This window comes from Candidimonas humi (genome assembly GCF_019166065.1).
Taxonomy (GTDB): Bacteria; Pseudomonadota; Gammaproteobacteria; order Burkholderiales; family Burkholderiaceae_B; genus Candidimonas; species Candidimonas humi.
In genome coordinates, this window is record NZ_JAHTBN010000003.1 from 339,120 (window position 1) to 450,324 (window position 111,205).

At 62.9% G+C, this 111,205-nt stretch carries 111 protein-coding genes, 2 tRNA genes and 3 pseudogenes (2 of these 116 only partly in view); 71 read left to right on the forward strand and 45 right to left on the reverse strand.

Features of this window, described 5'->3' with window-relative positions; genetic code table 11:
• The 15 genes from KVP10_RS08565 to KVP10_RS08635 form a co-directional block, all read left to right on the forward strand.
• Positions 1-26, forward strand: partial view of a hypothetical protein gene (locus KVP10_RS08565; protein WP_217964139.1) — the 3' portion only. 322 nt of this gene lie to the left of the window's left edge; only the last 26 of its 348 coding nucleotides appear in the window; the start codon falls outside the window, past its left edge; its stop codon occupies positions 24-26.
• Between the two features lie 2 nt (positions 27-28).
• Entirely contained in the window at positions 29-574 is a 546-nt protein-coding gene (locus KVP10_RS08570) for a DUF1833 family protein (protein WP_217964140.1), read from the forward strand.
• Between the two features lie 23 nt (positions 575-597).
• Positions 598-1,239 carry a hypothetical protein gene (locus KVP10_RS08575; protein ID WP_217964141.1) on the forward strand — a complete coding sequence of 214 codons (642 nt, stop codon included), beginning with the start codon at positions 598-600 and terminating at the stop codon, positions 1,237-1,239.
• Between the two features lie 27 nt (positions 1,240-1,266).
• Positions 1,267-1,680, forward strand: coding sequence for a hypothetical protein (locus tag KVP10_RS08580; RefSeq protein WP_217964142.1), 414 nt, complete (start codon positions 1,267-1,269; stop codon positions 1,678-1,680).
• A 96-nt stretch (positions 1,681-1,776) separates the two neighbouring features.
• Complete coding sequence (locus KVP10_RS08585; protein WP_217964143.1) at positions 1,777-2,160, forward strand: hypothetical protein; 384 nt, start codon at positions 1,777-1,779, stop codon at positions 2,158-2,160.
• Positions 2,151-6,755 carry a host specificity factor TipJ family phage tail protein gene (locus KVP10_RS08590; protein WP_217964144.1) on the forward strand — a complete coding sequence of 1,535 codons (4,605 nt, stop codon included), beginning with the start codon at positions 2,151-2,153 and terminating at the stop codon, positions 6,753-6,755. The genes KVP10_RS08585 and KVP10_RS08590 overlap by 10 nt, the downstream gene beginning before the upstream one ends.
• A gap of 1 nt (position 6,756) precedes the next feature.
• Positions 6,757-7,932, forward strand: a complete 1,176-nt coding sequence (locus KVP10_RS08595) for a hypothetical protein (RefSeq protein ID WP_217964145.1) — start codon at positions 6,757-6,759, stop codon at positions 7,930-7,932.
• Positions 7,933-7,941: 9 nt separating this feature from the next.
• Complete coding sequence (locus tag KVP10_RS08600) at positions 7,942-8,394, forward strand: hypothetical protein (protein WP_217964146.1); 453 nt, start codon at positions 7,942-7,944, stop codon at positions 8,392-8,394.
• A 64-nt stretch (positions 8,395-8,458) separates the two neighbouring features.
• Positions 8,459-8,782, forward strand: coding sequence for a hypothetical protein (locus KVP10_RS08605; protein ID WP_217964147.1), 324 nt, complete (start codon positions 8,459-8,461; stop codon positions 8,780-8,782).
• 6 nt (positions 8,783-8,788) lie between these two features.
• Positions 8,789-9,073 (forward strand): hypothetical protein, encoded by a 285-nt coding sequence (locus KVP10_RS08610; RefSeq protein WP_217964148.1) that lies wholly within the window; start codon positions 8,789-8,791, stop codon positions 9,071-9,073.
• A complete protein-coding gene (locus KVP10_RS08615; RefSeq protein ID WP_217964149.1) occupies positions 9,060-9,518 on the forward strand; it encodes a glycoside hydrolase family 73 protein in 459 nt (152 codons plus the stop codon). Before KVP10_RS08610 ends, KVP10_RS08615 begins: the two co-directional genes overlap by 14 nt.
• 69 nt (positions 9,519-9,587) lie before the next feature.
• On the forward strand, positions 9,588-9,815 hold the full coding sequence (locus KVP10_RS08620) for a hypothetical protein (protein ID WP_217964150.1): 228 nt from the start codon (positions 9,588-9,590) through the stop codon (positions 9,813-9,815).
• Positions 9,812-10,126, forward strand: coding sequence for a hypothetical protein (locus KVP10_RS08625; protein WP_217964151.1), 315 nt, complete (start codon positions 9,812-9,814; stop codon positions 10,124-10,126). The genes KVP10_RS08620 and KVP10_RS08625 overlap by 4 nt, the downstream gene beginning before the upstream one ends.
• A gap of 8 nt (positions 10,127-10,134) precedes the next feature.
• Complete coding sequence (locus KVP10_RS08630) at positions 10,135-10,659, forward strand: hypothetical protein (protein ID WP_217964152.1); 525 nt, start codon at positions 10,135-10,137, stop codon at positions 10,657-10,659.
• A complete protein-coding gene (locus tag KVP10_RS08635; protein ID WP_217964153.1) occupies positions 10,656-11,453 on the forward strand; it encodes a patatin-like phospholipase family protein in 798 nt (265 codons plus the stop codon). Before KVP10_RS08630 ends, KVP10_RS08635 begins: the two co-directional genes overlap by 4 nt.
• Positions 11,454-11,562: 109 nt before the next feature.
• On the opposite strand, the gene KVP10_RS08640 is transcribed toward KVP10_RS08635, so the two are convergent.
• From KVP10_RS08640 to KVP10_RS08655, 4 genes are all read right to left on the reverse strand, one after another.
• On the reverse strand, positions 11,563-11,805 hold the full coding sequence (locus tag KVP10_RS08640; protein ID WP_217964154.1) for a hypothetical protein: 243 nt from the start codon (positions 11,803-11,805) through the stop codon (positions 11,563-11,565).
• A gap of 307 nt (positions 11,806-12,112) precedes the next feature.
• Positions 12,113-13,144: an SOS response-associated peptidase gene (locus KVP10_RS08645; protein WP_217964155.1), complete on the reverse strand. Its 1,032-nt coding sequence runs from the start codon at positions 13,142-13,144 to the stop codon at positions 12,113-12,115.
• 162 nt (positions 13,145-13,306) lie between these two features.
• A tRNA-Cys gene (locus KVP10_RS08650) sits at positions 13,307-13,380 on the reverse strand.
• 179 nt (positions 13,381-13,559) lie between these two features.
• Complete coding sequence (locus KVP10_RS08655) at positions 13,560-14,858, reverse strand: MFS transporter (RefSeq protein ID WP_217964156.1); 1,299 nt, start codon at positions 14,856-14,858, stop codon at positions 13,560-13,562.
• 346 nt (positions 14,859-15,204) lie between these two features.
• On the opposite strand from KVP10_RS08655, the gene acuR reads away from it, so the two are divergent.
• The 5 genes from acuR (at position 15,205) to KVP10_RS08680 (ending at position 20,006) form a co-directional block, all read left to right on the forward strand.
• Positions 15,205-15,954: an acrylate utilization transcriptional regulator AcuR gene (acuR, locus tag KVP10_RS08660; protein ID WP_217964157.1), complete on the forward strand. Its 750-nt coding sequence runs from the start codon at positions 15,205-15,207 to the stop codon at positions 15,952-15,954.
• Between the two features lie 129 nt (positions 15,955-16,083).
• Positions 16,084-17,070 (forward strand): acrylyl-CoA reductase (NADPH), encoded by a 987-nt coding sequence (gene acuI / locus KVP10_RS08665; RefSeq protein ID WP_217964158.1) that lies wholly within the window; start codon positions 16,084-16,086, stop codon positions 17,068-17,070.
• 172 nt (positions 17,071-17,242) lie between these two features.
• Positions 17,243-17,821, forward strand: a complete 579-nt coding sequence (locus KVP10_RS08670; RefSeq protein WP_217964159.1) for a peroxidase-related enzyme — start codon at positions 17,243-17,245, stop codon at positions 17,819-17,821.
• Positions 17,822-18,141: 320 nt separating this feature from the next.
• A complete protein-coding gene (locus tag KVP10_RS08675) occupies positions 18,142-18,573 on the forward strand; it encodes a MarR family winged helix-turn-helix transcriptional regulator (protein ID WP_217964160.1) in 432 nt (143 codons plus the stop codon).
• Entirely contained in the window at positions 18,570-20,006 is a 1,437-nt protein-coding gene (locus KVP10_RS08680; RefSeq protein WP_217964161.1) for a DHA2 family efflux MFS transporter permease subunit, read from the forward strand. The genes KVP10_RS08675 and KVP10_RS08680 overlap by 4 nt, the downstream gene beginning before the upstream one ends.
• Before the next feature lie 11 nt (positions 20,007-20,017).
• Here KVP10_RS08680 and KVP10_RS08685 read toward each other — a convergent pair whose 3' ends face one another.
• Genes KVP10_RS08685 through KVP10_RS08705 form a run of 5 tightly spaced genes read right to left on the reverse strand, consistent with a single transcriptional unit; the run spans position 20,018 to position 24,895 of the window.
• The gene (locus tag KVP10_RS08685; protein WP_217964162.1) at positions 20,018-20,821 is read right to left on the reverse strand and encodes a carbohydrate ABC transporter permease; all 804 of its coding nucleotides are present in this window, start codon (positions 20,819-20,821) and stop codon (positions 20,018-20,020) included.
• Positions 20,818-21,681, reverse strand: coding sequence for a carbohydrate ABC transporter permease (locus KVP10_RS08690; protein ID WP_376810933.1), 864 nt, complete (start codon positions 21,679-21,681; stop codon positions 20,818-20,820). The genes KVP10_RS08685 and KVP10_RS08690 overlap by 4 nt, the downstream gene beginning before the upstream one ends.
• 37 nt (positions 21,682-21,718) lie before the next feature.
• On the reverse strand, positions 21,719-23,014 hold the full coding sequence (locus KVP10_RS08695) for an ABC transporter substrate-binding protein (protein ID WP_217964164.1): 1,296 nt from the start codon (positions 23,012-23,014) through the stop codon (positions 21,719-21,721).
• A gap of 20 nt (positions 23,015-23,034) precedes the next feature.
• Positions 23,035-24,087, reverse strand: a complete 1,053-nt coding sequence (locus KVP10_RS08700; RefSeq protein ID WP_217964165.1) for an ABC transporter ATP-binding protein — start codon at positions 24,085-24,087, stop codon at positions 23,035-23,037.
• Positions 24,088-24,106: 19 nt separating this feature from the next.
• A complete protein-coding gene (locus KVP10_RS08705; protein WP_217964166.1) occupies positions 24,107-24,895 on the reverse strand; it encodes a phosphodiesterase in 789 nt (262 codons plus the stop codon).
• A gap of 426 nt (positions 24,896-25,321) precedes the next feature.
• Here KVP10_RS08705 and ilvD point away from each other — a divergent pair, with 426 nt between their 5' ends.
• Entirely contained in the window at positions 25,322-27,007 is a 1,686-nt protein-coding gene (gene ilvD / locus KVP10_RS08710) for a dihydroxy-acid dehydratase (RefSeq protein ID WP_217964167.1), read from the forward strand.
• A 60-nt stretch (positions 27,008-27,067) separates the two neighbouring features.
• On the opposite strand, the gene KVP10_RS08715 is transcribed toward ilvD, so the two are convergent.
• The 3 genes from KVP10_RS08715 to KVP10_RS08725 all read right to left on the reverse strand — a co-directional run bounded on the left by KVP10_RS08715 (position 27,068) and on the right by KVP10_RS08725 (position 29,035).
• Positions 27,068-27,784: a ferredoxin--NADP reductase gene (locus KVP10_RS08715; RefSeq protein ID WP_217964168.1), complete on the reverse strand. Its 717-nt coding sequence runs from the start codon at positions 27,782-27,784 to the stop codon at positions 27,068-27,070.
• A gap of 153 nt (positions 27,785-27,937) precedes the next feature.
• On the reverse strand, positions 27,938-28,780 hold the full coding sequence (gene folE2 / locus KVP10_RS08720) for a GTP cyclohydrolase FolE2 (protein WP_217964169.1): 843 nt from the start codon (positions 28,778-28,780) through the stop codon (positions 27,938-27,940).
• A gap of 102 nt (positions 28,781-28,882) precedes the next feature.
• Positions 28,883-29,035, reverse strand: coding sequence for a hypothetical protein (locus tag KVP10_RS08725; RefSeq protein WP_217964170.1), 153 nt, complete (start codon positions 29,033-29,035; stop codon positions 28,883-28,885).
• Positions 29,036-29,302: 267 nt separating this feature from the next.
• Here KVP10_RS08725 and KVP10_RS08730 point away from each other — a divergent pair, with 267 nt between their 5' ends.
• From KVP10_RS08730 to KVP10_RS08760, 7 genes are all read left to right on the forward strand, one after another.
• On the forward strand, positions 29,303-30,229 hold the full coding sequence (locus KVP10_RS08730) for a MurR/RpiR family transcriptional regulator (protein ID WP_217964171.1): 927 nt from the start codon (positions 29,303-29,305) through the stop codon (positions 30,227-30,229).
• Positions 30,230-30,246: 17 nt separating this feature from the next.
• Positions 30,247-31,086: an ABC transporter permease gene (locus tag KVP10_RS08735; protein ID WP_217964172.1), complete on the forward strand. Its 840-nt coding sequence runs from the start codon at positions 30,247-30,249 to the stop codon at positions 31,084-31,086.
• 13 nt (positions 31,087-31,099) lie between these two features.
• Entirely contained in the window at positions 31,100-32,161 is a 1,062-nt protein-coding gene (locus tag KVP10_RS08740; RefSeq protein WP_217964173.1) for an ABC transporter ATP-binding protein, read from the forward strand.
• A 5-nt stretch (positions 32,162-32,166) separates the two neighbouring features.
• Complete coding sequence (locus KVP10_RS08745) at positions 32,167-33,048, forward strand: ABC transporter permease (protein ID WP_217964174.1); 882 nt, start codon at positions 32,167-32,169, stop codon at positions 33,046-33,048.
• A gap of 61 nt (positions 33,049-33,109) precedes the next feature.
• The gene (locus KVP10_RS08750; protein ID WP_217964175.1) at positions 33,110-34,165 is read left to right on the forward strand and encodes an ABC transporter substrate-binding protein; all 1,056 of its coding nucleotides are present in this window, start codon (positions 33,110-33,112) and stop codon (positions 34,163-34,165) included.
• A 183-nt stretch (positions 34,166-34,348) separates the two neighbouring features.
• Positions 34,349-35,323, forward strand: a complete 975-nt coding sequence (locus KVP10_RS08755; protein ID WP_217964176.1) for a glycosylasparaginase — start codon at positions 34,349-34,351, stop codon at positions 35,321-35,323.
• A 70-nt stretch (positions 35,324-35,393) separates the two neighbouring features.
• Positions 35,394-36,053: a DNA-3-methyladenine glycosylase family protein gene (locus KVP10_RS08760; protein WP_217964177.1), complete on the forward strand. Its 660-nt coding sequence runs from the start codon at positions 35,394-35,396 to the stop codon at positions 36,051-36,053.
• A 42-nt stretch (positions 36,054-36,095) separates the two neighbouring features.
• Here the strand turns inward: KVP10_RS08760 and KVP10_RS08765 are convergent, their stop codons facing one another.
• The gene (locus tag KVP10_RS08765; protein WP_217964178.1) at positions 36,096-36,620 is read right to left on the reverse strand and encodes a MarR family winged helix-turn-helix transcriptional regulator; all 525 of its coding nucleotides are present in this window, start codon (positions 36,618-36,620) and stop codon (positions 36,096-36,098) included.
• Positions 36,621-36,685: 65 nt separating this feature from the next.
• On the opposite strand from KVP10_RS08765, the gene KVP10_RS08770 reads away from it, so the two are divergent.
• The 3 genes from KVP10_RS08770 to KVP10_RS08780 are packed head-to-tail and all read left to right on the forward strand — an operon-like array spanning position 36,686 to position 39,791.
• A complete protein-coding gene (locus tag KVP10_RS08770) occupies positions 36,686-37,657 on the forward strand; it encodes a Bug family tripartite tricarboxylate transporter substrate binding protein (protein WP_217964179.1) in 972 nt (323 codons plus the stop codon).
• Complete coding sequence (locus KVP10_RS08775; RefSeq protein WP_217964180.1) at positions 37,654-38,910, forward strand: CaiB/BaiF CoA transferase family protein; 1,257 nt, start codon at positions 37,654-37,656, stop codon at positions 38,908-38,910. The genes KVP10_RS08770 and KVP10_RS08775 overlap by 4 nt, the downstream gene beginning before the upstream one ends.
• Positions 38,911-38,921: 11 nt before the next feature.
• Positions 38,922-39,791 (forward strand): HpcH/HpaI aldolase/citrate lyase family protein, encoded by an 870-nt coding sequence (locus tag KVP10_RS08780; protein ID WP_217964181.1) that lies wholly within the window; start codon positions 38,922-38,924, stop codon positions 39,789-39,791.
• Here the strand turns inward: KVP10_RS08780 and KVP10_RS08785 are convergent.
• Entirely contained in the window at positions 39,788-40,675 is an 888-nt protein-coding gene (locus KVP10_RS08785; protein WP_217964182.1) for a LysR family transcriptional regulator, read from the reverse strand. The genes KVP10_RS08780 and KVP10_RS08785 overlap by 4 nt on opposite strands.
• A gap of 293 nt (positions 40,676-40,968) precedes the next feature.
• On the opposite strand from KVP10_RS08785, the gene KVP10_RS08790 reads away from it, so the two are divergent.
• On the forward strand, positions 40,969-41,394 hold the full coding sequence (locus tag KVP10_RS08790; RefSeq protein WP_217964183.1) for a VOC family protein: 426 nt from the start codon (positions 40,969-40,971) through the stop codon (positions 41,392-41,394).
• Positions 41,395-41,468: 74 nt separating this feature from the next.
• On the opposite strand, the gene KVP10_RS21410 is transcribed toward KVP10_RS08790, so the two are convergent.
• Positions 41,469-41,597 (reverse strand): hypothetical protein, encoded by a 129-nt coding sequence (locus tag KVP10_RS21410; RefSeq protein WP_281421966.1) that lies wholly within the window; start codon positions 41,595-41,597, stop codon positions 41,469-41,471.
• Positions 41,598-41,783: 186 nt separating this feature from the next.
• Between KVP10_RS21410 and KVP10_RS08795 the strand changes: the two genes are divergently transcribed.
• Positions 41,784-42,230 (forward strand): SRPBCC family protein, encoded by a 447-nt coding sequence (locus KVP10_RS08795; RefSeq protein ID WP_217964184.1) that lies wholly within the window; start codon positions 41,784-41,786, stop codon positions 42,228-42,230.
• Between the two features lie 19 nt (positions 42,231-42,249).
• On the opposite strand, the gene KVP10_RS08800 is transcribed toward KVP10_RS08795, so the two are convergent.
• The 5 genes from KVP10_RS08800 to KVP10_RS08820 are packed head-to-tail and all read right to left on the reverse strand — an operon-like array spanning position 42,250 to position 47,044.
• Positions 42,250-43,296: a P1 family peptidase gene (locus KVP10_RS08800; protein ID WP_246600492.1), complete on the reverse strand. Its 1,047-nt coding sequence runs from the start codon at positions 43,294-43,296 to the stop codon at positions 42,250-42,252.
• Positions 43,297-43,346: 50 nt separating this feature from the next.
• Positions 43,347-44,108: a SagB/ThcOx family dehydrogenase gene (locus KVP10_RS08805; RefSeq protein WP_217964185.1), complete on the reverse strand. Its 762-nt coding sequence runs from the start codon at positions 44,106-44,108 to the stop codon at positions 43,347-43,349.
• Positions 44,109-44,127: 19 nt separating this feature from the next.
• Complete coding sequence (locus tag KVP10_RS08810) at positions 44,128-45,456, reverse strand: YcaO-like family protein (RefSeq protein ID WP_217964186.1); 1,329 nt, start codon at positions 45,454-45,456, stop codon at positions 44,128-44,130.
• A 15-nt stretch (positions 45,457-45,471) separates the two neighbouring features.
• A complete protein-coding gene (locus KVP10_RS08815; RefSeq protein ID WP_217964187.1) occupies positions 45,472-46,122 on the reverse strand; it encodes a DUF2157 domain-containing protein in 651 nt (216 codons plus the stop codon).
• Positions 46,123-46,165: 43 nt separating this feature from the next.
• Entirely contained in the window at positions 46,166-47,044 is an 879-nt protein-coding gene (locus tag KVP10_RS08820) for a hypothetical protein (protein WP_217964188.1), read from the reverse strand.
• 16 nt (positions 47,045-47,060) lie between these two features.
• On the opposite strand from KVP10_RS08820, the gene KVP10_RS08825 reads away from it, so the two are divergent.
• The gene (locus KVP10_RS08825; protein WP_217964189.1) at positions 47,061-47,780 is read left to right on the forward strand and encodes a phosphatase PAP2 family protein; all 720 of its coding nucleotides are present in this window, start codon (positions 47,061-47,063) and stop codon (positions 47,778-47,780) included.
• A 26-nt stretch (positions 47,781-47,806) separates the two neighbouring features.
• Here the strand turns inward: KVP10_RS08825 and KVP10_RS08830 are convergent, their stop codons facing one another.
• Positions 47,807-48,721 (reverse strand): dihydrodipicolinate synthase family protein, encoded by a 915-nt coding sequence (locus KVP10_RS08830; RefSeq protein ID WP_217964190.1) that lies wholly within the window; start codon positions 48,719-48,721, stop codon positions 47,807-47,809.
• A gap of 93 nt (positions 48,722-48,814) precedes the next feature.
• On the reverse strand, positions 48,815-50,509 hold the full coding sequence (locus KVP10_RS08835; protein WP_217964191.1) for a thiamine pyrophosphate-binding protein: 1,695 nt from the start codon (positions 50,507-50,509) through the stop codon (positions 48,815-48,817).
• A gap of 214 nt (positions 50,510-50,723) precedes the next feature.
• On the opposite strand from KVP10_RS08835, the gene KVP10_RS08840 reads away from it, so the two are divergent.
• Entirely contained in the window at positions 50,724-51,719 is a 996-nt protein-coding gene (locus tag KVP10_RS08840; RefSeq protein ID WP_217964192.1) for a Bug family tripartite tricarboxylate transporter substrate binding protein, read from the forward strand.
• On the opposite strand, the gene KVP10_RS08845 is transcribed toward KVP10_RS08840, so the two are convergent.
• On the reverse strand, positions 51,706-52,668 hold the full coding sequence (locus KVP10_RS08845; protein ID WP_217964193.1) for a LysR family transcriptional regulator: 963 nt from the start codon (positions 52,666-52,668) through the stop codon (positions 51,706-51,708). The two genes, KVP10_RS08840 and KVP10_RS08845, sit on opposite strands and share 14 nt — an antisense overlap.
• 252 nt (positions 52,669-52,920) lie before the next feature.
• Between KVP10_RS08845 and KVP10_RS08850 the strand changes: the two genes are divergently transcribed.
• Complete coding sequence (locus KVP10_RS08850) at positions 52,921-54,117, forward strand: alpha-hydroxy acid oxidase (protein ID WP_217964194.1); 1,197 nt, start codon at positions 52,921-52,923, stop codon at positions 54,115-54,117.
• Between the two features lie 54 nt (positions 54,118-54,171).
• Here KVP10_RS08850 and KVP10_RS08855 read toward each other — a convergent pair whose 3' ends face one another.
• Positions 54,172-55,050, reverse strand: coding sequence for an IclR family transcriptional regulator domain-containing protein (locus tag KVP10_RS08855; protein ID WP_343218720.1), 879 nt, complete (start codon positions 55,048-55,050; stop codon positions 54,172-54,174).
• Between KVP10_RS08855 and KVP10_RS08860 the strand changes: the two genes are divergently transcribed.
• The 7 genes from KVP10_RS08860 to KVP10_RS08890 all read left to right on the forward strand — a co-directional run bounded on the left by KVP10_RS08860 (position 55,037) and on the right by KVP10_RS08890 (position 61,253).
• The gene (locus KVP10_RS08860) at positions 55,037-55,930 is read left to right on the forward strand and encodes a TauD/TfdA dioxygenase family protein (RefSeq protein WP_217964196.1); all 894 of its coding nucleotides are present in this window, start codon (positions 55,037-55,039) and stop codon (positions 55,928-55,930) included. The two genes, KVP10_RS08855 and KVP10_RS08860, sit on opposite strands and share 14 nt — an antisense overlap.
• 27 nt (positions 55,931-55,957) lie before the next feature.
• A complete protein-coding gene (locus KVP10_RS08865) occupies positions 55,958-56,944 on the forward strand; it encodes a Bug family tripartite tricarboxylate transporter substrate binding protein (RefSeq protein WP_217964197.1) in 987 nt (328 codons plus the stop codon).
• Between the two features lie 231 nt (positions 56,945-57,175).
• Positions 57,176-57,460 (forward strand): hypothetical protein, encoded by a 285-nt coding sequence (locus KVP10_RS08870; RefSeq protein ID WP_217964198.1) that lies wholly within the window; start codon positions 57,176-57,178, stop codon positions 57,458-57,460.
• Positions 57,461-57,555: 95 nt separating this feature from the next.
• Positions 57,556-59,082 carry an MDR family MFS transporter gene (locus KVP10_RS08875; protein WP_246600493.1) on the forward strand — a complete coding sequence of 509 codons (1,527 nt, stop codon included), beginning with the start codon at positions 57,556-57,558 and terminating at the stop codon, positions 59,080-59,082.
• 144 nt (positions 59,083-59,226) lie between these two features.
• Positions 59,227-60,366, forward strand: a complete 1,140-nt coding sequence (locus KVP10_RS08880; RefSeq protein ID WP_217964199.1) for a metallophosphoesterase — start codon at positions 59,227-59,229, stop codon at positions 60,364-60,366.
• Positions 60,367-60,414: 48 nt separating this feature from the next.
• Entirely contained in the window at positions 60,415-60,840 is a 426-nt protein-coding gene (locus tag KVP10_RS08885) for a helix-turn-helix domain-containing protein (RefSeq protein ID WP_217964527.1), read from the forward strand.
• Positions 60,837-61,253: a VOC family protein gene (locus KVP10_RS08890; protein WP_217964200.1), complete on the forward strand. Its 417-nt coding sequence runs from the start codon at positions 60,837-60,839 to the stop codon at positions 61,251-61,253. The genes KVP10_RS08885 and KVP10_RS08890 overlap by 4 nt, the downstream gene beginning before the upstream one ends.
• A 180-nt stretch (positions 61,254-61,433) precedes the next feature.
• On the opposite strand, the gene KVP10_RS08895 is transcribed toward KVP10_RS08890, so the two are convergent.
• On the reverse strand, positions 61,434-62,291 hold the full coding sequence (locus tag KVP10_RS08895; RefSeq protein WP_217964201.1) for a transporter substrate-binding domain-containing protein: 858 nt from the start codon (positions 62,289-62,291) through the stop codon (positions 61,434-61,436).
• A gap of 219 nt (positions 62,292-62,510) precedes the next feature.
• On the opposite strand from KVP10_RS08895, the gene KVP10_RS08900 reads away from it, so the two are divergent.
• Positions 62,511-62,861 carry a putative quinol monooxygenase gene (locus KVP10_RS08900; protein WP_246600494.1) on the forward strand — a complete coding sequence of 117 codons (351 nt, stop codon included), beginning with the start codon at positions 62,511-62,513 and terminating at the stop codon, positions 62,859-62,861.
• Between the two features lie 33 nt (positions 62,862-62,894).
• Here KVP10_RS08900 and KVP10_RS08905 read toward each other — a convergent pair whose 3' ends face one another.
• Positions 62,895-63,497 (reverse strand): hypothetical protein, encoded by a 603-nt coding sequence (locus KVP10_RS08905; RefSeq protein ID WP_217964202.1) that lies wholly within the window; start codon positions 63,495-63,497, stop codon positions 62,895-62,897.
• A 422-nt stretch (positions 63,498-63,919) separates the two neighbouring features.
• Between KVP10_RS08905 and nudC the strand changes: the two genes are divergently transcribed.
• Complete coding sequence (nudC, locus tag KVP10_RS08910; protein ID WP_217964203.1) at positions 63,920-64,879, forward strand: NAD(+) diphosphatase; 960 nt, start codon at positions 63,920-63,922, stop codon at positions 64,877-64,879.
• A 113-nt stretch (positions 64,880-64,992) separates the two neighbouring features.
• On the opposite strand, the gene KVP10_RS08915 is transcribed toward nudC, so the two are convergent.
• From KVP10_RS08915 to KVP10_RS08935, 5 genes are read right to left on the reverse strand one after another with little or no spacing between them, the layout of a single operon-like run.
• Positions 64,993-67,047 (reverse strand): FUSC family protein, encoded by a 2,055-nt coding sequence (locus KVP10_RS08915; RefSeq protein ID WP_217964204.1) that lies wholly within the window; start codon positions 67,045-67,047, stop codon positions 64,993-64,995.
• A gap of 10 nt (positions 67,048-67,057) precedes the next feature.
• Positions 67,058-68,524 carry an efflux transporter outer membrane subunit gene (locus tag KVP10_RS08920; RefSeq protein ID WP_217964205.1) on the reverse strand — a complete coding sequence of 489 codons (1,467 nt, stop codon included), beginning with the start codon at positions 68,522-68,524 and terminating at the stop codon, positions 67,058-67,060.
• Positions 68,521-69,537, reverse strand: a complete 1,017-nt coding sequence (locus KVP10_RS08925) for an HlyD family secretion protein (RefSeq protein ID WP_217964206.1) — start codon at positions 69,535-69,537, stop codon at positions 68,521-68,523. The genes KVP10_RS08920 and KVP10_RS08925 overlap by 4 nt, the downstream gene beginning before the upstream one ends.
• On the reverse strand, positions 69,528-69,743 hold the full coding sequence (locus KVP10_RS08930; RefSeq protein ID WP_217964207.1) for a DUF1656 domain-containing protein: 216 nt from the start codon (positions 69,741-69,743) through the stop codon (positions 69,528-69,530). Before KVP10_RS08930 ends, KVP10_RS08925 begins: the two co-directional genes overlap by 10 nt.
• A gap of 60 nt (positions 69,744-69,803) precedes the next feature.
• A complete protein-coding gene (locus tag KVP10_RS08935; protein WP_217964208.1) occupies positions 69,804-70,322 on the reverse strand; it encodes a MarR family winged helix-turn-helix transcriptional regulator in 519 nt (172 codons plus the stop codon).
• Between the two features lie 835 nt (positions 70,323-71,157).
• On the opposite strand from KVP10_RS08935, the gene KVP10_RS08940 reads away from it, so the two are divergent.
• From KVP10_RS08940 to KVP10_RS21415, 3 genes are all read left to right on the forward strand, one after another.
• Positions 71,158-71,805 (forward strand): hypothetical protein, encoded by a 648-nt coding sequence (locus KVP10_RS08940; protein ID WP_217964209.1) that lies wholly within the window; start codon positions 71,158-71,160, stop codon positions 71,803-71,805.
• The gene (locus tag KVP10_RS08945) at positions 71,792-72,325 is read left to right on the forward strand and encodes a hypothetical protein (protein WP_217964210.1); all 534 of its coding nucleotides are present in this window, start codon (positions 71,792-71,794) and stop codon (positions 72,323-72,325) included. The genes KVP10_RS08940 and KVP10_RS08945 overlap by 14 nt, the downstream gene beginning before the upstream one ends.
• A gap of 167 nt (positions 72,326-72,492) precedes the next feature.
• A complete protein-coding gene (locus KVP10_RS21415) occupies positions 72,493-72,624 on the forward strand; it encodes a hypothetical protein (protein WP_281421967.1) in 132 nt (43 codons plus the stop codon).
• Positions 72,625-72,632: 8 nt separating this feature from the next.
• Here the strand turns inward: KVP10_RS21415 and KVP10_RS21570 are convergent.
• The 4 genes and pseudogenes from KVP10_RS21570 to KVP10_RS21270 form a co-directional block, all read right to left on the reverse strand.
• Positions 72,633-72,995, reverse strand: a pseudogene (locus KVP10_RS21570) (Arm DNA-binding domain-containing protein); the annotation flags it as partial.
• A 216-nt stretch (positions 72,996-73,211) separates the two neighbouring features.
• The gene (locus tag KVP10_RS08955) at positions 73,212-74,225 is read right to left on the reverse strand and encodes a nucleotidyl transferase AbiEii/AbiGii toxin family protein (RefSeq protein WP_217964212.1); all 1,014 of its coding nucleotides are present in this window, start codon (positions 74,223-74,225) and stop codon (positions 73,212-73,214) included.
• Entirely contained in the window at positions 74,218-74,829 is a 612-nt protein-coding gene (locus KVP10_RS08960) for a DUF6088 family protein (protein ID WP_217964213.1), read from the reverse strand. The genes KVP10_RS08955 and KVP10_RS08960 overlap by 8 nt, the downstream gene beginning before the upstream one ends.
• A gap of 356 nt (positions 74,830-75,185) precedes the next feature.
• Positions 75,186-75,386: pseudogene (locus tag KVP10_RS21270) on the reverse strand (integrase); the annotation flags it as partial.
• Positions 75,387-75,483: 97 nt separating this feature from the next.
• Between KVP10_RS21270 and KVP10_RS21575 the strand changes: the two are divergent.
• Positions 75,484-75,843: a hypothetical protein gene (locus tag KVP10_RS21575; RefSeq protein ID WP_425514651.1), complete on the forward strand. Its 360-nt coding sequence runs from the start codon at positions 75,484-75,486 to the stop codon at positions 75,841-75,843.
• A 68-nt stretch (positions 75,844-75,911) separates the two neighbouring features.
• Here the strand turns inward: KVP10_RS21575 and KVP10_RS21580 are convergent.
• A pseudogene (locus KVP10_RS21580) lies at positions 75,912-76,076 on the reverse strand (Arm DNA-binding domain-containing protein); the annotation flags it as partial.
• A gap of 201 nt (positions 76,077-76,277) precedes the next feature.
• Positions 76,278-76,353: transfer RNA gene (locus KVP10_RS08970), tRNA-Gly, on the reverse strand.
• A gap of 283 nt (positions 76,354-76,636) precedes the next feature.
• On the opposite strand from KVP10_RS08970, the gene murB reads away from it, so the two are divergent.
• Entirely contained in the window at positions 76,637-77,704 is a 1,068-nt protein-coding gene (murB, locus tag KVP10_RS08975; protein WP_217964214.1) for a UDP-N-acetylmuramate dehydrogenase, read from the forward strand.
• Positions 77,705-77,884: 180 nt separating this feature from the next.
• Here murB and dapB read toward each other — a convergent pair whose 3' ends face one another.
• Together dapB and KVP10_RS08985 are read right to left on the reverse strand one after the other, a co-directional pair.
• Positions 77,885-78,676 (reverse strand): 4-hydroxy-tetrahydrodipicolinate reductase, encoded by a 792-nt coding sequence (dapB, locus tag KVP10_RS08980; protein WP_217964215.1) that lies wholly within the window; start codon positions 78,674-78,676, stop codon positions 77,885-77,887.
• Between the two features lie 79 nt (positions 78,677-78,755).
• Complete coding sequence (locus KVP10_RS08985; protein WP_217964529.1) at positions 78,756-79,223, reverse strand: outer membrane protein assembly factor BamE; 468 nt, start codon at positions 79,221-79,223, stop codon at positions 78,756-78,758.
• A gap of 206 nt (positions 79,224-79,429) precedes the next feature.
• On the opposite strand from KVP10_RS08985, the gene fur reads away from it, so the two are divergent.
• Positions 79,430-79,879: a ferric iron uptake transcriptional regulator gene (gene fur, locus KVP10_RS08990; protein WP_217964216.1), complete on the forward strand. Its 450-nt coding sequence runs from the start codon at positions 79,430-79,432 to the stop codon at positions 79,877-79,879.
• Positions 79,880-80,011: 132 nt separating this feature from the next.
• On the opposite strand, the gene recN is transcribed toward fur, so the two are convergent.
• Positions 80,012-81,655 (reverse strand): DNA repair protein RecN, encoded by a 1,644-nt coding sequence (recN, locus tag KVP10_RS08995; RefSeq protein WP_217964217.1) that lies wholly within the window; start codon positions 81,653-81,655, stop codon positions 80,012-80,014.
• Positions 81,656-81,661: 6 nt separating this feature from the next.
• Positions 81,662-82,561 (reverse strand): NAD kinase, encoded by a 900-nt coding sequence (locus KVP10_RS09000; protein WP_217964218.1) that lies wholly within the window; start codon positions 82,559-82,561, stop codon positions 81,662-81,664.
• Between the two features lie 149 nt (positions 82,562-82,710).
• On the opposite strand from KVP10_RS09000, the gene hrcA reads away from it, so the two are divergent.
• The 6 genes from hrcA (at position 82,711) to dnaJ (ending at position 89,749) form a co-directional block, all read left to right on the forward strand.
• The gene (gene hrcA, locus KVP10_RS09005) at positions 82,711-83,721 is read left to right on the forward strand and encodes a heat-inducible transcriptional repressor HrcA (RefSeq protein ID WP_217964219.1); all 1,011 of its coding nucleotides are present in this window, start codon (positions 82,711-82,713) and stop codon (positions 83,719-83,721) included.
• Positions 83,722-83,940: 219 nt separating this feature from the next.
• On the forward strand, positions 83,941-85,002 hold the full coding sequence (gene hemH, locus KVP10_RS09010) for a ferrochelatase (protein WP_217964220.1): 1,062 nt from the start codon (positions 83,941-83,943) through the stop codon (positions 85,000-85,002).
• A 357-nt stretch (positions 85,003-85,359) separates the two neighbouring features.
• Complete coding sequence (grpE, locus tag KVP10_RS09015; protein WP_217964530.1) at positions 85,360-85,908, forward strand: nucleotide exchange factor GrpE; 549 nt, start codon at positions 85,360-85,362, stop codon at positions 85,906-85,908.
• Positions 85,909-86,060: 152 nt separating this feature from the next.
• On the forward strand, positions 86,061-86,447 hold the full coding sequence (locus KVP10_RS09020; RefSeq protein WP_217964531.1) for a thioredoxin family protein: 387 nt from the start codon (positions 86,061-86,063) through the stop codon (positions 86,445-86,447).
• Between the two features lie 141 nt (positions 86,448-86,588).
• The gene (dnaK, locus tag KVP10_RS09025) at positions 86,589-88,523 is read left to right on the forward strand and encodes a molecular chaperone DnaK (RefSeq protein ID WP_217964221.1); all 1,935 of its coding nucleotides are present in this window, start codon (positions 86,589-86,591) and stop codon (positions 88,521-88,523) included.
• Positions 88,524-88,636: 113 nt separating this feature from the next.
• Positions 88,637-89,749: a molecular chaperone DnaJ gene (dnaJ, locus tag KVP10_RS09030; RefSeq protein ID WP_217964222.1), complete on the forward strand. Its 1,113-nt coding sequence runs from the start codon at positions 88,637-88,639 to the stop codon at positions 89,747-89,749.
• Between the two features lie 172 nt (positions 89,750-89,921).
• Here dnaJ and KVP10_RS09035 read toward each other — a convergent pair whose 3' ends face one another.
• The 3 genes from KVP10_RS09035 to KVP10_RS09045 form a co-directional block, all read right to left on the reverse strand.
• Complete coding sequence (locus KVP10_RS09035; RefSeq protein ID WP_217964223.1) at positions 89,922-92,915, reverse strand: M16 family metallopeptidase; 2,994 nt, start codon at positions 92,913-92,915, stop codon at positions 89,922-89,924.
• 112 nt (positions 92,916-93,027) lie between these two features.
• Positions 93,028-94,200 (reverse strand): vWA domain-containing protein, encoded by a 1,173-nt coding sequence (locus tag KVP10_RS09040; protein ID WP_217964224.1) that lies wholly within the window; start codon positions 94,198-94,200, stop codon positions 93,028-93,030.
• Positions 94,201-94,258: 58 nt separating this feature from the next.
• Positions 94,259-95,128 (reverse strand): AAA family ATPase, encoded by an 870-nt coding sequence (locus KVP10_RS09045; protein WP_217964225.1) that lies wholly within the window; start codon positions 95,126-95,128, stop codon positions 94,259-94,261.
• Between the two features lie 227 nt (positions 95,129-95,355).
• On the opposite strand from KVP10_RS09045, the gene KVP10_RS09050 reads away from it, so the two are divergent.
• Together KVP10_RS09050 and KVP10_RS09055 are read left to right on the forward strand one after the other, a co-directional pair.
• Positions 95,356-95,709, forward strand: coding sequence for a c-type cytochrome (locus KVP10_RS09050; RefSeq protein WP_217964226.1), 354 nt, complete (start codon positions 95,356-95,358; stop codon positions 95,707-95,709).
• Between the two features lie 13 nt (positions 95,710-95,722).
• Complete coding sequence (locus tag KVP10_RS09055; RefSeq protein ID WP_217964227.1) at positions 95,723-96,088, forward strand: c-type cytochrome; 366 nt, start codon at positions 95,723-95,725, stop codon at positions 96,086-96,088.
• An 85-nt stretch (positions 96,089-96,173) separates the two neighbouring features.
• Here KVP10_RS09055 and KVP10_RS09060 read toward each other — a convergent pair whose 3' ends face one another.
• On the reverse strand, positions 96,174-96,602 hold the full coding sequence (locus KVP10_RS09060; RefSeq protein WP_217964228.1) for a DUF1841 family protein: 429 nt from the start codon (positions 96,600-96,602) through the stop codon (positions 96,174-96,176).
• A 345-nt stretch (positions 96,603-96,947) separates the two neighbouring features.
• On the opposite strand from KVP10_RS09060, the gene icd reads away from it, so the two are divergent.
• The 12 genes from icd to KVP10_RS09120 form a co-directional block, all read left to right on the forward strand.
• Positions 96,948-98,204 carry an NADP-dependent isocitrate dehydrogenase gene (gene icd / locus KVP10_RS09065; RefSeq protein ID WP_217964229.1) on the forward strand — a complete coding sequence of 419 codons (1,257 nt, stop codon included), beginning with the start codon at positions 96,948-96,950 and terminating at the stop codon, positions 98,202-98,204.
• A gap of 622 nt (positions 98,205-98,826) precedes the next feature.
• The gene (locus KVP10_RS09070) at positions 98,827-99,864 is read left to right on the forward strand and encodes an extracellular solute-binding protein (protein WP_217964230.1); all 1,038 of its coding nucleotides are present in this window, start codon (positions 98,827-98,829) and stop codon (positions 99,862-99,864) included.
• Between the two features lie 55 nt (positions 99,865-99,919).
• Positions 99,920-100,798: an ABC transporter permease gene (locus KVP10_RS09075; protein WP_217964231.1), complete on the forward strand. Its 879-nt coding sequence runs from the start codon at positions 99,920-99,922 to the stop codon at positions 100,796-100,798.
• Complete coding sequence (locus KVP10_RS09080) at positions 100,795-101,601, forward strand: ABC transporter permease (protein ID WP_217964232.1); 807 nt, start codon at positions 100,795-100,797, stop codon at positions 101,599-101,601. Before KVP10_RS09075 ends, KVP10_RS09080 begins: the two co-directional genes overlap by 4 nt.
• Complete coding sequence (locus KVP10_RS09085; protein WP_246600497.1) at positions 101,598-102,737, forward strand: ABC transporter ATP-binding protein; 1,140 nt, start codon at positions 101,598-101,600, stop codon at positions 102,735-102,737. The genes KVP10_RS09080 and KVP10_RS09085 overlap by 4 nt, the downstream gene beginning before the upstream one ends.
• A gap of 18 nt (positions 102,738-102,755) precedes the next feature.
• The gene (locus KVP10_RS09090; protein ID WP_217964233.1) at positions 102,756-104,825 is read left to right on the forward strand and encodes a hydantoinase/oxoprolinase family protein; all 2,070 of its coding nucleotides are present in this window, start codon (positions 102,756-102,758) and stop codon (positions 104,823-104,825) included.
• Positions 104,826-104,843: 18 nt separating this feature from the next.
• Positions 104,844-106,574, forward strand: coding sequence for a hydantoinase B/oxoprolinase family protein (locus KVP10_RS09095; protein ID WP_217964234.1), 1,731 nt, complete (start codon positions 104,844-104,846; stop codon positions 106,572-106,574).
• A gap of 29 nt (positions 106,575-106,603) precedes the next feature.
• Entirely contained in the window at positions 106,604-107,917 is a 1,314-nt protein-coding gene (locus KVP10_RS09100; RefSeq protein WP_217964235.1) for an NAD(P)/FAD-dependent oxidoreductase, read from the forward strand.
• Positions 107,914-108,819, forward strand: coding sequence for an IclR family transcriptional regulator (locus KVP10_RS09105; protein ID WP_246600499.1), 906 nt, complete (start codon positions 107,914-107,916; stop codon positions 108,817-108,819). The genes KVP10_RS09100 and KVP10_RS09105 overlap by 4 nt, the downstream gene beginning before the upstream one ends.
• 18 nt (positions 108,820-108,837) lie before the next feature.
• The gene (locus KVP10_RS09110; protein ID WP_217964236.1) at positions 108,838-109,749 is read left to right on the forward strand and encodes a DMT family transporter; all 912 of its coding nucleotides are present in this window, start codon (positions 108,838-108,840) and stop codon (positions 109,747-109,749) included.
• Positions 109,750-110,473: 724 nt separating this feature from the next.
• Complete coding sequence (locus KVP10_RS21585; RefSeq protein ID WP_217964237.1) at positions 110,474-110,947, forward strand: ESPR domain-containing protein; 474 nt, start codon at positions 110,474-110,476, stop codon at positions 110,945-110,947.
• On the forward strand, positions 110,889-111,205 hold the beginning of the coding sequence (locus KVP10_RS09120) for an autotransporter domain-containing protein (RefSeq protein WP_217964238.1). Its footprint extends 3,826 nt past the window's final position; 317 of the gene's 4,143 nt are visible here — the first part of the coding sequence; its start codon is at positions 110,889-110,891; the stop codon falls past the right edge of the window. The genes KVP10_RS21585 and KVP10_RS09120 overlap by 59 nt, the downstream gene beginning before the upstream one ends.

The window sequence follows — 111,205 nt, forward strand, 5'->3', positions numbered from 1 at the left end:
AGGTGCAGATTGAAACAGTGGGCTGATCATGCCGCGTTCATATTCGGCCGCAGCCCGGCGCAACCTGCTTGCGACCTCGGCGGACGAGCCCTTCCTGGTTCTTCTGGAAATCACGCACCCCGACCTTGCCGTACCTATCCGCGTGGTCAATGACACCCAGAACGTAACCGTCTCGGGTAACGAGTTCGTCAAGTGTGCATTCGACCTCGTATGGCCTGATGACACAGACGGCCAAATACCGCAGGCCCAGCTGCAGGTCGACAACATCGGCCGCGATCTGACGCAATGGCTTGAGCAGAGCAACGGCGGCCGCGGTGCGCAGTGCCGCCTGATGCAAGTGCTGCGCTCCACGCTGGCCCTCGAAATGGATATCACCTTCGACTTGTCGGGCATGCAAATCGACAACCAGAAGGTAACGGGCAACATCGGGTACCAGAACTTGCTGGCGCAAGTGGGAACGACCGTGAACTTCACTCCAGCGACCGCGCCGGGGTTATTTACCGCACTTTTCGCTTTTCTTCTTAGCTATGATGTTATAGGGAAACTGCTATGGGTAGGCCGGCACTTGATTTAAAGGGAAAGCGGTTCGGATTTTGCATGGCGCTTGAGGATATTGGCCCCAATAAAAGAAGCCAGCATATTTGGCGTTGCGTTTGTGATTGCGGAAACGAGTTCAGGACGCGGGCATGCCGCCTGACCAGCGGTGAACGCACAGATTGCGGTTGTATTGGCCGGAAACGCAAAATTGCGAAGATCAGCAAGCACGGCATGACAGGAACGCCTGAATTTAAATCGTGGGAAGGCGCTAAGAGGCGTTGCCGAAATCCACATGACAAGAACTATGCCAACTATGGTGGGCGAGGCATCAAGTTTAGCGAAAAATGGAATGACTTTGCTAATTTCTATCGTGACATGGGCGCGAAGCCCGGGGCTGACTATTCCCTTGATCGCATCGATACAAATGGAAATTATGAACCCGACAATTGCCGTTGGGCAACACAAAGAGTGCAGCAAAACAATCGGCGAAACAATGTGAAGGTTCGAGTAAACGGAGTCGAACTGTCCTTATTTGTATATTTCGGTCGAATACGTTCTTCAGCATGGCAGAGAGCGGCGTATAGACTGAAACAAGGCTGGTCAATGGCCGACGCAATCTTTCAGCCCGCTCACGCGGGTTTTTTAACGGCTGCCCCAAACGCAAAGATGCTCGGTCTAGCGCACGATCTGCTTCGGCGGTAAACTCCGCTTACAAATAGGGAGGCAGCGATGGGAAAAGTTTTGGTGGTTCTGGCGGTGGGGTTGATGCTGGTGGGTTGCGCTCCGGCCACGTTGAATGGTGTGCGCGCAATGGGGCCGCAACGCCTATATCAGTTCCAGGCGCCCCAAAACTATCAGGCTGTATATCGCGTCATCCTCGGTAAGGTGCGTGAATGCTTCGAGGCAGGAATGATCACCGCACAACAGGTAGTGCACGGCGACTTATATACGGATATTGAATCGGGGACAATTTCTGTCGAATTGCATGGTGGGCTAGGCACAGATATATACCAGGTGATCGACATCAAGGCAATCTCGCCGGATATGACCGATATCAAGGCCTATTACAGTTTGGGATCGGTACAGAAGTTAGGCACGACACTGAAAAAGTGGGTGCTCGCGGGATATAAAGAATGTAATTGATCCGTCCGACATAAATCATCCCTGCCCGGCCTTGAGCCGGGTTTTTATTATTTAGAGCTCCGTCTTCGTTGCGGGGCTTTTTTATGAGCGCAAAAAATGCATTGGTCAGACCGTTACGTCGGGCATCCATATGTGGCAGAAATGGCAGATTGCGCTGTCCTGGCTGAACGCGTAGCACATGAGGTTTTCGGGAAAGTGATCGGCCTGCCCGCCGGCCATGCCGAAGGCTACATCGAACAGGCCAAGCAAATCGCCGAGCTGAAAGACGACTATGCCACACGCATCGACACGCCTGTTGACGGTTGCCCCGCGCTGTTGATCGGGCGTGGCCAAAATTGCCATATTGGCGTCATGTGCTGGCTCGCCAATGAATGGTGGGTGCTCCATGCGAACCAAGCCTACGGCATGGTGACGCGCGAACGCCTGCGCACGCTCACGCGGTTGCACTTCAAGGTCGAAGGATATTACCGATGGAAGTGATAGAACGGCCGACCGTCGAGCGGCCGCCGCTCATCGTCTATCCGCATGCGATGGTAGGTGCCGGCAGGATTATTGAGGTGGCGGCATTCCGGCACAATGAAACGCTGGGCGACTATATCGAGCGCACGGGCATTGTCGTGCCGTCGGGCAGAATCCGCATCTGGCATAACGGTGCCCGCGTTCCTGACGCGTTGTGGATGCGTTTGATTCCGCGTACCGGCGACCAGATTGTTATTCGGCAACTACCGACTGGTGGCGATGCTGGAAAAATCGTTCGCACGGTCGCCTTGGTGGCGCTGGCCTTGAGCGCGCCGTGGATGGCGGCTCAACTGGGGTTCGCAGCGGGAACGCTTGGCGGTGCGATTGCTTCCGGCGCCATCATGATCGGCGGCTCGCTGCTGATCACCACCCTACTGCCGCCGCTAACGGCTTCTACCGCAGCAGCCGCGCTATCCGCATCGACCCAGACCAACCCAAGCTACACCCTCTCGGGCGGCCAGAACCAAGCGCGCTTGTGGCAACCGATGATGCTGATCTTCGGGCGTTGCAAAGTTGTGCCCGATCTCGGCGCGAACTACTACACCGAGTATGTGGGCGACACGCAATATCTGAACCAGGTATTCCACTTCGGGTTGCAGTTGAACGAGGTTAGAGATGAGGGCTATTACATCGGCGACACGCCCATAGAAAACTATCAGGGCGTGCAGCTCCAGCTCCCCGATCCGAATACCGGCGCATTGTCGATGTTTCCGGGCAACGTCGATACGATACAGGGCTTCGCACTCAATTCGAGCGTAGTCAATAGCCGAACCACAAGCCTGAATACGACGCATATATCCATCGAACTGGCCGCATCGCTATTCTATGTGAACGATCAGGGAGGCATGGACGCGCGCTCGGTGGATCTGCGTATACAGTATCGGCCAGTCGGTGGCGCCTGGGTTGATGTCGGCCTGCTGCAAGATGCTGTCTATGCGTCCCATTATTGGGCGCTGATGCGCCTAGATTCGAGCGAATACGGCACCACAGAAACACAGGTGTCATACGGCTCGACGAATCCGAGTGACCACACGGATGGCGATACAGTCATCCTGCGAGAAGGCTCATCGTCGGGCGGCGATTCAGATCTTTATACGCCGCCTGTATATGGCGTGTGGCGCTGGAAAGTCCACCCTTATCAGTTGGGCCAGCCTTGGGCTGGTATTGCGCCCGACCCGCTCATTTCCTATAGCGTGACACCCGGCGTACGGTTGACCGGGGCGAAGCAAGAGCCGACGCGACAGACGATCGGTATTGACTTATCAGCTGGCCAGTACGATGTCCAGATATGGAAAACGTCTGCGGATGTCTCCAGCTCGCGGGAATCGAATCAACTAGCGGTCAACCAAATCCTCTGCTACCAGCCCGACACGGCCAACTATGCGGGCCAACGCCGGCTTGCCGTGCGCATTCAAGCGACGTCGCAGTTAAACGGTGCGCTCAATGAGCTTAACTCCATCACGCAGGCCTGGGCATGGGTCTGGACGGGCTCGGCATGGCAATGGGCGCCCACCAGCAATCCGGCGTGGTGGTTTCTTTGGTACGTCCGTGGCCAGCGTGACGCCGATGGCAATCGAATATATGGCGCATGCCTGCCGGATTCGCGCATAGACATCGAGGGCATCAAAGCCTGGGGGACTTGGTGCGATGCGAAGCGATTGACTTTCAACTATGTGTTGAAAGACGCCAAAAGCGTGCACGATGTCCTAGTGATGATCGCGCGCGCCGGTCGAGCCTCGTATAGCTGGCAGTCGGGAAAGCTCGGCGTCATCTGGGATGCTGCGAATCTTCCTGTGGTCGCGGTCATCGGCCCCTACAACATCAAGGCGGGAACTTTCAAGGTCTCCTATAACGCCGATCAGACGGCCGACCAAGTCGTGGTGAATTTCGTCAATCCGGCCAAAGGCTGGATCCCCGACAGCGTGCGCGCGAATGTGCCGAACGTGGGCGTCTTGAATTCCGTCGTGACGCTCGACTTTGACGGCTGCACCGATGCCGACATGGCTGGGCGCGAAGCGAACCTCATTGCGGCAGACCAGGAATACCACTACCGCAAGGTTCAGTGGGAAATGGATCTGGAAGGTCTTATTGCGACGCGCGGCGACGTGGTGGAAATGAGTCACGATCTGACCGTGTGGAGCTACGCGGGCCGTTGCCTTGCGCTGACCGCTGATACCGTCAAGTTGGACAAGCCCGTACCGACTGGCGGCACAGGCTGGGCGATGCTGCGCGATCCCGAGAACAATTTCGCGCTCGTCGCTGTCACCGCCGATACCGGAGGAACCGGGGAAACCGACGTGCTGACGATCGTGGGCGATCTGCCGGCGGCCTTCCACATTCCCACTGATGACGGATACGGCACCCTGCCTATCTTCGACTGGGCCTGGCAGTTCGACCCTCTCGCCACGCCCGGCCGGCGGATCAAGATCATCGATGTCCAGGGCGGCGAAGACATGGGATTGAAGTTCACCGGCCAGGATGACAATCCCGACTACTACGCCTGCGAGACGAACCTCTATGCCTATACGCCACCCAAGGACGGTGCGTTACTCTCGGGCATCGTATTTGATATTGATTTTGTAGAAGGGTTTTACAACAGCCTGTCTCAGCGCGCGACGATGGTTGTATCGTGGACGGTATCGGTATTTGCGCCGGTTGATGTGATTGTTGTCGTCAATGGTGCGCAACGCTCATCGACGCGCCTCTCAACGCGGTCGATGACGCTGTCTGATCTGCGGCGCGGTGATGTGGTGACTGTGACTGTCAAGCCCGCGACGCTGCCCAATCAGGGAACGCCTAGAACAGAGACGTACACGATTGTAGGGGCTGCCGTTGCACCGGCTGATGTCACTGGTCTGGCCATTGTCCCAGACGGCGCCCGCTTGGGCCTTTCCTGGAGCAGCTCGCCCACGCCCGATGTGGTCGGGTATGAGGTGCGCGATACGGATGCTGGCTGGGGCACGTCGGGGTACCTATTTCGTGGTGACGCGAGGCAATGTCTGGTGATGCCTGGCGACGTGGGCGTCGAGAAGGTCTGGTATGTTCGCGCGTTCACAGCGGCGGGACTCTATAGTGAAAATTCAGCGTCGATCAGCCACACGGCAGCGACCATTCCAAACGTCACGGGCATCACATTTTCGTTTTTCGATACCAGCCAGACCTCGGCGACGATCACGATGGATTGGAACGGTGTTACGCCAGAGTTTGGACTTAATACGTACCGAGTATCTTACGGGTCGGTGACCAAAGACACCAAATCGACCACCATCACGCTACCCGCGGACTGGATTGGCTCTCGCACGTTCAAAATTTGCACAGTCGACGCGTTGGATCGAGTCTCCGATGGCGCGAATATCGCAATCGAAAAACTGGCTCCCAACGCGCCAACGGGCGTCAGGGCGCAAGTTATCGACAATAACGTGTTGCTTTTCTGGACGCTGCCAGAGCCGACCACGCTACCGGTTTCGCACATGCGCCTCAAGAAGGGTGACGCATGGGCATCGGCCTCCGATGTTGGTTCGAAGAAAGGATCGTTCACTACGCTACAAGAACTGCAAGCGGGAACGTATACGTATTGGCTGGCCACGGTTGATACGGACGGCAACGAATCCGTTCCGGTGAGCATTGTGACCAATGTGGCACAGCCGCCGGACTTCATCTTTCACGGGGAACTGCATTCGGATTTTTCATCGACAAAAACGAACGCCCTGGTGGCTGGCGGCAGTCTGTTGTTGCCGGTCGACACAGCGAGCACCTGGCAAGATCACTTCTCCACTCGCTCCTGGGGGTCGCCATCGGATCAGGCCACGGCCGGTTTCCCGATATATGCGCAACCCACGCCTACGCCCGGTACATACACAGAGGTCTTTGACTTTGGCACGGTTGTACCGTCAAGCCAGGTCACGGTCATTATGGATGCATTGGTCGTCGCGGGCGCCCCGATTCTCGCTCCAACCATCGAAACCTCAACTGACAATGCGACATGGAGTTCGCCGACAAATGGGCTGGAGACTTTTGCAGTTGACTTTCGTTATGTCCGCATCAAATTCATCGTTTCGCAGTCGGGCACCGAGACAGCGCTGTATCAAATCAAGGCGCTCTCCGTTCGGTTGTCGACGAAGCTGAAAAACGATGCCGGCTCGGTGTCTGCGCTGGCCTCGGACACACAAGGCACGATTGCGAATTTCAACGTCGACTTCATCGACGTATCTTCAATCACATTGACGCCAGCCGGCACCGTGTCGCGCACTGCTGTCTACGACTTCAAAGATGCGCCGCTATCCGGCACATACGCGATCGACTCGGGTACCGTGACAGTGAACGTTGCGGATCACGGGCTTCTGGCGGGGCAAGATGTGATGCTCAACTATGCGGACATCGCGCCCGAGCGCGTCACCGTGCTTTTAGCCGACACCGACTCGTTCACAGCTTCGGTGTCGCATCCCGATCAAAGTGGAAGTCTGCAGATCTATGCGCAGTCCATGCGCATCTACCTGTTCGACAAAGACGGTGCGCGCCAGGACGGCGTCGTGTCGTGGGCAATCAGAGGGAACTGATATGGCAGATCACAGCAAACCGACATTAACAAGCAATTATTCATCGGAGTTCATCCCAGAAATCAATGGGCGCTTCGCCGATCTGGCGCAGGGGCTGGATCCCGCACATACGACGCCAACAAATCTTCCCGAATATTCGATCCGATATTCATCGGCGTCGAAACGATGGGAGTCCTGGTCTGGAACGGCGTGGGCCGAACTGGAGACCGAATACGCGATCAACGTCAGCACCGCCACCAAGCTCAAGACCGCACGCAAAATCTCGATTTCGGGCGCGGCCACCGCAGCCGGCGTCGACTTTGACGGGTCGGGCAATATCGCGCTTGAAGTAACAGACCTTGACTACAGCAAAATTTCCAATGCGCCAACCTTGGGCACCGTTGCGCCGAAGGACGTTGTCACCGGCACCGGCGACACGACTAGCTCTCGCATTACGGACGTGGCCTGGGTCAATGCCACGGTAGGCGCAGCTGCAGCAGCCGCAAGCGCCGCGGCCGCTACGGCACAATCTACGGCGGACGGCAAGGTGTCGAAGTCTGGCGACACGATGACCGGGCAGCTTACTCTGCCGCGTATACAAGCTAACTCAACGACCAACCCATCAAGCCAAGGCACGCATATCGGTTGGAACGAGCCCAGCAGCTCTGGCAAAACTCGCATTGTCAACAATAAGGGCGGCGGAGTCGGCGGCTTCACCTTTGATGTTGTGGACGCAGACAACACTACGATTCTGGGCAGCATGGCCCTTAGTGCGGCCGGTAGTGTGTCTACTTCCTCACAAGGAACCCTGTGGGGGTCGTCAAATTTCAATCCTGACTCGAAGTGGTCTACGTCTGACCACGGCGTTGTCTCGTCTACGTCCAACTGGATACGCCTGCGTTGGGGGGGTGGCAGCGTAATTTACAACATTGACGGGGTTTTAGAGCAGACCATCCTGTCAAGCCAGAATTTCGCTGGCTACATCGCAACCCTCGGCGCGGGTGCCGTAGGCTCATACGCATTCGTGTATGTCCCGGCGTCGAGGAATCCTGGCGACGTGGCGGCAGGATCTGATCTGAAATGGTCGAACGCTGCAGGCAACGTTACAGGATCGCTATCGGGCAGTTGGCGCTGTATGGGCTACGCGCCTGCCGGCGGTAACACCAACTTGTCTACGCTCTGGATGCGCTATGCATAAGGACACACAATGAGTCTCACAGTCAAATCCGTAGTCAGCCCACAATGGGCCGATGCCGATCACACTTCCGTGAAGTGTGATGTCGTGTTCAACGAACTGGATGGCACGCATCCGTTCTGCGCCCGCGCCGATGACCCTATGCCCTATGGGGCGCAGCTGTTCACTGATCTTGTCGCCGGAAAATACGGCACGATTGCCGAGTACGTGGCCCCGCCGCCCGTGATACCTCAGCGGGTATCCGCCGCGCAGGGCGGCATCGCGCTAATAAATGCGAGCCTCATGGACGCCGTGCAAACTGCAGTTGACGCCGCCGATACCCCGGCAGCAGTGAAATGGGCGTGGGCACGCGCACAGGATTGGGAGCGATCCAGCCCGGCGCTGGCGTATCTGGCCGGCAAAGCAGGCATTTCCAGCCAGCAGATGGACGACCTTTTTGTTGCGGCCGCGCAGATCACAGCGTAAGCCCACGTGCCCTGCAACTCCCTGCCGCCCGCGAGGCGGCTTTTATTTGGGAAGACCGATGCAAATGCCCGATGAGATCAAGGACCCGAAGCTGCTGTCGATCGTGCTGGGCACCTTGGGTTCGGTGCTGTCCATGACCTCGTTTAAGGGACTGTCCCGTACGCAGCGTGTCGCGATGGTGATAACCGGCACGACATGCGCGGGACTCTTCGCCCAGCCCGTCATCGAGCTGGTGGGCGCGCCGGCGGGCTGGGCGGGTGGCATTTCGTTTTTGATCGGCACGCTTGGCTGGTCGTTGATCGACAAGACCGTCTCGACGATCCGCAAAGCGGATCTCTGGGGCCTGGCCAGCGATATCGCGCGCAGCTGGCTGAGCCGCAAGGGGTGAGCAGCTATGACACTCTATATCTTCGTGATTTCGAACCTGCTGGTGGTGCTGGCATGCATATGGGCTGTGCTGTCGCCGCGCGTCAACGATGGCTTATTCGGAAAGTTTGCACTGGTGTTCCTCTGCTTTTCGGCGGTCGCCTGCGCGGGCTGGGCTTGGACGTATCCGCAGACCGTCGACCGCTCGGAGACAGCGATGTCGGTAGCGATGGCCTGCATGGCCGTCCGCTGCTACTGGATCAAGCGCCACGCGCGCCGTTTCAGGAGTTGGAGAAAGTATGACACCCGCTGACTTTATTGCTGCTATTGCGCCTGCTGCCCAGGCTGCGATGCGCGAAACAAAGGTGCCTGCGAGCGTCACCATCGCGCAGGCCGCGCTGGAATCAGGCTGGGGTGCGCACGCACCCGGGCATAACCTGTTCGGCATCAAAGCCGATGCGTCGTGGATCGCCCCGGTGACGACGAAAAAGACGCATGAAGTTGTCAACGGCAAGACCATCATCATCGAGGCGAAATTCAGGGCCTACCCGGACTGGCTCGGCAGCATTGAGGATCACGCGCGGTTTTTGGTTGAGAACCCACGCTATGCGTCCGCATTCGAGCATTGCGACGACGGCGAGGACTTCGCCTGGGCCATTGCCCGCGCCGGCTATGCCACCGATCCGGACTACGCCAGCAAGCTCATATCGATCATCCGCGCACACACGCTGCTAGCCCTAGACACGGCCGGGAATTGACGTGCTTTTCTCCGATTTCCTAGTTTTCTTCTACCTGGGCCTCGCGGCCCTTTTTTCATGGAGTGCCTGATGGCAAATCCTATTCTTGTTTCCAGCGGCGTGACGGTCACGGCCGCGTCTGTCGTGCCGGCGGTTGAATGGGTGCTGAGCGGCTGCCCGCATCCAGTGCCTGAGAGCGTTTCTGCGCTCGTGGCGGGTGCGATCGTCGCGCTGGCCCACGTGGGTATCAACTGGCTCAATGCGCGCGCGGCGAAGGCTGGCGCGCCTGCAGCGGTACCCACGCCGCCGGCGCAATGAAGACGTTCATCGCCCTGACCGGCGTGCTCATGCTAGCCGGCTGTGCGGGCCAGAGCACCTACACTCTGCGTCCCTACACGGATCCTGCGACCGGCAACACACTGTGCTGTGAGGCCACGGTCACGAGCTCAAAAGACGTCGACGGCGTGACGGTGCACGCCACCCGGGCCTCGGATGGATCGATCACGCTCGATTTCAGCGAAACAGGCGCGTCGGCCAGCAAACCCATTGCAGCTCAGTCCGTCGAGTTGAACGGCATTTCCACCGCCGTCTCCAATGCCGCTACCGCGGCAATCAAACTCACCCCCTAGGAGCTCCTATGCGTTCCCTCAAACTCGCCGCGATCGCGGCTTTTTTTTCGTCTCTCGTTTTGCTCGCCGGCTGCGCGACAAATACTGCTGGAGTCACGGCCACCACGCCGGTCACTCAAGCGCCCACGGTCGCAAGCTTCGTCGACACGGCGACCAAGGTTTGCAACGTCGCCAAGCCCCTGGCGCTGGGCGTCCAGAACTCGATGAATAACCTGACGACACCGCTGGATGCGACCGACACAAAGAATATTCAGAATGTCGTGGGTCAAGTGGACGACTTCTGCGCTGCAACCGACCTCGCATCCACGGCCAGTGTGCAGACGCTCGTGAATGCCATCTTCCCCGTGCTGGCGAATGTGATCGAGAACTCGAGCCTATCGGCCAATGGGAAAAATCTTGCACTCATAGGCCTGGACATTGCACAGACCTCGATTACCATCCTCGTACCCACTGTGCAGCCGTCCTCGGCGCCTGTCTCGGAAGCGACAACTTCCACGGCGCCCAGCGCTACAACTGCCGGGACCGCGCAATGAAACCTCTGCGCGTTGCCCTAAGCGGTTGTGGATTCCGCCTGCCCGCGCATGTGGGAGCACTGCAGGCCATTCAAGACGGCCGGCGCCGCATCATCGAGCTCGCCGGCACGTCCGGCGGCGCGATCGTGGCCGCGCTCTATGCGTGCGGCATGTCGCTTGTCGAGATGCGGCAGATCTGCCTGGAAATGGACTGGTCCCCGATGATGGGTCTCTCGTGCGGCTCGATTCTGAGCGGCCGTGGGCTTTCATCGGGCAACCGCATGCTGTCGTTCCTGATGGACTGCACGCGCGGCAAGACGTTCGCCCAAGTGTCGATCGATCTACGTATCATTGCTGCCGACCTGATGACAGAGCGGGAGTTTGTCTTCGATCGACAGAACACCCCTGATGTGCCTGTGGCGCTGGCCGCGCGTGCCAGCGCGTCGATTCCCATCGTCTATGAGGCCGTACGCTACGACGGACATGTACTCGTTGACGGCGGAACGACGGACAATATGCCGGCGAGCAATCTCATCGTCGACGATGTGCCGCGGTTTGGTGTCTATCTGGATACTGGCACCACGCCGCTCGCTCCCGGCAGAAGCCGGATATGGGACCTCGGCCCGCGCATCATCGATCTGATGTTATCCAGCAATGAGCTCACCCATATGACGCTCGATCAAGATACGGGCGCGCAGATTGTGCACGTACCGACAGGCTACGCCTCATCGTTCGACCGCCGCATGCCGCGCGGAACGCGATTGCGGCTGTATAAGGACGGGAAAGACGCAGTCGCAAAGGCGCTCGCTGCCTGATACGTTCTCCACAAAAACAAAACCGCCGGTCTCTCTTCGGAGAGGCCGGCGGTCTTTTTGCATTTTGGGAACGTAATTACGAATCGATCGATGCCAAAGGAAAGAGCCTCTAGGCTTCTGAGATCGCTGCCTTCAGAATATTGACGTGAACACTGTTGCAGGCGACGAACGAAGAACCTCTGTAGCCGAGACTCAGTGACACGACGGCAGGATAGCTGGTTGGCCAGCCCTGTACATCGTTCATGACCCAATTTTCGCAATAGTCGGAAAATTCCGCCCTTATGGCTTTGCGAAATCCAGCCAGGGTGCGTACCAGATAGATTCCCGGCGCAATTTTTATCATGTTATCCATTATGTTCCTCATTGCACATTCGCGGGGTCGTGTGGTCATCTGCGCCTAAGTGGGCTCGGCGCTACACTACGCTCGGTTGATTGTAGGAGGCGCAGGTGGGCAAGGACGTCGAGTGGCGGAAAATGGACGAATACTATTGGATCGGGCCACCAGGCTGGACTATCTGCAGAGTCATCGTCGGCGGGAAAGACGCTTTCGAGCTCTGGCAGACCACCGAACCCGCGAAGATGGTGGCCGGGGGCCTGCCGTCACTGAAAGCCGCACAGAAGTGCTACGCGGAAGTGGCTGGGTAAAGAAGGTCCTACGCCTACCCGATCCCTCCTGGCCCCAACAGCGGTTTAAAGTCCGACATTTTGGCCGCCGGCAGCGGCGCGCTCGAATCCTCACCCTGATATTTGCTGTTTCCCATGGCCCGCGTTACCTGGTGCCATGTGAAATCGGCCTCCGACTGCGCTTCCTTGAGGATTTCCAGCGCAGCCTTCGGCGTCGTGCCACGGTCAGTCCAGGCCTGCGCCAGTTCAAGAGTGAGCGTCAGCGGCCGGCGCGGGTGGATCTGCTGCAGCACATCGCGCGCGTCTGAAGTAACGATCGCGAATCCGTGGTGTCCATCATGCTCGGCACCTGGCTTCCAGCCGCATACGGCTGCGAGCCATATCGTTTGCGCGTCGCGCGGATGAATGTACCAGGGCTGTTTGTCCGGCTTTTCGCCCGTCCACTCATACCAGCCGTCCGCCGGAACGATCACGCGCCGGCTCATCGTGCCGCGCCAGAACGGCGAGTCGTCGACCAGCTTGTCGAGACGCGCATTCGCCGCGGGGCCGCGCTTGCCCCAGGAGGGCTCATAGCCCCAGAACAGCCGAGCGATCGCCAGGCGTCCGTCATCTAGCCAGTGAATGGTCCAGGGCATGGCGCCAGGCGCGACGTTGTAACGTGGTCGCGGGTGCTCGCTGGGCACATCGAGCACGGTGTAGTCGTCCGTGCCCCAGGTCTCCATGTATTCCCGGCCGCTTTTTTCCTGCTTGATCCGTCCGCACATTTCCAGCTCTCGCTCTTGCTGCGCATAGACTCCCGATACGATCTGCTCGCGTTCGATGCGCCGACGCGTTTCGAGCATGCGTTCATACTCGAGGACGCAGGGCTCGAGCTTGATCGCGTCGTAAATCTCGCGAAAGAGCGCTTGCTGCTCGGGCGATTGATCACGAGTCACCAGCTTACCTAAATACTGGCGGATCGGCACGAGCAGGTCGCGAAAACGCCGAATCTCGCGCAGCAGCGTCATGACGTCCTGGTGACGTCGATTGCCGTCCTGAATGGCTTTGAGCTCGCGATGGGAAAGCATGGCTAAAAACTGTATTTATGAACAGTATTTTTAGCACAAGCCAGAATTGTGAGTTGTGACGGAATTGCGGTCGGAACGGGGGCCGAAGTAAAGAATTGCGGACTGAAGGATGTTTTGCGGACCAGAGAACAATTTAGAACGGCTCAAGATCCGCATGAACATTGGAGGCGCGACTCGGAATCGAACCGGGGTACACGGATTTGCAATCCGCTGCATAACCACTCTGCCATCGCGCCGGCAGGCGCCTGCATGTGGGCAGGCGCATCAGGAATCCGGGATGCTTTCCCGGAAACAGACGATAAGCCCCTGTAAGAAAGGGAAATCGTCTAAAGCCCGCCATTCTACACCAATTTGGAGGCTCGACTCGGAATCGAGCCGAGGCGCACGGATTTGCAATCCGTGGCTGGTCAGCGCATCAGTTTGCCGCCAGCGCGGCAGGTGGCGCGAAGGCTTCCCCACGCCGGGGCAGGCGCAGCGATATGGCGGCGGCCACGAAGAGCAGGGCGCCGGCCATGCCGAACGAGACCAGGTGGGTGTGGAAGTGTTCGTACGCCCAGCCGCCCAGCCATGAGCTGATGGTGCCGCCTATCTGGTGGCTGACGTAGGCCAGGCCGTAGAGCACGCCGACGAGGCGCGTGCCGTATACATCGGCCAATATGGCCGAGGACAGCGCGACGCTGCCGGCCCAGACGACCCCGCCGATTGCGGCCACGCCGTAGAGCTGCCAGGGGGACGCGGCCTCGACCAGGCCGAAGAATCCCAGGCCGCGCACGATGTAGATGGTGGCCAGGATGCTGCGCCGCTGCACGACGTCCGACAGCCGTCCCAGCCCCAGCGAACTGAATATGGCCATGAGCCCGATCAGGGCTATGCCGAAGGAGCTGGTGTGCGCGTCGAAGCCATGGTCCATCAGCATCGGCATGCCGTGGGTGCCCAGCAGGTTCATGCTGAATCCGCAGGCGAAAAGGCCGAAGACGATTTGCCAGAAGGGGGCGGTGTGCACGGCTTCGTGCAGGCTGAGCGCGGGTGCCGGCGGCATGGCGGCACGCGTCGGGCGTGCGTTGCGCGCGGCGCTGTCTTTGGCGCTGGTGGGCTGGTTCGCGTCGCTGCGCAGGTCGGCATTTTCCGGCGCCTGCTCGCGTACGACCCACAGCGCGGTGGGAATGGCGGCCAGCGCATACAGCAAGGCGAAGCCGGCCATGGTCTCGCGCCAGCCGAGCGATGCGATGGCGGAGGTGAAGACGGGAGTGAGAATGGCGATGCCGGCCATCGAGCCGGCCGATAAGGAAAACAGGGCCATGCCGCGCTGGCGTACGAACCAGCGGCTGATGATGGGGGTGAAGGTTACCGGGCTGGCCAGGGCGAGGCCGACCGACAGGCCCACGCCGAACGACAGCAGCAGGCCGACCCAACTGGTGGCCATTACCGTGCCCGTTACCGAAGCCGCGACGATCACGGTACCCGCCAGCAGCACGTTGCGGGTGCCCCAGGTTCCGACGAGTTGGCCGACTGCTGGCATCGACAAGCCGTACACCATCATGCCTACGGCGACGATGGAGGACAGTTCGCTGCGATCCAGCCCCAAGTCGTGGGCCATGGGCAGGAAGAAGGGGCCGATGCTCAGCCGCAAGCCTACCGTGAGCAGGGTCAGCACGGTGGCCGAGGCGACGATGGCCCAACCGAAATAAATACCCTTGCGTTCGACCCTGGCCATGCTGCTTTCCCCTTCCTGGTTTTTCTGCTGCCCGCGCGACGCGGGCGATGTCCGGACTCTTGCGTCTTCGATGCGTTTGTCGACCGCATCTGCTCGCCGGCGCGCTTGTTGCGTATGGCTTGTTCAAGCGGCTGACGAAGCGTGCGGCGCTAAACGCTATATTCAAAGGCTACCACGAAGCGATCGGCACGGTTTCGTGTGGCGGCATCTTCGTTTCGAATCGCCTGGGTTGAATTTTATAGACGATTAGTCTATTTTATTACATAATTAATTTAATTGGTCTCGGAACAGGTGAGCCGGGGCTTGATCGGATGGCTTCGGCTTCAAGATGAAGGGAACCCCACGTATGCCCAACACCTCTGCCACACCCGCCGCCGCAACGGCGCCGGCCGCTGACGGCAGCTCGCAGGTGCCGGCTGGCCGGCCGCGGCGCCGCGGCCGGCCAGCCGGCGATGGCGCCGCGCATGCCGACGTGCGCCAGAGTCTCTTGCGCGTCGGCGTTGCGGTATTGACCGAGCAGGGCTTCGCCTCGGTCGGCATCGACGCAATATTGCGATCGGCGGGTGTGCCCAAGGGCTCTTTCTATTATTACTTCGACAGCAAGGAGGCCTTCGGGCTGGCGTTGATCGACGCCTATGCGGAATATTTCGCCGCCAAGCTGGATCACTGGTTTTCGGATGTGTCTTGCCCGCCGCTGGCGCGCCTGCGCAATTTCATTGACGACGCCAGGCAGGGCATGGCCCGCTATGAGTTTCGCCGTGGCTGCCTGGTCGGAAACCTAGGGCAGGAAATGGGGGCGTTGCCCGAATCGTTTCGCGGCCGCCTGTTGGAAGTGTTTGCCGATTGGCAGCGGCGTACCGCCGCGTGCCTGCGCGCGGCGCAAGACGCCGGCGAAATCGCCGCCGACGCCGATTGCGAGCGACTGGCGGCATTTTTCTGGACTGGATGGGAAGGCGCCGTCCTGCACGCCAAGCTGGCGCGCAGTCCGCGGGCGCTGGATGTTTTCGCCGAAGGGTTCTTCGCTTGCGCGGGCGCGGCTACTCATGCTCTCGCCCGGACATCCGCATCATCCCGTAAATCGGTAAATCGCCAGTAAACGGTGCGTTGTCAGTAAACGGCAGCTCGTCAGGTAAACGGCAACTCGTCAGGTAAACGGCGGGTCATCGGGTAAACGGCAACTCATCGGGTAAACGACAACTCGTCAGTAAAGGGAAAGGAGCCAGCAGTGTTCAAGGCAATACTCATAGACAAAGCGGAAAACGGCCAAAGCGTTGCTCTGGCCGATGTTGCGGACGATCGCTTGCCCGCCGGCAGCGTCACTGTACGCGTGGCGTATTCCACGCTGAACTACAAGGATGCGCTGGCGATTACCGGCAAGTCGCCTATTGTGCGCAGCTACCCCATGGTGCCCGGCATCGATTTCTCGGGCGTGGTGGAGCATTCCGACGATCCGCAATACAAGGTGGGCGATCGCGTGGTGCTCAATGGCTGGGGTGTCGGCGAGAAACATTGGGGAGGCCTGGCGGGCAAGGCCCGCGTGGATGGCGGCTGGCTGGTGCCCTTGCAGGCGCCGTTCACGCTGCGCCAGGCCATGGGCATAGGCACCGCCGGCTACACCGCGATGCTGTGCGTAATGGCGCTGGAACGCCACGGGGTCAAACCGGAATCGGGCGAAGTGCTTGTGACGGGCGCCGCGGGCGGGGTGGGCAGCGTGGCGGTAGCCATATTGGCCAGGCTGGGCTATACCGTTGCCGCAGTGACGGGCCGGCCGCAGGAATCCGATTACCTCAAGGCGCTGGGCGCGCACGAGATCCTGGATCGCGCGCAATTCAGCGAGCCCGGCAAGCCCCTGGCGAAGGAGCGCTGGGCCGGCGCCGTCGACGTGGCGGGGGGCAATGTGCTGGCGAATGTTTGCGCCGCCATGCGCTATCGCGGCACGGTCGCCGCTTGCGGCTTGGCCGCGGGCATGGGCTTTCCGGCCACCGTCGCGCCCTTCATATTGCGCGGGGTGACGCTGGCGGGAGTGGACAGTGTGATGTGTCCCAAGCCCGACCGCCTCGAGGCCTGGCGCCGCCTGGCGCGCGACCTCGACCCAGCGGTGCTGGACGGTCTGACGCACGATGTGCCGCTGGACGGAGTGATTGCCGCGGCAGGGGATCTGGTGCAAGGGCGGATACGCGGCCGCATCATCGTGCCCATCCATAAGGATTGATTTTGCAGGCGTGCGCAGCCCTTGCAGCCGCGCATGCTGCCCGGTCGGTTTGTCCGCGGCACGCCAAGCCCGGGGCGGCGGACGACGGGCGGCGGCTCGTGCGCGGTAAAACGCACAACAGTTCGGGCTCCCGCCAACACGGGCGCATTTCAAATTTTCCGGAGACTATTCCATGACTAAGAGCACAGCACCGGCCATCGGCCGTTTTCCCATACCGGCCCTGGCCGATTTGCCCGAGGACATCCGCGCGCGCATTGTCGCGGTACAGGAAAAGTCCGGTTTCATTCCCAATGTGTTCCTGGTGCTGGCGCATCGCCCGGACGAGTTCCGGGCCTTCTTCGCTTATCACGATGCTTTGATGGACAAACCCGGCAATCTCAGCAAGGCCGAGCGCGAAATGATCGTCGTGGCCACCAGCAACGCCAACCAGTGCCAATACTGCGTGGTGGCGCACGGCGCGATTCTGCGCATCCGGGCCAAGAACCCGCTGATCGCCGACCAGGTCGCCGTCAATTACCGCAAGGCCGACCTCATGCCCCGGCAGAAGGCCATGCTGGACTTTGCCATGAAGGTCTCGGCCAGCGCCTATGCCGTGAATGATGCCGACATGGAAGTCTTGCGCGGCCATGGCTTCGATGACGAGGATATCTGGGACATCGCCGCCATCGCGGCGTTCTTCGGCCTTTCGAACCGCATGGCCAACGTCACCAATATGCGGCCCAACGATGAGTTCTATGCGATGGGCCGCTGAGCGTGCCTTACCAATATTGATCGCAAAAAAGGTGTGCGAGGAGGACCGCGCAAGATGAGCCGCGCAGCCAGGCCCGGCGAGTGACGGGCGAGGGGTAAAGGGCAAGCGGCCAAGAGGCAAGGGCAGGAGGGCGACGACAGGAAAGCAACGGCAAAAAGGCAAGGGCAGCAAGGCAAGGGCCAGGAGTCGGCGGACACAAGCAGGGCAAGGCAAATTTAGGCAGTTTGGCTTGCAAGGTAAACTTGCAAGTTATACTGTTGAGATCGTCCCCTTGCTGATCGGCATGTGCCGGTATCCCGGGGGGCGTCGCGAGAACCGGAATGCCGACCCAGATACCCGAAACCGCCGTCATCGATTTTGTCCAGGCCCTGGGCATGCTGGTGCGCCGCATGCGCGCGGCGGCTGCCACGCAAGAACTTTCCCTGACCGAGTCCGTCGTCATGGCGCGGCTGGAAAGAGAAGGCCCAGCGACGATCGCCGAGCTCGCCCGCGCCGAAGGCATGAAGCCCCAGTCCATGGGGGCGACCGTGGCCTCGCTCGAGGAACTGGGCATGCTCGAACGCAGGCCGCATCCTACCGACGGCCGCCAGCAGCACGTCCGGCTGACTGCCCGCGGCGCTGCCGCACGCAAGAACACGGGCGACGCCAAGCGCAGTTGGCTGGCCCAGTCCATGAGCGGCCTGGACGCGGCGGACCGGGAAACGCTGTTCGCTGCCGGCCGCATCATGCGGCGCCTGGCGGAGTCCGAATGAGTCCCCCCAATCTCCAGGACACGTCGCAAGCGGCGCCCGCCAAGCCCCAGGATTCCGACCGCATCGATCCGCAAGTCTGGAAGGTGTCGGTGGTGGTCTTTCTCGGCCCATTCATGACGCAACTGGATTCGACCGTCGTGAATCTGTCGTTGTCGGCCATTCATCAGGATCTGCAGGCCTCGATCGCCACGACCCAGTGGGTCGTCAGCGGCTACTTGCTGGCGCTGGCGCTGATGCTGCCGATGAGCGGCTGGCTGGTCGATCGCGTCGGGGCCAAGCGCCTGTACCTGGCTTGTTTCTCGGCATTCACGCTGACCTCGGTGCTGTGCGGCGCTTCGCGCACGATCGACGAGCTGATCTGCGCCCGCGTGCTGCAAGGCATGGCCGGCGGGATCCTGGCGCCCATGACGCAGATGATGCTGGCCCGGGTGGCCGGCCGGCACATGGCGCGGGTGATGGGCTACACCGTCACGCCGGTGCTGATCGCGCCGATACTGGGACCGGTGGTGGCCGGTGCCATCCTGAAATATGCTTCATGGCCCTGGCTGTTCTTCCTCAACCTGCCGATAGGGCTGCTGGGCGTGGGACTGGCTGCGGCCTTGTTGCCGGGCGACGCCTCCACCATCCGCAAGCGCCCGTTCGACCTGCTCGGCTTCGCCTTGATCGCGCCCGGGCTGGCAAGCTTTCTTTATGGCCTGGAGCTGGCCACCCACCGGCAGGGGGCCTCCGCGCTCGTGGCCGGCGTGGCGCTGGTGGGCGTGTTCATCTGGCATGCCAGGCGCAAGGGCGGCGCCGCGCTGATCGACCTGCGGCTGTTTCGCGGCCGCGTGTTTTCGGCGGCGGCCACCACGCAGTTCTGGGCCAACGGCCTGGCCTTTTCCAGGCAGTTCCTGATTCCGCTGTACCTGATCACCAGTTGCGGCTTGTCCGCGCCCGCGGCGGGATGGACGATGGCGGCCATGGGCTTCGGCATGATGTGCTCATTCCCGATGGTGGGCACCTTGACGGAAAAATTCGGCTGCCGGGCGGTATCGGCCGGAGGCTCGTTCCTGGCCATGCTGGGCGTGCTGCCCTTTCTCTGGATGGTGTATACCCAATACTCGCCGGTCTTGGCCGCGGCATGCCTGTTCCTTACCGGGATCGGCCAGGGCACGATCAACATCCCGTCGATTTCGGCGGCTTATGCCTCGGTGGCGCGCGACCGGCTGGCGGTGGCCAACACCGCGATCAATATCGCCCAGCGGCTCGGAGGCCCGGTGACGGTGACCGTCATGGCCATCGTCATGTCGCTGGCCCAGACGCCGGTGCATCAGGCGGCGGTGGACCCCCATTCGTTCATGGCGCCGTTCGCGCTGCTGATAGGCGTGAACCTGCTGGTGTTCGCCGCGGCCTGTCGTTTGCCGGTGTGGATACATCAACCCAAGGAGGACTGATTCGGGGGGCTTCAGCGTATGCCAGCGCGCATGAACGACTGCACGAACTGGCGCTGGAAGAGCAGGAAGGCGATCAGCAGCGGCGCCGCGCTGAGCAGCGTGGCGGCGGTGATCACGGACCAGTCTATGCCCTGATCGGAAGAAGCGAAGACCTGCAGGCCCACGGTGATGGGGCGCGTGTTCACCGACTTGGTGATGATCAGGGGCCACAGGAAATTGTTCCAGTGGTAGCTGACCGACACCAGGCCATAGGCAATATAGATGGGCTTGGCCAGCGGCACGTAGACGCGCATCAGGATCTGCCAGCGGCTGGCGCCTTCGACGCGCGCCGCCTCTTCCAGTTCGCGCGGCACGGTCTTGAAGGTCTGGCGCAGCAGGAAGATGCCGAATGCCGAGGCGAAGTAGGGCAGGCCGATGGCGAAGATGGTGTCGTTCACCCCCAGCCAGCTCATGGCGCGGTAGTTCTCGACGATGAGCACATCGGGCATGATCATCAGTTGCAGCAGCACCAGCATGAACATCAGGTCGCGGCCCTTGAACTCGAAGCGCGCGAAAGCATAGGCGGCCAGGGTGCAAAGCACGAATTGCGCCACCAGCACCATGGTGACCAGCAGGAAGGTGTTGACGAAGTAGCGCGCGAACGGCGCGGCTTGCCAGGCGGCGGCGAAATTGGCCAAGGTCAGGGGCGCGCTCAGGTCGAAGCGCGCGGCGTAGGCCGAAGGATGGAATGCCGCCCACACGGCATAGAGCAGCGGCAGGAACCACAGCAGCCCCAGCAGCCATGCCCCCAGGGTATCGAGCGCGTTCGTCTTCATTGATAGTGTGTCTTGCGGTCGAGCCAGCGGAAGTTCACCAGGGCCGTCACGGCCAGGATCACCAGCAGCACCACGGTCAGCGTGGCCGCGTACGAGGAATCCCAGAAGCGGAAGCCCGTCTGGTAGATATAGAACAGCAGCAGCATGGTGGCGTTGTCGGGGCCGCCGCTGGTCATGACCACGATCTGGTCGACCACACGGAAGGCGTTGATCAGTGCATTGATCAGCACGAACAGGGTGGTGGGCATCAGCAGCGGCAGCAGCACGCGCCAGAAATACTGCCAGCGCGAGGCGCCTTCCAGCAGCGCAGCCTCGCGCACCGAGGGCGAGATCTGCTGCAGCGCGGCCAGGTAGAAGATCATGAAGAACCCGGCTTCTTTCCAGATGGTCACCGCCATGACCGCCGGCAGTGCGGTCGAGCGGTCGCCCAGCCAGTTGACCGGAGGCAGGCCCAGCATGTGGCCGATCTGGGCCAGCAGCCCGTATTGCGGGGTGTAGAAGAACAGCCAGATATTGGCCACGGCGACCATGGGCAGCACCGTGGGGGTGAAGTACGCCATGCGCAGGAAGCCGCGGCCGGCCAGCTTGCTGTTGACCCACAGGGCCATGATCAGCGCGATGGCAATGGACAGCGGGATCGTGCCCAGCGCGAAATACAGGTTGTTCCAGAGCGCTTTCCAGAACACCGGATCGTCGAGCATGGCCGAGTAATTGTCCAGGCCGACGAAATGCATCGGCCTGCCCGCCCTGGGCGTGGAATAGAAGCTATGCCACAAGGTGGACAGGGCCGGGTAGTGCGTGAAGGCGATCAGCAGCGCCATGGCCGGCAAGAGCAGCAGCCAGCCGTATACCGCGTTCATCCCGTTGCGTTTCATGCCGCCGAGCCTCCCGCCGCCTTTACCGGTACGAACGCAGGATGCGGTTCGCGCCGGCCTGGGCGTCTTCCATCGCCTGCTTGGGCGTCTTGGCATTGGTCAGCACGGCCTGCAGGTTGTCGTTCAACAGCTTGGTCACGCGCTGGTTGTCGTGGGTGGAAAACTCGGCCACGCTCACCGCGAGCTGGTCGCGCGCCACCACGGCTTGAGGCACTTCCTTGACGTAGGCCTTCATCTTGTCGGTGTCCCAGGCGGGCTTGGTCACCGCGACGTAGCCGGTGTCGATGCTCCATTGCGCGGCGTTCTCGGGGCCGGTCATCCACTTGGCGAACTTATAGGCGGCCTGCTGCTGTTCGGGCGTGGACTTCTTGAAGATATAGAAGTTGCCGCCGCCCGTGGGGCTGCCCCCTTGCTTGGCCTTGGGCATAGGCGCGACGCCGAAGGCGAATTTCGCATTCTTGCGCACATTGGCCAGGTTGCCGGTGGTGGTCCACATGATGGCGGTCTTGCCCAGCAGGAAGTCCTGCGGCGTAGTGCCCCAGTCTATGGTGCCGGTGGGCATGACCTTGTCCTTGTAGGCCAGGTCGTGCCAGAACTGCAGGGCCTGGATCACGGCGGGCTTGTCCAGGTACACCTGGTTGCCCTCGGAGTTCATCAATATGGCCTTGTTGGGTGTGGTCAGCGCCTGGAACAGCCAGTAGGCGAAGGCGCCGCCCGAGGGAATTTCCAGGCCCCACTGGGTCACCTGGCCGTCGCTGCCGCGCTTGGTCAGCTTCTTGGCGTCGGCCACCAGTTCGTCCCAGGTGCCCGGCGGGTGGTTCGGGTCGAGTCCGGCCTGCTTGAACAGGTCCTTGTTGTAGTACATGACGATGGTGGATCGCTGGAACGGCACGCCCCAGGTCTTGCCGCCGGTGCGGCTGTTCTGCATGAAGGCGTCGTAGAAGCTGTTCAGCCACTTCTTGTCGTCATCGGTCTTGACGAAGCCGTCGATGGGCACGATGGCGTCTTCGTCGATCAGGGTGAACATATCGGTCGACAGCAGTACAGCCACTTGCGGCGGATTGCCGCCCTTCTGGGCCGTCAGCGCCTTGGCGACGGAATCCTGGTAGGAGCCCGAATAAATCGCCTTGATCTTGATGTCGGGGTTGGCCTTTTCGAAGCCGGCCACCGCCTTGTCGACGATTTTCGTGATCGGGCCGCCCACGGCCACGGGGTAATAGAACTCGAGCTGGATCGGCTTGGCCTGCGACCATGCAGGCAATGTGCCCAGGGCGCCCGCCAGGCCCAGCGCGAGGGTTTTCAGAACGATGCGTCGCATATGTGATTCCCCTTGGTGGTTTATGAGCCGGCCGCGATGGCCAGGCCCGAAGCGTCAAAGAAATGTTGTTCGCGCGAGTTCCAGGCCAGCCGGATCGCCTCGCCGGGCGCGGCCCGCAAGTGTCCCGGCGTGCGCAGGGTGATGCCCGGGTTATCGCCGATGGCGCAGACGACGATGGTGTCGGCGCCGAAGAATTCGACCCCTTCCACCCGCGCCTCGAAGCCGCCGTCGGCGGCCAGCGCGATGTGTTCCGGCCGCACGCCGAGCTTGCGCGCCCGTGCGCCGTACGGTGTTGCTATCGCGGCTGCGCTGCCGGCGATACGCGTGCCGTCCTCGTTCAGGCGCAGCAGGTTCATGGGTGGCGTGCCGATGAAGCGCGCCGCGAATTCGGTGCGCGGGCTGGCGTAGAGCCGGTCGGGCGTATCGTGCTGTTCGATCTGCCCGTTGCGCAACAGCACGACGTGGTCGGCCATGCTCATGGCCTCGGTCTGGTCGTGCGTGACGTAGATCATGGTGATGCCCAGCTTCTGCTGCAGCGCCCGGATCTCGCGGCGCATTTCATGCCGCAACTGCGCGTCCAGGTTCGACAGCGGCTCGTCCATCAGGCATACGGGCGCCTCGGAAATGACCGCGCGGCCCAGCGCCACGCGCTGTTGCTGTCCGCCGGACAGTTGCGAAGGCTTGCGGTCCAGCAGTTGCGACAGGCCCAGCAGGTCGGCCACCTGCTTCAGGCGCCGGTCGAAATCGCGCGCCGGCTCCTTGCGCACCTTCAGGCCGAACAGGATGTTTTCCCGCACGGACAGGTGCGGGAACAGCGCATACGACTGGAACACCATCGATATGCGGCGCTTGGCGGGCGCGAGTTCGGTGACGTCGCGCGAGCCGATGAGTATGCGTCCGGACGTGGGCGAGTCCAGCCCGGCGATCATGCGCAGGGTGGTGGACTTGCCGCAGCCCGACGGCCCCAGCAGCACGGTGAAGGTGCCGGCCGGCACTTCGAACTGGATGTTGCTGACGGCGGCCGGGGCGGTGCCGTATTGCTTGGTGATCTTGTCTAGGACTACGGAAGACATGGCGGCGGGGGGCTCGGCCTCAGGCCGGCAGCGGAGAAGCGAGATAGCCCACCACGGCGTGATGGGTGACGGTGGCGCCGGGACGTACCCAGTGCACGTGATAGCCCGGCGGTTCGGCATTGGACGTCAGCCGTCCGCGCTCGCGCAGATCGAGCTCGACCTGGTGGGCGGTGCCTGGACAGGTGCTGGCCAGGGTATTGCCGACGCGGCACACAATGCTGCGGTGCATGTGCCCGCACAGCACGCGCTCGATATTGGAATGCTGGCCGATGATGCGTGCGAATTCGTCGCGGCCTTCGAGTATCCCCAGCGCGTCCATCGGGCGTATGCCGGTGTCGAAAGGGGGGTGATGCATGATCACTACCGTGGTTTGCCCGGGCTGTTCGGCCAGCCGGTCCGACAGCCATTGCAGGCGCGCCGGGCAGAGGGCGCCGTGATGGCGGCCCGGCACCGTGGTGTCGAGCGCCACGATGCGTACCGGCCATGTGTCGTCGACGTACTGGATGAACTCGCCGCCGCTGCGCAGGTAGGCATGTTCGGGGAAAGCCTCGCGCAGCGGCTCGCGGCTGTCATGGTTGCCGGCGATGAGCAGGTAGGGGATTTCGAGCTTGTCCAGCGCCGCGTGCAGTATCGCGTATTCGGCCGGCAGGCCGTTATTGCTGAGGTCGCCCGTTACCAGGACCAGGTCGGGGCGCGGCTCGTAGCGGTTCAGGTCGTCTATCGCGAGTTCCAGGTGGTCGATCGCCATGACGCCGTCCGGGCCTGGCCGTTCTTGGATATGCAGGTCACTGATCTGGGCAATCAGCACTATGGCACCTCTGGTTTGAAGTCGGGACGCAAGCCTGGTGTCCGCTATCGCTTTATATGCCGTGCCGCTGAGCAGGGCTGATGGCCCCGTAGGCGGCGAAATGGCGGGCAGGTATTTGAAAACGATTTCATTTTATCCTTGAAGTATGACGGCGATATTGCAGTAGTTACCCTAATCGTGGCGTGTTGGCCCGACGTTTGGGCGGCCAGGCTCGATGCCTTCGGCGTGCGCATGCCCGAGTCTTGGCATCGGGCCCGCGGGCGGACTTGGTTCCGTGGCGGTTCTCTTTCTATCTATATAGACGGCGACATGGCTTGCGGGCCGACCCTTGCCGGGCTGGGGTTGCCGCGCCGGCCTGCGATGCACGGCGGTACACTGGGCGGGTTGAGTTGTTCTGTTGCGGCGAAATCACTCGAGGAAAAGAAAATGGCTGGCTCCAAATCTCTGCGTTCCGGACACATCACACAGGGCAAGTCGCGTGCGCCCAACCGCTCGATGTACTACGCCCTGGGCTACAAGGAAGAAGACTTCGACAAGCCCATGGTCGGCGTGGCCAATGGCCACAGCACCATCACGCCATGCAACAGCGGCTTGCAGAAGCTGGCAGACGCGGCCATCGAGGCCATCCGCGAAAGCGGCGGCAACCCGCAAGTGTTCGGCACGCCCACGATTTCCGACGGCATGGCCATGGGCACCGAGGGCATGAAATATTCCCTGGTTTCGCGCGAAGTCATCGCCGATTGCATCGAGACCTGTGTGCAGGGCCAGTGGATGGACGGCGTCGTCACCATCGGCGGCTGCGACAAGAACATGCCCGGCGCCATGATGGGCATGCTGCGTGCCAATGTGCCGGCCATCTTCGTTTACGGCGGCACCATATTGCCGGGCCGCCTGGACGGCAAAGACCTGAACATCGTCAGCGTCTTCGAGGCCGTGGGGGAAAACGCCGCGGGCCGCATGAGCGATCATCAGCTCAAGCAGGTCGAGCTGCATGCCATTCCCGGTCCCGGTTCTTGCGGCGGCATGTACACGGCCAACACCATGAGTTCCGCCATCGAGGCGATGGGCATGAGCCTGCCGTATTCCTCGACCATGGCCAATGTGCACGAAGAAAAGACCCAGTCCGCAGCCGAATCCGCGCGCGTGCTGCTCAAGGCCATCGCGCGCGACCTGAAGCCTCGCGACATTGTCACCCGCAAGTCCATCGAGAACGCCGTCAGCGTGGTCATGGCTACCGGCGGCTCCACCAACGCCGTGCTGCATCTTCTGGCCATTGCCCACGCGGCGGGGGTGGAATGGAGCATCGACGATTTCGAACGCGTGCGCCAGCGCGTGCCGGTCATCTGCGACATGAAGCCTAGCGGCCATTACCTGGCGGTGGACCTGCACAAGGCCGGCGGCATTCCGCAGGTGATGAAGATATTGCTGAATGCAGGGCTGATCCATGGCGACTGCATCACCATCGGCGGCCAGACCATCGCCGAAGTGCTGCGGGACGTGCCGGACGCGCCCCGCGCAGACCAGAAGGTCATCTTCCCGCTGGAACAGGCGCTGTACAAGCATGGCCACCTGGCCATACTCAAGGGCAATCTGTCGCCGGAAGGCGCGGTGGCCAAGATCACCGGCCTGAAGAACCCCGCCATGACCGGCCCGGCGCGCGTCTTCGACGACGAGCAATCGGCGCTGGACGCCATCCTGGCGGGCCGCATCAAGGCCGGCGACGTCATGGTGCTGCGCTACCTGGGACCCAAGGGCGGCCCGGGCATGCCGGAAATGCTGGCTCCCACCGGCGCGCTGGTCGGCGCCGGGCTGGGCGATTCGGTCGGCCTGATCACCGATGGCCGCTTTTCGGGCGGCACCTGGGGCATGGTGGTGGGGCATGTCTCGCCCGAAGCCGCGGCCGGCGGCGTCATAGCCCTGGTGCAAGAAGGCGATTCCATCACCATCGACTCGTACAAATTGCTGCTGCAACTGAACGTGCCCGAAGAAGAAATCGTGGCTCGCCGCGCCGCCTGGAAGGCGCCGGCGCCGCGCTATACCCGCGGCGTGCAGGCCAAGTTCGCCTTCAATGCCTCGGCGGCCAGCACCGGCGCGGTGCTGGATAAGTTCTGACCGCCTGATTGCGGATGCCGCCCGGACATGTTCCGGGCGGCGCCGGCCCGCGGGCCGGGTTCAGTAGCCGAAGAATTCTTCGCTGCGGATATCGTCTTCGTCCACCCCGGCATCTTCCAGCAGGTCGCGCAGGAAGTCGACCAGTCCGGGCGGGCCCGCCAGATAGTAGATGGGGTCGTCGTATCCCTCGGCGGCGCGCTTGACCTTGGCAGCGTCGATCAGGCCGGTGTCGCCGTCCCATGGCTGGCGCGACTGTTCCATTTGCGTCATGGTGGCGATCAGGCGCATATGCGGGTTGCGTTGCGCCAATTGCTGGAGTTCATGCAGGAACGCGGCATCTTCGGGGCGGCGGTTGGAATACAGCAGCGCCAGAGGCCGGGGCGAGGCATCGTGTGTTGCCTGTCGCAGCATGCTGAGAAACGGCGTGATGCCTATGCCTCCCGCCAGCAGTACCGCCGGGCGGATTTTCTTTTCCGACAGCGTCAGCGAGCCCGAAGGCCCTTGCAGCGTCAGTTGCGCCCCGTCCGCAAGCGCCCGCAAGGCGCGCTTGTAGGCGCTGTCGCGCATGCGCGTGGCGATCGCCAGTTCGTTCTGGTAGGGCGCGCTGACCAGGGAAAAAGTATGCACCTGGGGCTCGGCGCCGGACTGCTGCGGCAGTGTGAGATCCACGGCCTGCCCGGGCTTGTATGCAAAGCCCTCGGGTTTGTCGAAGTGAAACGCCATGGTCCGGTCGGCGACCTCGTCCCGACCCTGCAATGCTACGGTGTAAGTGTTCATGGCAAGGCTCCATGTTCAAAAATGTGTGTTTCTTCAATGTAGAAACAATGCCGCCCGGCGGGATGACTGTGGTCTGGCAAGCTACGCGTTCCGGCTGCGCCGGACGGGCTCTGTACCCAGTATACGTTCGGGCGAATTGCGGCCTGGCCCATGCTATGGCGCGGTCTGCCCGAATGCGGCCGGCCGCTCGATGCGCGCGTAGGCCGAGTGGTTGTGTATGGATTCGAAGTTCTCGGCTTCGATGCGGTACGCGCCCACACGCGGTTCGGCTTGCAGCGCCAGCGCCACGTCGCGCACCAGGTCTTCGACGAACTTGGGGTTGTCATAGGCGCGTTCGGTGACGTATTTTTCGTCGGGGCGCTTGAGCAGCCCGTAGACTTCGCAGGATGCATTGCGCTCGGCGATCGCGATCAGCTCTTCGATTGCCATCTCTGCGTCCAGCTCGGCTTCTATGGCAATGAGCGAGCGCTGGTTGTGTGCGCCGTAGGAAGAAATCTCTTTCGAGCAGGGGCACAGGCTGGTCACCGGCACCGTGACGCGCATGCGGTAGCGGTAGGTTCCGCGGGCATCGACCTCGCCGCGCCAGGTCACGTCATAGTCCAGCAAGCTCGACGTGCCCGACACCGGCGCGGATTTGCGCACGAAGTATGGAAACGACATCTCGATGCAGCCGCTGGAGGCTCCCAGGCGCGCCAGCATGTCGTAGACCAGCGTGCGCAGGCCGGCCTGGCCGGCGATGTCCGGCCGTGCTTCCAGCACCTCGATGAAGCGCGACATGTGCGTGCCCTTGGACGCGGCGGACAGGCCTACTGTCATGTCCAGCGTGGCCACGGTCGGCTGCGAGCCGCGCCGGCCCTGCACGTTCAGTGGATGGCGCAGGCCCTTGACCCCGACGGCATCCAGGGCCAGGCCGCGCAGATCAGGCCGGGCCTGGATGTCGGGCAGGCCTAGTGCCTGGGCGCTGGGTATGGGGGAACGCTTTGCGTGGGCGTTCATGGTTTTCCTTCGGGATTCGGAGTTCGGGGGCCGGCGCCGGCCGCATGGTGTCGGGCCCAGGCTAGGGCATGCGGCAGGCGGCCATATGTCTTGGCGGGAGACTCAATGCAGCCGCAGCAGCCTGCACTGCTTCAGTTCGGCCAGCACGACGGCTTCGAAGGCAGCGGCATCGCCCTCCCGGGCGCGCACCACCGGTTTCGCATCAGCGCCGCCGCCGCGCGGCGGCAAGGGGGCTGCGCGGGTGTCTCTGGACATGGCTGTCGTTCTCCGATGGTTTTGTCTTCTTGCCCGTTAGATGCGCGGTGTCGCGTAAAGGTGACAAGTATTTTTAACGGCTCTGTCCTGGCCTTGTTCGAGGGCTCCTTTCCGGTTCCTGCTTTACCGTGTTCCGGCCCGTGGTGCTTGCGCGCCCGTTCTAAGGGTTAACCCCGTTTGAAAAATATTTTTCATAAAATAATAATGTGGAAATTAATTTTCAGGCATTCAAAATTAGAGCGACGGCCCCCCGCCTCCCACACCTGCATGAATAAAGCTTCCCACCCAGGCGGCATCCAGGCGCGCATTGCCGCCGCGCTGCCTTCGTTGACCGGCGCCCAGCGTCTGATGGCGGAATTCGTCAATCACAATCTGTTCCAGGCGGCCACCATGCGCATCGAGGAAATCGCGCAGGCCGCCAGTGTGTCTCCGGCCACCGCCAACCGCTTTGCGGGCGCGCTGGGTTTCGGCGGCTATCCGCAGTTCCGGGCGGCGATGATGCGCGAATTCGAAGCTACGCTCGCTCCGGTCGAAAGACTCAAGAGCGCACTGGCTTCGCCTGCTTCCAGTCACGAACTGATCCTGTCGGCGCTGGAAACTGATATCGACAATTTGCGCGCCACCCAGCATGCCTTGACTGGCCAGGCCTGCAATGACGCCGTCGATGCGCTGGTCGGCGCCGACAGGGTGTTCGTGGTGGGTTTCGGAAGCAGCGGGCATCTGGCTGCCCAACTGGAATATGGCCTGAATCCCTATCTGGGCTATGTGCAATCCCTGGCCAGGGCGGGTGGTCCCGCCAATGCCGCTCGCCGCCTGTACGACGCCACGGCCCGCGATCTAGTGGTGGCCATTGCGTTTCCCCGCTATTTGCGCGACACCATCGCCGTCGCGGAGCAGGCGCGCTCCAGCGGCGTGCGCATCCTGGCCCTGACCGACAGCATATCCTCTCCCCTGAGCCAACTGGCCGATATTTCGCTCTACATCCATGCCTATCGTCGCATGGCGGCCAATTCGGACGCCATCGTGCTGGCGGTGATTCAGGGACTGTGCGGCGCGGTGGCGCATCGCGTGCCTAAATCGGCCCAGGCGGCTGCCTCCATGACACAGGCCACCTTGCCCTGGCTGTACCGTGATGGCCGCAAGCCCGCCGGCGCCCGCGGTCGCAAGGCGCGGCGTGCCGGGGAGCCAGAGTGAACAGGCCCGCTCCCGCCATGTCCCACAACGTCCCGTCTTTGCAGCCGCGTGCATCCATAGCGTGGGGCCGCCTGCTGCATCGGGCCATTGTTGCGCTGGTCTACCTGTTCGTGTTGTGCCCCATCTTCTTCGTCATATGGCTCAGCTTCTTCAAAGACGCCATCCTGTATTTTCCGCCCTCAGGCTATACGTTCGCCTGGTACGTGAACGCCTGGCGCAATAACGCCTTCGCTGACGGCTTCCTGTTCAGCCTGCAAATAGCGCTGCTGGCGGCCTTGGGCGGCGTGGTGCTCGGCATCCTGGCTGCCATGAGTGTCGTGCGCTACCGCTATGCCGGCCGCGGCATGGTCAACACGCTGCTGCTTTCGCCCTTGCTAATTCCCGGCATCATCCTGGGCGTGGCTATCTATCTGTTCTATCTGCGCGCCGAGAATATTCTCGACATGGACATCGTCGGCACGTACGGCGGCCTTGTGGCCGCGCACATCTGCCTCACCATTCCCTGGACCGTGCGGCTGGTGTCGGCCGGCATGCAAGGCCTGGACGAATCCGTGGTCGAAGCGGCACGCAATCTGGGAGCCAGCAGCCGAGTCGCGTTCCTGCGCGTGACGCTGCCCATGCTGCGTCCGTCGATCGTGGCCGCCGCACTGTTCAGCTTCATCGTGTCGTTCGAAAACCTGGAGTTGTCCCTGTCGCTGGTCGGGCCGGGACACACCACACTGCCCATAGCCATCATGCAATATCTCGAATTCAATCTCGATCCGACCATCGCGGCAGTGGCATCGGTGCAAATCCTGCTGTTGGGCGCCATCATGCTGGTGACCGACCGCTACGTCAAGCTCAGCCGGGTAGTGTAGGGACGATACAGCCATGGCCAACGTTTCCATCCAGAATCTGCAAAAACGGTTTGGTGCGACTACCGCTGTTGAGGACTTTTCCCTCGATGTCGCCGACGGCGAACTGGTCACCTTTCTGGGGCCCAGCGGCTGCGGCAAAACTACCACGTTGCGCATGATCGCCGGTTTCATCGAGCCCAGTGCCGGGCGTGTCCTGATCGGCGACACTGACATCACGCGGCTGCCGGTGCACAAGCGCAATACCGGCATGGTATTCCAGCGCTACGCGCTGTTCCCGCACATGACGGTGGAACAGAATGTGGCCTTCGGCCTGGAAATGCAGAGGGTGCCGGCGCGACAGCGGCCGGCCCGCATCGGCGAAGTCCTCGATCTGGTGCGCATGACCCATTTGCGCGCGCGCTACCCGCGCGAGCTGTCGGGCGGGCAGCAGCAGCGCGTGGCGATTGCGCGAGCGCTAGCCATCCAGCCGCGTGTGTTCCTGCTCGACGAGCCCCTCTCGAACCTGGACGCGAAACTTCGGCTCGAAGTGCGCGAGGAAATACGCGCCCTGCAGCAGCGCCTGGGATTGAGCACCATCTTCGTGACGCACGATCAGGAAGAGGCCTTGGCCATCTCCGACCGTATGGCCATCATGTACGAAGGGAAGGTCCAGCAGGTGGGGACGCCTCGCGAACTCTACGAACATCCGGCCAACCTGTTCGTCGCCGGCTTCCTTGGGCGCATGAATTTGTTCGAAGGAGGGGGCGACGGCGCTGGCCGCTTCATCTGCAAGGACGGTACGGTCCTTGCCACAGAGCAGGGTGGTGGCTCCGCGACACATCTCGGCGTGCGCCCGGAGCGGCTGGGCATTCACGCGCAGCCGCCGCAAGTCGCCAATGTGCTGCCGGGCACGGTTGCGGGCGTCACATACCTGGGCTCGCAAATCGAAGTTCGTCTGAAACTGGAAGCCGGGCCCGATCTCGTCGGCCAGACGGCCAATCGCGGCGATGACGGTTTCGATGCGACGGTCCTGGCTCCCGGGGCGCGGGTCTACGCAAGTTTTCGCGCGCAGGACAGCGTGCTTTTCAACGGATAGCCGCTATGGCGCATGCACAAGACAGACGTACGGGCGGCATGCTGGCGGGGCCAGGCCTGGCATTCCCCGCCTCGCTGGTGGTGCTGCTGATTATCGTCGCCCCAATGTTGATGCTACTGGTGGGAAGTTTCCAGGTCGCAGCGCCCGGGGCCGTGGCGCATGCCGGTTTTACGTTGCAGAGCTATCGCCGCTTCTTCACGGATCCTTTCTACTTGAAGATATTCGGCGACACGGTGTGGGTGTCGGCACTATGCACCGGCCTGGCGCTGGTCCTGGGGTTCCCGGTCGCATACTTCCTTGCCCGCACGCGCAGCCGCTACAAGAGCCTGCTCATCATCTTGCTGGTGTTCCCGCTGCTGGTGGGCAATGTCGTGCGGGCAGCCGGCTGGATGATCATCCTTGGCAATGCCGGTGCGATCAATGCCTTGTTGACCTGGCTCGGTCTCATCGGCCAACCGCTGCGTCTGCTGTACACCCCCGCAGCGGTGGTCGTCGGCACGACCGGCGTAGTGCTTCCGTATTTCATCCTTACTTTGCAGAGCGTGCTCGAGGGTATCGATTTTTCGGTGGAGGAAGCCGCGCAGAATCTCGGCGCCAGTTTCTTCACGACCTTCCTGCGCGTGATCCTGCCGATTTCTGCCCCGGGCGTAGCGGCCGGTACCGTCCTAGTGTTCATCCTGTGCATGAACGCGTATGCGACCCCAGTGCTGCTGGGCGGGACTGGACTGACCATGATGGCGCCCGCTCTTTACGACCAGATCACTAAGGCATCGGACTGGGCGTTCGGCTCGGCGCTCGCCTGGATATTGGTCATCGCGACATTGCTCATGGCCTTGCTGTCGCACTGGCTCATCAACCGCAGGTATGTCAAGACCATGGCCGCCTAATTTTTTCCCGATTTTCCCCGTCGCAACTATGCGCTCGCCGTTCATTCCAGGAGACTTCCCCATGCGTCATACACGCCGTCAATTCCTCAAGACCGCCAGTTCCCTGGCCCTGACGCCCCTGCTGGCCGGTACCGGCGCACGGGCTTTTGCCGCGGGCGCCTGCCAGGGCCGCGTCATCGTCGGCACCTGGGGCGGCGACTATCAACGTCTGCTGCAACAGAACATCGACCCGCTGGTCAAGCCCGGCGGCCTGGAAGTGGTGTACGACGTCGGCAGCGCGCTGGCTCGCCAGACCAAGATGCGCGCCGAGAAGCATGCACGTCGCAGTTCCCTGGATGTTTCCCTGCTGCGCGACAACGATATGTATCAGATGTACGCGGAAGGGGCGACCGGGGCGATCGATCCGGCGCAAGTTCCCAACTTGGCCCATGTGCTGCCGGCCTTGAAGCGCAGCTACGCGATCCCGCACATATTCAGCGCCCTGGTGCTGGTCTACAACACCGAGCATGTCAAGACCCCGCCATCCGGCCTGGCGGCGCTGCTGGACAAAACCTATTCTGGCCGCGTCGGTCTGGTCGATGATCAGTACGACTACCTGACCCTGGCCGGTGCGCTGGCCTTGGGCGGTGACGCCAAGGATCTGGAACTGGGCAAGAAATACCTGAAGGAACTCAAGGCCAATGCGCCCAAGATCTACCCTTCGGTCGACGCCCTGGCGGGTGCGCTAAAAAGCGGCGAAATATGGGTCACCGTCACATGGAAGGCCCGTACCGTCCAGTGGAAAAAGGCCGGGCTGCCGGTGGCATTTCAATTCCAGAAAGAGGGCGCCTTACCGGCTACATTCGAAGCGGGCGTGGCGGCTGGCAGCAAGGCGGCGGGTTGCGCGCTGGCATACATGAATGCAATGCTGGACGCCCGGGCGCAGCGTGCGTTCGCAGAGACTATGGGTTATGCGCCTACCGTGGCTAATGCCGACCTTCCGCCTTCGTTGCAGCAGGCGGTTGGGTTCAGCCATGCCGAGCTCGATCATCTGGTGCCAGTGGACTTCGACCTGCTGATGAAGAACAAGGGCGCGTTGCTGGATTTCTGGAACAAGGACTTCCGCGTCGGCCTGTAGGCGGGCAGGCTGCCCGGCCTTCTCGGCCCGGGCGGCTTCGGGCCGGCCGAACCTTTGGGACGCCGGTTTCGGGTTTCCGGGCCGCGGGCGGCCGCTAATAAATACTATCCATAGTACCTACGCTGCGAACTGCGCGGGGTTCAAACGGGGCGCGGGCTCGCGCCCCATGCACAGGAATATATCGTGATTGTCATTTCCAATAACGAGGGCAAGTCAGGCATACCTGCCACTGCGAGCATGCTGGCGCAAGGAAAGCCGGGGTTGGACGCGGTAGAGGCGGGCATCCGGCTGGTCGAAGACGACGAGGAAGTGCGCACCGTCGGACGCGGCGGCTGGCCCAACCTGCTCGGCGAAGTCGAACTGGACGCCTCCGTCATGGACGGCACCAGCCTGAGAACCGGTGCTGTCGGCGGCCTGCAGGGTTTCCGCCACCCGGTCAGCGTGGCGCGCGAGGTGCTGGAGCGCCTGCCACACGAACTCCTCATCGGCGCCGGCGCGGCACGTTTCGCGGCCGAGATCGGTGCCGAGCAATGCGATCTGCTGGCCGATCATTCGCGCGCCGCGTGGCAGCGCTGGTTCGACGCCGAGGTAAGCGAAGCAGACCGCGGCAACTGGCCGGACGTGCCGCTTACCCGCTATTGCCACAATGCCGTTGATCCCGAAATCGGTAAAGACACCACCGTATTCATTGCGCTCGATGCAAATCGCAATATTGTGTCCGGCACGAGCACTTCCGGGTGGGGCTGGAAGTATCCGGGGCGGCTGGGCGACAGCCCCGTCATCGGCGCCGGTTCCTATGCGGACAGCCGCTATGGCGCATGTGCTTGCACCGGTGCGGGAGAAATGACCATACGTGCTGGCACCGCGCGTGCCGTCGTGCTGTACATGAAGATGGGCATGTCCGTCGAGCGCGCCGTCGAAGAAGCGGTCAACGACATGCGAGCGCTGAAAGGAGGCCTCATAAACCGCGTCACGATCCACGCCATTGACAACCGCGGCAATCACCGGGTCGTCGCCGTCAATGGACTGCCGGGCAACCATTACTGGTTCTGGACCGATGGCATGCAGGCCCCCGAGGCGCGGCCCGCGGAATTGATACAAATTTCCGAGCGTGCGCCGCAGGCCAAGAAGATCGCCATGACGGTGTATACGGCGTAGGCCGCTGCGTGTCGATCGGGGCAAGCTCTAAAATCGGCAGGATGCCCACGTCCCGCATCCGAGGCCGATCATGACTGCCAATATTCTGCCCAACCGCCTCACATCCCAGGCCGCCGTGACGCGGCACTTGCGGCGGCTTGCCGAGATAGATCCTCGGCTGCGCGCCATACACGAGGCCGTGGGCGCGGTTCCGGCCCGGTCGCGGCCTCCCGGTTTTGCCGGGCTGGCCCGGGTAGTGTGCGGCCAGCAGGTGTCCGTCGCCTCGGCCGAGGCGATCTGGGGGCGGCTGGAAGCCGTCGCCGGGGCCACCACGCCCGAGGGGTTTTTGCGCCTGGGCGAGCGCGGCATGCAGGGCGTAGGCCTGTCGAGCGGCAAGCTGCGCACCTTGACGGGCGTGGCGCAAGCCATGGTCGCGGGCGAACTCGACCTGCCCGCCATCGAACGTCTGCCTACCGAAGAGGCCCTGGCGCGGCTTACGAGCTTCAAGGGCATAGGCCCATGGACGGCCGAGATCTACTTGATGTTCTGCGCGGGCCACCCCGATATTTTCCCGGCGGGCGACATTGCCTTGCAGCGGGCGGTAGGCGATGCGCTGGGGCTAGGGCGCTCGCCGGACAGGAATGAGCTTGTCGCCATCGCGGCCGCCTGGGCGCCGCATCGGGCCGCCGCGGCGCTATTGTTCTGGCGCTTTTATCGCAAGACCCGCGAGCGCGAAGGCCTGGGGCTGTAGGGCCTGCCGCATCCCTGGTCCCTGTTCCGATGTTTCAGCGGACTAGTCGTCCGTAGCGTCGCCCGCCCGGGTCTCGTCTATCATGCGCCGCGCCTCGTCGGTGAGCTTGCGCATGACCTTGATGAAGATCTCATATTCCTCGCCGGTCATGACCGAGCTCAGGCGTTCCTGGCGCCGCATCGTGCCGGCCAGCCCCTCGTCCAGCACCTTTTTCCCTTCCTTGGTCATCTCCAGGTATGACTTGCGCCTGTCGCTCGGGTCGGCGGCATAGCTGACCAGGCCTTTTTGCAGGAGTTCGTAGCCGGCCCGGCTGACCTGGCTGTAGTCCAGGTGCGCGAACTGGGCGATTTCGCCCGAGGTCGATGGCCGGTCCAGCCGGTTGAGCGTGATCAGCAGGCGCCATTGGCGGCTGGACAGCCCCAGGGCCTGGCCCACATGGCCGTTCACGACCCTGGAGACCAATTGCGACAAGACCGTTACCCGGAAGGTGATCAGGTCGTCTGGAATGTCCAGGCCGGACAGGGACGGCTTGGCCGTGCGGCTGCCGCGCGAGGTTTTATTTGTCATGGATAAATTTGACGTAGCAAATAAACAGGCCTATATTTCAATCCGAATCGAAAACAGGAGACAACATGTATCGTACCGTTTTGCGCCTGGTCTTAGGCATATTTCTTTCGGCAGCCGGCCTCAGTCCGGCCTTTTCCGCGTCCTGGCCCGACAGGCCGGTGAAAATCGTGGTCACCCAGGGTTCGGGGTCGGGCAGCGACATCATGGCCAGGCTGATTGCGCAGTACATGGGGCCCGAACTGGGGCAGAGCGTCATCGTCGAAAATCGCCCGGGCGCCTCGGGAATAATCGGCGACGAGTACGTCGCGCACAGCAAGAGCGACGGCTACACGCTGCTGTTCAGTTCCACGGCGCCCTTGCTGGTGGCGCCGCTGATGCTGCCCGACGCCAAGTTCCGCTATTCCGACTTGATGCCCGTGGCGCCGGTGATGCGTGCGCAGTTCGTGGTGCTGGTCGCCAACAAGCCTGGCGCGCCCAAGACCCTGGCCGAGCTGCTGGATAAAGTGCGTGCCGGCAAGACGGCCTATTCTTCGGCCGGCCTGGGCACGATGACGCACCTGGCCAGCGAGCTCCTGCTGAAAAAGGCGGGCCTGAGCGCGACCCACGTGCCGTACAAGGGCAGCGGCCAGTCCCTGTCCGACCTGATCGGCGGCCAGGTGCTGTTCAGTTCCGATTCGCTTACGGCTTCGATGCCGCTCATCAAGTCCGGCCGCCTGCGGGCCTTGGCCGTGACCGGCCCGAAGCGTTCGCCCTCGCTGCCGGATGTGCCGACGCTGTCCGAAAGCGGGTTTCCAGGGCTCAGCATAAGCACTATCGGCGGCCTGTTCGGCCCGAAGGGCATCCCGGCTCCTATCGCTGGCCGCATCTACGCGGCGGTGGCCCAGGCGCAGAAGAATCCGGCGATGATCGCGTCGTTCGCCAAACTGGATACCGATGTGCTGGCGATTTCCAATGAGCAGTTCGCGGCGGATTTCCGCCACGACGCGGTTTCCTGGGGCCAGTTGCTGACCCAGTTGCACCTGAAGAAGGGCCAATGACCGTGGCGCAAGAGCGTTGTGGGTCGCTGCCCGAGGCGCCGTTCGAAGCATCGGCGCGCGGCCCCTTGCGTGGCGTGCGCGTCGTGGACATGAGCCGGCTGGTGGCCGGCAATATGCTCTCGCTGCAACTGGCCGATTTCGGCGCGGACGTGTTGAAGATCGAAACCGCGGGCGCCGGAGACCCGCTGCGGGACTGGCGCGAGGCCGATGGGGACGAGCAATTCGACGGATGGTGGCAAGTGTACGGGCGCAACAAACGCAGCGTGGCGCTGAACTTGCGCTCCGCCGCGGGGCTCGAAGTGCTGCTGCGTTTGCTCGACACCGCGCAGGTCCTGGTCGAAAGCTTCAAGCCCGGCACGCTCGAGCACATGGGGCTCGGGCCCGAGGTCCTGCACGCGCGTAATCCGCGGCTCATCGTGGTGCGCGTGTCCGGCTGGGGGCAGACCGGGCCTTATCGAGAGCTGCCGGGTTTCGGCAGCCTCATCGAGGGTTTTTCGGGCTATGCCCGCAAGAGCGGCCGCGATGGCGATCCGCCTTTGCTGCCCAATATGGCCCTGGCGGACATGATCGCCGGGCTGACCGGCGCTTATGCGACGCTGGCCGCGTTGCGCGAGCTGGAGGTGGGCGGCGGCCGCGGCCAGGTCATCGATCTTTCATTGCTGGAACCCATGGCCGCCATCATGGGCCCCGACGCGGCCGTCTACGCGCGCACCGGCGTGCAGCCCGATGCCCGCCGCAAGATCGCTTCGCCGCGCGGCGTCTATCGATGCCGGGACGGAAAATGGGTATGCATGTCGGGCTCCACCGAGAAGATGGCGCGCCGCGTGCTGGAAACGATAGGCCGCGGCGAGCTCTGCGGCGACCCGTGTTTTTCCACGAATGCCGCCAGGCTGGAAAACGATGCGCAAGTCGAGGAAATGATGCAGGAATTCGTCGGCCGCCACGGCCTGGCCGAATGCCTGGATCTGTTTCGCGCCGCGGGGGTGACCGTCGGCCCGGTGTACGAGGTCGGGGAATTGCTGGCGGACCGCCATGTGGCCGAACGCGGCGTGTACATGCGTTCGCGCCCGGCCGATGCGCAAGATGGCGTGGTCATGCATGGCATCACGCCCAGGCTGTCCGGCACCCCGGGCGCGCTGCGCATGCCTGCGCCGCGGCGCGGCCAGCACACGGCGGAAGTCTTGCGGGCTGCGGGTTTCGATGGCGGCGACCTCGAAGCCCTGGCCGCTGCCGGAGCGATCGAATGCGAGTGAAAGGATCTCATATGCGTTCCTTGCTGTTCGTGCCCGCGACGGCACCTCATTTTCTGGAAAAGGCCGCGCAGCGCGGCGCCGATGCCATCATCCTCGACCTCGAGGATTCGGTCGTGCCGCAGCGCAAGCAGGAAGCCCGGGAGCGGGCGCCGGACGCCGCGCTGCGCTTGAGCGGCGAGGGGGCGACAGTGGGGTTGCGGGTCAACGCCGCCGAGGAACTGTGGCGGCTCGATCTTGCCCACGCCGCGCTCGCGCCGGCCGGTACGATCAGCCTGGTGATGCTGCCGAAAGTGCATGGCCCCGAGCAAGTGCTCGTGTTTGTGCAGGAACTGGAACGCCTGTTTTCGCGCGGGGGCGATCGGGCTGTGCCGGCGATCGCCGCCGTACTGGAATCACCGCGCGCCATCCTGAACGCCGCCGCGATCGCCCGCAGCAGCGACAGGCTGCAGGCCCTGGGATTCGGCGCCGAAGACTACTGCACGGCGCTGGGCATCGAGCCCGACCCGGAGGTGCTGGCCTGGTCCGCACAGCACGTGATTACGGCGGCGCACGCCCATGGCCTGGAGTGCTGGGGGCTGGCTGCCGGCGTGGCGGAAATCGCCGACCTGCAGCGCTACGAGCATGAAGTGCTGCGCGCCCGCGCCCTGGGCTTCACGGGCAGCGTTGCCGTGCATCCGGCCCAGATTCCGGTATTGAACCGTTGTTTTTCGCCTTCGCCCACCGAAGTCGCCTGGGCGCGGCGCGTGGTCCGGGCCTACCAGCAGAGCAGCGCTGCGGGCGCCGGGGCAGCCATGCTGGACGGCCGCATGATAGACCAGCCCATCGTCGAGCGGGCGCAACGTTATCTGGAATGGGGCGAGCCCGCCGGTCCGCGGGCCTAGGCGCCAGCCGCCGTCGCGTGGGCGGCTTGCTGCTCCAATAGTTGCACAAGGGTGAGGGCGGGCTCGGCCAGGGCCTGTTCGGCGCGATGCACCAGCACGATGTCCCGGTGGAAGGTATGCGGGCCCAGGTCGATCGCCTTGACCCCGGCGGGCCAGCGCTTGTAGGCCGCGGTTTGCGGCAGCAGGGCGATGCCCACCCCGTTGCCCACCAGTTTGACGATGGCTTCCAGTTCGTCGGCTTCGCATACTTCTTGCGGGGCAAGCTGCATGCCGCGCAGGAAGCGATCGACCTGGCGCCCGCCGAAGGATGTGCGCTCGTAGCGGATGAAAGGCTGGCTGGCCAGCAGCTCGGCCCAGTCGCCGTCCGGCGCATCGCGCGGCGCGATCAGGCGAAACGGTTCGCGCGCCAGCACTGTGCATTGCAGGTCGCTTTGCAGCGAGAAGGGCGGCCGGATGATCGCCGCCATGTCGATTTCTCCAGCGTCGACCAGGTTCACCAGTTCGATGGACAGGCCCGGGACGATACGCGTGCGGCAGCCGGGGTGGCGCCGATAGAAGCGTGCCAAGGCGTCCGGCACCAGGGTGCGCTGCACCGAGGCGATCGCGCCCAGGGTCACGAGCCCGCCGGGGTTGACGTCCGCCTGGGCGGAACCCAGGTGGTTATAGAGCCGGATGAGTTCGCCGGCCTGCTCGAGGACCTGCCGCCCCGCCTTGCTGATGCGGGCGGACCGGCCCGCGCGTTCGAACAGCGCCAGGCCCAGCGCATGTTCCAGCCGCTGCATCTGCGCGCTGACCGCCGATTGCGTCAGCCCGATCTTGTCGCCCGCGGCGGCGAAGCTGCCTTCCTGGGCAACGGCAATGAAGGTCTTGAGTTCGCGGATCATGCATCAATCCGTCACTTGTTAATTAATCAATAAAATTTGTGTTTTATAAGAATATATATTGATTTTTTTATTTAGTCATCCGCTATATGATGGCAAGCGCTGGCCAGGCAGGGCGGGGCGTGAAGCAGCTTGCAGGCGAGCCGACCGGCCCTTGCGCTTGCCCGGGCCTTGCGCTTGAAGGCATCCGGCGTCGGCCGGGGCATGGCGCCCCGCAGCTCACCTATCCGCCGTCCGCATACAATTCTTCGATCCTCCGTATTCTCAAACCCTTTTATCAAACGTCAGAGTCCCGCATGAGCTTGTCCCCGTTCCACCTCGCCATTCCCGTTTACGATCTTTCCGCTGCCCGGCGCTTCTATGGCGAAGTGTTCGGCCTGGAAGAGGGCCGTTCCAGCACCCAATGGGTGGATTTCGATTTCTATGGCCACCAATTGGTGATCCACGAACATCCCAAGACAGTCTCGCAGGACCACGCCCATACCAATCCCGTCGACGGCCACGATGTGCCGGTGCCGCATTTCGGCATTGTGCTGCAATGGGCGCAATGGGAAGCCCTGGCCGAGCGCCTGAAGTCGTTCGGCACGAAATTCGTGATCGAGCCCTATGTCCGTTTCAAGGGCCAGGTGGGCGAACAGGCCACCATGTTCCTGCTCGACCCCTGTGGCAACGCCCTGGAATTCAAGGCGTTCAAGGATATGGGCCAGCTTTTCGCCAAATAGCGGCAAAGCCGGCGGCGCGGGCGCTGCCGGTTGCGGGTGCTCGTCTGCCCCGTGAGGGCAGTCGGCCGGACGGCCTACAGGGCGTGTTGAACGGTGCGGGCGGAGCTCGTCACGTCCTGCCCCAGGCCGGCTACTGTGTTGCAGCCCGCCAAGGAAAACAAAGCACCCACCAGCAGCAATACCGCCACCCAACGCCCGAACATGATGCACCCCGTACAATAAAAAAAAGTACCAATTTTTAACACGGGCGGCCCCCTTATGGCGTTCATGGGCCCCAGGGCTGCAGGGCTTTTTGCGATGGAAGGCTCCGGCAGGAATTGTTAGACTGGCCGCAGGCCGTCGGGCCCAGGCAGCAAGTCCGAATTTGTTCTATAGAAGAGGGGGCCGCCATGGCTACCGGTACCGTCAAGCTCCATCGTGTCCTGCGCGCCGTGCCCGAACGCGTATATCGGGCGTTCCTCGAGCCCGATGCGATGGCAAAGTGGCTGCCGCCCTATGGGTTCACATGCCAGGTTCACCACATGGATGCGCGGGTCGGTGGCGGCTACAAGATGTCCTTCCGCAACTTCGGCAACGGCAGCAGCCATTCCTTCAGCGGCGAATATCTCGAGCTGGTGCCGTTCGAGACCATCCGCTACACGGACCAGTTCGATGCCCCAGGCTTGCCGGGCAGCATGCACACCCGGATTTCGCTGCGGCCGGTGGCTTGCGGCACCGAACTTTCTATTGTGCAAGAGGGCGTGCCCGAGGCTATTCCCGTGGAAATGTGCTATCTCGGCTGGCAGGAATCCCTGGCGCAACTGGCGAAACTGGTGGAGCCCGAGATTCCCGGCTGATTCCCCAAGGGTGCCTGGTTCAAGCGGGCGATGAGCCCGCGATACGCCAGTCCCGATGGCAGGGCAGCCCGGGCAGGCTGTCGGCCTGCAGGGCGGCGCGCACGGTGGCGGCGGCCACTACTTCCGCGGCGACTGTGCCCAGCAGGCCCACGGACAGGGACGTCCGGCTGCGCGCGGTGCTGACGGCGAACAAGGTGTCGCCGTCCAGCGGCGTGTGGATGGGGTTGATCGTGCGGGCCAATCCGTCATGCCCCATCTGCGCCACCTTCTGCAACTGCGCCTTGTCCAGCGGCGCGTTGGTGAGTATGGCGCCTATCGTGGTGTTGCTTGCGAACAGGTGCGGCATGCCCGATTCCGCGGCTTCTATCATGCTGTGAGCGGTATGCAGGTAGCGGCCGCGCTCGTCCGCGCGGGCGCCGGCCAGCACTTCAGGACTTTGCTCCGCATAGATGTCGCCCACCGGATTGGCCGCCACCACGGCGATGACGACCACGTCCGTGCCAGGGATGTGGCAGGCCATCATGCCTATGCCCGAACGCATGGCGCGGTCCATGCCGAACAGCTTGCCCGCTGTTGCGCCGGCGCCCGCGCCTACCGAGCCGTCTTGTGCGTTAGCGAGCCGCAAGGCGTTCCGGCAGGCGCGATACCCGGACTGCGCGTCCGGGTAGGCATCGGCGTCGCCTACTTCCAGGTCGTACAGCACCGCGGCCGGGACGATGGGTATGACACGCTGGCCGAGCTGGAAGCCGATGCGTTGTTCGGCCAGCCAGCGCATCACGCCGCTGGCCGCATCCAGCCCATAGGCGCTGCCGCCGGACAGCACCAGGCCGTGGATGCTCGATACCGTGTTGACCGGCTCCAGCAGCGCGGTTTCGCGCGTGCCGGGCGCACCGCCGCGCACATCGGCCGAGGCGCACACCCCCTGCCTGAACAGGAATACGGTGCAGCCCGTGGGGCGGCGCGTATCGGTGTCATGGCCGATGGCTACGTCGTCGAAGCCCGCAAGCAAGGCTGGCTGTCTGGCCGCGAGGTCGGCCAGCGGCATGATGTAGTCGCGAGTCTTCATGTGTGTTCCTGTTTCGTGTTTTAGTTCTAGCTTGCGTCGGCATGTTCCCGTTACGGGCCGCAAGCATAGGCCAGTACCGCAAGATGGCGCTCCGCGTCGAGACCCAGCAGCGACAACAGGGCTGCGTCATGAAACGAGCCGATGGCGCAGCCGCCCCAGCCGGCCTGCGCCGCCTGGTAGCTGAGCGCGCCGAGATAAGCGCCCGCCTCGAGCAGCATGAAACGCCCGCCGCGCTCGCCGTATTTTGCCAGCATGTTTTCGGGGCGGGCTATCAGGAAAATCACCGCGGCGGGCCCGTCGGGCCAGTCCACGCCCAGCACGCGCGCCAGGGTTTCCCACGCGGGGCAGTCGCGCACCGGCGCCAGCCCATGGGCCTCGCTGTCGTACCAGGCAATATGGCCCGCCAGTTCGCGCGGGCCATCGAGGCGGCACAGCGCGACATAGGTCTGGATCGGATATTTGGCGCCTCCCGATGGCAGCAGCCGGTATGGTTCGTGCCGTCGCGCGCGCAGCGGGTGCAGTAGCGCACCCAAGTCCTGCACACTGGCGGCTTGCGGGCCGAATGCGCGTGTGCTGTGGCGGCGCTGCCAGGCCGCGGCTGCGTCGCCGGCAAGGTCGGGCAGCGGCACCGCAGCCCGGCTATGCACAGGGCCGGGGGTGCCGCCAGGCCTTGCTGCGTCGAGCGCGATGCGCTGGCCCATCGAAACCGCGCGGCTGGCATTGAGTTCGCCATTTTTCCAGAACAGGCGGAACAGCGGCGCATCGGCCCAAGGGGCGTCATCGGAAGAATCGAAACCGGGGTCGAGGCTCATGGCGGCATGAAGTAGCGGTTCATCCCAAGGGATGCGGCAAAGGATTGGGGAAGGGCGTGTGCCTTGCGCTGCCGGGGTAGCGCCACTCGACGTCCGCGCAGCGCCCTCCGAGAAAGGGCGCGCGCTCGTCGGCGTGCAGGCCGCTCAATTGCGGCGAGAGCACGCGCATTACCCGCAGGCCGCAAGCCGCTACGTCGACGGTGGTGAGCTCGCGGTAATAGAGATCGATGCCGCTATGTTCCAGCGACAGCTGTAGATGCCGAAGTTGTTCGGCGGCTTGCCGGACGTCGGGCGCATCGGCCTGGATTTCGGCAGCGGCTACGGTTGCGGGGGCAGGCGCGGCATGCGCGAGCAGCGCGCTGCGGCGCCATAGGTCGGGGCGCAGCGTATAGAACACGGCGTGCTGGTCGAAGCGGCGCAAGGCGCCGGCTTCGCGGGGTAGTTCGTCGCTCGGTCCATTGGCCAGGTGGGCAGCGAAGGTCAGCGCCTGCGACCATTCCAGCAGCGCCTTGTGCAGGGCCGCGCCCAGGCTGGCGCGGCAGGCGATGCCCAGCACGAAGCGCGGGCGGCCACGGTAGGGCATACCGCCCGCGACGGCAATCACCGGCTGTGGATTCCAGGCCTGTGTCAGGTCGAAGGCGGCAAGCTCGCCGCCATGGTCCGCGGCATAAGCTTGCCAGTCCGCCGGCAAGGTCAATTGGCGGCCGCCCAGTCCGTTGAGCCAGGTGGTGGCCAGCGCGTCGCGTTCCAGCAATTCCTGCGCCGCGCGCAGCGTCGCCAGCCAGGGGCCGCCGGCCTGGTCACGCCACGCCGCCAGCCCGCTGGACGTCGACGGCATGCGTGCCGCTCCGCTGCGTGGCCCCAGCCCCACCAGTTCCTGCGGCACCCAGAATTCGCGGTTGTTGCCGAGCCGGTACACGGCTGCGTAACAGTCGTGATCCGTCGCCTCCATGGGCCAGGGAAAGTCCGCCTGGCTGCGCTGCGCGCGGGAATAAAGCGCGAATGCGTCGTCGTCCAGACGCTCGTCGTCCGGGATGTCGGCACGCAGGCGCAGCGGCAGCGCGGTCTGCGCGGCCGCCAGGCGTTCCAGGGCCTCGGCCAGCGCGCCTGCGACGGCCTGGTCGCGTGCCAGCGCCACAGCCCCCGAAACTGTCTGCCAGGCATTGGCAGGGTCCTTGGGCGTGGCGGCATTGAACAGCGGTTTGCCGCCGAATAGCGGGCCCGGCGCATCGCAAGGCTGCGCATCCACGAGGTGGACGGGGGGCGCCAGCCCGCAGCGGGAACCGGCAGCCTGGGCCAGCAGATGCTGCGACAACAAAGGCGCCCGATGCGCGGCGGTTTGCGGCATTCCTCAGGCTTCCCGCTACATGAACTGCAGCCACACATACATTTCGACGGCGCTCACCGCCAGGCTGGCGGCCAGTACCAGGATGGCGATCAGGGCGCCGCGCCCCGCCGAGCGGCGGGAGCGTTCGTAGACCCAGCAGAACAGGCCGATGTAGGTGCCGCAGAAGAGAATGAAGCCGAACACCGGCTGCACGAATTGCGCTCCGAGCAGGCCGACCCCGATCGAGAGGATGAACGATCCCAGCCCCAGTATGGTGCGAGCCGCGAACGACAGCGGCGCGGCCTCGTCGACGGGTTCGGCAATGTGTGCGGGCGATTCGGGATCCGCCCGCAGCGCTTGCGGATCGTTCGATTCCGCGGCGCCGGCGGTGTCTACGGTGTAGACAGGCTCATTGGAGCCGGGATTGGCGGCCGCGCCGGCATTGTCGACATAGGCGACGGGCGCAGCGTCTTCGGCAGTGCTTGCGGCGTCGGCGGCATGCGGGGCGCCGGCCGTTTCCGCATCGTTGCCCGGCGCGATGCGGGAGAAAATGACCGCGGTCACTATGCTGGCGCCCGCCAGCGTGGCTACGCAGGAGCTGCATGTCGTCGAGGTCGAGCCGCCGCCGGCCGCGGACAGGTCGTCCTGGCGGTTGGACGGGTCGAACTGGTTGGCAACTCGGTACATTGGGCTCTCCTCGTCATGGCCTCCCCTCGAGGCCGGTGGAATTCTACGACGGCGCTGCCGTGGACCAGGGCAGCGGCAGCGCTCCCGATACAGGCTGTTGCGCATGGCCGCAAGCCGGGCACCGTGGCAATTGGAATACTTTGTCGCGCGTACCGGCCAAGGTCTGCAGGTTCAGGCTGGCGCTGTGCTCGATGAAGGGCAGCAGGCCTGCCGGCGCGGCCAGCATCGGCGCAAGCAGCGCCGCCAGCGGCTGCGGATGCCTGGCCGCCTCGGGCCTCTCTGGCCCCGGCATATCGCCCCAGCGGCGTGCCACGCGATTGCCCAGGCATGCAATGCAGGCCGTTTGTCCCGGAACCACGTACGGGCCTATGCACAGGGTATGGTGGTAAGCCGCATCGATGAACAAGTGCGGCACTTGAAGTTGTAATGAAAGATAACGGTCCAGTGTGTGCCGCCATTCGCCGTTGCGGCGCACCGCCACCACCAGCTCGGCGTCGCCGAGAGCCTCGCAGCGTTGCGGCAGGCCATGGCCGGCGGCGGCCGCGTCGAGCGCCTGGGCCAGCTCGGGCCAGGGCTCGTCCAGCCACGCCAGCGCATATCGGCCTGCAGCCGGCCGCGCCCGCGCGGGAATCAAGGCGCCTACGCGGCATATCTGGCGCGCCGCCGCGCCGCAATCGGCGTCGTCCAGCAAGTTGCCCAGGCGATCTTCGCGCCACGCTTCGAGCACGCGCCCGGCCACGGCATCCGGCGTGGCTTCGTCTACGATATAGGTTTCGTCGGCGCCGCCGGACAACACCAGCAGCTTGCGGCCGGCATGCTCCTGTTGCAGGAGCACCCAGGCCGGGCTGTTGACCCAGTGGCTTGCAGGGCTGTGCGAGCGGGCTGTCGTTGCCGTGGATTCTGGCGTGGCCGAACGGGACATCAGGACGTCGTTATCGATGCAGCAGGAACCCAATTCTAGCGTAGCCGCGCATGGCGCCTCGTCCGAGGTCCGTGCCGCGGAGTCGCGCGGGGCATATCCCTGGCGTGAGGCGCTGGCGTGGATGCTGTTGCTGGGCCTGCTGTTCATCGTCGGCTACAGCGTGACCAACCGCTGGGCCGCGACGCGGCCGCACGCGTTCTCGCTGCACGGCGCCTGGGACGACTGGATTCCGTTCCTGCCCTGGACCATCTGGCCCTATCTCAGCCTGAACGCGATCTTCCCCGTCACCTTCTTCGCGTTCGACGATGTCCGCTCGCTGCGCCGCCACGCCATGCGCATTGCCGCCGTGCAGCTTGCCTGCTTCGCCCTGTTCAGCATGTTCCCGTCGGTCAATGTGCGGCCTTTGCAGCATCCAGGCGGTGTTTCGGGCATGTTGTTCGCACAACTGCACGCGTTCGAGCGGCCTTTCAATATGTTCCCGTCGCTGCACGCAGCCGTGCTCTTGCTCGTCTGGCGCGCGTGGCTGCCGCGGATGCATGACCGGTCTGGCCGCGCTCGGCCCGGCGTGCGCATGCTGTGGGACGGCTGGTGCCTGCTGATCTTGCTGTCGACGCTGACTACCTGGCAGCACGACCTGATCGATATCGCCGCCGGCCTGGGGCTCGGCCTGCTGGCGCTGGCCATCTGGCCGATGGGGCCCGGTGGCCAGCGTCCGGCAGGCGATATGCGCAGATAAAAGACTGTATTCGAAAGGCTATCGCGTCATGCGCGGGTGATTCCCCATCTGCGCACCAGTTGCTCGAGGCGAGCCTGCTGTTCCTTGGTCAGGGGCCACGCGGCGGGCGGGCGCGTCGGGCCGCAGTCGTTGCCGATGATCTGCAAGGCGGCCTTCACGCCGGTGACATTGGTGCCATTGAGTTCTTGCGCGCGGATGTCCTCGAACGCTTCGATGCCGCGGATGAGCTGCATGGCTTGCGCATAATCCTGGGCGCGCAGCGCCTGCAGGATTTCCACCGAGCGCTCGGGCCAGATATTGATCAGCCCCGAAGTAAAGCCCTGGGCGCCCACCGCGCACAGCGCCGGCGCCCAGGTCTCGGCCAGGCCTCCCACCCAGATGATTTCCGGAGCGGCGCGTTCGATGGCTTGCGCCAGCTTGATGGGGCTGGGGGCGGCCCACTTGACCCCCGCCACTCCGGGGATTTCGGTCAGCCGCACGATGGCGTCCGTGCCGATGGCGTCGTTGCGCAGGTACAGCATGACGGGCAGGCCGTCGGCCGCGTCGGCGACTCTTTGCACATAATCTACCAGGCCGCGCGGCGACACGAACGGATCCGGTGTCTGGTGCACCATGATGCCGTCGGCGCCTGCCTTGCGCGAGGCGCGCGCCAGCGCGCAGGCTTCGTGCACGCTGCGGCCCACGCCATTGATGACCGGCGCGCGGCCCGCGGCCATGTCGGTCACGGCCTCCATCATGGCTTGTGCCTCGTGCGCCTGCAGCGCGTAGAACTCGCTGGTATTGCCGTTGACCACCAATATGTCGACTCCGGCGCCGATGGCCCTGTCCATGACCGGGCGCAGCCGCTCGGGCGCGATCTGGTCGTTGCTGTCGAAGGGGGTTACCAGTATGCCGGAGATGCCTGTCAGGGCCTGGCGCAACTTATCCGAAATTCCGTTCATGATGTGTTCCTTGTTCCTGGTCGTTCCTGCTGCTGTTTGTGCTGCCATATGTGTGGCGGCGGGCCGCGCCGCCGCGTCCTGTGCGGCGCGGCGCTAGTCGGCCAGCCGCATCGTCGGCGTGATCTGGCGCGGATCCACGCGCAGTTCCAGCAGCGCCAGGCCGCCGGCCTCGCGGGCGCGGGCAAATGCCGCCGGGAAATCTTCGCTGCGGGTAACGCGTTCGGCGTGCGCGCCGAAGGACCGCGCCAGCGCCGCATAATCCGGTCCCTGCAGCCGCGTGCCGCTGACGCGGCCAGGGTGGCGCCGTTCCTGGTGCATGCGTATCGTGCCGTACATGCCATTGTCGACCACTATCACTACCAGCGAGGCGCCGTATTCGGCGGCAGTGGCCAATTCTTGCGGATACATGAGGAAGCAGCCGTCGCCGGCCAGGCAGACCACGCTGCGCGACTTGTCGCGCAGGGCGGTGGCCACGGCGGCCGGCAGGCCGTAGCCCATGGCGCCGCAAGTCGGTGCGAGCTGGGTGCGGCCCGCGCGGTATTCGTAGAAGCGATGCAGCCACACAGAATAGTTTCCGGCGCCGTTGGCCAGCACGGCGTCATCGGGCAGCGTTTGCGACAAGTGCTTGATCACGAAAGCCATGTCCACGCCTTCGTGCCCTGCGGGCAGCGCTGGCGGGATGCTGTAGGCCTCGTGATCGGCGCGCGCCGAACGGGTCCAGTCGCCCCAGGGCAGCCGGGCCGGCGGCGTGGCGCTGGCCAGCGCGGCGACGGCTTCGGCGGCGCGGGCCTGCACGGCCAGGTCGGCCTGGAAGACGCGGTTCAGTTCCGCCGCGTCGGCATGGATATGGATGAGTTTCTGCGCCAGGCGCGGAGGCTCGAGCAAGGTGTAGCCATCGGTCATGACATCGCCCAGGCGCGTGCCGATAGCCAATATGAGATCGCTTTCGCGGATGCGGCGAGCGAGCGCGGGATTCATGCCCAGGCTCATGTGGCCGGCATAATGCGGGTTGCGATTGTCCAGGACGTCCTGGCGGCGGAAGGCGCACGAGGCGGGCAGGTTCCAGCGTTCCAGGAATGTCGCCAAGTCCTGGCGTGCGGTTTCGCTCCAGTCGGGCCCGCCTATGAACACGATCGGGCGCTGCGCTGCGGCCAGGGCGTCCGTGATGTGCGCCAGCGTGTCCGGCGCGACCGCGGCCGGCGCGAGGGGCAGGGCGGGGCAGTCGGGCGTGTGGCAGGCGTCCAGCAGCATGTCTTCCGGCAGCGATATCACCACCGGCCCCGGCCGGCCCGACATGGCGGTGTGGAAAGCGCGCGCCATGATTTCGGGTATGCGGTCGGCATCATTGATCTCGACCACCCATTTCGCCAGCGAGCCGAACATGGCCTGGTAATCCACTTCCTGGAAAGCCTCGCGTCCCACATGGCCGCGGGCGATCTGGCCGACGAACATCAGCATCGGGGTCGAATCCTGCTGGGCGATATGCACGCCGATGCTGGCATGCGTCGCGCCGGGCCCGCGCGTGACCATGCATATTCCGGGGCGCCCGGTCAGCTTGCCGTCGGCCTCGGCCATATCGGCGGCGGCGCCTTCGTGCTTGGTCACGATCAATTCGATTTCGGGGGCGTCGTACAGGGCGTCCAGGACTTCCAGGTAACTTTCCCCCGGCACGCAGAATACGCGGTCGACCCCGTGCCCGCGCAACGCGTCCACCAGGGCGCGGCCGGCCGGGCGCGGTGCGCAAGCCTGGGCGTCTGCCGCGCGATCGGGCGTGAGCGAGTCTTTCATCTTGCAATTCCTTTCAATTATGCATGGCTGTAGGCCGGGATATGCCGCAGTGTATAGAGATGCTCCATAGTAACGTTAGGGCCGAGGTGTCATTTCTGATATGCATAAAAGACATGTGTTGGGTGACTGGCTGGTAGGTAGAATGTCCGCTCTTTATATATGTGGCTCAGCCACCGGGCCTCGCCATGGCCCGGCCCAACGAGGAGATAGATTCATGAAAATCGCCAGAAGACAGTTGCTGCTATCGGCGGCCGGCCTGCTTGCGCTTGCGGCGGCAGCTCCCTTGCCTGCCTCGGCGGCGAATGCCTGGCCCGATCGGCCCATCAATTATGTCGTGCCGTTCGCCCCCGGAGGCGCTACCGACATCCTAGGCCGCATGTATGCCCAGTACCTGGGCCAAGCGCTGGGCGTGTCGGTGGTGGTGGAAAACAAGCCGGGCACCGGCGGCAGCCTGGGCACGGCCTACGCGGCGCGCGCCAAGCCCGACGGCTACACGCTGGTGGGCGGCACGATCAGCTCGCATTCCATCAATGTCAGCATCTATCCCTCGATCGGCTACGATCCCGTTAAGTCGTTTGCCCCCATCATCCTGACCGGCACCTTGCCCAATGTGCTGGTCGTGCGTGCCAATAGCGACTACAAGACGGTCGAGGACCTCATCAAGAAGGCCCGCAGCAAGAAGGATGCCCTGACCTTCGGTTCGTCCGGCGTCGGTTCCTCGCAGCACCTGGCCGGCGAGTTGTTCGCCCAGGACATCGGCGCGCACATGCTGCACGTGCCCTACAAGGGCAGCGCTCCGTCGCTGCAGGCGCTGGCGGCCGGCGATATCGACCTGCTGTTCGACAATATCACCTCGGCCTTGCCGCTGATCCAGTCGGGCAAGCTGCGGGCCTTGGCCGTCACTTCGTCGCAGCCCGCGGCGATGCTGCCCGGTGTGAAGCCGCTGAAAGACTTCGGCAATGGCCTGGAGCACTACGAAGTCGTGTCGTGGCAGGCAGTGTTCGCCCCGGCCGGCACGCCCCGACCGATTATCGACAAGCTTTACGCCGTCATGCACGCGACCTTGCAAAAACCCGAGGTGCAAAAGCGCCTGCAAGGGCTGGGCATCACCATATCAGGCGCCGGCCCCGACGAACTGGCTGCCTTCCAGAAGGCGGAAGTCGCCAAGTGGGCGGCCGTCGCGGCCAAGGGCCATATCAAGCTGCACTGATGTCCGGGCCGGATGGCTTGGCTGCCTCGGTGGCGCCCGGCCAATTACCTTGCGCCGCCTGGCCGAGGATGGCCTGGCGCAAGGTCTGCAGAATGTCCCATTGGCCGATCACGGGCGGCCGGTTGCGCGCCGTCGCGATGGCGATTTCGCGCGTCACCTCGGGTTCGGCCAGGCGCGACGCCTGCAACTGGCCCAATGCCACCTCTTCTGCGACGGTGGCCAGCGGCAGGACCGCGCAGCCTACGCCGGCCCGCACCAGGTTCTTGACGATGGCGTTGGACCCGTCGCATTCCACTTCCACGCGCACGTGCCGGTTGCAGTTCAGGGCCAGCGACTCCACCAGACCGCGCAAGCCGTGCGGCGTGCCGGGCAGGATCAGCGGCTGGTCGAAGACCTGGGCGACGGGTGTCGTGGGGGCTACGGGCGGAAAATCAGGGGGCAGGATGAGATACAGTGGTTCGTGCAGCAGCACGTCCATATCCACCATGCTGGCCTGCGAATTCGGCACGTACAGCAGGGCGACATCGATCCTGCCGTCGGCCAGGGAATTCATGATCTGGTGGCCCAGCGCCTCTACCATATGCAGCCGGGTATCCGGAAAGCAAGCCCGCAGCGCGCGCGCCACGGCCGCGAAGCTGCGCTGCGCGATCGTCGGCTGGGCCGCGATCACCAATTGCGACGGGCCTTCGTCCGCAAGCGTGACGGCCAGCTTGCGCGTTTCGTCCAGCGCTTCGGCCACCTTGCGGGCCCGGGTAAGCAGCAGCGAACCGGCGTCGGTCAGCACCACGCCCCGGCCGCTGCGGTGGAACAGGCGTACCTTCAGGTCGGCCTCCAGGCGCGCGATGTGGCGCGTCATGGTGGATTGTTCGATGCCCGCCTCGATGGCGGTGCGCGATATGCTGCCGGACTGCGCGATGCGGACGAAATATTCGAGTGCGGTGGGATTCATGCGGGTTCCCCGGACTGCTGTTGCCCCGGTATCGCCCCAGCCGGCGGCGGGAGCCATCCATGGGACGGATGATGGCGATATTATCGCCGCATCCCCCGTAGGCGGCAGCCGGCGGGCGGTGCGGTCTTTTGGGGCGACGGCCATGGCGTACGCGCGGGCCCCGGCCGGGTTTCCACGCATGCTTGATAATGCCGTTATTTCTTCGAGCCCTTGGGGCTCCGAGCCTATCCACTTTTCCTACGCAAGACTTTGATGAGCACATCCAGGCCGTCCCGCGCGCTTCGGCGCATCCATTCTCTCGACGATTTCGAACGGCCGGCCCGAGGCCGGCTGCCGCGTCCGCTGTTCAGCTACATCAGCAATGGCGCCGACAATGAGGTGTCGCTGCGCGGCAACCGGGCGGCCTTCGATCAATATGTGCTGATGCCACGCATGCTGGTGGATGTCTCCAGGCGCAACCAGCAGATCGAGTTGTTCGGCCAGCGCTACGATGCTCCCTTCGGCATCTCGCCCGTCGGCCTGGGCGCCATGTACGCCTATCGCGGCGACTTGCTGCTTGCCGGCGCCGCGGCCCGCGCCAATATTCCCGCGGTACTGAGCGGCGCCTCGCTGACGCGGCTGGAAGATGTGGCGAAGGCGGCGCCCGGCACCTGGTTCCAGGCATATATGCCGGGCGATGCCGCGCGCGTCGAGGCGCTGCTCGAGCGAGTCGCGGCGGCCGGCTACCGCGTGCTGGTGCTGACGGTGGATCTGCCTGTTTCCGTCAATCCCGAAAACTATGCGCGCAACGGCTTCAGCTCGCCGCTGCGCCCCAGCCTGAGCCTGGCCTGGCAGGGCGTGAGCCACCCGGGCTGGCTGCTCGGGACTTTCGGCCGCACCTTGTTGCGGCACGGCATGCCGCACTTCGAGAACTGGCGCGCCGAGCGCGGCGCGCCCATTCTTTCCTCCACGCTCGAGAAAGACCTGCAGGCGCGCGACCACTTCAACTGGACGCACGTGCGCCAGATACGGGATCTCTGGAAAGGCAAGCTGGTCGTCAAAGGCCTGGTGCGCTGGCAGGACGCCGTGCTGGCTCGCGATTCGGGCGCGGACGGCGTCATCGTGTCCAATCACGGCGGCCGCCAGGTCGACGGCTCGGTCTCGCCCCTGCATGTCTTGCCCGGCATCGTGAAGGCCGTGCCCGACGTCGCGGTGATGATGGACAGCGGCGTGCGCCGCGGCAGCGATGTGCTCAAGGCCCTGTCCATGGGCGCCCGCTGCGTCTTCGCCGGCCGTCCCTTCAATTACGCGGCCGCGGTGGCCGGTGCTCGAGGCGTGGACCACGCCATCGGCATCCTGCGCAGCGAGATCCACCGCAATATGGCGCTGCTGGGCATCAACCGCCTGGACGAACTGGACGGCACTCTGGTGCGGCATGTGTCCACGCTGCATCCGTCGCCCGGCGTGTAGAAGCGCGGATGGCGCAGGCCGGTGCTCGGCTTCGAAGCGCCGGCCTGCGTATGTCTAGCGGGTCAGGCCGTCGCTGATCTGTCGCGCAAGTTCCTGCAGGCGTGGCAGAAAGACCGGCACTATCGATTCCAGGCTGTGTTTGGCCAAATTCAGGCTGGTGGTCACGGCCCCTACGATTGCGCCCGAACGGTCCTGCAGCGGCACGGCCAGGCCGCAGATTCCCAGTTCCAGATGCTCGCTGGCTATCGCGTAACCGTCAGCGCGGGCCTGTTCCGCGGCCTCCTGCAGTTCGCGCGGCCGGGTCAGGGTGTATGGCGTGAACCGTTCAAAAGAGCAGTCCGCAAAAAATTTCTTGCGCTCGGGGCCGGGCATATGGCCCAGCAGCACATGGCCGCTGGATGTCGCATGTGCGGGCAGCCGTTCGCCGATGACGAGGCGGCGCGAATACGGGCTGCGCAACTCGCTGCGGGCCACGTAGACCACGTCCGTCCTGTCCATGACGGATACCGTGCCTATTTCTCCATATTCTGCGGCGAAGCGGTCCAGCAGGGGCGTTGCAATCTCTCGTATGGACAGTGAGCTCAGATAGGAATACCCGATCTCCAGTACGGCCGGCGTCAGCGAAAACAAGCGGCCGTCGATCCGGGCGTAGTCGAGCGCAACCAGCGTATGCAGCAGGCGCCTGGCGCTCGCCGGCGTGACTTTGGCGCGTTCGGCGACCTGCGAGAGCGTGAGCGCCGGGCTTTCGGGGCCGAAAGCGCAGATCACGGCGATACCTCGAGCGAATCCTTCTACGAATAAATCGCTGTCTTTCGGCGATCCCTTGTCTTTCATGCCGTTCCGCCTTATGATAAAAATTCGGTAAACGAAATTATTTTCGCTAAACGAAAAAATAGCAAGCACCAAATGGAGCAGCCCCATGTTTGAAGTCACCCCGGTCAACGACGGCTTCGTGGCGGAAGTGTCCGGCGTCGATCTGTCCCAGCCGCCTTCCGAAGAACTATCGCAACGATTGCGCGCGGCCCTGGACGAATACGGAGTGCTGGTGATCCCCGACCAGCCTCTAGCCGAAGCCCAACAACTGCAAGTAGCCGCCGCGTTCGGGCCCTTGGAAATCTCTGTGGGCGCGTCGGTATACAACGCCAAGCGCCCGCGCCGCCTCGGGCATGCGCAGTTGTCGGATATTTCGAATCTCGACGAGGCCGGAAAAATCCTGGATGCCGGCGATATTCGCCGCCTGATCAATCTGAGCAATCAGTTGTGGCACACGGACAGCTCGTTCAAGAAGACGCCCGCCTATGCCTCGCTATTGTCCGCCCAGGAAGTGGTCCCGGTGGGCGGCGCTACCGAGTTTGCGGACATGCGCTCCGCCTGGGACGCCCTGGACGCTCAGACCCAGGCCGAGCTCGAAAACCGCGTGGCGATTCACGATTACTTCTACTCGCGCAGCCTGACGGGGTTCGATCTCGACGGCGTCCCGCCCGAATGGCGCGAAATGCAGCCCCCTGTGCGCCAGGTCCTGGTGCGCAAGCATCGGCATGGCCAGCGCAAATCCCTGTATCTGGCTTCGCACATCCGCGCCATCGAGGGAATGGCCGAGGCGCAGAGCGTTGCGCTGCTCGACAGGCTGATGCGGCATGCCACGCAGCCCTCGTTCGTGTATCGCCACCGCTGGCGCGTCAACGACCTGGTCATCTGGGACAACCGCAGCACCATGCACCGCGGCACGCCGTTCGACGGCAAATACCGCCGCGCGATGCGCCGAGCCACCGTGCAGGACATCGGACCTACGGTTGCCGATGCCGCCATCTAAAAGATCAAGACAACAGGAGCCATGATCATGAGGAAAAAACTCTACCCCGCTTTCCTGGGTAGCCTTGCATCGCTTGCCGTCGGCCTGGGCCTGATGGGGGCGAGTTCGACCGCGATCGCCGCGTATCCGGACAAGCCCATAACTCTCATAGTGCCCTTCGGCGCCGGATCGGGGACGGACACGATCTCTCGCGGCCTGGCCCGGGGCCTGTCTCAAAAATTGGGGCAGTCGGTGGTCGTTGCCAACAAGGCCGGCGCGGGCGGCGGTATCGGCACGGAGTATGTCGCGCGCAGCGCGCCCGATGGGTACACGTTTCTCATGGGCACGAACGGCCCTATGGCGGCCAATGCCAGTCTCTACAGTCATCTTCCCTACGATCCGGACAAGGATTTCGAAGCCGTGGCGCTCATGGGCAAATTGCCGATGATCCTGATAGGCAGCAAGACCGCGCCGGCGAAAGATCTCAAGGCGGTGATCGCACAGGCCAAGGCGCATCCCGGCACCGTCAACTTCGGCGCCAGCAACACGACGGCGCGCGTGTGGGTGGAACTGCTCAAGAAAATGGCGGACGTCCAGGTCGTAACGGTGCTCTACAAGGACGTCGGCTCCATGCTCACGGACTTGATCGGCGGCCGGGTATCGTATTCGTTCGAAAACGTCGGGCCGTCCCTCAGTCAAATCAAGGCCGGCAAGCTGAACGGCATTGCGGTTACGGGGGCGCAGCGGGCCTCTTTCGCCCCGGAGATTCCCGCCATGGGCGAGTATGGCCTGGATAAGTATCCGCTCGTCGTCTGGTACGGGATGTTCGCGCCCAAGAACACGCCGAAGGCTATTGTCGACAAAGTCAATGCGGCGGCCAACGAGGTGATGCATACGGAAGCGATGCGCGAGCTTGCCAAACAGGTAGGAATGGAGCCGACCTACATTTCTGCCGATGCGTTCAAGAAATACCAGCAGGACGAGATCGCCAAGTGGCACAAGCTGGTGGACATGACCGGCGTGAAAATAAACTGAGAGGCAGTATGGAGGGCGCGCCCTCCATTATTTTGCGCGGACGGCACTGCTGTCGGTTTATAAAATTTTTTCTATCAATAATTAAAACTATATATGGTTTGTCGCTCCATATATGAAGAGACAAAATACACCTGAGGCCAATTGGCGATAGGCAAAGTAATTGTTTCATGCTATCGCCGATGGGCCCGTGTTTTGTGTGTTTTGTTTATCTTCGATCTATAGGAGTGAGCCATGGCTGCTTACCTGCAAATCACCCTCAAGATTTCGACGGCCAATCGGCCCGATGCCGTCGGGGTCTATCAAAAATACAAGGCGCCATTTCTCGCCACTGCTGCGGGGGCTCGGTCCAAGGAGCTGCTGGTGCGCGATGAGGACGTACAGGTGCTGCACGGCTTCGACAGCAAGCAGAACGCCCAGGCCTATCTGGAAAGCGAGTTGTTCACGACAGATGTGGTCGCTGGTCTCAAGCCGTTGCTGGATGCGGATCCCGAAGTGCGGATATACGAGGTCGCCTGACCACCAGCCGTACAGCAAGGAAGGCGCGCTCATGATGGAAGCATCACTATCTGGACGGCACGTATCGCCATCTCTATTTTCGGATCGATGACATCATGACAGCCACCGACAATACTGAGCGAGAGGCCCAGCCCCGGATTCCCGCAGCTTCGTTTTCGCATGCCGACGCGATGCGTGTGATTTCCGGGGTCATACTTTGCATTCTGTTGGCCGCGCTCGACCAGACCGTGGTGATACCCGCCTTGCCTGCCATTGCCGGCGACTTCGGCACGTACCAGCAGCTTTCCTGGATCGTCGCGGCCTATCTCATCACCTCCACCATCAGCACGCCCATCTATGGCAAGCTGTCCGATACTTATGGCCGCCGGCGCTTGCTCGTGGCCTGTATCGGTATTTTCATTGCGACCTCGATTCTTTGCGCGCTGGCGCAGACCATGCAACAGCTCATAGGGTTTCGAAGCCTGCAGGGCTTGGGGGGAGGGGGCCTGATGGCCCTGGCTCAGGCGACCATCGCGGACGTCGTTCCCCCGCGCGAGCGCGGCCGATATCAGGGGTATTTGTCGGCGGTATGGGCCATTGCCTCGATAGGCGGCCCCCTGGTCGGCGGCTTTGTGGCAGAGCATTGGTCGTGGCGTTGGGTGTTCTGGATCAACCTGCCCCTGGGCGCCATGGCGATGTGGGCCTGCAACAAGGGCTTGCGCCAATTGCAGGCTCCGGTAAAGACCGGAAGCCTGCGTATCGACTTGGCCGGAATGCTCGTCCTGGCGGGTGCAATTTCCTCACTGCTCTTGGCTATGGGGTGGGGCGGCCATGAATACGCCTGGCTGTCCGGCCAGGTGCTGGGCCTGGCGGGCCTGGGAGTGTTGTTGATATTTTTCCTGGTGATTCAAGAGAAGCGGGCCGGCGATCCTGTTTTGCCTCCCGTCGTTTTTACGAATCCGACCTACGTCTTCAGTGTGCTGGTCTCTACTCTGGCGGCGGTGCTGCTGTTTGTGTGCCTCTTTTCCATACCCCTGTATTTCCAGCTAGTCCGGGGAACGACGGCGGCCCAGTCCGGACTCTATGTGGCCCCTTTCATGCTGGCGAATGTGGGGGGCAATCTGCTCGGCGGCATGTATGCACGGCGCTACGGAACCATGCGCGGGGCCTTGCGTGCCGGCAGCGCCGTCACTTTTGCGGGCTTGGCCATGTTTGCTCTTTTGCCCTTCGATGCTCCATTGTGGGCGGTGATAGGCACTATGGTCATTACTGCGCCGGGCATAGGCATCTGCCTGCTGGGAACCATAGTCAGTGCGCAAAACGCCATTCCTGCGAGAGACGTCGGGGCAGGCACCGGCGCATTGCTCGTTCTTCGCTCGGTAGGAGGCGCGAGCGGTTCGACGCTGGCCGGCGCCTTGATTGCTTCGGGGCTGGACATGGCTCATGGTTCCGCCCCGCATGGGGGAGCGCTATTGCATCGCAGTGCCGAGCTCATCGCGAGCTCGGCAAAGCTCGCCGCGAATTTCGAAGCCGTCTACGGGTTTGCGGCCTTGCTTTGCGCAATTGCCTTCCTGGTTACGCTGCGCATGCCGAATACACTGCTGCGAGGCAAGGCTCCTTCTTTGTCTATTGCAGCCGAGTAGGATTGGGCCCCTGGCCCGCCGGCACGAGTCCCGGGGGCGGTTGGTTGGTGTCATGGGTTATTACGTCACCGGCGATCCCGGCTCGGCATGTCGATGCCGCCCACCGTGGCGGCCATAAGTTCCCTCTAGTATTATTTCGAACTTATGGGCACTACTTTATCGTACATTACCGGCGCCATCTGGCTGTATCTGCTGTGGCGTTTCGTCTGGCCTCTGTCGGTAGGCCCGGGTCCGCGGCTACTGTTCGCGCTGGTCTTGTTCTTGGTGGCGGAATCGCACTGGATCATAGGCCGCTATTTCGGAACGCTGGCCTCGCCCGAGTTGCCTCAGTGGATTCTGATCGCAGTGGGTTGGGCTTTCGGTGCTTTTCTGCTGCTGGCCATCTTGATACTGCTGCGCGACGTGGCGGGGGCTCTGGTGTTCGTCGTGGCGCGCGTGCCGGGACGCGCGATCCTGACGGGGCAAGGCCTGCATGTGGCGATCGGGATCGTGGCCATGGTGCTGGCCGGGCTAGGGGTCTGGCAGGCTGTCAAGATTCCGCGGGTAAAAACGATAGCTCTTAGCTTGCCGGGCTTGCCGCCGCAGTTCGACGGCTATTGCATCGTCCAATTGACCGATCTGCATGCCAGCCGCCTGCTGCCGCGGTACTGGCAAGCTGCCGTGGTAAAGAAAACCGATGCGCTCGACCCCGACCTGATCGTGATCACCGGAGACCTGGCCGACGGCACGCCGCGGCTGAGGGCTGCCGATGTGCAGCCCTTCCACGATCTGCGTGCCCGCGACGGCGTCCTCGCGATTCCGGGCAACCACGAATACTATTCCGATTATCGCGACTGGATGGCTGCCGACCGGGCGCTGGGCCTGCGCATGCTGGAAAACCAGCACGTCTTGATCCTGCACGATGGCGCCACCTTGGCGGTCGCCGGCCTTACCGACAGGCAGGCCGGTTCCTTCGGCTTGCCGCGCCCCGATCTGCAGGCTGCCTTGCAGGGGATTCCCGCCGGCGTGCCGGTGATCCTGCTGGAACATCGTCCCGGCGATGCGGCACGCAATGCGCAGGCCGGCGTCGCCCTGCAACTATCGGGCCACACGCACGGCGGCCAGATCCGCGGGCTCGACATCCTGGTGCAGCGAGCCAATAACGGCTTTCTTTCAGGCCTGTATCAGGTCGGTAACATGAAGCTGTACGTCAGCAATGGCACGGGGCTGTGGAACGGCTTCCCCATCCGCCTGGGCCGGCTGTCGGAAATCACGCAGATCGTATTGCATCCGGAGCGGCATTAATTGCAGGACCCGGCCCTTCTGCGCCGCCTGCTGCGAGCCAAGGACCGCATGGACGCCGCCTCGCACGAAGCATGGCCTGTAAGGCGGCTGGCCGAGGTCAGCGGCGTTTCCGAAGCGCATTTCTCCCGCTCCTTCAAGGAAGCCTTCGGCCTGCCGCCTCACCGCTACCTGCTGACACGGCGCATCGAGCAGGCCACCACTTTGCTGCGCGATACCGGGCTCAGCATCACGGACATTGCTTTCGCGACCGGCTGGGAAAGCCTGGGCACCTTCGGCCGCATCTTTCGCGACATTACCGGCTCGAGTCCGGGCGCCATGCGCGTGAAGGTCCGGGCCGAACGGCCCGGGCTCGAGCGTGTGCCCGCCTGCGTCCTGAAGGCCGCGCAGCGTCCCGACCTCACCATCGCAGTTTTGGAGAAGCGCCGCCGCAAGTCTGCGGATACAGTCGGGCTTTCATCCAAGGAGATGTCATGAGCGTAGGTATCAATGTAATGGGCCTGTATGTCGACGACCAGGATGCGGCACTCGCGTTCTATGTCGACAAGCTGGGGTTTCGTGTCCACACGGACGTATGCAATGGACCTTATCGCTGGTTGACGGTCCAGCATCCCGACCAGCCCTCGTTCCAACTGGGCCTCTTCGCGCCGGGCCCGCCCGTCCATGACGAAGCCACCGCGCAAACCTTGCGCGCCATGGTTGCCAAAGGGGCCATGCCGCCGCTTGTGCTTTCGGTGGCCGACTGCCGCGCCAGCTACGCGCGCCTGAAGGCCCTGGGCGTGGAGTTCACCCAGGAACCGACGGACCGCTATGGCAGCGTCGACGCCGGATTCCGCGATCCAGCTGGGAATGGATGGAAGATGATCCAGGCTGCGGAACAGGCGCGGTAAGCCCTTGCGGCGCGGTTTCCCATGCCTCGGATGTGTCCCGGCGCGTCGCCCGTATTCTCCGGTTTGCCGATCGATGCTCGGCGACGGCATTTCTGCAAGTCCGCCGCGCGGGCGATGACGACGCGCGGTAACTCAGTCATAGGCCTTCATGGCGCGCCTCGGGCATGGGCGCTGTCATGGCTAGCCCCCGGTTGCGTCTCCGTGCCCGAGGCGGCGATGCATATGCCGATCACTTGAAGCCGGAACTGTGCCGCGCAGGTCGGCCCGTTCGATGGCCCTGGCTACCGAGCCGTCGGCTTTGGCCTGGGCCATGAAGCGCCGCAGGAAAGGCATGCCTGCCTGACGTCCCTTGGGAATGCCGGCGGCGAAATTTTCCATGCCCCAATGGCCGGGGAGTACGCGTGAGCCTGGCACTTTGTCGGACATCTGGTACAGGATGGCGTCGTTGGTGCCGAAGGCGTCGATCTGGTGCTTGGCCAGCATCTGTGCGGCATGCTGCAGCGTGTCGATGGCCTGGGTCGAAATCTGTGGATACACCTTCAGCAGTTCCTCGGAAGAGCTGCTGCCGCGGCTGACCCCCACCTTCAGCCCGGGCCGGTTCGCATCCGCCAGAGATTTTAGCGGCGAGTCTTGCGGCACCAGCAGGCTTTTCTCGACCGACATGAAGGTCTGGGAGAAATCCATGTGCTGGGCGCGTTCTTTCGTGGCATTGGTGAAGACCACGTCGACCTTGCCGGCTTGCAGCGCCTTCAGCAGCGGCGCGTTGGCCGGATAGACGACTGTTTCGCAGGGCACGCCCAGAGCCGAGGCGAGTTGCCGCCCCAGGTCGTAGGCCACGCCCCTGGCTTCGCGCGGCGTTGCGCCTTCGATGATAGAGGTAGGGCTGCCGCGGTAGACGCCGAGCCGCAACACGCCGGAAGGGGCCAGTACCTGGGCGTCGTTGACTGCCGCCTGGGTTGCGGCGAGGCCGGAACCGGCCACCAGCGCCAGGGACAGCAGGCCCTGCAGGCCGCGGCGCAGGACGGTATTCATATTCATGTTCTCCTCCCGGTTGTTGGGCTGTTATGCCGCCAGTGAGCCCAGTGGCGATCGGGCTTTCCTTGGCCTGGGCAGTTTAGCACCGGAAGATTTTGTTCCCATGTCCGGCCCATGCTGTCCGGAAGGCTGCTTCGGCAAGCCTGAGGGCTAAGCCCTGGGCAAGATCGCCGTGCTCACGCCGGACAGTAAAATAGCCGACGGGGCCGCCTGGCCCCGTACATGACTCCATGGAGTGCGCGCCGTGCGCGCGCTTCTTTTCTTCCTTCGACTCAAGCGATCATCATGTTTATTGTTGCAGCGACATTTACGGTATATGAGACTTCCCTTGACGAATTCCGCCGTGCGATCCTGGAAAATGCTGCGGCATCGGTGCGCGACGAAGAGGGCTGCCGGAGCTTCGAGGTATGCGAGGCCGCTGCGCGGCCCGTGTTCTTCCTATACGAAAAGTATGCCAGCGAAGACGCCTTCAAGCTGCATCTTGCGTCCGCCCATTTCCAATCATTCGATCGGACTTCGAAGCCGTGGGTACAGGACAAGAAGGTCGAGAAGTACACGCTCTTGAACGCATGAGTGCGCAGCAGTATGGCGAGGTCGCCGCTGCGCCTAACCCCGTAACCACTTCTGGTACGCCGCTTGTGTGACTTCCGATACGGACGCCAGCACTTCCTTGCGGTTGACCTGGTGCCGCATCAATAGCCGTGCGTCGGCTGTATTGCGGGATTTGCAGTACCAGTGGCAACTGTGCTGCAGCAGATAGAGTTCTGCCGACAGATGGAATGCCCGGGTTTTGGGGTCCCAGCCTGCTTCATTGTCCACGGCGTAGCGCAGGCCCGTGGCGTGAATCTTGAGTAGAGCCCGAAAATCGCGCATGCGGAATAGAAATCGCTCGGCATACGGCAGGCAGAACGGGAAGGTGCTGATGCCCGTGGCCTCGGGGCTTTCTTTCTGCATGGAGTCCGCCAGGGCTTCGGCCTGGGCCGCGACGCTGCGTTCGGTCGGGGCGTAGGTATCCAGCACCTGAAGCTGGCGGGATTCGTCTTGTTCGTGGATGGCACGAAGATAGCCCTGGGTGAGGGTTTCCATGTGGCGTTCAAGCTGAAGATTGGCGAGATGGCTGCCCAGCAGGGTGATGCGTCCGCGTTGGTAGCGCATGCGGGCCGCTTGCCAGACGACGGCGACGATCAGTAGTGCGATTGCTATATTCATGATTTGCGATCTTGTTCAAATGAAACGTGCGACGAGCCGTCCGGCAAGGGGCTGCCCGGATGGCCCGGAACTTGGTTCAGCCAGCTCCTGATGCTTGTGCCGAATCGGGGCGCCGGCGTGGCGGCGGCCGCCCCTGCCGCAACTTTGCCCGCGCAGGATCGTTATGATACCGGTATCGCTGCTCCGGGGGCGGCGCCGTCGGGCGACGTGCCGCGGCAATCCCCGACCGGCCCCGAAACTCGCCATTTTGATATGCATATATGGCCTGGCGCCTTTGTGCGAGCAACCGGCTGGCGTGGCCATGGGCCGGCGTTTCCATGGCGGCCGGGCGACTTGGTCGTAGAATTCTGATGGCTAATTAACGACCGTTCATGGCCCGATCCGGCGTATCCCGGGGTGCACGGTGCTTATCCGGAGTGCAGATGTATCTTCTAGACCGTTTTTCCGCCATAGGCTTTAATCTGAATCCCCTGGATCGTATGTCCGAGGTGCGCCACGACGAAGACTATGTCGCCGCTCGCCGGCGCGAGGCGTCTACGCAATTCTTTCTGTTTGCCGGCGAGATGCCGGTGCTGAGAGCGAGAGGCGACACGTTCGAGCCCCTGTTCACGCAAGGCGAAGTGGCTGAATGGGGCGAGCCGCTGGCCGATATTTTCCTGGGCCAGGGCGAAGACGGCACGGCGCTGTTCGCGCTGGCATTCGACGAGGCATGCGCCGATCGTGTTGCGGCCGAGCCGGGCCTGGAAATGATGGGCCTGCGATCGATTGCCTTGCGTGGGCTGGTGCCGCCACCCTTGCTCGGTGAAATCGGCGGCGCGAATGCGATGCTGAACTGGCACCGCCGCCATCGATTTTGCGCCAACTGCGGCGCTCCGAGCCGGGTATCATCGGCGGGCTGGCGGCGTGATTGCGATGCCTGTGGCGCGCAACATTTTCCTCGAGTCGATCCGGTCGTCATCATGCTGGCAATCCACGGCGACCGTTGCCTGCTGGGCCGCCAGCCGCGTTTCGCGGCCGGCATGTATTCGGCCCTGGCCGGCTTTCTCGAACCGGGCGAAACGATCGAAGCCGCAGTACGCCGCGAGATCCGCGAGGAAACCGCAATAGCTTGTGCGGACGTCTCGTATTTCGCATCCCAGCCCTGGCCCTTCCCGTCGTCACTCATGATCGGCTGCTTTGCCCGCGCCCTGGACACCGATATCGTCGTCGACACCACCGAACTGGAGGACGCCCGCTGGTTCACGCGCGCCGAAGTCGTCGACATGCTTGCAGGCACGCATCCTGAAGGGCTCTCGACTCCGAAGCCATACGCTATTGCCTACCATTTGCTCAAGGCATTCGCCGAAGATTTGCCGGGGCTCTTGCCTTCTAATCTTGCGTAGCTTCCCGCACGTTTTCCGTGTCACTGCCGGCACAGACGCGAGCACTTTCTCGCGGTTGATCTGATGCGGTATCGGCAGTGGTGCGCTGGCCGTATTGCGCAGGGCGATCCGCTTCAGGATGCCGAGGTGTTTCCGGACAGTTGCTGGCGAGGGAACAGCCCGATGCGCAGGCCGACCAGTCCGAGCAATGCCTCGTCGCGCTCGTTACTGGGCGCCACCTCGTGCAAGCGCGACAGCGAGGCCTCCAGCGCCTCCCGCAACGCCGGCGGCGGCGTCAGCGGCCGCCCGGCACGTCCCTGCGCATCGTAGTAGGCTGATACCTGCTCCAGCAACTGGTTCAGGTTGCCCTGATTGCGGGTCGGCAAGTGGCTGCGGGCACGCCGCAGATTGATGATGTTCAAGCCGATGCGCACTTCGTCGAGCATGTCCACGGCGACGATGTCGCTTTCCGCGGGCAGCGAGGCCAGGCGCGGCGCAAGCAGGCTCAGCAGATCCAGCATGCGCACCATGAACCGGTTGCGGTCGTTCTGTCCGCGCCCTCGCGCCGCGGCGGCAATCAACTGCCATCCTTGGCGGATCAGGCGTCGCGCGCTCCATTCGGCGCCGACCGAACGGAACAGGCGCGTCATGATTGCCGCGAACATCAGGCCGATGACGGTCGACAGCGCTGAATTGACATATAGGGAAAAATCCGCGACGTAGCCGTTTTGCACCGAAAGAAGCGAGGCAAAATTGGTCAGCAATATCATGCCCGGCAGGAACAGCCTGGGGCGTGTGGTGATCAGTCCGATCAACAAGAAATACGGCGCGGTCGCAATGATCAATGGGACGAAGTCGTGGATGGCCGGCATCACGCCGAACAGATAGACGCCGGCCGCGATGATAGACAGGCTGGCCCAGAGCAGGAACGCGAGAATGTTCGGTGCGGGGTCGTCTTGCGCGGCAAAGAACGCCGCGGCCACTGCGGCCATCATCGCGCCGGCGGCGCCGTTGGACCAGCCGACGGCGATCCACAGCAGGCAATAGGCGAACAAGGTGGCGCCCGGGGCCAGCGAGGAAAAAACCAGCATGCTCCAGTCGATATGGCGATTGCCGATGCGCACCAGCCGGCGCAGGTCGATAGGGAAGGCCAAGGGCGGCATCGCGGTGCCGTCCAGGACCGCGCTTTGCAGATGGCGGCTGTCGTACCAGAGTTCGGCCAGTTCCCTCAGGCGCAGCAGCAGACTGTCGCGCAGCAGGTCGCCGCTGTCGAAGGTTTCCTGCAATACCGGGCGCAGGCTTGCGATGCGGCTGCGGAAATCCCGCAGGACGTCCTCCCGGGGCAGGGCGTCCTGGGCGATCCAGGTGCGCAGGTCGTCGATCAATCGGTGCAGGTCGCCGTCTTGTCTTGTGTCGGACCCCTGGTCTCTTGTATCGGACTCCAGATCGTCGAGCCTGTCCTCGATCGAGGACAATACCGGCAAAAGCCCCAGCATATGCGCACGCAGGTCCCGCAGCCGCTCGTCCATTTCGCCGTGGCGCGGATCGTCGCGGCCGGCAAACGGGATGATCAGGTCGAGCTGGGCCAGGTCTGCCGCCATGTGCCGGCGCAATGCGTCCGGACTGCCCTTGCGGTCCAGCACCTGAATGCACCAGGACGCCGCGTCGCGTAGCAGCGCATCCACGCGTCGACGGATCACGGGCTTGATCGAGGCGGGAAACACCACTGCGCCGACGATCACCGCGCACAGGCTGCCGACGATAATCTCTTCGCTGCGCGCGATCGCCGTGCTGAATATGGCATCGGGCTGCGTTGCGCTGGGAAAGCCGATGAAGGCGGCGGTGTAGCCGGCCAGCAAGAACACATATGACGACGGGCCGCGGTGCAGTAGGGCCACGAACAGGCAAAGTGACAGCCACAAGGACAGGGCCAGGCTCAGCATGGAGGGAACCTGGATCAGGACAGGCACGATGGCGACGACCGCCACCGCTGCGATGAGCGTGCCGCAAATGCGGTATATGCCGCGCGAACGCGTGCCGCCCAGCACAGGCTGCATGACCACGTACGCGGTGGTCATGGCCCAGTACGGGCGCGGCAGGTCGAACCGCAAGCCTATCCACAAGGCAAGTGCCGCGGCCAGGAACGACTTGGCCGAGAAAATCCATGCCTGTTTGTCGCGCAACAACATGGCCTGGACCTCAGTGACTGGCGCTACTGGCGGCCACTTCGGTGCCGCGACGCCAGCCGCCGCCCAGCGCCAGGAACAGGTGGATCTGGTCTTGCGATACCTGGGCGGAGGCCGAAGCCAGAGCGGCTTCGGCGCTCGCCAGGGTGCGTTCGGCGTCAAGGCTGGACAGATACGGACGGCGCCCGGCCTGGTACAGGCGGCGTTCGTCGGATGCGGCAGTCTTGGCGCGGTCACGCGCGGTGCGCAGCGCCGCTTCGCGCCGCAGGTCTTCGGCATAGCGGTCGAGTGCGGTCTGGGTTTCCCGCAGCGCCTCCAGCACCACATGGTCGAATTCGGCCAATGCGACCTTGGCGCCGGCCTGCGCCGCGGCAACGCGGGCATGCGCGCCTGCGCCCGGCAGCGACCAGGATATCAGCGGGCCTATGGACCATTCCTGCGTGACGGGCTTGCCGAAGTCGTCGAGCAAGCCGCTGGCGCCCAGCGATGCGCCCAGGCGGATGTCGGGATACAAGGCTGCGGTGGCGACACCGACCTTGGCGGTAGCCGCAGCCAGTGTGCGCTCGGCGCGGCGCACATCGGGACGGCGGCGCAATAGCGCGGCGCCGTCGCCGACCGGGATCGCTTGCTTGAGCACCGGGGCTTCAGCGCATTGCGTGGCCCGTGCCGGCACTTGGTCTGGCGTCAGTCCAAGCAGGGCGGCCAATTCGTAGCCGGCGGCCCGGGTGCGGGCACGCAGAGGGGGCAGGGCGGCCTGTAGCGTCGCCACCTGCGCGTCGGCGCGCGCCACTTCCGCTGGCGTGCCGCGGCCCGCGGCCTGCAGGCGCGCGACGATGTCACGGCTGCGTTCCTGCAACTGTAGCGAATGTTGTGCTACCGCGATTTCGTGGTTGCCGTGGCAGATTTCCGTATAGGCTCCCGCCACCGCGGCCGCCACGCTGATGCGGGCCAAGTCCTGGGCGGCCTGCACGGCCTGGGCATTGGCATGGGCGGCCTCGGCGCCGCGTCGGATGCGGCCGAACAGATCCAGTTGGTACGACACCGAAATGCCGCCGTCGGCGAAGTTATAGACAGGCAACTGCTCGGGCTGCAATAGGGATTCTGCGGACACCCGGCCTCGCGCCGCCGAAGCGTCGATGGCCGTGTTCAGGCCGCCGGCCGCCCGGGCCTGGGCGTATTGCGCCTGTGCTTGCTGCAGCCGCGCAGCGGCGACACGCAGCTCGGTATTGGCCCGCAGCGCCTGCGCGACCAGCGCATTCAATTGCGCGTCGTCATACAGTTTCCACCAGTCTCCTTCGAGCGCGGCCTGTTTCGGGGCTACCGCATCCGACCCCTGGCCGTCCAGCGGCACTGAACGCGTCTGTGCATGGGTAAAGGCCGAATCCTTGGGCAAGGCATAGTCGGGGCCGACGCTTGTGCAGGCGGCCAGCGCCACCGCCATGCAGCCCAGCATGGCATGGAGCAGGGGCAACCGTTTCATGAGTGGCTCGGCCCGGCATGCGCATCATCGACCACACTGACGGTGGCGGAACGGCCGGCGACCAGGCGCAGGCCGTCGGGGACCTTGTCGATACTGATGCGTACCGGCACGCGCTGCGCCAGGCGCACCCAGTCGAAAGCCGGCGTCACATTCGGCAGCAGGGTGGAGCCGTCGCTACGATAACGATCCTCGATGCCGGCAGCGATGCTCTGCACATGGCCGTGCAAGGTGCCGTCCTCGCCCATAATGTGAATGTCGACCGGCTGCCCGGGGCGGATGCCGTGCAGCCGCGTTTCCTCGAAATAGCCATCGACGCGGAACGATGTCGTATCCAGCACCGCCATGACCGGCCGGCCGGCGGCCACGTAGTCGCCGACACGCACAGTCCGGTCGCCAAGGCGGCCATCCACGGAGCTGCGTACCACCGTGCGATCCAGGTTCACCTGCGCCAAATCGACGGCCGCCTTCGTCGTAACGACCTTGGCCTCGGCAGCGACGATGCCGGCTTGCGCCGCGGCAGTCTCGGCGCGGGCGGAGGCCACCGAGGCCTGGGCCCTTTCCAGCTTGGCGCGCCGTACCTCGATTTCCTCGGTGGCCACCAGCCCCTTCAAGGCCTTGTCGCGTGCAGCTTCTCGTTGCAACTGGCGCTGCGCGACTTCGTCTTGCACCAGCGCGGCCTGGCCCCGTGCCAGTGCAGCCCGGCTTTGCTTGACCGCAGCCTGGCTTTGCGCCAGCGCGCCTCGTGCTTGCTCCAGGTCGATCCGGTAGCGTGTCTGGTCGACGACGAACAGCACGTCGCCGCGATGCACTGTCGAATTGGCAGTCACTCGCACGTCGGTTACCAGGCCCGACACGTCCGGCGCGACCTGTACGACATCCGCATTGACGTGGGCGTCGCGCGTCCATGGGTCGTCCATGTAAAAACGCCACAGATAGCGCAGCACCAGCAGGGCGGCCAGCGTCACCAGCAAGGTCAGCGCGATAGGCGCAACCCTCTTCGCATTCATCGCCATGCCAGTATCCCCCGCAGCAACGCGAACACGCCGCCCAATACCAGCACGTAGAGCGACAGATTGAATAGCGGCGGATGCCATACGTGGCGATACGCGTCCGCCTTGATCAAAAGCACGCGCACGCCGTTCTGCAGCAGGAAAGCCAACAGCATCAAGCCGATCAGCGTGGGGATAAAAACGCCGTGAAGACTGAATTCTCCGTACATGACAATGGAAGCAGTTTTATGTTTGGTAAATGAATATGGATATGGAAAGCGGCCGTGGCGTCATTGCCGTTTGGCCGCCCGGGGATTGTTCTTGACGCTGGGCGTCTTCGGCCGGCTTGCGGGCTCGCTCGCCTGGGCGGTGTATGCCAGCGATTCCGATTCCAGCGCGCGCAATACCCGGGTAGCGGTCTCGATGTCCCGAGCCGGAACGTCGCGCAAGATCTGGGCGCGCAGCGCGGCCAGCGATTCTTCCATCTTCTTGGCCAGTGCCTTGCCCGCGGGCAAGAGCGCGACGGTCTTTACCCGGCGGTTGTCGGGAACCTCGCAGCGCTTGAGCAGGCCCGCCGTTTCACCTTGGTCCAGCACGCGTACCAGCGCGGCCGGATTGATGCCGATCTCCGCGGCCAGCGCGCGCTGATGCGCGGCAGCGCCCATGCGGAACGTCAGGATGATGACCAGCGCCAGCGACATAGGTACGTTGTCGTTCGTCAGCACGGTGCCGACAGCCTGCACCCAGGCCCGCTTGGCGGGCTGCAGGGCGATGGTGAAGGCGAAGAGGAGACGGTCGGATTCTTTCACGGCAGGCACCTATGGAAAGATGCTTAGTAAATCGTTGCTTTGTGAATTATAACCATGTCTTCCATTTGCCTCAAAGGCGTTTCGGCCCGAGCGCACCCATGTGAGCCGTTGCGCAGCGAGCACCTGAGATATCGCCCCGATTTCCAATAATCTTGTGCTGGCCTACGTGGCGCAACACTTGCTGGACATGCCTCGCTCGTACTAGCCGAGCATCAGGTTGTCGAACTACGGTTCGTCGTTGCGGCGGTGGGCGACGGGCTGATGTCTCGTGGCGCGGGGGTGCTTCGACTACCCTGGCGCCATTGCAAAAAGCTGCCCAGCAGGCGGCGAGGGTGCCGCGCGTCTTGGAAATTCTGGAGAGTGTTCAGCTCGAGCCCGTGGCTATAGACGGCCCGACAGTGGGCAAATTGATGCGTGCTCAGTATGCGAAGTGGAATAATATTGTGACAGAAATAGGTTATATCAACGGGTAAAGTGACAGTACGCCGATGAACAGAAGCGCCAGAGCAACTGTGCGAATCGGCGGTGGAGGCGGGGCGAGAAATGATCGAGGCCGCCACGAGTCGCACCGGCATACCGTTGCCAAGCAGATGGTACATGCCCGGAATGATGGGATGGCTTCGCTGAAGCGCCTGAAGAGTTAGATGGCCTCCAGAGGGCTGGATGAGACGATCGCACGGGCGGGATTTCCTGAACCCGGAAGGCCGGAAAGTGAATGGGAACTGATCGGGGCGGACGGAGTGCTGGGTGGGCTGCGTAGGCGGTGCTCTCGGAGAGTGTTTTTATGAGTGGAGTTCGTTACTCTGGGGCTCGTTTTACGCGAGCACTTGCAACCATGCCCTTCTTGCTGTGTTGCGCAATGGCGTTCGCGCGCGCCAATCCCGGTATGGCGATGGATCCGACCGTCCCGAAGTCTCTTCGAAGCGGCGATGTCGTCTCCGAGTTCCACGACGGGCGTTATGGCCGATTCTCGCTGCGCTATGTTCACGGAACCTCGATCGTCGAGCTTCGCCATGCAGGACGGGAGACGACTGTCTTGCGCATACCGCGAGGGCATGATCCGGCTCTCGTGGGCGCAGAGATGGGCAATCGATTTCTGCCGCTATCCTTGCAGCCCTATATCGGACAAGGCAAGCTTCTTTTGGTCGTGACACTGCGAACGACCGGGGGAGGCAGCGGCGGCCAGTGCGGCGCTGGTGTGGAACAATACCTCAAGGTCGCGGATGTCCATGCAAGTCGACCCAGAGTAATCGCCTCGCATCTTATCGAGAGTTGTGCCGAAGGTACTGAGTTCGACAGCCGAGGACGGAAGGGGGATCCGTTTCCGTCCTTTTACGTCGCGGGCGGCGAGCTCCGGATTCGCTTCCTTTCTTATAGAAACCGACTTGACGGGCCGTTCGTCGGGCGGTTATCGGCCGATTTTCAGCGGGTCACGATAGAAAAAAGCCATGTGGGAAAGAGGGAGGGCGATGCGCGCTCTTGACTACTTCGGCTTAGCGTTGGCAGCGGCCATCTTTTTAATAGTGCTGCGCGGCCTGATCAAGCTGTTCGTCTATGATGAGTTCGGTTTCAGACTCTCGAAGAACCATCAACGGCGGATCGCGGAAGACCGCGTAGCGTTCGATGACCTGATCGAAAAACTCGCGCCTGCCGTGCGTGCGATCCGCCATCAGCAATGCCCGCGTATTGAGAAAGTCGTCTATTCGTTTTGCAAAAGCGACGATGGCCAATTGGCTTTGGACGAGATCCGAATGTTTGACGGAAAGACCGATCGTCCTGTCGATGTGGATGCGCTACCGGATGGCTGCAAGCCCTTGCTTAAGAAGCTCGATAATCAAGGGTTGCGGGCCGCGTTCGTTCAGTTCGCAAAGAAGCGTCGGTCGCTTGAGTCCACAGACCGGATCGTAATTCATTCAGCTGGTGTCTCTCTAGTCCAAATCGGTTCCGTGCATCTGCCAGGCAGACAGTTGAATGTCGCTGTCGGGAATGGCGGCGATCTGTAAAACCGAGCTTTTTCATGGGCCGTGTGGTTTCAGCCTCCTGTGCAGCCTTGGCCGGCAGGTCTTTGGGTACAAGGTCGTTGTCCAGGTGGTTGAACCTAACGAACTTCGCCCGGCCTATGTCAGGTGCCTGCAGCTTTGCGGTGTGCGAGCCATTGGTCGAAGACGCCTTGGAACCACCGGTCTTCGGCCAGACGCTTCACCAGCATTTCTCGCTTGCGGTGCTTTTGAGGGTGGATGCCTTGTGCGACCTGGGCTCGGGCCGCTTCTCGCGTGCCTCTTCCAGGCTGATCTCGGGGTAAGCCCCCAGCGTCATGCGATGCTGCTTGCTTGGCCAGTAGTAGCGGAAATGCCAGTGTTTGCCCCCGCTGGGCGTGACGCACAAACCCAACCCACGGCTATCACTCAGTGTGTAGACGTTGTCCGCTGGGCTAGCTTGCCGGACTGCAATGTCTGTGAGTGGCATGGTGTTCATGCTCCTCTTGCAGGGCAGGAACTTGAATCGTAGCCCTCCCTGCCAGCATCGCCTATGTAAGTACTCCCTAGGCGCAGAACAAATTATGGCCTCAAATGGAGCATAAAAAACGCTGGCTGTAGGTGGACGTCCCCTGGGTGTTGATAGACGCTCCAGAAACGAAAAAAGGAGCCGAAGCTCCTTTTCTCTGTGTTCCATGGATTTCTATAGATGTCCATGGACGAAAATCTTGGGGCGGGAAACGAGACTTGCACTGGGGCGCTAAGTAGTTGTTTCCCAAATACTTTCTTCGCCCAGATGGCCAGCGAATATCTTGATTGTAGCCTTATTTTCCGCCCCCGGCGGCAAAACTTGTCCACCGACTTTCAGCGGCGTCCAGCGAGCTCCTACCTCTCTGCCGCAAGCCACGGTTCATCATTGACGATTGATTTCCCTCTCCAATGCGGACAGACGCTCGACAATGTGATCGAAAGTCATTGTCTCGCCGTAGAACATCTGGGCGTCCAGCATGGCCTGGTAGTCCTGTTGCAGCGCACGGAGCAGCGCGGCATCGGGAATCAGTCGCAGGCCACCCGCCTGGCACTGCTCGTAATGGCTGAACCCGCTGCGGTAGAAAGTCTCCTTGATGTGCAGCACATCGCGCAGTAGCGCGGTATCGGCTAGCGCCTTGCGCCCGACCTCGTGATCGGCCAGACGCGCCAGGTCGTACCAATGCCGGGACAGTCGCTCTGCGCCGACGCGCAGGTCAGGACGATGGCATTCGACATGGATCAGCGTGGCTTTTTCCCAGAATGTGCGCATCGGCGACAGCACAGCCACCTGGGCATTCGGGAACACCAGCCCTGGCACGCGTGCAGCCACATCCGGCACGATCGTCACGGAGTCCTGCGGCAGCGTGGCATTGCGTCCACCGAACTCGATCAGCACGCTCGGTCGCAGATAGGCGTCTGTGTTCTCTACCGCGCTGGGGTAGTACAGCCAGAGCTTCTCCGCATCGTCGCTGACCTCGAGAGCGACCTCATGCTCGGGGAGTGCTTGCGCCAGCGCCTCTCGGAGTGTCGGCACCAGTTCCTCGGTGACGTGCTCCACCAAAGCCTCTTTGAGCGCATCGGACAGTTTTTTGCGCTGGGTGTTGGAAAGGCCCACGAGATCAGGTACATCGGTCGCCAGACTCCGATAGTCGATGGTGACGTCGATGTCCTCGGAAAAACGTTCGATGGCTTGATAGACCTTGGACAACGATGTGCCGCCCTTGAAGGCCATCGGCCTGCGATTTGGTAGCGCGAACAGGGCGCCCAGCGCTTGGCACAGCCAGATGTCTTTTTCCAGAATTTCGGCGCGGCGGCCTAGCACCGGTGCCAGGCCATGCAACAGCTCGGCCTGTTCGGTCAGGGACAATTCGAAGTAGTGCTGCGTGGATTCAGGCATGGGCCAGTTCGCCTCGCTCGTAGCAGGTCAGGGCTTCCACCATCCAGGCCGGCATCGATGCCTTGGCTCTGCTCAGCGCCTCGAACTCGGCTGTAGGTAGTTTCTTCGCGATCTGCTTGAACGTGTGTGGCGTGACCTGGCTTCGCCCCAGGTACCACAGGGCCGACAGCGCCTGTCCTGCGGGCCGGCCCGCCAGCGCCAGCTTGCGCGGCGCCACGTGCTGCAGTCGGACGACCAGTTTGCCCAGCCTGATCTGATGGGAGGATCCTGTGGTCTGAAACACCACCTGTGCCGGCATCTGTGTGGACAAACCCAGGCGCCGCGCGGCTTCCGCCCCATGGATCTCGATCGTCGCCCCTTCCGCCTCGGCCACGGTCCGTGCCACCTGCACGGGCGCGGGCATCGATTTGATGCCGAACCGTCCGGTCTTGGGCACGAGATACAAGCCATGGCCGATGCGCTCGATAATGCCCACCTTGGTCAGTCGCATCAGAGTCTGATCGATGGCCGCGCGTGAACCCAGCCCCGCAAACAATGTGGGGGTGAAGGGCTCGCCTGCGGGTTGCGAGGCGATGCGTTCACGGATGGCTTGGGACGTGCTCATGGCTGGATTGATCTTGAATGTTAGATATTTTAATTGAAAATCTAACAATATGCTATTCACCTCACCTGAAAGGATACGAGGCACCTGTTTCCTGCCAAACCCTCCAGCAAAACTGACGCGGACATTGAATCCACCACGTCGAACCGCGTCCGGCGAAGCTGCTCTTCAGGGTTTCTCTGAGTTTGCAATAATTGCTACAGGCGGAACGCTGGAAGCGAAACGCAAGCACTCGCCAGTGGGTGAGCTTTCAAGAACATCAGGGAGGTCTCGTGGGTAGAAAGTCCAGAGAGGAGCGCGAGCGTCGACTTGCCAAGAGCGCCGAGAATCCTGATTTTCTACTTCGCCAGATGATCAGCTTGCACGACCATTTCGGCGAGCGCACACGGGTGAAGGACTCCTTCCTCGCCCAAGTGAGGGAGCTCACGCACGTTCGACGTCATCTGAAGCCTCGTTCGGATCGCCCAGATTTCCCGGAGCTTTAATGGTGGCTTCTGCCCTGTGAGCTTGCCCTTGTTCCACGGTACACGATGGCTAAGGACGACATTTTCGGATTCCATGACAATCCCCTTTCGAATGAAGGGAGATTGAGTGTGAACCCTTCCAGCGGGCGCTAACCGACCCAAAGCAGACATAGGTACACAGACGAAAACCCTGTTGACCTTCAGACAGTCAGTCCAGGAAGCACCTCATGAATGGCTTCGCGAAGCTGGCGGCAAGCTCTGTGACCGATTTTTCCTTCGAAAAGTCAATCTGCTTCAGCAAGCATTCCGTCTATACGTCGACGACAATAGCGTAGGACACCTTGGGCAGGACATCCTTGCCGAAGATCCGCTGCATTTGCGCCAAGGTTCCCTGTCTTCCGTCCTGCAGTTCGAGTCTGCGATGCGCCAGCCATTGTTGGTAGATCGCTTCGAAGCTGTTTTCCTGTGCCAGGCGCACGGTCTGTTGCTTGCGCTTGCGACCCAGCCTGGGATTGATGCCTTTGCTGAGCAGGGCGCGAGCCTGGTCGCGTAACTGCCGCGCTTCGCGCAGGTCACTTCAGGATAGGTGCCCAGTGACATGCGTTTCTGCGTGGCATGCCAGTAGTAGCGAAAGTGCCATGACTTGCGGCCCTGCGCCGAGATGGCCAAAGACAAGCCGTCTGAATCGCCAAGCGTGTAAGGGCGGCCGGTGGCTTTTGCCTGCCGTATCGCGAAATCCGTAAGTCCCATGCATCCATCCAGATCAAAAGGCCTGGATTGAAACATCTATGCGGACAGGCTGCTCGAAAGCCAGTCCATCAGCCCGCGAGTGCGGCTCAAAAAATGGACTCAAAAATGGCCTTAAATCGCGTGGCTGTAGGCGGACGCCAGTAGACGGCGCTGGGCGAAAAAAAGGCCGAAAAACAAAGTTTTCGGCCTTCTTTCAATCATCTATGGACGTTGGTGGATGTCCATGGACGAAAATCTTGGAGCGGGAAACGAGTCTCGAACTCGCGACCTCAACCTTGGCAAGGTTGCGCTCTACCAACTGAGCTATTCCCGCGTATCTGTCGATTGCAAAAAACTTGTCCTGCATCGAAAGAGCCTCGCAGTATATCTGGATTTTTCAGGGCTTGCAAATTGCTTTGCTTGCTGTTCGTATGCTGCAAGCCATACATGTAGAGCGATTGAGCAGTGCCTTTCGGCACCATCGTCGGATGTCTCCGAACCACAATCCACATTGCTACATGACCGGCCTGAACACACCTGGAAATCAAGTAATATTCAGCGAAGACCGAGATCATATCATAGAAGCCTCGGCCGCTGTCAAACCCGATTTTCCTTCGATGCCAGGCTCCGTTTTGCTGCATACCGCGACCCAGGATCTTTCCTCTTTCAATACTTTGGCACTGCGTTCGCAAGCGAGCGCTTTTGTGCGTCTGGGCGACGAAGCGCCGCAGCATTTGCAGGCCTTGTCAGACCTTGCGGACCGGCATGTGGGGCGGGTGTTTATCCTGGGCGGGGGCAGCAATGTGGTGCTGGCGCCGCGGCTGGGCAGCCTCGTGGTGAAGGTGGAGACGCGCGGCTTGCGGGTGTGGGCGCAGTCCGACTCCGAACTGGTGGTCGAGGCCAAGGCGGGGGAGGTCTGGCATGATTTCGTGGCACTGTGTGTGCAAAATGGCTGGAACGGGCTGGAAAACCTGGCGCTGATTCCGGGGACGGTGGGGGCCGCGCCGGTGCAAAACATCGGCGCCTACGGGGTGGAGCTCGAGCAGCGCTTTCACAGCCTGGTGGCCTGGGACTTGCACGAGCGTCGCTTGGTCGAGATGGATGGGGCCGCCTGCCGGTTTTCTTATCGCGACAGTTTTTTCAAGCACGAGGCGCCGGGCCGCTGGCTGATCCTGGCGGTACGGCTGCGCCTGCCGCGGCCCTGGGAGCCTGTGCTGCGTTATCCGGATCTGCTGGCGCATCCAGCGCTGGGGCGTGGGCAAAGCGCAGCCGGCGCCACGCTGTCCGCCGAGGTCACGGCGCGTCAGATCTTCGACGCCGTGTGCGAGATACGGCGCCGCAAGCTGCCGGATCCGGCGGTGCTGCCCAATGCGGGCAGTTTTTTCAAGAATCCGGTGGTCGATGCTGCGCAATGCGAGTCGCTGCGCGAGCGATATCCGGATCTGGTGGCGTATGCGCAGCCGGACGGCCGCTACAAGCTGGCTGCGGGTTGGCTGATCGACCGCGCAGGCTGGAAAGGGCGGCGCGTGGGGCCGGTGGGCGTGCACGAGCGGCAGGCGCTGGTGCTGGTGAATCATGGCGGGGCGACTGCCGCGGACATCGAGGCGCTGGCCGGCGCGATTCGTGTGGATGTGGCGGATCGCTACGGCGTGGAGCTGGAGCAGGAGCCGGTGCGGGTTGCGTGATCGCAGCCTGTACGGGGCCGGTCGGCCGCGATTTAGAGCAAGTTTGGTGCAAATGTTTAACGCCTTTTCGCAGCACCCGCCCCATGCGGTGCTTCGAAGACTGCAAACATCTGGACCGAAGAGGCACTGGCGCCAGGCGTGACGCCAAGGCCCGCACGGCGCCGGCAGGCCCGCGGTCAATCAGATCGCCAGCACGTCCTGCATGTCGAACAGGCCTTTTTCCTTGCGAGCCAGGTAGCGGGCGGCGCGCAGGCTGCCCTGGGCGTAGGTGGAGCGGCTGCTGGCCCGGTGGGTGATCTCGACGCGCTCGCCGGTGCCGCAGAAGTACACGGTGTGGTCGCCCACGATGTCGCCGCCGCGCGCCACGGAAAAACCGATATGGCCGTCCTGGCGCGCGCCGGTGTGGCCGTGGCGGGCCCAGTCGGCGATGTCTTCGAGGTCTTTGCCCCAGGCCGAGGCGACGGCCTCGCCCATGGCCAGCGCGGTGCCGGACGGGGCGTCGACCTTGTTGCGGTGATGGGCCTCGAAGACTTCGACGTCGTAGCCGCTTTCGAGCAGGCGCGCGGCCACGCCCAGCAGCTTGAGCACGGCGTTGACGCCCACGCTCATGTTGGGCGAGAACACGATGGCGATGTGGCGGCTGGCCTCTTGGATGGCTTGCTTGCCGGCCGTGTCGAAGCCGGTGGTGCCGATGACGCATTTGACGCCCAGGCGCACGCAGGCCTGCAGGTGGGCCAGGGTGCCTTCGGGGCGAGTGAAGTCGATGAGGCATTCGGCGCGCGACAAGGCTTGCAGGTCGTCGGTGATCTGCACGCCGGTGTCGCGGCCCAGGAAGGCGCCGGCGTCCTGCCCGAGATCGGGCGAGCCGGCGATGCCGAGCGCGGCGACGAGTTCCAGGTCGGCGGATTCGAGTACGGCCTCGATGAGCATTCTGCCCATGCGGCCGTTGGCTCCTGCTATGGCGATACGCATTTTTGTCTCCGGCCCTTGGGGGCCTGGGTGCGGGGTATGACGAATTACTTTACGGCGAATCAGCTAATCGGCCGGGCAGCTAGCGCAGCGGCTGGGGGCTGTTTTGGCCGGGCAGCGTGTTGGCCGCGGGGTTTACCGGCTGGATTTGCACATTCGGGTTCTGCGTGGGGATGCTGGGATTGTGTTGCTTGGCCTCGCGTGCCTTGTCAGCCGGCGTCATGCCGGTATCGGCCTTTTGGAAGGGCTGGCGGTCGGGCTGCGGGTCGCCGCCCCAGTGGTCCAGCAGGTCGCCGTCGAACCAGACGGTGAATTTGCGTTCCTGGAGCTTGCCGTAGCCTGGCTGGTTCAGGTAGGGATAATCCCAGCGGTTGCTGCGGAAGACGTCCTGCAGCGTGGGGGTGCCCAGGATGTACCGCACCTGGTCGCGGGTCATGCCTTTGCGCAACTGGGCGACCTGTTCGGAGGTGATCCAGTTGCCTTGCTGGACGTCGGCGCGGTAGGGGAATCCCCAGTTGGTGGTGCCGCAGGCCGACAGGGCGGCTGCCATTACACCCAGGGCAAGGGTGGCGCGCAGCTTGGGAAAATACGATTTTGCAGTCTTCAGCACGAAGCACCCCAGTGATTCGAATCGGATAAAACCGGTATCATAAAGGTTAAGAATAAACGCATCATAACGTCAGTCGGAGTTCGTTGCGTGGGCTGCTGCGTTCCATCGGACCCCTGTTTCAAAATTCGCCAGGGACTATTTTATCTATGAACGATCAAAGTGAACTGAAAAACATGGGATTGAAGGCGACGTTTCCCCGCCTGAAGATCCTCGATGTCTTTCGCAAGGCCGACCAGCGCCATCAAAGCGCCGAAGACGTCTATCGCGCACTGATCGCCGAAGATGTGGAAATCGGGCTGGCCACGGTGTATCGCGTGCTGACGCAGTTCGAACAGGCCGGCATCCTGATGCGCAGCCAGTTCGACGGCGGCAAGGCCGTGTTCGAGCTCAACGACGGCGATCACCACGACCACCTGATTTGCACCAACTGCGGCAAGGTGGTGGAATTTTCCGATAGCGACATCGAAAAGCGCCAGCAGAAAATCGCCAAGGAAAAGGGCTTCGCGCTGGAAAGCCACACCATGATGCTGTATGGCATCTGCTCGGACTGCTCGTCCGGCCGCCAGCCCGCCACGGGACATCATCACGTAAAGTAGGGCGACCCGCGGAGGGCGGCCCGCGCAGGGCGGCCCGCTTGGGGTAGCCTGGGTAGGGCGATCTGCATAGAGCGGCCTGCGTAAGGCGCCTCGCGCAGGGCGGCGCCTGCGCCATGCCGCGAGCGCCCCGCGCTACTGCGCCAGCATTTCGCGGGCGTGGCGCCGCGTGGTTTCGGTGATGGTCAGGCCGCCCAGCATGCGGGCGACTTCGTGCACGCGTTCTTCCGCGTCCAGCGCGCAGATGCTCGACAATGTGGCGCCGTCGCGGCTGGACTTGCTGACCTCGTAGTGGTGCGTGCCGCGTGCGGCGACTTGCGGCAGGTGTGTCACGCACAGCACCTGGTGGCGCTGGCCGAGTTCTTGCAGCAGGCGCCCGACCACTTCGGCCACGGCGCCGCCTATGCCGCTGTCGACTTCGTCGAAGATCAGCGTGGGCACGCGCGCCGCCTGGCTGGCGATGACGGACAGGGCCAGCGACAGCCGCGCCAGCTCGCCGCCGGAGGCCACCTTGGACAGCGGGCGCGGCGTGGTGCCTTCGTGGCCCGCGACCAGGAATTCGACGTTTTCCGTGCCGTGGGCCGTGGGCTCGCATTCCTGGAAGGCGACATCGAAGCGCCCGCCCTGCATGGCCAGCGTCTGCATGGCCTGGGTAACGGCGCGCGCCAGCACCTTGCCGGTCTTGCGCCTTGCGGCGCCCAGTTTCTTGGCCAGTTCGTGGTATTGCGTGCTGGTTTCCTGCTGGCGCGCCTGCAGCGCGTCGAGGTCGGCGGCGGCCTCGCTGGCGGCAAGCCGCTCGTGCAGGCTGTCGCGCAGGGCCGGCAGTTCCTCGGGTTCGACCTTGAATTTGCGGGCAGCTTCGAAAATGGCCGACATGCGCTGTTCGGCCTGGGCCAGCCGCTCGGGATCGAGTTCTACGCGGTCGCGATAGGCGTTCAGGTCGGACACGGCTTCGCCGGCGGCGATACGGGCCGATTCGATGGCGTCGTAGACCCCTTGCAAATGGGCGTCGTGGCGCAGCAATTGCTTGATCTGATGGGCGGCGGCGTCCAGGCGCCGCAGGGCCGAGTCGTCCTCGCCGTCCAGCGCGGCCAGGGCCTGGCCGGCGCCGTCCAGCAGGGCCTGGGCGTGGGCCAGCCGGTTGTGGTCGCCGCTGACGGTTTCCCATTCGCCGGGGCGCAGTTCCAGGCGGTCGAGCTCGCCGGCCTGCCAGGCCAGGCGTTCCCGTTCTTGTTGCAGAACTTCGGCGTTGCGCTGCGCGGCTTCCAGGGCCTTGCGGGCTTCTTGCCACTGTTGCCAGGCCTGCAGCACCTGGCGCGCCAGCGCCTGGTGGCCGCCTTGGGCGTCGAGCATTTCGCGCTGGCTGGCGGCTCGCAGCAGGCTTTGATGCGCGTGCTGGCCATGGATGTCGACCAGTTGCTCGCCCAGTTCGCGCAGTTGGCCCAGCGCCACCGGCAGGCCGTTGATGAAAGCCTTGCTGCGGGCCTGCGCGTCGATGGTGCGGCGCAGCACCAGGGCCTCGTCGCCGTCCAGCTCGCGTTCTTCCAGCCAGGGGCTCAGGGCATCGGGCACGTCGAAGACGGCGCTGATGTCTACGCGCTGCCCGCCTTCGCGCAACATGCCGGCGTCGCCGCGCGCGCCCAGCGCCAGCGACAGCGCATCCACCAGGATCGACTTGCCGGCGCCGGTCTCACCCGAAAATACGGTGAAACCCGGCTCGAACTGGATCTCGGCGCGATCGACGATGACGAAATCCCGGATGTGCAGGGTACGCAGCATAGGCGTTCATTCCACGTCGTCGGAGGGCTGCGGCATGCGATTCCAGTGCAGTTTGCGCCGCAGGGTGGAAAAGAAGCTGTATCCGGTGGGATGCAGGAAGGTGGCAGTATGCTGCGCGCGGCGTACGTCGATGCGGTCGCCGGGCTGGCAGTCGGACCAGGTCTGCATGTCGAAGTGCACGCTGGCCCCCGATTCGACGCGCCCCAGCGCGGTGATGGTAATGCCCAGGGTGCCGCTGTCGGGAATGACGATGGGGCGGTTCGACAGGGTCTGCGGGGCCACCGGCACCAGCAGCAGGGCGTCGAGCTTGGGATGCAGGATGGGGCCGCTGGCCGACAGGGAATAGGCCGTGGAGCCGGTGGGCGTGGCCACGATCAGGCCGTCCGAGCGCTGGCTGTACATGAAGCTGCCGTCCAGTTCGACGCGCAGTTCTATCATGCCGCCGCGGCCGGCGCGGTTGATGACCACGTCGTTCAGGGCCATGCCCGAGTACATGGTCTGGCCGGAGCGCACCACCCGGCCTTCCAGCATGATGCGTTCCTCGGCCACGAAATTGCCCTGGATCACGCTGAGCAGCGCATCACGGGCGCTGTGCAAGGGAACGTCGGTGATGAAGCCCAGCCGCCCGTGGTTGATGCCTATCATCGGCACCCCGGTGTGCGCCAGGCGGCGCCCCGCGCCCAGCATGGTGCCGTCGCCGCCCATGATGACCGCCAGGTCGGCGCGGCGGCCGATTTCCTCGTAGTCGCCGATCGGGTATTGCGTCAGCCCGGTGTTGCGGGCCGTGTCGGCTTCGAGCATTACGGTACAGCCCGCTTCCTGTAAAGTGTCGGCCAAATTGCGCAATGGCGCATCCAGGCCGGTATCCTGGTGTCGGCCGATGATCGCGACGGTTTTGAAATGCATGGACGCGGGCCTCTGCTCGGGAATGATCGGGTGTATGGGGTAGGAATAGCGGGTAATGATAAATTGATTATAGAGGGCGGGGGCGCCGCGCTAGTGCGGCGGGAGGACGTTTCGAGCCCGTTTTTTTCCAGATTACATAAAATACAGAAATGGATGATAGAGCCAACGCATTGCTGAAAGCGCTGATCGAACGCTATATCGCCGATGGGCAGCCCGTCGGCTCGCGCACGCTTTCCAAGATGTTCGATCTGTCGCCGGCCACCATACGCAATGTCATGGCCGACCTCGAAGAGCTGGGGCTGATCCACAGCCCGCATACTTCGGCCGGCCGGGTGCCGACGCCGCGCGGCTACCGCATGTTCGTCGACCGGCTGCTGGCGGTGCAGCGCTTCGAGGTGCTGGAACCCTCGCGCATCCGCGAGATGCTGCCGGCGTCCGAACCCAGCCGGGCGGTCAATGCCGCCGCGGCGCTGCTGTCGAACCTGTCGCAGTTCGCCGGCGTGGTGCTGGCGCCCAAGCGGGCGCAGGTGTTCCGCCAGATCGAATTCATCCGCCTGTCCGACCGGCGCGTGTTGCTGATCATCGTCACGCCCGACGGCGACGTGCAGAACCGCATCCTGTTCATGCCGCGCGACTACCAGGAACAGGAATTGCTCGAGGCCAGCAATTTCTTTAATGCGCATTTCGGCGGCCTGTCCTTCGACCAGGTGCGCCGCACGCTGGCCAACGAGCTGACCACCTTGCAGGCCGACATCTCGCGCCTGATGCAGGCCGCCGTCGAGGCCGGCACCGCGCAGGAAGACAGCGACGACACAGTGGTGATTTCCGGCGAGCGCAAGCTGCTGGACATCAGCGACATCGCTTCCGACATGGACCGCCTGCGCGGCATGTTCTCGCTGTTCGAGAAGAAGACCGAGCTGCTGCAACTGCTCGACGCCTCCAGTCGCGCCCAGGGGGTGCAGATATACATAGGCGGGGATTCGCAACTGGTGCCCCTGGAGGATGTCTCGGTCATCACCGCGCCCTATGGGGTGGACGGCAAGGTGGTCGGTACGCTGGGCGTCATCGGCCCCTCGCGCATGGCCTACGAACGCGTCATCCCCATCGTCGACATTACCGCCCGCCTGCTGTCCAATGCGCTCAGCCATCACCAGTCCTGAGCCGGGCTGAGGCGCCGGGCGCCTGAACGCGAGGCGTAGTCCGGGACATGGACGCCGGCCGTTTCGGGGCCGCCTTCTTGCGGCGATCTGCGTTTCCCGATCCTTTCGCATGGAAATCGCCGCGGTATATTGGCGCCTGAATACCCATAAAATGACGTACGCCGCGGCATTGTTCCGGCGATTGCTCCTGCCCAGCCCCGAACCCAGAGTACTTTTCTCTTGTCCAAGCCTTTTGCCTCGCGCTTCCGGCCCGAACCGGCCGACCCCCATGCCTTCGACACCCGGCCGCCGGCGCGCGAGCCGGGGCCGCCAGGCGTGCTGCTGGTCAACCTGGGCACCCCCGACGAGCCCACGGCGGGGGCGATACGCCGCTATCTGGCCGAATTCCTGTCCGACCCGCGTGTCATCGAAATCCCGCAATGGCTCTGGCAGATCGTGCTGCGCGGCTTCATCCTGCCGCGCCGGCCCGCCGCGCTGGCGCCGCGCTACCGTGAAATCTGGATGCCGGAAGGCTCGCCGCTGCTGGTCTGGAGCCTGGCCCAGGCGCGCGGCCTGCAGCAGTGCTTCGACGCCGAGGGCCTGCCTGTGCGTGTCCAGGCCGCCATGCGTTACGGCAAGCCCGCGGTTGCTGCGGCCATCGACAGCTTGCGCGAACAGGGCTGCGAGCGCATCCTGACGGTGCCCATGTATCCCCAGTACGCGGCCAGTACGACGGCCACCGCTGTCGATGCCGTGGCCGCCGCCGCCGGCGCCTTGCGCAACCAGCCCGAATTGCGCTTCATCAAGCGTTTCTACACGGACGAGGCCTATATCGGCGCCCTGGCGGCGCGCGTGCGGGCTCATTGGGACGCGCACGGCAAGCCGGAAAAACTGCTGCTCAGCTTCCACGGCCTGCCGCGCCGGGTGGTGGAGCAGGGCGATCCGTACTATCGTGACTGCATGGAAACCGCCGATCTGCTGCGCCGGGCCCTGGGCGAAGACGGCGCCTTGGTCGAAGTATCGTTCCAGAGCCGCTTCGGCGCCGAGAAATGGCTCGAGCCCTATACCGAGCCCACGCTGAAATCCTGGGCCTCCGCGGGCGTGCGGCGGGTGGATGTCATGTGCCCGGGGTTCCTGGCCGACTGCCTGGAGACCCTGGAAGAGATTCAAGGCCAGTGCCGCAAGGCTTTCCTGGCCGCCGGCGGCCGGGAGTTCCGCTACATTCCCTGCCTGAACGACGATCCGGCCTGGATCGATGCATTGGCCGGACTGGTGCGGCGCCATCTGGGCGGCTGGATCTAGCTGGATCGAGCAGGAGGCCTGGCTGCTATGGTGGTCGGCCAGGGCCGGACGGTTCCGGGCAGCCAGGCGGGCTTGTCGGCCGCGCCCGCCGTCCCCACTTAAATTGGGCGAGGCCGGGAGGCCGCCTCTGGCCTCGAGGCGCCTTGGCAGCGCCCTGGCCTGTCTCCGCAGAAAAACTTTTGTAACCAGCCTCTTGAAATCGGCCGTCTTAGCCTTATATCTTTAAGATTACGTCAATTTTGTTGTGGAGTACGCCTCATGTCCTCACCGAATGATCCCCGCGATCCCAAGCATGACCAGCGATCGTACGGCGCGAACCAGCCCCATGCTTCCGAACAGTTCGACACTGCCGAACACATGGAAGTAAACCCGGCCGGCGAGTTGCGGGACGAGGCCGACCAGGATCTCGATGCCGCCGCGGGCGCATCCGAAGACCTCGCCTCCCTGTTGAAAAAGGCCCAGGAACAAGTCGTCCAGTATCACGACCAGTTGCTGCGAGCCAAGGCCGAAGTCGAGAATATCCGCCGCCGTGCCCAGGACGATGTGGCCAAGGCCCGCAAGTTCGGCACGGAATCGTTCGCCGAGAGCCTGGTGCCCGTCAAGGACAGCCTGGAGGCCGCCCTGGCGCAGTCCGACCAGAGCCCCGAGGCTTGGCGCTCCGGCGTCGAGGCCACGCTGCGCCAGCTCGGCTCCGCCTTCGAGCGCAACCTGCTCAAGGAAGTGGCGCCGGCCAGCGGCGACAAGTTCGACCCGCATGTGCACCAGGCCATCTCGTCCATACCCGCCCCGCAGCCCGAAGGCACCGTGGTGCAGACCCTGCAAAAGGGCTACACCATCGCCGACCGCGTCCTGCGCCCCGCGCTGGTCACCGTCTCGGCCGGTCCGGCCCAGGGACAGGGGGTCTGAGCGTGTCCGCGCGGCCGCCCGGAGGACACGCTCCCTCCCATGGGGAGGATGTCGCGCAGCGACAGGAGGGCCGTCAACCGGCCGTGTCCGCGCGGCCGTCGCCGTCTGAAGCCGAGGGATTCGATCCCGGCGCGGTCTTCGACGTGTTCGGCATGCGGCCGGTCGACAGCGCCAGCTTCGACGCCCTGGTCGCCGATGCGCCGGGCGACGAGTTGCGCTGCGTGTTCATGTGGGGCAACGACTGCTACAACTGCAATGTTTTCAAGAATACCGCCCTGATGCTGCAGGATCGCATCCAGGCGCTGGGCCTGGCCTGGTATCAGGCCAATGTCTATCAGGACGAGGCCCTGGGGCGGCGTTTTGGCCTGCACGGTGTGCCGGCCTTTGTGTTCTACCGCGGCGGCAAGCGCCTGGGCCGCATTTCCGGCTGGCCGGGCCTGCCGCAGTTCAGCGCGGCCGTGCAGCGTTTGCGGGATCCGGCGGCGGCGCCACCCGTGGCGTCGACCGCGGCGCAGGCCGAACGCGCGCCACCCGGCTAGCGGGCTGGGCGCCGGCCCTTGGGGGCGGGGCGGCCTCGAACATAGCCTCGGGCAGTCTTGAATTTTGTTCCACAGTCCCCACCTGCATAGCAATCGAGATTCATTTCCAATCATCCAAACAATTTTTCAGAGTCAAAGATCATGGGCAAAATCATCGGTATAGACTTGGGCACCACCAATAGTTGCGTGGCCTTCGTGGAAGGCGGCCAGGTCAAGATCATAGAAAACGCGGAAGGCGCCCGCACCACGCCTTCGATCGTCGCTTACATGCAGGACGGCGAGGTGCTCGTCGGCGCCCCGGCCAAGCGCCAGGCCGTCACCAACCCCAAGAACACGCTGTACGCGGTCAAGCGCCTGATCGGCCGCAAGTTCGAAGAAAAAGCGGTGCAGAAGGACATCAACCTGATGCCCTACAGCATCATCAAGGCCGACAACGGCGACGCATGGGTCGAAGCGCAGGGCAAGAAGCTGGCGCCTCCGCAGGTGTCGGCCGAAGTGCTGCGCAAAATGAAGAAGACCGCCGAAGACTATCTCGGCGAAGAGGTCACCGAGGCCGTCATCACCGTGCCTGCGTACTTCAACGACAGCCAGCGCCAGGCCACCAAGGATGCCGGCCGCATTGCGGGCCTGGACGTCAAGCGCATCATCAACGAGCCCACTGCCGCGGCCCTGGCCTTCGGCATGGACAAGAACGAAAAGGGCGACCGCAAGATCGCGGTGTATGACCTGGGCGGCGGTACTTTCGATATTTCCATCATCGAGATTGCCGATGTCGACGGCGAGAAGCAGTTCGAAGTGCTGTCCACCAACGGCGACACCTTCCTGGGTGGCGAAGACTTCGACCAGCGCATCATCGACTACATCATCGGCGAATTCAAGAAGGAAAGCGGCGTCGACCTGTCCAAGGACGTGCTGGCCCTGCAGCGCCTGAAAGAAGCTGCCGAAAAAGCCAAGATCGAGCTGTCCTCTTCGCAGCAGACCGAGATCAATCTGCCGTACATCACGGCCGATGCGTCCGGTCCGAAGCACCTGAACCTGAAGATCACGCGCGCCAAGCTGGAAGCCCTGGTCGAAGAGCTGATCGAACGCACCATCGAGCCCTGCCGCACTGCCGTCAAGGATGCCGGCGTGAAGGTTTCGGAAATCGACGACGTGATCCTGGTCGGCGGCATGACCCGCATGCCCAAGGTGCAGGACAAGGTCAAGGAATTCTTCGGCAAGGATCCGCGCAAGGACGTCAACCCCGACGAAGCCGTGGCTGCCGGTGCCGCCATCCAGGGTTCGGTGCTTTCGGGCGACCGCAAGGATGTGCTGCTGCTGGACGTCACGCCCCTGTCCCTGGGTATCGAAACCCTGGGCGGCGTCATGACCAAGATGATCCAGAAGAACACCACGATCCCGACCCGGTTCTCGCAAGTGTTCTCCACGGCCGATGACAACCAGCCTGCGGTGACTATCAAGGTCTATCAGGGCGAGCGTGAAATCGCCGCCGGCAACAAGGCGCTGGGCGAGTTCAATCTCGAAGGCATTCCGCCGGCAGCGCGCGGTACGCCGCAGATCGAGGTCACGTTCGACATCGACGCCAACGGCATCCTGCACGTGTCGGCCAAGGACAAGGGCACCGGCAAGGAAAACAAGATCACCATCAAGGCGAATTCCGGTTTGTCCGAGGATGAGATCGAGCGCATGGTGAAGGACGCCGAGGCCAATGCCGAGGAAGATCACCGTGTGGCCGAGCTGGCCCAGGCCCGCAACCAGGCCGACGCGCTGGTGCATTCCACCCGCAAGTCGCTGGAAGAATACGGCGACAAGCTGGAAGCCTCCGAGAAAGAGGCTGTCGAGAGCGCCGTGAAGGATCTGGAAAGCGTCCTCAAGGACGGCGACAAGGCAGCCATCGACGCCAAGGTCGAGGCTCTGGCGAAGGCTTCGCAGAAGCTCGGCGAGAAGATGTATGCCGACATGCAGGCCCAGGCCGGCGCCCAGGCCGCGGGTGCGGCCGGAGCAGGGGCTGGCGAACAGCCGGCCGACGAGAATGTGGTCGATGCCGACTTCAAAGAAGTCAAGCGTGATCAGTAAACCCAGGCCGTGATGGCCTCAGGCCCGGTTTTTGGCGTCATGCCGAAGACCGGGCGTTCTCGTTCATAGACATAGGCGGAAGAGCGCCTTGCGCGCATTCTCCGCGAAAGCAAATGGCAAAACGCGATTTTTACGAAGTATTGGGCGTGGCGAAGAACGCCTCCGATGACGAGATAAAGAAGGCCTACCGCAAGTTGGCCATGAAATATCATCCGGATCGCAACCCTGGCAGCCGCGAGGCGGAAGAGAAGTTCAAGGAAGTCAAGGAAGCCTACGAGGTGCTTGCCGACGAGGACAAGCGCAGCGCCTACGACCGCTTCGGGCATGCCGGGGTCGATCCCAATGCCGGAGCGGGCATGGGCGGCGCCGGCTTTGCCGAGGCCTTCGGCGACATCTTCGGCGAGATCTTCGGCGGCGGCGGTCGCCGCGGCGGCCCGCAGGTATATCGCGGCGCCGATCTCAAGTATTCGCTGGAAATCAGCCTGGAACAGGCCGCCAGCGGCTTCGACACCGAAATCCGCGTACCCAGTTGGGAAACCTGCGAGACTTGCCACGGCACGGGCGCCAAGCCCGGCACCCATCCCAAGACCTGCCATACCTGCGGGGGCAGCGGCACGGTGCGCATGCAGCAAGGCTTTTTCAGCGTGCAGCAGACCTGCCCGACCTGCCATGGTTCCGGCAAGGAAATCACCGATCCCTGCACGACTTGCGACGGCGTGGGCCGTACCCGCAAGAACAAGACCCTGCAGGTCAAGATCCCGGCCGGCATCGACGACGGCATGCGCATCCGCTCGTCGGGCAACGGCGAGCCCGGCGTCAATGGCGGCCCTCCGGGCGATCTGTACGTCGAAATCCATCTCAAGCCGCACGGCATTTTCCAGCGCGATGGCGAAGATCTCCATTGCGAGCTGACCATCCCGTTCACCAAGGCGGCGCTGGGCGGCGCGCTCGAGGTGCCTACGCTGTCGGGCAAGGGCGAAATCTCCATCCCCGAAGGCACCCAGACGGGCAAGACCTTCCGCCTGCGCGGCAAGGGCATACGCGGCCTGCGCGCCAGCTACCCCGGCGACCTGTACTGCCACGTTACGGTCGAGACCCCGGTGCGCCTGAGCGACGAGCAGAAGAAGCTGCTGCGCCAGTTCGAGTCTTCGCTGGCGCAGGGCGGCGAGAAGCATTCGCCCAAGAGCGAGTCCTGGACGGACAAGGTCAAGAGTTTCTTTTCCTGACGGACGGGCCGGACCCGGGTTCGGGCCCGGTTTCTTATCCCGCAAGACCAAGTGGTACCGGCCGCCTCGTGCGGCCGGTTTGTTTTGTCGGCAATGCCGGCGGTTCGCGTCGCCGGCGGTTCGTGGCCAGGCCGGTTTGTCCCGGCCGCGGGCTTGGGTCCGCGGCTTCGTCCTAGCGCAGCTCGGCCGCTTGCCTGGCCTGCATTTCGGCTGCATCGGCGTTGGCCGCCGCCTTGGGCGCCGGCGCGACCGGGTGGGCCGGGGTGGCGCCTTCGGCCAGGCGTTTCTCGTCGGCCGCCAGGGCCGAGCTGAAATCCGCCGGCTTGAGCACCGCGCGCAGCGCGGCGTTGACGTCGGCCGCCGTCAGTGCCGCCAGCTTGTCGTCTTGCTGCTGAGACCAGGTGAAGTTGCGGCCTTCGTCCATGTAGTCGATCCAGGCGTCGGCCAGCGAGCCGTCCTGTGCACGCCCAAGCTTGCGGAAGTTGAGAATCGCGTGCACGGCTTCTTTCACCTCTTGATCGGTGTAGCCGTCGCGCAGCGCCCGCGCCAGTTCTTCGTGCACTGCCTGCTGCACGCGGCGCGCGTTCTGCGGCGCCTGGATGGCATAGATCGTCCAGTCGCCCGAGGCCTCGTGCGAAGACACGCTCAGCCGGCTGTGCACGTCATAGGACAGCCCTTCCTGGACGCGCACCCGGTTCCATAGCCGCGAATTGCCCGACCCGCCCAGCAGGTAATTGGCCACATACAGCGCCACATAGCGCGGATCGGTGTCCTGCATCTCGATGGGCAGGTCGGCCAGGTAGAAGGAGTTTGCCTTGTCGGGCGTGTCGATCAGGAATTCCTTGGGCGCCACGGCGCGGTACGGATCGGCCAGGCGGGTGTACGGAGGCGCCTTGCGCCAGCCTTGCAGCGCCTGCGTCAGCGCCTGTTTCACGGCTTGCGCGTCGAAGTCGCCCACCGCCGAGAATTCGATATCGCCGGCTCCGTAGAACTGATTGTGGAAGTCCACGAGGTCCTGGCGTTTCAAGGCCTGTATCCGCGCCAGCGCCTCGGCAAAAGTCGGGGTGTAGCGGATGTCGTCGCTGGGCCACGGGTTCATATAGCGCGCCAGCGTGCGCGAGGCCAGCGCCGTCGGGTCCGACTGCGCATCGCTGATGGTGCTGGCCATCTCGCGCTGGAATTCCCCCAGTTCCTTGTCGGGGAAGCTGGCGTGGCGCACCATGTCCATCACCAGCGCGATCACTTGCGGCAGGTGTTCGCGAGTGGTGCTGAGGCTGGCGGCCACGGTGCCGCCCGAGCCGTCGAAATTGACGTTGGCCTGCAGTGCGGTCAGCTTGTCGTCGATCTGCTGGCGCGTCAGCTTATCGGTGCCGCGGTCGAGCAGCGCCGCCACGGCATTGGCGGCCGTGCGTTTGCCCTTGAGCGTGTCGGCGTTGCCGAAGCGGATCAACAGCCGCGCCTCTACCAGGCCGCCGCGCGTCGCCTTGGGCAGCAGCGCCAGCTTCACATCGCCGTTGGCCAGCTTCAGCGTGCTGAGCTGCGTGCTGGCGTCTATGTGCGCCGGCGTCGGGTCGAAGGCCGCGGTGGCTGTCGGCACCGGCTTGCCTTTGTAGTGCTTGAACAAGGCTGCCAGGTCGACCTTGGCGGGCTCGGGCGCGCGCTCGGGCTTGGCGGTAGGAATATACAAGCCGTCGGTGCGATTGCTGCGCACCAGGTAGGCCTGGGTCACGTGCTGCACGTCGGCCAGCGTGGCCTGTTGCACCCGGTCGCGCTGCAGGAAGAACAGCCGCCAGTCGCCCGCGGCCGAAGCTTCGGACAGTGCGTCCGCCATACTGGCCGGATCGGCGTAGACCTGCTGCCATCCGGTCAGCCATTGGTTCTTGATGCGCGACAGGTCTTCCTCGGTGAAGGGATGCTGCGCCACCGATTCCAGGGTCTGGTTCAGCACCTGCAGCGCCCGCTGCTGGTCCATGCCCTTGTCGAGCTGGGCGCCGAACATGGCGTAGCCCGGCTGCAGCCGCGCCGCGGTGTAGCCGAACACGCCGCTGGCCAGGTTTTGCCCAACCAGGGCGTGATACAGCGGCCCCGAGGGCGTATCAGCCAGCATCGATACACCCAGGTCCAGCGGGGTGTAGTCCGCGCTGGCGGCTTGCGGTATGTGATACATGGCGGCCACCAGTGGGCTGCCGCCATGACGCCGCAGCACCACCTCGCGCTCGCCGTCCTGCACCGGCTCGACCGTATATTCGGGCGGCAGCACGCGCGTGGGCCGGGGGATCTTGCCAAAGGCCGCGGCAATGGTGCGCAGGGTAGCCTGCGGATCGAATTTGCCCGACACGATCAGCACCGCGTTGTCGGGTTGGTAATACTCTTTATAGAAGGCCCGCAACTGGCCGATGTCGACGTTTTCCACGTCCGAGCGCGCGCCGATAGTAGCGTGGCCATAGTTGTGCCACTGGTAGGCCGTGGCCTGCATTTTCTGGGTCAGGATCTGGAAAGGATTGTTCTCGCCGCTTTCCATCTCGTTGCGTACCACCGTCATTTCGGAGTCCAGGTCGCTTTTGGATATGAGCGCGTTCTCCATGGCGTCGGCCTGCCAGTCCAGGAACCACGACAGCGTCTTGGGGTTGGCGGCAAAGCTGGCGTAGAAATTGGTGCGGTCGCTGGTGGTCGAGCCATTGGCGCGCAGCCCGCGCTGCGAGAAGGCCGCCAGGGCGTTGTGCAGTTTGGGCGTGCCGCGGAACAGCATGTGTTCGAGCAGGTGCGCCATGCCGGTCTGGCCGTAGTTTTCCTGGCGCGCGCCCACCAGATAGGTCATGTTCACCGTGGTGGTGGGCTTGGAATCGTCGGGCGAGAGCAGCACCCGCAAGCCATTGTTCAGAGTGTACTGGCTGACGCCTTCGACCGAGGGCCCTGCAGAGATCCCTGCCGGAAGGGCGAGGGGCGCGCCGGAGGTGGCGTGCGGGGCGGGGGCTGCCGCGGCGGCCGTGCCGGCGCCGGCATTTGTTGCGCCGGGTGCGGAAACGGAAGCGCCGGACGTGGCCGCCGGAGCCTGGGGGGCGGAAGCCGCGGCGCCGCTGCTGGCTGCACCCGCCGGGCCCGCGGCCAGCAGCCCGGCCAGCAGCAATCCCAGATACGATACAGTCCTGTGGGTAAATGTAGTCATGGGTTCGAATCCGTGTGGGGGCCTGCTAGGCCGAAGGCGGCCGTATCGCGGCCATCGTCACGCTGAGACCGCGATAAGCGAGACAAGTTCTGCATGCCGGTGGCGGCCTGCCTCATTTGGAAAGATATTGCATGGCACGCACCAGGCCGTCCACGGTCACCCCGTACATATGGCCGTGCATGATTTGCTGGATGATGTCGATCGACTGGCGATACTGCCAATAGCCTTCGGGCTCGGGATTGAGCCAGGCCGCCCGGGGCCAGTTGTCCAGCAGCCGCTGCAGCCAGGTGGCGCCCGGTTCCTTGTTGTTGTGTTCCACCGAGCCGCCCGGGTGCACGATTTCATAGGGGCTCATGGTGGCGTCGCCCACGATCACCAGCCGCCAGTCGTCGTTGTACTTGCGCAGCACGTCCCAGGTGTCGAAGCGTTCGGTATGGCGCCGCCTGTTGTCGCGCCACAGGAATTCATACGGGCAATTATGGAAGTAATACACCTCCAGGTGCCGGAATTCGCCGCGTGCGGCTGAGAACAGCTCTTCGACGCGCGCCACGTGGTCGTCCATGCTGCCGCCTACGTCCAGCAGCATCAGCACCTTGACGGTATTGTGGCGTTCCGGAACCATTTGCAGGTCCAGCCAGCCGGCGTTCCTGGCCGTGCTGCGGATGGTGTGGTCCAGGTCGAGTTCCAGTTCTGCGCCTTCGCGCGCAAAGTGGCGCAGGCGCCGCAGCGCCATCTTGAAGTTGCGCGTGCCCAATTCCTGCTGGTCGTCGTAGTCGCGGAACTCGCGTTTTTCCCAGACCTTGACCGCCGTGCGGTTGCCGGCCGATGGGCCGCCCAGGCGTATGCCTTCCGGGTGATAGCCGCCGTGGCCGAAGGGCGACGAGCCGCCCGTGCCTATCCATTTGTTGCCGCCGGCATGGCGTTCGTTCTGTTCCTGCAGCCGCTCGCGGAACATCTGCATGAGCTTGTCCCAGCCGTGCTTTTGCAGCGCTGCTTTTTCTTCAGGGCTGAGATGTTTCTGGAACTGCTTGATCAGCCAGTCCAGAGGGATTTCCTTGTCTGCCGGAAAGGCTGCGGCGATCTTGTCGTAGAAGCTGGCGAAGGCCCGGTCGTAGCGGTCGAACAGGGTTTCGTCCTTGACCAGGGTCATGCGCGCAACGTGGTAGAAATCTTCCAGCGTGGGCGGCATGACGCCGGCGCGCAGGGTGTCCAGCAGCGTCAGGTATTCCTGCACGGAAACAGGCAGCTTGTGCGCGCGCAGATGGTAGAAAAAATCGGTCAGCATGGCGTGTGCGGCAGGGGCGAAGGCGGGGCCAATGGCCTGGACGGGAGCGCGCGGCGCCTCAGCGCCGCTGGCCGGCGCGGGTCATCGCCGCCAGGCGCCGCAGCAGCGACAGGTCCTGCTCGTTCTTGAGCAGCGCGCCGGCCAGTACCGGCAGCTCGCCGTCGCCGCCGAGTTCGCGCGCATCTATGGATTCGTTCATCAGCAGGCGCAGCCAGTCCAGGAATTCCGAGGTCGACGGCTTCTTCTTCAGGCCCGGCGCCTCGCGCAGCGAAAAGAAGGTGTCCAGTGCTGCCGAGAGCACGTCCTGCGCCAGGGTGGGATAGTGCACATCGACGATGCGGCGCATCGTGTCGCGGTCCGGGAAGCTGATGTAATGGAAGAAGCAGCGGCGCAGGAAGGCGTCGGGCAGGTCTTTTTCGTTGTTCGAGGTGATGATGATAAGCGGGCGATGCTTGGCCTGTATGGTCTGGCGGGTTTCATAGACATGGAATTCCATGCGGTCCAGCTCGCGCAGCAGATCGTTGGGGAACTCGATATCGGCCTTGTCGATTTCGTCGATCAGCATCACCACCGGCTCGTCGGACTCGAAGGCGCGCCACAGCACACCCTTGACGATGTAGTTGCCGATATCGCGCACCTTCTCGTCGCCCAGTTGGGAATCGCGCAGGCGCGATACTGCGTCATATTCGTACAGGCCCTGGTGCGCCTTGGTGGTGGACTTGATATGCCATTGCAGCAGCGGCCGGCCCAGGGCCGCGGCCACTTCCTCGGCCAGCATGGTCTTGCCGGTGCCCGGCTCGCCCTTGATGAGCAGCGGGCGCTGCAGGGCGAGGGCGGCGTTGACCGCCATTTTCAGGCCGTCGGTGGCGACATAGCGCTCGGTGCCGTTGAAGCGTTCGGAAGGGAAAGCAGTTGCGGGTGAAGTCATAATCTGGGTCCGTGTCTATGGGCCGTACCTGGGGCTGAACCGGCGGCTCGAATCTGCCGCGCCGGCGGCCGGATCGGCTTGTTTCGAGCCGCCTCGACGCCGGAATCGGCGGCGCTTGTCGCGTCGATTCCTGGATAGGGTCCTGCAATTATCGTACAATCCACGAGTTTATCGGTCAGCGGTATGTTGCCGGCTTAATTCATTTACTGCCAAATACAAGAGCTATCATGAAGTTGCGAACACCTATGATGCGCACTCTGGCTGCGCTAGCCGTAACGGCTTCCTGTGCAATCGCCGGCCAAGCCTGGGCCGCCGATGCCGCGCCCACCGGCAACGCCAAGGCTGCCCTCGACAAGACCTCGATGTGCATCGGCTGTCATGGTATTCCCGACTACAAGGCAGCTTTCCCCGAGGTGTACCACGTTCCCAAGATCGCTGGCCAGAACGCGCAATACATTATTGCCGCGCTCAAGGAATATGCCAGCGGGGCCCGTACTTTCCCCACCATGGAAGCCATCGCCAAGAGCCTGTCGCCGCAGGACATGGCCGATCTGGCCGCACATTATTCCAGCCTGAAATAACCGGGGGCCTCTCATGAAGAAAACCACGATCGCCCTGGCGGGCGCATTCCTTTTTGCCGCCGGCTCGATGATGGCCCAGGCGGCCGATATTGCGGCCGGCCAGGCCGCGTTCAAGAAGTTCACCTGCGCCTCGTGCCATGGAGCCGACGCCAAGACGCCGATCAACCCGGCGTATCCGATCCTGGCCGGCCAGCACGCGGACTACCTGCGCCACGCCCTGAGCGCCTACCAGCGCGGCCAGAAGGGCGCGCCGGCCACCGCCAACATCCGCAAGAACCCCATCATGGGCGCCATGGCGGCGCAACTGAAGCCGGCCGATATCGAGAATATCGCGGCCTATCTGGCCAGCCTGCCCTCGCCCCTGTCGACGCAGGAATAAGCGGGTCGCGTAGACCGGGCCGCGCGAGTCAGAGAGCCCTGCCTGGAAAGGCAGGGCTCTCTGTTTTTTATAGCGGCCGAGCCGGCTAGCGCCGCGTCGCTCGCTGCAGGATCAATGCCACATAGGCCTCGTTGTCGAAAGGCTTGCCCAGGCGCTGCGCTTCCCACACCACTTGCCCCAGGCATTCCATGATTTCGTGGGCGGCTTCGTGCGCGTCGCGCGTGGCCAGCAATTGCTGGTGGGCCGCCTTGATGCCCGGGGGCTGGTCGATGGACAGTTGTTCGCTGATGGCCAGGTGCATCGACAAATGCAGGAACGGATTGGTGCGCCCTTGCTCGACGCTGTAGTCCGTCTCGAGCGCCTGCGGGTTTTCGAGGTCGGCATGGTATTCGGGGTGCAGCAGGATCCAGTCCAGCGCCATGGCCTCGAGCGGGCTGAGGATTTCCCCCGATTTGTGCTTGCGCCAGGTTTCCGTGAAGAACTGCCGGACCTGTTCGCGAGACGGATTGAACATGCAACACCTGCGCCATTGAAAACACCATTTTAGCCCCGGGGCCGCCGGGCCCGGCCCCCCCCCGCCAGGCTACCCTCCGGGCTTCCTCTGGGCTTCCTTTGGGCCCTTGGCGGGGCCGAAGAGCCCGCGGGTTTCAATCCCCGCCGCATTTAGGCTAAACTAGCACTCTTATATAAGACCTGCCGGATCGCAGCGGCGCGGCTGCTTGCGCGCCGCGGTATTGCGTCCGCCCAGGCTCAGTCAAATGATTTCGCTTTTGGCGTGGCCTGGCGCGAGCCCCCAGGCCCGCGCTGCGGCAGTTTCGTTTCCATCGAATCTTCTCCTACCGGAGCCATTGGAGCTTTCATGTCCTACCAACATATCAAGGTCCCTACCTCGGGCCAGAAAATCACGGTCAACGCCGATTTCTCGCTGAACGTTCCCGATGAACCCATTCTGCCCTACATCGAAGGCGACGGTACCGGCACCGACATTACGCCCGTCATGATCAAGGTGGTCGATGCTGCCGTGGCCAAGGCCTACGGCGGCAAGCGCAAGATCCACTGGATGGAAATCTATGCCGGCGAAAAATCCACCAAGATCTATGGCTCGGACGTCTGGCTGCCCGACGAAACCCTGGAAGCCGTCAAGGAATACGTGGTGTCCATCAAGGGCCCGCTGACCACTCCCGTGGGCGGCGGCATCCGTTCGCTGAACGTGGCGCTGCGCCAGCAGCTCGACCTGTACGTCTGCCTGCGCCCGGTGCGCTACTTCAAGGGCGTGCCTTCGCCGGTGCGCGAGCCCGAGAAGACCAACATGGTCATCTTCCGCGAAAACTCCGAAGACATCTACGCCGGCATCGAATTCCCTGCCGAATCCGAACAAGCCAAGGCCATCATCGACTTCCTGCAATCCAAGCTGGGCGTCAAGAAGATCCGCTTCCCGAACACTTCCGGCATCGGCATCAAGCCCGTATCGCGCGAAGGCACGCAGCGCCTGGTGCGCAAGGCCATGCAGTACGCCATCGACAATGACCGTTCGTCGGTGACTCTGGTGCACAAGGGCAACATCATGAAGTTCACGGAAGGCGCCTTCCGCGATTGGGGCTATGAACTGGCCCAGAAGGAATTCGGTGCGCAGCTGATCGACGGCGGCCCGTGGTGCAAATTCAAGAACCCCAAGACCGGCCGCGACATTATCGTCAAGGATGTGATCGCCGACGCCTTCCTGCAGCAGATCCTGCTGCGCCCGGCCGAATACGACGTCATCGCCACGCTCAACCTGAACGGTGACTATGTGTCCGACGCGCTGGCCGCGCAGGTCGGTGGTATCGGCATCGCCCCGGGCGCCAACATGTCCGACTCCGTCGCCATGTTCGAAGCCACGCACGGCACGGCGCCCAAGTACGCCGGCAAGGACTACGTCAACCCCGGTTCGGAAATCCTCTCGGCCGAAATGATGCTGCGTCACCTGGGCTGGACCGAAGCCGCCGACCTGATCATCTCCAGCATGGAAAAATCCATCCTGTCCAAGAAGGTCACGTACGACTTCGCCCGCCTGCTCGAAGGCGCGACCCAAGTGTCGTGCTCGGGCTTTGGCCAGGTGATGATCGACAATATGTAAGTTAAAGCCTGATCGTTTTAAGGCTTGGAAAGCCCCGTTCTCGCGAGAGGACGGGGCTTTTTTTGATGCATGCAACATAGGCTCGCTCCTGTAGATACGAGTTCCGCCACAAGCAGGCCTCGACGAGCGAAATAATGCGCAGCCGCGCTAGGGCGGCCGAGCGCGATGGGGGGGGCGCCCGGGATCGGAGGGGCACCCTCATTATCGACAGCCCCGACTCCCCCTGGGAACACAGCGCCACCACAGGCGATGGAGTCCTGCCAATTGACGAAGGCCAGGCTGCGGACCGTCACAGCGCTGAAGCTTCTCTTGTTCACGTCGCCAGGGCGATGAACAGTACTCCGGCAATATCACCCACCCGCCACACCGTCGACCATCCGGGCCGCTTGACCCCGGTGTGCCATGCCTGCGCGCGAAATATGGCCTGGATTCCTGCGCCGGTTGCACGATGGCATCGCCTTTGCATAAGTGCTTGACAAATTCCCCCAGCACTATAGTATTTATATTGATTAGCGAAATAGTCGTATCGCATATCAATATAAAAACTAGAAACTGCTTGCTCTGAGCGCAGGTGGCTTGGGCAAGCACAGACTTGCCAAGTCAACATTAAAGGAGACGAACTATGCGCAGATCCACAATGAAACAGATGGCGGTAGCCGCGCTATGTGCTGGGCTGGTACTGATCGAGACAGCGTCGGCGGCAGCAGAAAAACCCGACAAAATTGTAGTGACGGCTTATGGCGGCATTTGGGCGCAATCGGTCAAGAAGAATTTTGTTTCATGCTTCGAGAAAAAGGACGGGATCAAGGCAGACGTGCTGACCGGAGAATCCGCTCAGTGGCTAAATAAGATCCGAGCCAATCCGAGTCATCCCCCGATCGATATCATCACCCTTGCGGAGGCTGACAGCTTTCGGGCGGGGCGAGAGGGCTTGCTGGAAAAGATCACACCGGAAAAGGTCCCTAACCTGAAGGACATTCCCGAGCGTTTCTATAAACCCTGGAATGGCTATTCCGTCGTGTTGAATTTCGGTGCCATGGGCGTGATGTATGACAAATCCGCACTGAAGAATCCGCCTGCGACATGGAAAGACCTTATCGAAGGCATTATTGCCGGGAAATACGGCAAAAAGATTGCGTGGCCTTCAGGAACCTATACCTGGGGCCCCGAATTTATCTGGTTTGTCGCGCAGCAATACGGAGGGAGCATCGACACTGCATTTGAAAAAATAAAGGCCATGCGCCCGTATATTGTCAAATTCTGGAATACCCCCGTAGAGGCCCTGAATCTGTTCGGAACCAATGCAGCGGACATAGTTCTCTACTGGGATGGAAGAGCACGCAGTTTCATCGACAAGGGCAACACCAACGCAGCGTTTTATATTCCCAAACCCAACACCATTGCGGGTTCGGTGCTGATCTCCAAGGTCAAGAATACGCCGCAGGCAGGGTGGGATTATATGAATTGCGCCTTATCCACCCAAGGCCAGCTCGGGCACGCCGAAACCATTCTGTACGGTGTTACCAACGACAAGGTCGTTTATCCGGACTCCATAAAGAACAAGGTCACCTCCAGCGACGACATCATCATTCCGCCCTATTCGGAAATCATCGACAAGATACCGAATTGGGTTGAACGCTGGAACAAAGAAATCCGCTAACGGGCGGCGACCGGAAGCAGACAGAGCCGAAATGGTGCAGAAAGGGTAAGTAGGCATGCCGGGAAACACATATACCGTCGATTCGCCCTTGGGCCATGGCGAGGCATGTGTAGACTGGCGGCCGCTTGCGCTGCTGGCCCCACTGTTCCTGTTCCTGGTCGTCTTTTTCCTGGGCCCGCTGTTCATCAATTTCCAACAGAGCATCAGGGCGCCGGATGGCGCCTCCCTCACGGGCGCCTACTACCTCAAGATATTCAGCGACAGCTATTACCTGGTGGTGCTATTACAAACCGTCTTGCTGGGTTTGGTCGTCGTTGCGGTGTGCATCATTGCCGGTTATCCAATGGCATACGTAGTCGCCCGCTCCAGGGGCCGAGCCCGAACTCTCCTGGTATTCGTCCTGGTCGCGCCGCTCTTGGTCAGTGTGGTCGTACGTTCCTTTGGCTGGATGGTGATTCTGGGCAGCGACGGCATGATTAACAGCATGCTGAAGTTTTTCGGCTTGCCTGGCATCAAACTCATGTACACATGGACAGGCATCACGATTGCACTCGTGCATGTGTTGCTCCCTTTCATGGTGCTCGCCATCGCCAGCACCATCGAAACCTTGGACTCCAGCATGGAAGAGGCTGCGCAGGTGCTTGGGGCGCGCCGCTTGCAAGTATTTCGCTACGTTCTGCTTCCCTTGAGCCTCGAGGGCATCATCACAGGCTCGATTCTGACTTTCACATTGACGGTAGGCAGCTTCGTGACGGTCATGCTGCTGGGCAATAACGCCACAATGGTTCTGCCGCTGCTCATCTACCAGCGGTTGACCGTGGCGTCCGATTGGCCGACGGCGGCGGCGCTGGGAATCGTCCTGCTTCTGGTCGTAGTGGTATTCCTGTGGCTGCAGGCACGCCTGCATCGCCGCACGAAACGGGAGCGGCCATGAACCGCTCCGGCACACTCATGAAAGTGTATGTCGCGCTGCTGGTGCTGTTCTTGCTGGCGCCCGTGATTGTTGTCGTGGCGGTGGCCATGACGCCGGGGGAGTTCGTCGTCTTTCCACCGCCGTCCCTGTCGCTGCGCTGGTTTCGGGAAGTGTTGTCGGATCCGCAGTTTATCTTGCCGCTATGGAACAGCTTCGAACTCGGTTGCGTCTCCACCATATTGGCTACAGTTCTGGCTGTGCCGGCAGCCATGGCGATGGTCCGCTACCCGGTCCGAGGCATACGCGAAATCCAGATTTTCCTTCTGTCGCCATTGAGCCTGCCCACCATCATCCTGGCTACGGGGCTGTTGTTCATGGTTCCCAAAATCCATCTCAACAGCTCGTTCCTCTCTCTAGTCATCGGGCATACCGTCATCATCGTCCCCTACATCATGAGGACTGTGTTCGGGGTGTATATCGATGCCAATCGGGAAATAGAGGATGCGGCCCAAGTGCACGGCGCAACCCCTTTCCAGACCTTCTGGCACGTGACTCTTCCCACGATACGGCCCGGTATTTTGGCGGGGGCGATCTTTGCATTCCTCATGTCTTTCGATGAGGTAGCCGTGGCACTGCTTCTAACCAACACCGACACGACCACGCTGCCCGCGATGTTGTTGAGTTATCTGGTCTACAACTACGATCCTGCCGTCGCGGCCATTTCCACCATCCAGATCATCATCGTAATCGTGACGCTATTACTGCTCGAGCGCGTTTTCGGCATTGGAAATGTGATGTTCAATTCCCGGGGAGACCGTTCATGAAATCGATGAGTCAAACGGTCGAGGCTCCTGTACGGACAGCCAGAGGCCATCTGGTCATTGCCGGGCTGGAGAAGGCGTATCAATCCCAGAAAGTCGTGGAAAATCTGGATCTCGAAGTGCAGCCGGGTGAATTCGTTGCTCTCCTGGGACCCTCAGGCTGCGGAAAGACAACCGTGCTCAGAGCCGTCGCGGGGCTGGTTCAGCCCTCGGCGGGAGATATTCGCGTCGACGGAATATCGTTATTGCGCCGCCCGATATACAAACGGGACCTAGGCATGGTGTTTCAAAGCTATGCATTGTTTCCCCATTTGAAAGTGCGTGACAACGTGGCGTTCGGCCTGAAAATGCGGGGGGCGCCCAAACAGGAAAGCGACAGGCTCGTGCGGGAGGCTCTGGGTCTGGTGCGGATGGAGGGCTTCTCGGAACGCTACCCCGGCCAGCTCTCCGGCGGCCAGCAGCAACGGGTTGCGCTGGCACGGGCTATTGTCACGAATCCCACCGCCTTGTTGCTGGACGAGCCCTTCAGCGCACTGGATGCGAAGCTGCGCGAGTCAATGCAGGTCGAACTTAGGCAGTTGCAAAAGCGTCTTGGCATTACGACGATATTCGTTACGCACGACCAGCATGAGGCCATGACGATGGCTGACCGGATTGCCGTCATGAATGCCGGCCGGATCGAGCAGTTCGACTCTCCGCAGGCCATTTACGAACAGCCCAGCACTTTGTTCGTAGCTGAATTTATCGGCAAGACGAATCGATTCTCCGGAACGCTGAAGGGGCGCGAAGGGGGGCAAGCGTTGATTCAACTGGCCGGGAACGACAAATTGTGCCGTGCTCGGGACAATCCGCAACTGCAGGTCGGGGATTCAATTCTCGCCATTGTCCGGCCCGAGAAAATCTCGCTGATGGGCGATGGCGCCATGCCGAACGGATATACCGGGCTGATGACCGGGAATATTTCGGAAATTATCTTCACTGGCGAGAAAAGCATGCTTTTCCTGAGCTCTCCGTGCGGCAATGTGGCGGTCGCGGCGCATAACGACTCACATCGGACGGCGGCTGGCGCAACATCGGGGAAGCGTTTCCAGCTTGGCTGGAATGCGTCGGACATGCTGATTTTTCCGCTGCAATCATAACGATGGAAGGACAATACGATGACAAGCCGTGCAGAGTCGACGAGTGACAACCAGTTCGAGATAGGTATCGATATTGGTGGCACCTTTACTGATGTTGTCTGCCGAGGTGCGGGGGGGAGAGCCAATCTGGTGAAGATCCCGACAACGCGCGCGAATCCCAGCGAGGCGGTTCGGCTCGCGCTGCACCACATCAAGGATAAGTGGCACGTGCGGCCGGAAGAAATCCGCCATTTCGTGCACGGTACGACAGTTGCGACAAATGCCGTCCTGGAGCGCAAGGGAGCTACTCTGGGCCTGCTTGCCACTCAGGGGTTCAAGGATGTATTGGAAATCGGGCGGCAGAACCGCCGTGCCATGTACGATTTGTCGCTCGCCCCGCAGACACCGGTATTCCTGGCGCCCGGACATCAGCGCAAGGGGGTGCGCGAACGTATAGACGCTGGTGGAAAGGTCCTGATTCCGATCGACGAAGAATCCGTGCGCCGTGCGGTCGGCGAGCTTCTGGAACAAGGTGTGCAGGCAATCGCGGTTTGCTTTTTGTTCTCTTTTCTCAACCCGGCCCATGAGCGGCGTGCCCGAGAAATCATCAACGACATGGCGCCTGGACTGATGGTGTCGATCTCCAGCGACGTCGATCCGGCCTTCCGAGAATATGAGCGCACCTGCGTCACCGCGTTCGATGCCTATCTCAAACCTCTTGTCGATCGTTACCTGGCCGACATGGAGCGGGATCTTGCCGAAACGGGGGTCGATGCACCTTTGCAATTGATGCAGTCACGAGGCGGTACTGCTTCTTCGCCGGTGGCCCGGCGCCGGCCGGTGCGTCTCTTTTTGTCCGGTCCTGCTGCGGGCGTGATCGGTGGGCGAATGGTAGGCAGGGAAGTAAAGTACGACGACATCATCACCGTCGACATCGGTGGCACCAGTTCGGATATAGCGCTCATCAATCAGGGAAAACCGCTGATTTCATCTGAAGGGATTATCGACTCCTATGTCGTGCGTGTCCCGATGGTCGATGTCAATGCTATAGGTGCCGGTGGCGGCAGCATTGCCTGGATAGATGGTGCGGGGAGCCTGAAGGTGGGGCCGTCGTCGGCAGGCTCGGAGCCGGGGCCCGCCTGCTACGGGCGCGGCGGCGACAAGCCGACCGTCACGGACGCCTCGCTCGTGCTCGGTTATCTGAATCCGGATTATTTCGCCGGTGGCATGCTGGAGCTGCACCCCGATCTTGCCTGGCGGGCAATTGAGACTCATATTGCGAAGCCGCTGGGCATCACTGCAGAACAAGCGGCGCTGGGCATCCACCGAGTGGTCAATTCCAATATGGCCGAAGGCATACGGCTCGTTTCCGTCGGACGCGGCGTGGATCCGCGAGGTTTCGCCCTGTTGCCCCTGGGAGGAGGGGGGCCGATACACGCTAACGCCCTTGCGCGCGAACTGGGAATCAGCCGAATCATCATTCCCTTGCACCCGGGCGTGCTTTCGGCCACCGGCTTGTTGGATGCCCCTGTGGAACACGAGGCATCAGTGGCATTTTCCAAGGCGCTCGACCCTTCCTCACTGGATGCTCTGCGAGAAGTATTCCGGGAGCTCGACGAGCAGTGTTTCGAATTGATGAGGGCGGAGCACGTGAGCAAGGCCGACGTCAGTGCGCTGCATTACGCCGATGTCTGTTATGTCGGGCAATCCTATTATCTTGAAGTTTTGGTCGATCTCGATGCGAAAGATCCCATAGCCAAGCTGCGCCAAAATTTCTTGGAAAAGCACAACGAAGTCTATGGACACAGCACCGATGTGCCTGCCCAGATCGTCAACTTGCGAAGTATTCATCAAGCGCGTCCCGGGGGAACCCGTGAAACCGCCGCGTATGCCCCGAACGGCCAGCCGCGACGAAAGCCCGGCCGCAAAGTGATGATCGACGACACGGGGTATGTCGATGCCGAAATCGTCGAACGAGAGGCGCTCGGGGTGGGAGACACGGTGAAGGGGCCGGCCATCATCGAGCAGGTCGATACCACTACCGTCGTCTTTCCGGGGTGGCAGGCCTTGGTTTCCGATAGCGGGCACCTCGTCATCACCCCCTTTTGACATCCAGAGGAGCATGAAATGAACACAGCCTCCGTTGCGCAAAAAAGCACAACTGCCCAAGCGGCGCCGCTTGACCCCATAACCGTGGAGGTCATACGGAACAAGCTCGAAGGAATTGCCAATGAAATGGAAATGACGCTGCTCAAGAGCTCATTTTCGCCCATCGTCAAGGAAGGTCTGGACGCCTCGGCCAGCCTTTTCACTCCGGACGGAACGACGCTTGCACAGGCATGCGCCATCCCGATTCATTTGGCGACCCTTATCCCCGCGATAGCCGCCATCCTGGAGTCGTACCCGGTGGCGACGATGCAGGAAGGCGATACCTACATTATCAACGATCCATACTGCGGCGGTACGCACCTGCCCGACATTGCCATCGTGGCCCCTGTATTTCACCGGGGCAAGGTCATAGCGCTCAGCGGCGCCATGACCCATCACGGCGATGTCGGCGGCATGACCGCCGGATCCGTGCCGACCAATGCAACGGAGATATACCAGGAGGGCATACGGATTCCTCCGCTGAAACTGCGCATTGCGGGTGTCTACAATGACACGCTGGTGAAGATCCTGCGGCAGAATGTTCGCACTCCGGATGCCTTCATGGGCGATCTGAACGCGGAAATCGCCGCCTGCAACGTTGGAGCACGGCGCTTGTCCGAATTGGCCGACGTCTACGGTGCAGAGTATCTCGCACGTGTTTTCGACGATCTCCTGGATCGCTCGGAAACTATGACGCGCCAGGCGCTGACGGCCATGCCGGAGGGGACATACCGCTACGTCGACTATCTGGACAACGACGGCATCGTCCTGGACGAGCGGGTACGCATCGAGGTCGCCGTTACCGTTCGCGGCGGAAACATCGATTTCGATTTCGAGGGCACCAGCCCACAGGTCAAGGGTCCCTTGAACTGCGTGCGTTCCGGAACGCTCGCCGCCGTCTGCTATGCCGTGAGAGCGCTCACGGACCCTCATATCCCCAGCAACGGGGGGTGTTTCCGGCCCATCACTCTGCGGCTTCCGCCGGGCAGCCTGGTCAGTCCGGTCAATCCCGCGCCCGTCAATGCGCGTACCGCGACTATCAAGCGGATCGCGGGTTGTATTCTGGGCGCCCTGGCGCCCATCATGCCCGGCAAGGTTCCAGCCGCCTCGGCGGGCGAGTTGCTCGTCATGGCGTTCGGGGGGCACAAGGCGACTGGAGAAAAATTCATTATTGGCGAAACCATTGCCGGAGGCAGTGGCGCCTGCGCGGATCGGGACGGCGTCGACGTGATAGAGACCGATGCGACCAACTGCATGAATATCCCGGCCGAAGCGATAGAGATGGATGCGCCGATACGGGTGCATCGCGTGGCGCTGCGTGGCGATTCGGGTGGGGCGGGGCGTTTTCGCGGGGGCTTGGGCATCGTGCGGGAATACGAAATGCTCGATGACCAGATTTCCTTCTCCCATCGAGGTGAACGGCACTTCAGCGCCCCCTTGGGGGTCGATGGCGGTAGCGACGGCGCCATGGCCCATTCGGTAATTGTGCGCGCGGACGGCCGTGAGGAAGTCATTCCCTCGAAGATGGTGACGTGGTTTTCGAAAGGCGACCGGCTGATTATCGAAACCGCGGGCGGAGGTGGATACGGCAAGCCTCTGGCTCGGGAGCAGGCCGCCATACAGGCGGACCTCGATAACGGGAAAATCAGCCCGGACACTGCTGTCGGGAAATACGGATTTCATTCCAGCCCGTCATCCGCACGGACTTGAGGCTCGGCGAATCGCACAGGAGGCATCAATTGGACGCAGCAACACAAATGCCGAGTCATCCGAATTCCGTATGGGCGGCTACGGCCAACCCCCGCTCGAACCTTCCCTGCCTGGAAGACGACATAGAAACCGAAGTCGCCATTATCGGGGGCGGGTATAGCGGCTTGTCGACGGCACATCACCTTTCCAAGGCCGGCGTGGACTGTGTTGTCATCGAGGCCAACGATGTGGGCTGGGGAGCCAGCGGACGCAATGGCGGGATGGCCGTACTGAGATACAAGAAAGGCTTTTCGGAGCTGGCGACCCTCTATGGCGATGAAACTACCCACGGTCTCTACCGGCTGGTCATGGAGGCTGTGGATACGCTGGAGGGCATTGTCAGGGAATACAGTATCGACTGTGGGTTTTCGCGCTACGGCCACATTACTGCGGCCAACGGGCGCAAGTCGGTCGAGTCCCTGGAAGCCGACATCGCATGGCTTGCTCGTAGGGCGGGAGACCATGGGGCGCGCATGCTCGATGCCCGGGAGATGCGCCAGATGGTCGGGACATCTGTCTACCCTGGCGGATACCTGGATCCGCGGGCGGGTGGAGTTCATCCCTTGAACTATGCCAGAGGCCTGGGCGCCGCCTTGCACGGCAAGGGCATCCCTATCTATGTGTCAAGCCCGGTCGAGTCCATGGAGCGGGACCATGGCGGCATGGTACTGTCCACGCGCCGCGGCCGGGTGTATGCGAAGAAAGTGGTCGTAACCACGAACGCCTACACTGACCTGATGCCGCTTGGCACCAACTTGGCCCGGCGTATTGTGCCGGTCTCCACATCGGTGCTGGCTACCGCCCCGCTTCCTTCGGAGCTTGCAAGCAGTATCCTGCCACAGGGGCAACTGGTGACGGATAACCGCCATCTGGTCAATTATTTCCGCATGCTTCCGGGAAATAGACTGTTGTACGGCGGGCGCGGCGACATCACCGGCAAGGAGTCGCCGGATATTTATCGAGGCCTGCACAGCATGCTGGTATCCACTTTCCCGGCGTTGAAGGACACTGCGATCGAGTTTCACTGGTCTGGGAAGGTGGCCGTGACGCTGGACGATTTCCCCCATTTCGGTAAGCTGGGCGAAAAGATCTTTTATTCCGTCGGGTATGGCGGGCGTGGCGTCGCGCTGACAAATCTTCTGGGAAAATTGCTGGCGCGCCTGGTTTGCGGCGAGGCAGTCGATGCCGGGCCCATGAACAAGGGGCGTTTCAATCCGATATTCATGCATCGCCTGCGCATTCCGGGAATGCAAATGGTAGCCGGCTACTATGGGTTGCTGGACAAGATGGAACGACAAGCATGACACGACAGTCCGAGATGGATCAGGAAGGCTCCGGCAACGAGACGGATGAGGGGAGGCTGGAGGCTGCCAGGCAGTCGACGCTGTTCAATCAGTCGCTGGAGAAAGGGTTTGCCGTCATCGAAGCTTTCGGAGCGGAATTCCCATCGATGAGCCTGCCTGAAATCGCCAAGGCTACGGGGATCACGAAGAGTGCCGCGCAGCGGCTGGCCTACACCCTGGAAGCGTTGGGCTACCTGCGGAAAGATCCGCAAACCAAGCGCTATTCCCTGGCCCCCAAATCGCTGGGGTTCGCGTACCGGTATTTACTGGCCAGCCCGCTGGTGGAAAGGGCCAATCCCTACTTGCTCGAAGTCAACCGGACGATCCGGGAAACCGTGAACCTTTCGGAGCCCGAAGGCCTGGAAATGGTATTTACGGCAAGATTTCCCAGCCCCATACACAGTATCGTCCACATGCCTATAGGAAGGCGTCTGCCCATGTACTGCACCGCGTCGGGGCGGGCCTACCTGTCGCTGTTGCCGGACAGCCACGTGAGAAATATCATCGAAGCCTCCGATCGAGTCAAGTACACGCCCACTACCAAGACCGATGTGGCCAAGCTGATTGCATTGATCCAAGAGGCTCGTGAGAAGGGCTATGCATGGTCCAACCAGGAATACTATCGAGGCGACCTGAACATTGCCGTGGCTTTGGTAGATACGGCTGGCAATCCTGTTGGCGCAATCAATATTTCAGCCGCGGCAAGTCGCTGGACGCTTGACGATTTACGAAAAAAGGGCGCTCCGCTGCTCATTGAAGCCGCGCGGAAGATTTCTACCTCTCCTCCCACTCCGAAAGCCTTGGCGCCATTTCATCGTGGCTATGGAATTGTGGATTCCGCCATCCGGAATCAAAATCGATGAAAAACCGGGAGGAGTAGCGTGAGCTCGCTTCCCTCTTTTTCTCAGCCCGGCCTCTCCTGGAAGGCCTGTCTTCTGTTAACCATTCCGCTCTTCGCCTGGGGGGCAAACTACCCCTTGATGAAGCTTGCCATTGCGGCCATGCCTCCTTTGATGTTCACCGCCTTCAGGCTGTGGGGTGCGGCTATCGTGTTGGCTGTCATATCGCTAGCGTCGGGCGCAAGGCCATTATTGCTTCCGTTGCCTGAGGAGCGCAGGCCATTGGCCGTCGTCGGGCTTCTTCAAATCGGCGCCATGCTGGGGCTGACCATCATAGGCCTGAGCGCAGTGCCGGCCGGCCGTACTGCTTTGCTGGTATATACCATGCCGTTATGGTCGGTTCCGATCGCCAGATGGGTGCTTGGCGAGCAGATAAACATGCGTAAGTTGGCCGGTGTGTTGACGGGCCTGGTTGGGGTTCTGTTCTTTTTCAATCCCTTGGTTGTCGACTGGAGCGACACCCATACCCTTGCCGGATGTTCTCTGATTCTGTTGGGTTCGATAGGGTGGGCGTACGGCTCTTGCCTGTACCGGAAAAAGCGCTGGCGTTCGACAGTCGTCGTACAGACGTTGTGGCAATTGTTGATTGCCTCCATACCCATTGCAGCGCTGAGCCTGGCAACGGAAAACATAAACGCCGTCGATATCGGCTTTCGGCTCGTGGCAATATTGGCCTACAACTGGGTGATTGCCACAGCCCTTTCCATGTGGTGCTGGAATCGTGCCCTGGAAACAATGACCGTGTCCACGGCGGGACAGTTCTTGTTGTTTACGCCATTGGTGGGCTTCGTGTTGAGCGTGCTGTTCCTGGGCGAGACGGCGCCTGGCGCATTGCTCGTCAGTGCGGTGCTGATTCTTCTGGGGTTGTTGATAACCATTCGGGCCGAGCGATAATTGATCGGAGGGCTCGCGCATACGTTTCGCTGCCCTCGCGGACAGCCGAACAGACAACGAACGTATCTTTGCGGCCGGACAGCCGCCAGTTCTATCGCGTAGCGTCGATTGCCTTTACGATGCCTCGGTGCTGGGCACATCGGGCAAGACGGATGACCGCGCGCCGGTCCTGTTCGTCCCAGGCTGTTTGCCCCGAAAGTGCACGCCAAACAGGTCATGGACGGCTCGTCGCCCGAGAGCATATTCCGTTTCGATATCTGCTATTTCTTGCCGTGTAAACGGCAGGAAGAGGCATAGGGCTGACAGGGTCCTGCAGCCGCGAGCCTGCAATCTACTAGCCCCCGGGGCTACCCAAGAATCCCCGCGGGCCGGCCTCCTGCCAATCGACTTGCAGGCTGCCCGGTGGTTGCGCTTTGCGGATAAGTGCCTGCAGATTCCCGTGATGCCTGCAAATCGTCCATGTTCCTGATGTTCATAGGTATTTTTTCCTGGAACCTTGCCGGATACGGTGCGCAAATCTTCTAATTATGTTGCATTCATGTCCATTTTTTTTATCAGAAAGTGACATTTGCATCATCAAATGACCGCATAATATTGCCTTTCCACGGATATCCAACTGCCTGGGCTCGCGGCTCTTATTTGTGCGAAATATAGAAAAGTAAGAAAAGGCGGATTTTCCTGTGAAAAAACAAACGCACGAATACACGGCCTGAGGAGGGCAGTGATGAATCGCAGTTATCGGGTGGTGTGGAATGCAGCCAAAGAAAAATTCCAGATCGCGTCGGAACTTGCCAGGCAGCGCACGGGCGGAGCCTGTGCGCGCAGCGCGGCCTGCCTGGTGTTGGCCGCGGGCGGCCTGCTCGGCATGGCCGGGCAGGCCTGGGCAGACGGCGGCGCGGGCGGGATAGGTGGCGGCAACGCTGTCCCCGCATCCGGTGGCAGTGGCTATGAGGGGGCGGCGGGCGGTCCAGGCATGCCTGGCTTGCTTGTGGGCGGAGGCGGCGGGGGCGGTGGCGCCGCCGGTGGCGGCCTCATCAACGGCGGTGCCGGCGGCAGCGGCGGTATCGGGACAGTTCTGAGTGGCGGAGGGGGAGGGCCCGGCGGTACTTCCGGCACTCCCAATGGTGAAGATGGCGTCGATGGCGCCAGTACGCTGGGAAGTGCCGGCGGGGTACAGCGGTGCCGTGTTCGACAGTAACCCCTCGTTGTCAGTGGATCTGACAGGCGGCACGGGCGGCAAGGGTGGTGACGGCGGCCTCTCTATAGTCAGTCCCGTCTCGTACGGTGGCGGCGGTGGTGGCGGCGGAGCGGGCGGTTATGGGGTCATAGTCACTGCTACTGGCGCGAATTTCAGCAACAGCTATGCGCTTACTGGGGGCAGAGGCGGCGATGGCGGCGCGGGGGGCGTCGCCATACTTCCCGGCGCTGGCGGCAATGGCGGCACAGGGGGCGATGG

What these genes read in the sequence shown, in the direction of transcription:
- KVP10_RS08570 (WP_217964140.1), top strand. Translation starts at nt 29, where the DNA reads ATGCCGCGTTCATATTCGGCCGCAGCCCGGCGCAACCTGCTTGCGACC.
- KVP10_RS08575 (WP_217964141.1), top strand. Translation starts at nt 598, where the DNA reads ATGGCGCTTGAGGATATTGGCCCCAATAAAAGAAGCCAGCATATTTGG.
- KVP10_RS08580 (WP_217964142.1), top strand. Translation starts at nt 1,267, where the DNA reads ATGGGAAAAGTTTTGGTGGTTCTGGCGGTGGGGTTGATGCTGGTGGGT.
- KVP10_RS08585 (WP_217964143.1), top strand. Translation starts at nt 1,777, where the DNA reads ATGCATTGGTCAGACCGTTACGTCGGGCATCCATATGTGGCAGAAATG.
- KVP10_RS08590 (WP_217964144.1), top strand. Translation starts at nt 2,151, where the DNA reads ATGGAAGTGATAGAACGGCCGACCGTCGAGCGGCCGCCGCTCATCGTC.
- KVP10_RS08595 (WP_217964145.1), top strand. Translation starts at nt 6,757, where the DNA reads ATGGCAGATCACAGCAAACCGACATTAACAAGCAATTATTCATCGGAG.
- KVP10_RS08600 (WP_217964146.1), top strand. Translation starts at nt 7,942, where the DNA reads ATGAGTCTCACAGTCAAATCCGTAGTCAGCCCACAATGGGCCGATGCC.
- KVP10_RS08605 (WP_217964147.1), top strand. Translation starts at nt 8,459, where the DNA reads ATGCCCGATGAGATCAAGGACCCGAAGCTGCTGTCGATCGTGCTGGGC.
- KVP10_RS08610 (WP_217964148.1), top strand. Translation starts at nt 8,789, where the DNA reads ATGACACTCTATATCTTCGTGATTTCGAACCTGCTGGTGGTGCTGGCA.
- KVP10_RS08615 (WP_217964149.1), top strand. Translation starts at nt 9,060, where the DNA reads ATGACACCCGCTGACTTTATTGCTGCTATTGCGCCTGCTGCCCAGGCT.
- KVP10_RS08620 (WP_217964150.1), top strand. Translation starts at nt 9,588, where the DNA reads ATGGCAAATCCTATTCTTGTTTCCAGCGGCGTGACGGTCACGGCCGCG.
- KVP10_RS08625 (WP_217964151.1), top strand. Translation starts at nt 9,812, where the DNA reads ATGAAGACGTTCATCGCCCTGACCGGCGTGCTCATGCTAGCCGGCTGT.
- KVP10_RS08630 (WP_217964152.1), top strand. Translation starts at nt 10,135, where the DNA reads ATGCGTTCCCTCAAACTCGCCGCGATCGCGGCTTTTTTTTCGTCTCTC.
- KVP10_RS08635 (WP_217964153.1), top strand. Translation starts at nt 10,656, where the DNA reads ATGAAACCTCTGCGCGTTGCCCTAAGCGGTTGTGGATTCCGCCTGCCC.
- KVP10_RS08640 (WP_217964154.1), bottom strand. Translation starts at nt 11,805, where the DNA reads ATGGATAACATGATAAAAATTGCGCCGGGAATCTATCTGGTACGCACC.
- KVP10_RS08645 (WP_217964155.1), bottom strand. Translation starts at nt 13,144, where the DNA reads ATGCTTTCCCATCGCGAGCTCAAAGCCATTCAGGACGGCAATCGACGT.
- KVP10_RS08655 (WP_217964156.1), bottom strand. Translation starts at nt 14,858, where the DNA reads ATGGCCAGGGTCGAACGCAAGGGTATTTATTTCGGTTGGGCCATCGTC.
- acuR (WP_217964157.1), top strand. Translation starts at nt 15,205, where the DNA reads ATGCCCAACACCTCTGCCACACCCGCCGCCGCAACGGCGCCGGCCGCT.
- KVP10_RS08670 (WP_217964159.1), top strand. Translation starts at nt 17,243, where the DNA reads ATGACTAAGAGCACAGCACCGGCCATCGGCCGTTTTCCCATACCGGCC.
- KVP10_RS08675 (WP_217964160.1), top strand. Translation starts at nt 18,142, where the DNA reads ATGCCGACCCAGATACCCGAAACCGCCGTCATCGATTTTGTCCAGGCC.
- KVP10_RS08680 (WP_217964161.1), top strand. Translation starts at nt 18,570, where the DNA reads ATGAGTCCCCCCAATCTCCAGGACACGTCGCAAGCGGCGCCCGCCAAG.
- KVP10_RS08685 (WP_217964162.1), bottom strand. Translation starts at nt 20,821, where the DNA reads ATGAAGACGAACGCGCTCGATACCCTGGGGGCATGGCTGCTGGGGCTG.
- KVP10_RS08690 (WP_376810933.1), bottom strand. Translation starts at nt 21,681, where the DNA reads ATGAACGCGGTATACGGCTGGCTGCTGCTCTTGCCGGCCATGGCGCTG.
- KVP10_RS08695 (WP_217964164.1), bottom strand. Translation starts at nt 23,014, where the DNA reads ATGCGACGCATCGTTCTGAAAACCCTCGCGCTGGGCCTGGCGGGCGCC.
- KVP10_RS08700 (WP_217964165.1), bottom strand. Translation starts at nt 24,087, where the DNA reads ATGTCTTCCGTAGTCCTAGACAAGATCACCAAGCAATACGGCACCGCC.
- ilvD (WP_217964167.1), top strand. Translation starts at nt 25,322, where the DNA reads ATGGCTGGCTCCAAATCTCTGCGTTCCGGACACATCACACAGGGCAAG.
- KVP10_RS08715 (WP_217964168.1), bottom strand. Translation starts at nt 27,784, where the DNA reads ATGAACACTTACACCGTAGCATTGCAGGGTCGGGACGAGGTCGCCGAC.
- folE2 (WP_217964169.1), bottom strand. Translation starts at nt 28,780, where the DNA reads ATGAACGCCCACGCAAAGCGTTCCCCCATACCCAGCGCCCAGGCACTA.
- KVP10_RS08725 (WP_217964170.1), bottom strand. Translation starts at nt 29,035, where the DNA reads ATGTCCAGAGACACCCGCGCAGCCCCCTTGCCGCCGCGCGGCGGCGGC.
- KVP10_RS08730 (WP_217964171.1), top strand. Translation starts at nt 29,303, where the DNA reads ATGAATAAAGCTTCCCACCCAGGCGGCATCCAGGCGCGCATTGCCGCC.
- KVP10_RS08735 (WP_217964172.1), top strand. Translation starts at nt 30,247, where the DNA reads ATGTCCCACAACGTCCCGTCTTTGCAGCCGCGTGCATCCATAGCGTGG.
- KVP10_RS08740 (WP_217964173.1), top strand. Translation starts at nt 31,100, where the DNA reads ATGGCCAACGTTTCCATCCAGAATCTGCAAAAACGGTTTGGTGCGACT.
- KVP10_RS08745 (WP_217964174.1), top strand. Translation starts at nt 32,167, where the DNA reads ATGGCGCATGCACAAGACAGACGTACGGGCGGCATGCTGGCGGGGCCA.
- KVP10_RS08750 (WP_217964175.1), top strand. Translation starts at nt 33,110, where the DNA reads ATGCGTCATACACGCCGTCAATTCCTCAAGACCGCCAGTTCCCTGGCC.
- KVP10_RS08760 (WP_217964177.1), top strand. Translation starts at nt 35,394, where the DNA reads ATGACTGCCAATATTCTGCCCAACCGCCTCACATCCCAGGCCGCCGTG.
- KVP10_RS08765 (WP_217964178.1), bottom strand. Translation starts at nt 36,620, where the DNA reads ATGACAAATAAAACCTCGCGCGGCAGCCGCACGGCCAAGCCGTCCCTG.
- KVP10_RS08770 (WP_217964179.1), top strand. Translation starts at nt 36,686, where the DNA reads ATGTATCGTACCGTTTTGCGCCTGGTCTTAGGCATATTTCTTTCGGCA.
- KVP10_RS08775 (WP_217964180.1), top strand. Translation starts at nt 37,654, where the DNA reads ATGACCGTGGCGCAAGAGCGTTGTGGGTCGCTGCCCGAGGCGCCGTTC.
- KVP10_RS08780 (WP_217964181.1), top strand. Translation starts at nt 38,922, where the DNA reads ATGCGTTCCTTGCTGTTCGTGCCCGCGACGGCACCTCATTTTCTGGAA.
- KVP10_RS08785 (WP_217964182.1), bottom strand. Translation starts at nt 40,675, where the DNA reads ATGATCCGCGAACTCAAGACCTTCATTGCCGTTGCCCAGGAAGGCAGC.
- KVP10_RS08790 (WP_217964183.1), top strand. Translation starts at nt 40,969, where the DNA reads ATGAGCTTGTCCCCGTTCCACCTCGCCATTCCCGTTTACGATCTTTCC.
- KVP10_RS21410 (WP_281421966.1), bottom strand. Translation starts at nt 41,597, where the DNA reads ATGTTCGGGCGTTGGGTGGCGGTATTGCTGCTGGTGGGTGCTTTGTTT.
- KVP10_RS08795 (WP_217964184.1), top strand. Translation starts at nt 41,784, where the DNA reads ATGGCTACCGGTACCGTCAAGCTCCATCGTGTCCTGCGCGCCGTGCCC.
- KVP10_RS08800 (WP_246600492.1), bottom strand. Translation starts at nt 43,296, where the DNA reads ATGAAGACTCGCGACTACATCATGCCGCTGGCCGACCTCGCGGCCAGA.
- KVP10_RS08805 (WP_217964185.1), bottom strand. Translation starts at nt 44,108, where the DNA reads ATGAGCCTCGACCCCGGTTTCGATTCTTCCGATGACGCCCCTTGGGCC.
- KVP10_RS08810 (WP_217964186.1), bottom strand. Translation starts at nt 45,456, where the DNA reads ATGCCGCAAACCGCCGCGCATCGGGCGCCTTTGTTGTCGCAGCATCTG.
- KVP10_RS08815 (WP_217964187.1), bottom strand. Translation starts at nt 46,122, where the DNA reads ATGTACCGAGTTGCCAACCAGTTCGACCCGTCCAACCGCCAGGACGAC.
- KVP10_RS08820 (WP_217964188.1), bottom strand. Translation starts at nt 47,044, where the DNA reads ATGTCCCGTTCGGCCACGCCAGAATCCACGGCAACGACAGCCCGCTCG.
- KVP10_RS08825 (WP_217964189.1), top strand. Translation starts at nt 47,061, where the DNA reads ATGCAGCAGGAACCCAATTCTAGCGTAGCCGCGCATGGCGCCTCGTCC.
- KVP10_RS08830 (WP_217964190.1), bottom strand. Translation starts at nt 48,721, where the DNA reads ATGAACGGAATTTCGGATAAGTTGCGCCAGGCCCTGACAGGCATCTCC.
- KVP10_RS08835 (WP_217964191.1), bottom strand. Translation starts at nt 50,509, where the DNA reads ATGAAAGACTCGCTCACGCCCGATCGCGCGGCAGACGCCCAGGCTTGC.
- KVP10_RS08840 (WP_217964192.1), top strand. Translation starts at nt 50,724, where the DNA reads ATGAAAATCGCCAGAAGACAGTTGCTGCTATCGGCGGCCGGCCTGCTT.
- KVP10_RS08845 (WP_217964193.1), bottom strand. Translation starts at nt 52,668, where the DNA reads ATGAATCCCACCGCACTCGAATATTTCGTCCGCATCGCGCAGTCCGGC.
- KVP10_RS08850 (WP_217964194.1), top strand. Translation starts at nt 52,921, where the DNA reads ATGAGCACATCCAGGCCGTCCCGCGCGCTTCGGCGCATCCATTCTCTC.
- KVP10_RS08860 (WP_217964196.1), top strand. Translation starts at nt 55,037, where the DNA reads ATGTTTGAAGTCACCCCGGTCAACGACGGCTTCGTGGCGGAAGTGTCC.
- KVP10_RS08865 (WP_217964197.1), top strand. Translation starts at nt 55,958, where the DNA reads ATGAGGAAAAAACTCTACCCCGCTTTCCTGGGTAGCCTTGCATCGCTT.
- KVP10_RS08870 (WP_217964198.1), top strand. Translation starts at nt 57,176, where the DNA reads ATGGCTGCTTACCTGCAAATCACCCTCAAGATTTCGACGGCCAATCGG.
- KVP10_RS08875 (WP_246600493.1), top strand. Translation starts at nt 57,556, where the DNA reads ATGACAGCCACCGACAATACTGAGCGAGAGGCCCAGCCCCGGATTCCC.
- KVP10_RS08880 (WP_217964199.1), top strand. Translation starts at nt 59,227, where the DNA reads ATGGGCACTACTTTATCGTACATTACCGGCGCCATCTGGCTGTATCTG.
- KVP10_RS08885 (WP_217964527.1), top strand. Translation starts at nt 60,415, where the DNA reads ATGGACGCCGCCTCGCACGAAGCATGGCCTGTAAGGCGGCTGGCCGAG.
- KVP10_RS08890 (WP_217964200.1), top strand. Translation starts at nt 60,837, where the DNA reads ATGAGCGTAGGTATCAATGTAATGGGCCTGTATGTCGACGACCAGGAT.
- KVP10_RS08895 (WP_217964201.1), bottom strand. Translation starts at nt 62,291, where the DNA reads ATGAATATGAATACCGTCCTGCGCCGCGGCCTGCAGGGCCTGCTGTCC.
- KVP10_RS08900 (WP_246600494.1), top strand. Translation starts at nt 62,511, where the DNA reads ATGACTCCATGGAGTGCGCGCCGTGCGCGCGCTTCTTTTCTTCCTTCG.
- KVP10_RS08905 (WP_217964202.1), bottom strand. Translation starts at nt 63,497, where the DNA reads ATGAATATAGCAATCGCACTACTGATCGTCGCCGTCGTCTGGCAAGCG.
- nudC (WP_217964203.1), top strand. Translation starts at nt 63,920, where the DNA reads ATGTATCTTCTAGACCGTTTTTCCGCCATAGGCTTTAATCTGAATCCC.
- KVP10_RS08915 (WP_217964204.1), bottom strand. Translation starts at nt 67,047, where the DNA reads ATGTTGTTGCGCGACAAACAGGCATGGATTTTCTCGGCCAAGTCGTTC.
- KVP10_RS08920 (WP_217964205.1), bottom strand. Translation starts at nt 68,524, where the DNA reads ATGAAACGGTTGCCCCTGCTCCATGCCATGCTGGGCTGCATGGCGGTG.
- KVP10_RS08925 (WP_217964206.1), bottom strand. Translation starts at nt 69,537, where the DNA reads ATGGCGATGAATGCGAAGAGGGTTGCGCCTATCGCGCTGACCTTGCTG.
- KVP10_RS08930 (WP_217964207.1), bottom strand. Translation starts at nt 69,743, where the DNA reads ATGTACGGAGAATTCAGTCTTCACGGCGTTTTTATCCCCACGCTGATC.
- KVP10_RS08940 (WP_217964209.1), top strand. Translation starts at nt 71,158, where the DNA reads ATGCCCTTCTTGCTGTGTTGCGCAATGGCGTTCGCGCGCGCCAATCCC.
- KVP10_RS08945 (WP_217964210.1), top strand. Translation starts at nt 71,792, where the DNA reads ATGCGCGCTCTTGACTACTTCGGCTTAGCGTTGGCAGCGGCCATCTTT.
- KVP10_RS08955 (WP_217964212.1), bottom strand. Translation starts at nt 74,225, where the DNA reads ATGCCTGAATCCACGCAGCACTACTTCGAATTGTCCCTGACCGAACAG.
- KVP10_RS08960 (WP_217964213.1), bottom strand. Translation starts at nt 74,829, where the DNA reads ATGAGCACGTCCCAAGCCATCCGTGAACGCATCGCCTCGCAACCCGCA.
- murB (WP_217964214.1), top strand. Translation starts at nt 76,637, where the DNA reads ATGCCAGGCTCCGTTTTGCTGCATACCGCGACCCAGGATCTTTCCTCT.
- dapB (WP_217964215.1), bottom strand. Translation starts at nt 78,676, where the DNA reads ATGCGTATCGCCATAGCAGGAGCCAACGGCCGCATGGGCAGAATGCTC.
- KVP10_RS08985 (WP_217964529.1), bottom strand. Translation starts at nt 79,223, where the DNA reads ATGGCAGCCGCCCTGTCGGCCTGCGGCACCACCAACTGGGGATTCCCC.
- fur (WP_217964216.1), top strand. Translation starts at nt 79,430, where the DNA reads ATGAACGATCAAAGTGAACTGAAAAACATGGGATTGAAGGCGACGTTT.
- recN (WP_217964217.1), bottom strand. Translation starts at nt 81,655, where the DNA reads ATGCTGCGTACCCTGCACATCCGGGATTTCGTCATCGTCGATCGCGCC.
- KVP10_RS09000 (WP_217964218.1), bottom strand. Translation starts at nt 82,561, where the DNA reads ATGCATTTCAAAACCGTCGCGATCATCGGCCGACACCAGGATACCGGC.
- hrcA (WP_217964219.1), top strand. Translation starts at nt 82,711, where the DNA reads ATGGATGATAGAGCCAACGCATTGCTGAAAGCGCTGATCGAACGCTAT.
- grpE (WP_217964530.1), top strand. Translation starts at nt 85,360, where the DNA reads ATGGAAGTAAACCCGGCCGGCGAGTTGCGGGACGAGGCCGACCAGGAT.
- KVP10_RS09020 (WP_217964531.1), top strand. Translation starts at nt 86,061, where the DNA reads ATGCGGCCGGTCGACAGCGCCAGCTTCGACGCCCTGGTCGCCGATGCG.
- dnaK (WP_217964221.1), top strand. Translation starts at nt 86,589, where the DNA reads ATGGGCAAAATCATCGGTATAGACTTGGGCACCACCAATAGTTGCGTG.
- dnaJ (WP_217964222.1), top strand. Translation starts at nt 88,637, where the DNA reads ATGGCAAAACGCGATTTTTACGAAGTATTGGGCGTGGCGAAGAACGCC.
- KVP10_RS09035 (WP_217964223.1), bottom strand. Translation starts at nt 92,915, where the DNA reads ATGACTACATTTACCCACAGGACTGTATCGTATCTGGGATTGCTGCTG.
- KVP10_RS09040 (WP_217964224.1), bottom strand. Translation starts at nt 94,200, where the DNA reads ATGCTGACCGATTTTTTCTACCATCTGCGCGCGCACAAGCTGCCTGTT.
- KVP10_RS09045 (WP_217964225.1), bottom strand. Translation starts at nt 95,128, where the DNA reads ATGACTTCACCCGCAACTGCTTTCCCTTCCGAACGCTTCAACGGCACC.
- KVP10_RS09050 (WP_217964226.1), top strand. Translation starts at nt 95,356, where the DNA reads ATGAAGTTGCGAACACCTATGATGCGCACTCTGGCTGCGCTAGCCGTA.
- KVP10_RS09055 (WP_217964227.1), top strand. Translation starts at nt 95,723, where the DNA reads ATGAAGAAAACCACGATCGCCCTGGCGGGCGCATTCCTTTTTGCCGCC.
- KVP10_RS09060 (WP_217964228.1), bottom strand. Translation starts at nt 96,602, where the DNA reads ATGTTCAATCCGTCTCGCGAACAGGTCCGGCAGTTCTTCACGGAAACC.
- icd (WP_217964229.1), top strand. Translation starts at nt 96,948, where the DNA reads ATGTCCTACCAACATATCAAGGTCCCTACCTCGGGCCAGAAAATCACG.
- KVP10_RS09070 (WP_217964230.1), top strand. Translation starts at nt 98,827, where the DNA reads ATGCGCAGATCCACAATGAAACAGATGGCGGTAGCCGCGCTATGTGCT.
- KVP10_RS09075 (WP_217964231.1), top strand. Translation starts at nt 99,920, where the DNA reads ATGCCGGGAAACACATATACCGTCGATTCGCCCTTGGGCCATGGCGAG.
- KVP10_RS09080 (WP_217964232.1), top strand. Translation starts at nt 100,795, where the DNA reads ATGAACCGCTCCGGCACACTCATGAAAGTGTATGTCGCGCTGCTGGTG.
- KVP10_RS09085 (WP_246600497.1), top strand. Translation starts at nt 101,598, where the DNA reads ATGAAATCGATGAGTCAAACGGTCGAGGCTCCTGTACGGACAGCCAGA.
- KVP10_RS09090 (WP_217964233.1), top strand. Translation starts at nt 102,756, where the DNA reads ATGACAAGCCGTGCAGAGTCGACGAGTGACAACCAGTTCGAGATAGGT.
- KVP10_RS09095 (WP_217964234.1), top strand. Translation starts at nt 104,844, where the DNA reads ATGAACACAGCCTCCGTTGCGCAAAAAAGCACAACTGCCCAAGCGGCG.
- KVP10_RS09105 (WP_246600499.1), top strand. Translation starts at nt 107,914, where the DNA reads ATGACACGACAGTCCGAGATGGATCAGGAAGGCTCCGGCAACGAGACG.
- KVP10_RS21585 (WP_217964237.1), top strand. Translation starts at nt 110,474, where the DNA reads ATGAATCGCAGTTATCGGGTGGTGTGGAATGCAGCCAAAGAAAAATTC.